This window comes from Achromobacter sp. PD1 (assembly GCF_048541815.1).
Classification (GTDB): domain Bacteria; phylum Pseudomonadota; class Gammaproteobacteria; order Burkholderiales; family Burkholderiaceae_B; genus Achromobacter; species Achromobacter bronchisepticus_A.
Genome location: NZ_CP183349.1, coordinates 1,571,124 through 1,679,516 on the forward strand (window position 1 = coordinate 1,571,124; position 108,393 = coordinate 1,679,516).

The following is a 108,393-nucleotide window of genomic DNA, read 5'->3' on the forward strand; positions in this document are numbered from 1 at the left end:
GCCACCAACGGCGTCGGCTACGACGGCATCGCGCTGGACCGCGCGCGTGAAAAGAACATCGTCGTGACCAACACGCCGGACGTGTTGAACAAGGCCGTGGCCGAATTGGCGGTGGGGCTGTTGCTCGCCTTGCTGCGCAAGCTGCCTGCGGCCGACAGCTTTGTGCGCGCGGGCGCATGGGAGGCCTCGCCCTTTCCGTTGGGGGCGAGCCTGGCGGGCAGGAAGGTCGGCATCGTCGGTTTAGGGCGCATCGGCAAAGAGATCGTCCAGCGGCTCGTGCCGTTTGAAGTGGACCTCAGCTACTTCGGCCGCACGCGCCAGGAGGCGCCGTGGCGGCATTTTGATTCTCTGCCTGCCATGGCCAGCCATGTGGACGTGCTGGTCCTGTCGTGCCCCGGCGGGGCGGCGACGCACCATATCGTCGACGCCGCCGTGTTGAGTGCGCTGGGGCCGGAGGGGCTGGTCGTCAACGTCGCCCGCGGCTCGGTGATCAACGAGGCCGACCTGTGCCATGCGCTGGCCAACGGCATCATCCAGGGCGCCGCGCTGGACGTGTTCGAAAGCGAGCCGTTGGGCGAGAGCCCGCTGCGGCACCTGTCCAACGTGATCCTGGCGCCCCATATCGGCAGCGCCACGCACGAAACTCGCCGCCAGATGGCGGAGCTGGCGATACGGAACCTGGTGTCGTTCTTTACGACGGGGAGGGCAGTTACGCCAGTGGCGTAGCTGGACGTTGGGCTGCCCGCTAGAACCACACCGTGGCAATCAACAGCGCGCAGCCCGCCGTCGCGGTGGCTGCCATGATGACGGCCAGGCGCAAGGCGATCTTGCGTTCCTTGCGGCCGACGTTGGGGTTGCCGACGTTGGCGGAGCGCAGTTGTTCCCAGGTCCACGCGGCGCCCGCTTCGCGGCTCTGCAAGGCCGAGGCGGCGTTCGCCGTGGAGCGGGAAATGCGAGTGAGCCGCAGCGCCGGATAGGCCAGCAGCAGCCCGGCCAGGAACAAGGCGCAGGCGCTGATTGCGCCCGCCGTGAAGGCCGAGTTGTCGCGCGCGGCGAACAGGATAAGGGACGCCGCCAGGCCGATGAGGTTCAAGCCGGCCAAGGCTTTCAGCGCCTGGACTCCCCAGGGGCCAGTGGCTTCCTCGGTGAAGTCTCCGACCGAGCGCCAGTAAGCGGCGTCGTTGGATGCGGCCTGGAAAAAGAAGGCGAGATCCCTCAGGAGCACGTCGCCTTGCCTGTCGTCGGGGCTCGTGTCCCGATGCCATTGGGTGGCGAACTTCCGGCTTCGATCGGCGTCCGCGTGATGCGCGCGGGCCCAGTTCTCTGCCAGACGTACCGCCGCTTCGACGGTAAGAGCCCCCGCGGGTCTTGCACTGTCTTTCATCTTTTTCATCCCCATATATGGGACATTGTACTAGGCCTGCGTGGGGGCGAGTTGATGCAAGACAGGAGGGCGAGGCGCCGCGGAGATCAAGGCAGGGCGGCGCCCGGACCTGGGGCAGGCCGGGAGAAACACACTTCGAGCAGACTGTTGCTGCGCAATTTGATGGTGACGTCCATTCGTTGCCTGCCCGGGGCGGTGGCTGCAAGCAGTCCGAGGCCCAGGGCGCCGATCCAGGCGGGAAGAAAACTGGCCAGATCCCAACCCGTGATGCCGGTGTTGTAGGGCTGCTTGAGCACCCGAGCGGTCAGTCCGTGTTCATGGCAGAACGCCTGCATCGCCGCGGCGGTTTGATCGATGTCGACGATGTTCTCAAGAAAGAACGGCTCCTGCGCCAGCATCAGGCGGACAAGTTCACCAGCAGGCAGGCGGTTCTCGAAGTAGGTGCGTACCGTGGACATATGGCGGGTTCCGGGCGTGAGCAAATCGTCATGTGCCGGTGGCTGGAAGGCAAGCATGCCAGTCTTGGGGAATAGTCTATGCCAAATCCCCCCGCTGTTACGGTCCCGATTCACCGCCTCTGTGTCTGGCGGGCCACACGCTGGCCCCGCAAACTTTGCAGGTCGCCGCGCAGTCCGTGCGGTTTGAGAGGACGTTCCATGCGCTACCGTTATGTCACCGCCGATGTGTTCACCAGCCAAGCGTACGGCGGCAATCCGCTGGCCGTCGTGTTCGACGCCCAGGGGCTGAGCGCGGTGCAGATGCAGCGCATCGCGCGCGAGTTCAACTATTCCGAAACCAGCTTTGTGCTGCCGCCGCGGGATCCGGCCCATACCGCTTGGGTGCGTATCTTCACGCCCGACCGCGAAGTGCCGTTCGCGGGGCATCCCAACGTCGGTACGGCCGTGGTGCTGGCACGAGAAATGGCTGCCTCCGGCCGGACTGTGCCGGAAACCTTTGTGTTCGAGGAAGAGGCGGGACTGGTGCGCATTGCGCTGCGCACGGGCGCAAGCGGCTCGGCCGGTGCGCAACTGCTTGCGCCGCAACCGCTGTCGCGCGCCAGCGAGGCGCCAGCCGCCGCGGTCGCGCGGGCCTTGAGCCTGGAGCCTGCGGACATCGATACCTCCACGCATGCGCCGCAGGTGGCGTCGGTAGGCCTGATCTTCCTGGTGGTGCAATTGGCCAGCCGCGGCGCCTTGCGCCGGGCCGTGCCAGACCCGGCAGGCTACGCGGCCTTGCTGCCGCTGGACGGCGCAAAGTCCATCTATGCCTACACCACCGATACGGGCGCGGGTGCACAGGCGGATGTCCAGGCTCGCATGTTCACGGGTCGCATGACCGAAGACCCCGCGACCGGCAGCGCGACGGCGGCCATGACGGCCTTGCGCACGGCCCTGCGCGGCGCGGGCGCGCTGCGCCTGCGGGTGGAACAGGGCGTGGACATGGGACGCGCCACCGTGCTGCTGGCCCACGCCGAACCGCGCGCAGATGGCGTCTGGGCGGGTGTGGCGGGAGAGGCCGTGGTGGTGATGGAAGGTACGCTGGCGGCCCCTGATGTGTCTTGAGCCTGGCGGCTCCGCGTGGCCTCGTGTATGCTGACCGCATGAACGCACCGCATTTCGCGCCGATCTCCGGCGCAACCTGCCGACGAATCGCTCGACGTTTACGTTGAGTGGCCAGTCACGTCCAGGCGCCGAACCCTCGGCGCCTATCCCTGAAAGCCACGATACTCCTCGTGGCTTTTCTGTTTCTGGCTGGTCCCGCTGTCGAGGCGTATCGCAAGGCTTTCGTTGCCATCCTTGAAGGAACGAAGCATGAGTGCGCAAGACCTCGCCATCCGGCCCTACCATTCGACCGATGAAGCCGCGATCATCCAGCTGTGGCATGACTGCGGCCTGACCCGCCCATGGAACGATCCGCGCAAGGACATCGAGCGCAAGCTTGCAGTGCAGGCGGATCTGTTCCTGGTGGGAGAGGCGGACGGCGCGATCGTCGCGACGCTGATGGGCGGCTATGACGGCCATCGCGCCTGGATCAACTACCTGGCGGTCTCGCCCGCGCATCAGCGCCGCGGCCACGCGACCGCGCTGATGCAGGCAGTCGAACGCAGGTTGCTGGAAATGGGCTGCCCCAAGATCAATCTGCTGATCCGGTCCGGCAATGCCGCGGTGAAGGATTTCTACGCGACCCTGGGCTTTCAGCAGGACGAGGTCATCAGCCTGGGCAAGCGCCTGATTCCGGACCTTTGACGGCACCGGACCAGGCGCGCGCGGCAGCGATCAGATCGCCACGGTCAGGTATACCGCTTCGCGGCCCACGATGGGCATGCGGGTGGGCATGAAGATGGTGCAGTCATCGCAGGGCGAACGGATTTCCTCGGTGCCGTTCATGGCGATGAGTTCACCCTTGGCGAAGGTCTCGAAGCCGATCACCGGACGCGTGAAGGTGAAGTCCTCGGACTTCACCATATGCACTTCGAGCAGGCGGTAGCGCTGCGGCGCGGGCGGGGGCGGCGTGCCGGCAGGCATGTCGATCAGGCCCGTGTGCGCCAGGAAGCGCAGCGTGACGTTCGTGGCCAGGTCGGCGGCGGATTGCGCGAAGTGCTGGCCGCATTCGACCACCAGCGATCCGCTGCTGTCGGAGTGCGGATCGCCATGGCGGCCGTAGCCCATGACGCCGGTGCCAGGGAAAAGGTCGGGAGGCATCACCAGATGCACCTGCGGCACGCCGACGGCGCTGGCCAGCGCCGTGTTGCGGTCCATCTCGGTGTAGACCCAGAAGGGCTGCACCGGCGCACGCGTGGAGTGGATGTCGAGCACGAAGTCGGCGGCGTCGAGCACCGGACGCAGCTCGCGGGCGCGGCGCAGTTCGGGGCTGTCTTCCGGGCCGTCCAGCATGGCTGCCGACCAGATGCGGTTCAGGTTGTGGACGAGCTGGCGGTTCTCGTAGGGGTTTTCGATATCGAAGGCTTCATAGGCTTCGACGTGCGCGAAGCTGACGGTGAGCGTGCCGATCTTGGGGCGCACGCCGCTGTCCAGCAGATGGGTCGCAGCTACCATGCCGCAGATTTCGTTGCCGTGCGTGATGGCGTTGATCAGCACGTGCGGGCCGGGGCGGCCCGACTCGAAACGGTGCACGTAGGGAATGCCGACATTGCCCTCGCGGTAGGCCGAGAGATCGCGCGGCAGGACTTCGAGCGGAGCGGTGTCGGGTTCGAAAGCGGGATTTTTCATGGGAGTAGGGCCTATTCAGGACGGATGCCGGCGCGGTCGATCAGGTCTTTGTACAACGCCAGGCGCTCGGACATCATGGCGGTGAACTGCTGCGGAGTCTGGTTCTCGGGGGGCAGCGCGCCGGCCTTTTCCAGGGATTGCGGCATGCCGTCCTCGGTGGCGGCGGTGCGCACGGCGGCCAGCAGCTTCTGGACGATGTCGGGCGGCGTGCCGGCGGGCGCGGCCAGGCCGATCCACGACATGGAGTTGAGCACGGGATAGCCCAGTTCCTCGAAGGTCGGCACGTCGGGCAGGGAGTCCAGGCGCTTGGGGGCGGCCACCGCCAGCGCGCGCATCTTGCCGACCTGGATGTGGGGCAGGAAGGGCGCCAGGTTGTCCAGCGCGAACTGCGCCTGGTCGGACAGCAGCGCGTTGATCAGCGGCGCGCCGCCGCGATAGGGCACGTGCACAGCCTGAAGTTGCAAGGTGTTCTTCAGCAGTTCGGCGTTGAGCTGACCCATGCTGCCGATGCCCGCGGTGGCATAGTGCAGCTGGTCGGGGCGCGCCTTCAGCAGCGCCACGAATTCCGCCAGGTTGCGGGCCGGCACGGCGGCGTTGGTCACCAGCACATTGGGCGTGCGCGACAGCTGCGAGATCGAGACGAAGTCCTTGATCGGGTCGTAGCCCAGGTCATTGCGCATCAGCGGGTTGGCCAGGTGCGAGCTTTGCGAGGACGCGACCAAGGTGTAGCCGTCCGGCGTGGCGCGCGCGACGCGCTTGCTGCCGATGGCGCCGCCCGCGCCGTCGCGGTTCTCGATGATGACGCTGGTACCCAGCGCCTTGCCCAGGGCGTCCGCGTACAGCCGGCCGATCAGGTCGACGGAGCCGCCCGCAGGAAAGGGGACGACCAGCGTGATGGGGCGCGAAGGATAGGCGTCGGCGCGCGCGGCCAGCGGCAGCAAGGCGGCGCCCAGGCCGGCCAGGACCAGGCTGCGGCGGGTCAAGGACGGCCCCTGGGGGTGATGCTTCATGGAACTCTCTTGTGATGTCTGCGGGTTTGGTCTAATTTGCAATGAAAATTGCAGGCTGCAATATAAGATGCAATGTATGTTGTGAGATTTGGGGTTATCACCTAGGGCCATGCAAGGATGAACCTGCACCAACGTATCGCCGGCTACGGCCGCAAGCTCAGCAAGAGCGAACAAATGCTGGTCGAGGAAATGCAGGCGCGCTATCCGCAGAGCTTGCTGGAATCGGCGACGGCGCTGGCCAGGCAGGTCGGCACCAGCGCTTCCACCGTGGTGCGCCTGTTGGCCAAGCTCGGCTACGAAAGCTATGCGCAGGCGCAGATGGAGGCACGCGCGGAGGTGACGGCGCGCCTGGCCTCGCCCGGCGAACGCGCGGACGCGGTGGGCGCCGACAAGCCGTCGCCGCGCGCCTGCCTGCACAACGCCTTGCTGCACGACCAGCACAACCTGAAGGAGACTTACGCGTCGATCGACGTGGCGGCTTTCGAGGCCGCCGTGCGGCTGCTGACGCAGCGCAAGGGGCGGGTGCACGTGCTGGGGCTGCGCCAGGCCGCGCCGCTGGCCAGCCACGTGGCCTTGTACCTGAACCTGTGCCTGCCTTCGGTCAGGCCCATGGTCGCCGCCGGTCCGTTGTTCCTGGAAGACCAGCTGCTCTGGATCGACGAGGCCGACGTGCTGCTGGCGTTTACCTTCAGGCGCTATTCAGTTGCCGCGGCCAAGGCGGTGCAGTACTTCCGGCAGCGCGGTGGCAAGGTGATCCTGATCACTGATTCGGCGTCGGCGCCCGCTGCGGCGTCGGCACACCACGTGCTGATCGCGCGCAGCTCCAGCGCATCGCCTTTCGATTCCTACACCGCGGCCTTTTCCGTCTGCAATGCCTTGCTCGCGGCGGTGGCGCAGCGCAGCAAACAGGCCTTGGGCGCGGCGTTGGAGCGCGGCGAAGGCTTGTGGGATGCGCAATGGATACGCCCGCCGGGCGGCTGAAAGACGCGGCTCGCACCGTTGTGCGCGGCGAGTGCCAAAGGCCTGGATTCGGACCGATTTTCGGCCATTTGGAGGCGCGGCAAGATGCGTTCGCACTACCTGCTCTAGTACTCCATAACTCCTTGAAAACATTGCTTTTCAAGCCAAAAATTTTTTGGCATATTGCGGCCGGGAAAAGCAATTTCGAGGAGCAAGGAATGGGCGCGTGGCCACAGCGTCATATTGATGGATTCGAGGTGGAATGCCAGGTCATCCGGCTGGATACCGGCATGTTGGCGATCGAGGTTGCGGTATGCCGCAGGGTGGCAGGCGAATTCGAGCGCCGCTGGTCGCTGCCGCGCTTCGTGACCTTCGAGGATCCCGGGACGGCCAGACGCCATGCCGAACTGGTGCTGTCCGGCATCGTGTCGGTGGATGAAGCCACGGGCGAACCGCGCTACGGCATCCTGTAGCGGCGGGCCCGACCCGCGGCGGCAGGCAGGTTTTTGTTTCTTTTCACACAATCGCATGCTTTGCGCTGGCGGATTTGCCCGGTACATTGGTGTAGGGTGACAACAACAAAGGAGAGTTCCATGTTTGATACTTTTCCTGTCTTGCGCCGCGCTGGCCTGGCCGCCGCGGCGATCGGTGTGGCCGGCCTGATGTTTACCGGCTGCACCACCACCAGTCCCAAATCCTCGGCAACCGCGACTGAACAGCGCCAATCGCTGAACAGTGCGGCCGACGCCACCTTGGGCAAGCTCTATCAAGCCTCGCCGCAGTCCAGGGAACTGGTCGCGCGCGCCCGGGGCGTGCTGATCTTTCCCGATGTGTTGAGCGGCAGCTTCATCATCGGCGCCGAACATGGCAAGGGCGTGCTGCGCGTGGGCAGCTCCACCGCTGGCTACTACAGCACCACGGCGGGTTCCGTCGGCTTCCAGGCGGGCGCGCAGTCCAAGGCGATGGTGCTGTTGTTCATGACGGACGAGGCGCTTGCCAAGTTCCGCAACAGCAGCGGCTGGACCGTGGGCGCCGACGCGACGGTCGCGGTCGTCAACGTGGGCGCCAATGGCCGCATCGACACCAACACGGCGCAGCAGCCCATTGTCGGTTTCGTGATGAACAACGGCGGCCTGATGGCAGGCGTGTCCCTGGCTGGCACCAAGATCTCCAAACTGGATCTTTGAGCTGCCTGCCAAGCAAAACGCCGCGGATGGTCTCCGCGGCGTTTTTGTTTGGCGCGTCAGCCGGCGCTTCAGCCCATGAGCGTATCGCCGTTGTTGCGCACCGAACTCTCGCGCTGCATTTCGGCAGCTTCGATGTCCGGGTCCAGGCCGCGCCAGCGTTTGATGCGGCCGCGATCCTGCTCGGGCTCCCAGCCGAGCAGGCCGTAGCGCGTGATTTCGGTTTGACCCGTTTCGAATTCCACTTCGAAGTAGCCCTGACGATCGGGTAGCGTGCCGCCGGGGAACCAGTCGGTTTCAGGCATGGTGTTCTCCTTGCTAGGCGATGGGAGGGGCGCCGGCGCGGGGCGCGGCGCTTTCATTGTGGAGGGGCGTCGCGGATCCCGCAAGTTGCCGCCGCGGGCCTCACGCGAGCGGGACGGCAGTGGTGTACAGCACCTGCTTCAAGGCAAAGCTGGAACGGATGCTGGCTACGCCAGGGATGCGGGTGATGTGTTCGACGATCAGCCGCTCCAGTGCGTCCACGTCGGGCACCAGGGCGCGTATCAGGTAATCGGCGTCGCCTGACATGAGGTAGCACTCCATGATTTCCGGCAGGACCGCGATCTCGCGTTCGAACACGTCCAGCGCCGCCTTGCGCTGCTTGTCCAGCGAGATCTGGATGAACACGTTGACCTTCAGGCCCAGCTTGCGGGCATTGAGCAAGGTGACGCGGCGGTCGATCAGGCCCTCGGTTTCGAGCCGGCGCACGCGCGCCAGACAGGGCGAGGCGGACAGGTTCACGCGCGCGGCGAGCTCGACATTGGTCAGCCGCGCATCGCGTTGGAGTTCGTTGAGAATTCGGATGTCGGTGGCATCCAGGTTGATTTCCGGCATAAGTCACCCAGGTATGGTCATTCAGCAATTCATCTGTGCTGAGTATGACGGGTATCGCCCTTGAATGCAGTGAAATATGCTGGGGTTAACCCTATAGACTATTCCATCGTTTGGCAATTGTGCCAAAGCGCGGAATATTCAAGCAGTAGATTGGGCAGTAATGAGTCAGCAGAGCACGTTGGGCAGGTTTTTGCCGCTGGTCGGCGCGGTAGCCATCTGGGGCGGCAATTGGCCCGTCATGAAGCTGGGGCTGACGCACATGAGCCCGCTCTGGCTGGCCGCCAGCCGCTTCGGCTCGGCCGCGCTGATCAGCGCGCTGGTGCTGGGCATGCTGGGCCGCCTGCGCCTGCCCACGCGGCAGGAAATGCCGCTGGTGGCCGGCGTGGCGCTGCTGCAGATGGGCGCGTTCACGGCGCTGGCGCTGTGGGCGATGCAATACGTGGCGCCGGGGCGCGCGTCCGTGATCGCCTACGCCACTTCCATCTGGGTCATTCCGCTGTCCTCGCTGATCCTGAAGGAACGCCTGTCGATGGCGCAATGGCTGGCGACGGCGCTGAGCTATGCCGGCATCGCCGTCATCGTCGCGCCCGCGTTCAGCCCCTGGCAGGCGCACACGGTGGTCGGCCTGGCGATGCTGCTGGGCGCGTCCTTTGCATGGGCCTGCAACATCATCCAGCTGCGCGGCTACCGGCATATCCGCCTGGGCGCGGACATGATTCCCTGGCAGACCGCCATCGCGGCGCTGCCGCTGGCCGCGCTGGCGTGGATGCGCGATGGCGCGCCCGTCTTCCTGGCGCAGCCCGAGGCATGGCCGGTGATCCTGTACACCGGCCCGCTGGCTACCGCGCTGACCTTTATTGTGGTGCTGGGGATGACGCAGAAGATGCCGCCGGTGGCGACCTCGATCGCCATGCTGTGCGTGCCGGTGATCGGGCTGATCGTTTCGTCGCTGGTATTCCAGGAGCGCATCTCGGCCGACTTGGCGCTGGGCCTGGCCCTGATCGGCGCCAGCGTGGCGGCGTCGGCGGCGGCGACGCGCTTGAAGCGGCCTTTGGCGCTGCGCGCTTCGTAGTCCGCCTGCACGCCGCCGCCGCGAAACCAGCCAGCGATGCGGTCTAGAATGTCGAGCGCCGGAACCGTTCCGGCTTCTCTAGCAGGCATGCGGCGGGTATGGATTCCTTATATGTGCTGGTCGCGGCGGGCGCCATGGCCGCCGGGTTCGTGCAGGGCCTCTCGGGCTTCGGCTTCGGCATGGTGGCCATGTCGTTCTGGGCCTGGACGATAGATCCGAAACTCGCTGCCGCCATGGTGGTGTTCGGCTCGCTGACTGGCCAGTTGCTGGCCGCCTTTACCATGCGCCGCGGATTCGCGGCGGTGCATCTGCTGCCCTTCGTGGCAGGCGGATTGCTGGGGATTCCGTTGGGCGTCAAGCTGTTGCCATACCTGGATCCGCTGATGTTCAAAGCGCTGGTGGGCGGGCTGCTGGTGGTTTGGTGTCCGGTGATGCTGTTCGCGACGCGTTTGCCCCCCATCAAGGCAGGGGGGCGATTGGCCGATGGCGTGGTGGGCGCGATGGGCGGCGTCATGGGCGGCATAGGCGGATTCACCGGCGTCATTCCTACCTTGTGGTGCACCTTGCGCCGCTTTGACCGCGACGTACAGCGCGCGGTGATCCAGAACTTCAACCTGTCGATGCTGGTTGTGACGATGGCGAGCTATGTCTACACCGGTGTGGTGACGCGCGACATGCTGCCGCTGTTCGCGGTGATCGTGCCGGCGATGCTGGTGCCAACCTTATGGGGCACGCGCGTGTACGTGGGCATCAGCGACGTGTCGTTTCGCCGCATCGTGCTGGGCCTGCTCACCGTGTCGGGCGTGGCGCTGCTGGCGTCATCCTTGCCCAAGCTGCTTGCCTAGCGTCCCTTACCGGTCATCGGGGCGGGACCGGCGACATGCTATCGTTGGGTATTCAAGAGAGAATCACCGCATGGCATTGCACCGTTTCGAGAAAGGCGAGTTGGGACATTGGCTGCGCATCGTGGCCGACAATTGCGCGCCCGGCGCCGTCCAGACCGAAGTGCCCGCGCACGTCGCGCAGGCGCTGGAGACGCTGCGTTGCATTGCAGCCGACGCCGACGGCCGCTGGCTTATCACCGAGAAGGGCAAGCTCGCCCTGCGCATGGAAGAGCCTGGCGCCATCCACGTGCGCTGACCCGCGAAATCCGATTATGTCGACAGCAGCGGCCCGGGGCCGCTCTCCGCGTTTCGCTGCGTCTTGACCGTTTGGCGCGGGAATTTCCACACAATTTGCGAATGTTTTCGCAGTATTTCGCGAGTTCGCGACTACTAGGGCCGTGCTACGGGAATTTCCTGAGACGGAATGCGCGATTTGGCTGCTTTTCGACGTATCGCAGGCCACGAGTCGCCAGTAAGATGAACTTGCGTGACGTTTGCAGGTCTATTCATTTGCGCGGGGATTCTGCCCCCGCAACGTCACGCGTGGTTCACGCGTTTAGGTAACCGACTGGGAGGTAGCACATGCAGCATCGTGACCAGGAAGTTCTGATCGACGTTTCCACAGCGGCCATGGATACCGGCGGATATGGCGTACTGCTGACGGTTACGGCCGAGGGCGGCACCGAAGTGGATGCCGCGTTTTCCCACTTGGGCAACTGCGCTTCGTTGGACGAAGCACGCGATCGCGCGGAAGTATTCGCGCAGAACTGGGTAGAGGAAAACATCTTCCGATAGGGCGCCCCGCCCTGGACGGAGCTGATTGGCTGGACCGGTCTGTGTGAGCATGACGCTTCGGAGAATACTCAAAGGTTTGCGACGAAAATTTCGGTTATCGTTGCTGCTCCAAAATCTGGGGCCCTCAGTGGGTATGCGCCGTTCCAAGATGACTGCCGCACAGACCAACTCTTCACTTGCGGAACACATCCGCGCATTCCGCGACCATTTTGATTCCGTTGTCCTGCCTCTTTGGATGGGGCAGGGTTTCAATGGCGCGCTGGGTCTGCCTTTTGAATCGCTGGACGCAGCTACCGGCCGCCCGCTGCCGGCCGAGCGCTACCGCGCCATGGCTTGCGCGCGCCAGCTCTACGTTTTTTCAGAAGCGTCTGGCGCCGCCGCGCGCGCGCATGCCGATGTGCTGTTCGAATCGCTGCGCCGCGTATTCCGCGACGAGTCCCATGGCGGATGGCGCTACAGCGTGGACGCCGCTGCACATGCGCTGGACGACACGCAGGACCTGTACACCCACGCGTTCATCGTGCTGGCCTGCGCCGCCTATTTCCGCCGCAGCCGCAATGCCGATGCGCGCAAGCTCATGTTGTCGACGTCGTCGACCATCGAGGCGCGCTTCAAGACTGCCGACGGGCTGTATCACGCGGCGCTCAGCGCCGACCTGAGCCAGCCGCTGCGCGCGCCCGCGCAGAATCCCATGATGCATCTGACCGAGGCATATCTGGCCGCGGCCCAGGTCGCGGAGCCGGCGCTGTATGCGCAGCGTCTGCGCGGCCTGGCGCAAGGCATCAGCCATTTTTTCGTGCATGCGGCCTCCCAGTGCATCTCGGAACAGCGGCAGGGTACGGCCGGCAACCGGCTGGAGCCCGGGCATCAGTTCGAGTGGCTGTCGCTGGTGCAAGGCTCGGCCGAGGTTTTCGACGGCCTGGAGCTGACGGAGTCGCTGCCGCGCGCGGTGCGCTGGTCGCGCCGCCATGGCGTGGACGCGGGCGGGGTGGCGGCATCGCTGGACGAGTCCGGCGCCGTGATCGACGATACGCGCCGGATCTGGGCGCAGACCGAGTATTTGCGGGTGCTCGGCGTGCTGGGGGATCTGCCCGCGCTGGAGGCCGGCCTGGCCATGTTCCGCGCGCGTTTCCTGCACGCTGGCGGCTGGTACGAATGCCTGGACGCGGACGGGGCGGTGGTGCGCGCGGACATGCCTTCGACCTCCCCATACCACCTGGCTACCTGCCTGTCCGCCATGCCGACCGTTGTTTAATTGTGGCGTTAACAATTATTTTTGGATTTATCGTCATATATTGATAGAAAAGTATTGGTGGAATCCCTTACAATTTGGTTACTATGTTTGTAGGGAAGCATCAATGAGCGTTATGTGCCTGGCTTGCCAACGCATTAACCCTGGGCTTGCTGGCGTTGCGCCGCATGCCCATCTGGGGCATCAGGGATTCACCAACCCGACGCAGAAGGGCCGGGAAGAAAGCCGTGAAGACCACTTCCGCTGCCTGAATTGCGGGGCGAAATGGCTGCGTGAAACCGACAAGTGGGGCGTGGACCTGGGGTTCAAGCTCGCACCCTGAGCTATTCGCTGCGCCATCCAGACGGGCTCCTCAGGAGCCCATTTTCATTTCGTCGCAGTTGTTCTCCGTCACACGAAACCACATGTTGCTTGCTGCCGCTCAACCCGGGCCGGCGGCCACCACGTCGGGATCCTGCCCGGCAGTCTCCAGCAGCCATAGCCGGAAGCAGGCCAGCGCATAGTGGTCGCGGCGCTGGGCCGGCGCGCATAAGTGATAGCCGCGGGCGATGCGTATGGGCAGGTCGGGAAACGGGGCCGCCACGCGTCCCGCCTGCAGGTCGTCGCGGACCAGGCAGCGCTGCAGCACGGCAATGCCCATGTCGGCCATGACGGCGCGGACCAGGATGGAAACCTGGTCGAAACCATTGGACAGCTGGACCGAGGCGCGCGGCACGCCAGCAGCGGCCAGCCACTGCATCCAGTTGTCCATGCCATTCGAGTGATACAGCAGCGGCTCCCCAAGCAGGCCGGCCGGGGTCTCCCAGAGTCCCTGCGCGCGCCGCGCCGCCAGCCGGGCGGGGTGGCAGATGACGACCAGTTCGCGCCCGATCACGTAATCCACCTGCCAACCCGGCCATTGCTCGGGCAGGCCGGACAGGATGCTGGCATCGGGCGTCGCGCCGGAAAAGTCCTCGTTGCGGCGGTAGGCCGCGAAGCCGAGCTGGATATCCGGATGGCGCGCGTGAAAGTCGGACAGGCGGGGCACCAGCCAGGCGCTGGCCAGCGTCGGCACCGTCGACAGCGTCAGGCGCAGGCGGCGGTCGTTGGCGCGCAACCCGGCGCTGAGCGATTCGATCTGCTGCAGCGGGCCTTGCGTGCCGTCGTACAGGCGGCGTCCGGTTTCAGTCAGGGTCAGGCCATGGGCGTTGCGATGCATCAGCGGCTGGCCGAAATGCGCTTCCAGGCGGGAAATGGCGCGGCTGACGGCGCCCTGGGTGACGCACAAGACCTCCGCGGCGCGGGTGAAGCTGCCCAGGCGTGCCGCCGTCACGAAGGCGTGCAGTTCGGACATGGAGGGCGAGTGCAGTCGCATCTAGCATGACCATTGGTAATGAAGCCGTGCAATATAGTCGTTTGAAAGGGGATCGTAAAGTTCGGACACTGGCGGCCTTGTCGACTGACCTTCAACTTTCGGAGTCATCCCCATGTCCCGCCGCCTTCTGGGCCGATCCGCGCGCTTCGCGCTCGCCGGCATGTTCGCTACCCTGTCCTTCGCCGGCATCGCCCAAGCCGCCGACTATCCCGCCCGTCCCATCAAGCTGGTGGTGCCGTTCGCCGCCGGCGGTTCGACCGACATCGTGGCGCGCCTGGTGGCCGAGTACGCCGGCCGTGACCTGAAGCAGACCATCGTGGTCGAGAACAAGGCTGGCGCCGGCGGTTCCATGGGCATGGAGCAGGTGGCCCGCGCCACGCCCGACGGCTACACCATCGGCATGGCCACGATGAGCACGCATGGCTCGAATCCGGCCGTGTTCCGCAAGATGAACTACGACCCGGTGAAGGATTTCGTGCCGGTGGCCAACGTGGTCGCCGTGCCCAGCATCTTCGCGATCAACCCGGGTCTCCCGGCCAAGAACATGGCCGAGTTCGTGGCCCTGGCCAAGAAGCAGCCGGAACGCTATAGCTTCGCTTCGCCGGGCGTGGGTTCGCTGGGTCACGTGAACATCGAGAATTTCATGATGCTGTCCGGCATCAAGCTGCTGCACGTGCCGTACCGCGGAGCCGGTCCGGCGCTGAACGACGTGATGGGCGGCCAGGTGGACGCGATCACCGACAACCTGTCCTCGACCCTGCCGCAGGTGCAGGGCGGCAAGCTGCGCGCGCTGGCCGTGCTGGGCGCCGAACGCTCGCCGCTGCTGCCCGACGTGCCGACCTACATCGAGCTGGGCTACCCCGACATGGGCACGGGCGGCTGGTTCGGCCTGGTGGCGCCCGCCGGCACCCCGCCGGCCGTGATCGAGCGCCTGAACAAGGCGGTGCGCGCCGCCCAGGACGATCCGGAATTCCGCAAGAAGGCCGAGGAAGTGGGTGGTACGCTGGTGCGCACCACGCCCCAGGAATTCGAGGCGCAGATCCAGCAGGCCCTGGCGCGCTACGCCAAGGTCGCCAAGACTGCCAACATTCAGGCTGATTGACGATGACCCACGCCGACTTCGACGCTGTTTCCGTACACGAGCCCACCGGCCCGGCCTTGCCGCTGGTTTGCGATTCGCCGCATAGCGGCGAGCGCTATCCCGACGATTTCGGCGCCGCGGCCACCCTGGCGCAATTGCGCCAGGGCGAGGACACGCACGTGGACGCGTTGTGGTCGGCGGCGCCGGCCCTGGGCGCGACGCTGATTGCCGCGAACTTTCCGCGCGTCTATATCGATCCGAACCGCACGCTGCAGGACCTGGACCCGGAGCTGCTGGCGCAGCCCTGGCCCGAACCGCTGGACCCGGGCGAGAAGACGCGCCTGGGCAAGGGTTTGATCTGGCGCAGGATGGACAAGTCCACGCCGATCTACGATCGCAAGCTGACGCTGGCCGAAGTGCGCCACCGCATCCAGGCGTACTACGAGCCCTACCATGCTGCGCTGTCCCAGGCGATTCAGCAGGTGCGGCAGCGTTTTGGCGCGGTCTGGCATCTGAACCTGCATTCCATGCCCAACGACGCCTACGAGCGCCTGGGCCGCCAGAGCGAGCATCCGCTGGCGGACTTCGTGCTGGGCGATCGCGACGGCACGACCTGCGAACCCGAGTTCATCGCCCTGATCGAGACCGCCTTGCGCGACAAGGGTTACACCGTGGCGCGCAACGACCCCTACAAGGGCGTGCAGCTGATCGCGCAGATCGGCCAGCCGGCCTTGAACCGCCACAGCCTGCAGGTGGAAATCCGCCGTCCGCTGTACATGGACGAAGCCACGCGCGAGCGCAACTCGGGCTTTGCGCCGCTGCAGACCGACCTGTCCGACGTGCTGGCCCAGGTGGCGGCCTACGTGCGCGCGCGCCAGGCGGCGCCGGCTTAAGTTTCCCCGCGGCTGGCCGTAGTCGGTAACAAGGAACCGCGCTTTTTTTGGGCGCGGCCACACGGAACCGCAATGGCTGAGAAGATCATCAACGGATTTTCGGTGCTCGCGTACGCGACCCAACCCGAGGGGCGCGTGCCGCCGCGCGCTTTCATCGAAACGCGGCGGCTGCCGAAGAAAAAGAGCCAGGCCGAACTGGACGCGCAAGCCGCGACCCAGGCTGATGCCTCAGCGCCGCCGGATGAAGCCGCGCAGCAGGAAGCCGAGCCCGACACCCAGGCTTTCGAGATCTTTATCAGCCGACGCTTCCGCAGCACGGTCGAGGCCATGTCGGCCGCGCGCAACGCGCTGGACCGCGTCAAGCTGGTCGATGAGGACGGCGTTCCGGACCACTTGCCCGAATAGTCCGGCCATGGGGCGGCAACGCGCCGCTCATATTGTTATCCCGCCTTTGTATTTGTCGAGCCCCAGAGCGCAGGCCGATGATGCCGCATGGCAAGCATCGCCATGGGGTCGTTCCGGATAGACGCCGCGAACATTGGCCGCGGCGCTTGCCCGAACACATGCCAACTCCAAGCGAGGCAGTCAGAAAGAAAGCCTCAGGTCAGCGTGCTGCGCATCAGGATCTCGGTCAGCGCACGTGTGGGCTTGTTGGGCGCGGGCGCCGAGATCACGATGAATTCCACCTGTGGCAGCGCAGGCAGCTGCGCGGCGCCCGCCGGAGCGGCAAGGCCCAGGGTGGACAGGTGCGAAGGCTGCACCGTGATGCCCAGGCCGGCGCGGGCGGCCGCCTGGCAGCCCGCGTAGCTGGTGCTGGTGCACACGATCTGCCAGCTGCGGCCGGCGCGGGCCAGGGCGTCCAGCGTCAGGCTGCGGGTCACGCTGGGTTCGCGCAGCAGGATCAGCGGCAGCGGCTCGCCGGGCGCCAAGCGCAGGCCTTCCTTGGCCTGCCACAGCAGGGCTTCCTTGTGCAGGGTCTGGCCGCGCCGGTCGCCCTTGCGGCGCTTGCCTATCATGACGTCCAGGCCATTGTCGTCCAGCAGCTTGTAGAGCTCGCTGGTGACGCCGATGGTCAGGTCCAGTTCCACCTCGGGGTGGGCCAGCCGGAAGGCGGCCAGCACGTCGGGCAGCGGGCCCATCGCCAGGTCGTCCGAGGTGCCCAGGCGCACGCGCCCGCGCAGGCGGGGCGCGTCGAACAGGCGCTCGGCACGCTCGTGCGCGTCAAGGATGATCTGCGCATGCACCAGCAGGCTGCGGCCGTCGCTGGTGAGCGCGAGCGAGTGCGTGTCGCGCTGGAACAGGCGCCGGTTCAGGGCCTGTTCCAGCTGACGGATGTGCTCGCTGACCGTGGGCTGGGTCAGCCCCAGCCGCCGGGCGGTTTCGGTGAAGCTGGGCGCGGCGGCGGCAGCGGCGAAGGTCTTGAGCCACAGGGGATTGAGCATGGCGGCCTGGTCATAGGAAAGTCCGATGACAGTTAAAGTACCTAGTGGGCTTCACGATGGCAAGCGCCGTGCCTATAGTTTCCGCAATCCCTACGGAAACCTCTGCCATGCGCCGCTTCCTGCCCGACCAATTCACGCTCATCCTGATCGCCACGGTGGTCTTCGCCAGCTTTTTCCCGGCCGTGGGCAAGGGCGCGGCGTTCATGACCGTGGCCAGCAACATCGCCATTTCGCTGCTGTTCTTCCTGCACGGCGCCCGGCTGTCCACCGATGCCATCGTGGCCGGCGTGAAGGACGTGCGCCTGCACGCGCTGATCCTGGCTTGCACCTTCCTGCTGTTTCCCGCGCTGGGGCTGGGTTTGCGGGCGCTGTTTCCCAACCTGTTGACGCCGTCGCTGTGGCTGGGCGTGCTGTTCGTCTGCACCCTGTCGTCCACCGTGCAGTCGTCGATCGCCTTCACCTCCATGGCGCGCGGCAATGTGCCGGGCGCGATCTGCGCGGCCACCGCGTCGAACCTGCTGGGCACGGTGCTGACGCCGCTGCTGGTGGCGGTGCTGCTGCACCGCCAGGGCGGGGGCCACGGGCTGGCCGACGCCGGCCGCATCCTGCTGCAGCTGCTGCTGCCGTTCGCGGTGGGCAGCCTGCTGCGGCCCTGGATCGGCGCCTGGGCCCAGCGCAACAACCGCACGCTGTCGAAAGTGGACCGCAGTTCGATCCTGCTGGCTGTCTACACCGCGTTCAGCGAGGCGGTGGCGCAGGGCATCTGGCACGCGTTCCCGCCCATCGACCTGGCCTCCATGGTGCTGGTGAACGCCTTGTTGCTGGGAACGGTGCTGCTGATCACGACCTGGGGCAGCCGCAAGCTGGGGCTGTCCAAGGAAAACGAGATCACGCTGGTGTTCTGCGGCTCGAAGAAGTCGCTGGCCTCGGGCATTCCGCTGGCCACGGTGCTGTTCGGCACCTCGCAGATGGGCGTGGTGGTGCTGCCGCTGATGATCTTCCACCAGATGCAGCTGATGGTCTGCGCGGTGCTGGCGCGGCGCTACGCGGAACGGCAGGCGCCGGCGGAAGCGGCGGCGGCGCGGGCGTGAAATCCGCGCAAGGGTCCTGCTGGAGCGTACCGTTCTAGGCGGCCGCGTCTTCCCAAGGACGGATCTTGCCGGCCGGCTGCCAGTAGACTGCGCCGTCGCGTTCCTCGACGGCCAACGCGGTCAGTCGGCCGTTCTTACAGGGGCCGCCCACGCATAGCCCCGTGTCCGGCTGGTAGGTGGCGCCGTGGCGCGCGCACATGATCAGGTCGCCGGCGCGGGTGAAGAAGCTGCCTTCCCAATCCAGTTCCACGCCGACGTGCGCGCAGCGGTTCAGATAGCCGTGCACGCGGTCCTGATAGCGCACGAAGAAGGCCGTGGTGCGGCCGGCGGCATCCGACACGGGGAGCTTCACGCCCAGGCCGCCGTTGGCGAGATCGGAGGAAGCGCAGACGCGGACGGCGGGGAAGGGGGCTGAATCCTGCATGGTGGGCCTGGAAATCAAAGGGTGCGATGTTCGGACAGGGGGGGAGGGCTTGTCAATCCGGCGCGCCGGTCAGGGCGCTTTGCTGCTGGCGGGCCCACATGCCGGCGTAGATGCCGTCCTGCGCCAGCAGCTGCGCATGGCGGCCGCGTTCGACGATGCGGCCCTCGGCCAGCACGATGATCTCGTCCGCATCCGCCACGGTGGACAGGCGGTGGGCGATGATCAGCGTGCTGCGGCCCTGGCTGACTTCGCGCAGATTGGCCTGGATTTCGCGTTCGGTGTGGGTGTCCAGCGCGCTGGTGGCTTCGTCGAACAGGAAGATGGGCGGGTTCTTCAGGATGGTCCGGGCGATCGCCACGCGCTGCTTTTCGCCGCCGGACAGCTTCAGCCCGCGTTCGCCCACCATGGTCTGGTAGCCGTCCGGCATGGCCATGATCAGGTCGTGGATATGGGCCAGGCGCGCCGCCGCCTGGATCTCGTCCTCGCTGGCGCCGGGGCGGCCGTAACCGATGTTGTAGAGGATGGTGTCGTTGAACAGCACGGTGTCCTGCGGCACGACGCCGATCGCGGCGCGCAGGCTGGCCTGGGTCACGCTGCGCACGTCCTGGCCGTCGATGAGGATCGCGCCGCCGTCGGCGTCGTAGAAGCGGAACAGCAGGCGCGCGATGGTCGATTTGCCGGCGCCGGAGGTGCCGACGACGGCCACGGTCCTGCCCGCGGGGATGGTGAAGCTGACGCCCTTCAGGATGGGGCGGCGCGCGTCGTAGCCGAAATGCACGTCGCGGAACTCCACTGCGCCGCCTGCCACGCGCAGGGGCTGCGCATCGGGCCGGTCGGCCACTTCGCGGTCCTGTCCCAGCAGTTCGAACATGCGCTCCATGTCGATGATGGCTTGCTTGATCTCGCGGTAGACGAAGCCGAAGAAGCTCAGCGGCTGGTACAGCTGCAGCAGGTAGGTGTTGACCAGCACGAAATCGCCCAGCGTGTAGCGGCCCTCGGCGATGCCGGTGGCAGCCATCCACATGACCAGGGTGAGGCCCACCGAGATGATGGCGGCCTGGCCGATGTTGAGGATGGACAGGCTGACCTGGCTGCGCACGGCGGCGCGTTCATAGCGCTTGAGCGACGCGTCGTAGCGGCGCGCCTCGTGTTCCTCGTTGCCGAAGTATTTGACCGTCTCGTAGTTCAGCAGGCTCTCGATGGCCTTGGTGTTGGCCTCGGAGTCGGTTTCGTTCATCTGGCGCCGGAACTTGGCGCGCCATTCCGTGACCAGCAGCGTGTACGCCATGTACAGCGTGACGGTGGCGCCGGTGGCCAGCGCCAGCCAGATGTCGAACATCTTCCACAGCACCACGCAGACCAGCCCGATCTCGAAGAAGGTCGGCAGGATGCTGAAGAGCAGGAACGACAGCAGGGTCTGGATGCCCTTGGTGCCGCGCTCGATGGCGCGGTTCAGGCCGCCGGTCTGGCGCGTCAGGTGAAAGCGCAGCGCCAGCGCATGCAAGTGGCGAAAGACCTGCAGGCCGACCGCGCGGATGGCGTGCTGCCCGACGCGCGCGAAGATGGCGTCGCGCAGTTCCGAGAACAGCAGCGAAAGCACCCGGGCCGTGCCATAGGCCAGGATCAGGCCCAGCGGCACGGTGACGGAACCCGGGGCGCCCTGGCCCAGCTCGTCGATGGCGTGCTTGTACAGCAGCGGGACATAGACCGTGGCGACCTTGGCCGCGAACAGGCACAGCAGGGCCGCGATCACCCGCGTTTTCAGGCCCGTCTCGCCGGGCGGCCAGAGATAGGGAAAGAGGGTGCGCAGGGTGGAAAAGCCGCCGCGGCGTTCGGGCCGCGTGTCAGGAGCGTTCATGGTCAGGGGGGATGCATGGGCCGTCGGGCCGTCGGAAGCGCATTATCGGCCACAGGCGCCAATTCTGCCGCAGCACCGCGCCCAGGGGCGAAAACGCCTGCTTTGGCAGAGGGCATTCAGGGATTTTGCGGCTCTGGGGGTAATATCGGCCTCACGACCCCTGGGATGTGTAGACCTCTCCCGGGGGTTTTCAATCCGGCATGGTGACTCGGGCGCAGCCTGGCGGGCCCGTTCTTTACTGTCTCAACCAAGGATGAAGCCTGGCTGCCCCTTGGTTGCGCGACCCGGCGCATATTCGCCGCGCGGACGTCGCGTCGCAAGCTACGGAGGGTCTTATGGCGAAAGTACCGGCAATGCAATTGAACGACGGCGGCAAGATTCCCCAGTTGGGCCTGGGCGTCTGGCAGGTGCCGAACGATCAGGCCGCCGCAAGCGTGAAAGAGGCGCTGGCGGCAGGCTACCGCTCGGTGGACACCGCGGCCATCTATGGCAACGAGGCTGGCGTGGGCGCGGGCTTGCGCGCGGCCGGCGTGGCGCGCAAGGATCTGTACGTCACGACCAAGCTCTGGAACGACAGGCACGGCTACGACGAGGCCCATAAGGCCATGGACGAGAGCCTCGAAAAGCTGGGCCTGGCCTATGTGGACCTGTACCTGATCCATTGGCCCGTCGCCGGCAGCACGAAGTTCCTGGATGCCTGGAAGGCCATGATCGAAATGAAGGAAGACGGCCGCGCGCGCTCGATCGGCGTGTCCAACTTCACCCAGGCCAACCTGGAGCGGCTGCTCGACGCGTCTGGCGTGACGCCGGCCGTGAACCAGGTGGAACTGCACCCCGGCTTCACCCAGCAGGCGCTGCGGGCTTTCCACGCCAAGCACGGCATCGCGACGGAGTCATGGAGCCCCTTGGCCCAGGGCGGCGTGGCCAAGGACAAGGTCATCCTGGAATTGGCCAGGAAGCACGGCAAGTCGCCGGCCCAGGTGACGCTGCGCTGGCATCTGCAGCACGATCTGATCGTGATCCCGAAGTCGGTGACGCCCGCCCGCATCCGCGAGAACATCGACGTCTTCGACTTCGAACTGTCGGCGGCCGACATGGCCGCCATCGACGGCATCAAGCAAGGCGCGCGCCTGGGGCCGGACCCCGAGACCTTCGGCAAATAATGCCGGACGCCGGCACGGGCCTGGCGGTCGCGTCTAGCGCTGCAGCGGGAACACCCAGTAGCGCACGATGACCGCCAGCAGGATGGCCAGGGCGATCCAGGACGCCCAGTGCCAGCCTCCCGTGCCCAGCAGGGCGGCCAGCAGGCCGAACACGCTGAGCACGCCCAGCAGGATCGGCGCGCCCCAGACAAACATGAAACCACGGGCCGTCTTGCTCATGCGGGAGTCCTTTTCGGGATGGTGGCGGCCTGGTGCTTGCGCACGAGTTCGGCGATGCGCGCCTCGGTGGCGCGGCGGCGGGCCAGCCAGAGATAGAGGCCGCTGACCAGCACGATGATGGTGATGACGTCCAGCAGCGCCCAGATGATCTTCAGCGGCATGCCGCCGTAATCGCCGAAGTGCAGGGGCCGCGACAGTTCCAGCGCGGTCAGGTACCAGGGCATCTTGGCCACGGTGGTCAGTTCGCCGGTCTTGCCGTCCACCAGCACGGGCGTATTCAGCTTGGAGGTAAGCGGCGTGTCGCCGCGCATCCAGGTGATGTAGTGGTGGGGACTGCCGAAGGCGTTGCCGGGGAAGGCGATGAACGATACCTCGTTGCCGGGCAGCGCCTTTCTGGCCGTATCGGCCGCGCCTTGGGCCGAGGCCAGCTCGGTGGGGACGCTCTGGCCCTTGTAGGGTTCCAGGATGCGCACCAGTTCGGTGGACTGCCACAGGCGGAACAGCGGCGTGGAGAGTTCGTTGATCACGCCGGTCACGCCCACCACGAAGGCCCAGACCAGCGTCACGATGCCCAGCAGGTTGTGCAGGTCCAGCCATTTCAGGCGGGTGGAGCGGGCGACGCGTACCGTGCCGAATTCCAGCTTCTTCATGAAGGGGCCATAGAGCACCACGCCGGAAACGATCGCCACGCAGAACAGCAGCCCCATGAAGCCCAGGAACAGCTCGCCGGGCAGCCCCGCGAACAGGTCCACGTGCAACGCCAGCATGATGCCCATGAAGGAAAATTTGTCCTGGGTGTAGAGCGGGCCGTCCAGCAGCACGTCGCCGGTGCGGGCGTCCATGCGCACCGCGTGGCCGGATACCTGGCCGTCGCCGGGCGTTTTCGCCATGCCCACGTAGACCTGCGGCTCGTCGGGATCGAAGAACAGATAGTCGACGACCTCGCCCGGATACATGGCGCGGGCGCTGCCGACCAGCTTGTCCAGGTCGGCGCGAGGGGTCGAGGCCGGCACGTCGGACAGCGGCTTGCCGTCGTCGAGCCAATGTTCGATCTCGTGGTGGAACACCAGCGGCAAGCCGGTAAGACAGATGACGAGCAGGAATATCGTGCAGACCAGGCTGGTCCATTTATGGACCAGATACCAGGTTTTGATGGTGGACGCGGCAGTCATGGGGGAGGGCGGGGCCCTTGCAGGCGCGGATTTGAGAAAGCTGAATATTATCGCGAATGGTTTCGATTCTCGTAACCAAATTTTGACCATGACGGGGCAAAAGGGGATGGATGGGGCGGCGCGAAAGCGGGTTAAAAAGAGGGATCGAGCATCAACCAGTGGTAGCCCCGGATCATCATGGAGCAGCGTTTTCTCAAAGTCCCGCGCAACGAGCTAGGCCGCGATTTCGCGGTGGGCGATTTGCATGGGCATTTTTCCCGCCTGCAGGAAAGCCTGGACGAGTTCGGCTTCGATCCGTCCCGGGACCGCCTGTTTTCGGTCGGCGACCTGGTGGACCGGGGGCCGGAAAGCGAGGCCGCCCTGGAGTGGCTGGCGCGGCCATGGTTCCACGCGGTCCAGGGCAATCACGAGGATTACGCGATCCGCCACGTGCGTACGGGGCAGGTGGACGTGGACAACTGGCGCGGCTACGGCGGCGGCTGGTTCCTGGATCTGCCTGCTGATCGCCAAAAGGTCTTTGCCGAGGCTTTTGCGCAATTGCCCATCGCCATCGAGGTTGAAACCCTGGACGGCGCGGTGGGGCTGCTGCACGCGGATTGTCCGGTGCTGTTCTGGCCGCGGCTGGAATCCGCCTTGCAGGATCGCTACCGGCGCACCAGCGCCGCCTGCCAGTGGTCGCGCGACCGCCTGCGGCAAATGGACCGCACCGGCATCCGCGGGGTGCGGGCGGTGGTGGCCGGACACACGCCGGTCCCGGCGCCGCTGCTGCTGGGCAACGTCTACCACATCGATACCGAAGGCTGGAAATCCGGCTACTTCACTTTCCTGGACCTGGAATCCCTGCGGGCCTGGCCGCGCGAGGTCGTGACCGAACTCGCGGAGCAGGAATAGCAGGCCTGGATTCCCGGCGGCTGGCGCCGGCCGCGGTCAGAGCGGCCGGGCGGCCACCGGCGCGGCGCCACTGACGGCGCTGGCGCGGGCGGGGGCGTCCGCGTCCACGCGCGGCACGGGGATGGGCGGGATGGCGGGCGGCGCGTTGCCTGCCGGCGCGCCGCCGGCAGGGGCCACGGGAACGGGCACGGCCACCGGCGGTTGGGCGGGACTGCTTTGCGGCATTGCGCCGCCGCCGGGCGGCAGGGGCTTGACCGAGGTGTCCACGCCGTCCGTCGAACGGTTGTTGTTCAGGAAATCGGTCAGCGCGTCGCCCGAGGACAGGTCCAGCGAGGCCACGGCCTGGCCCGGCGGGAATTCCGAGAAATAGTATTCGCCGTTGTCCACGATCAGGCCGTCCGGCCGCGGCGCGGGCTTGGCTTCCGGCACGCCCTTCAACGCCGGCTGCATGTAGTCCAGCCAGGTGCTAAGCGCCAGGCCGCTGCCGAATTCGTTGGTGCCCAGCGACTTGGGCTGGTCAAAGCCCATCCAGACGGTGGTGGCCAGGCTGGGCGTGAAGCCCGAGAACCACACGTCCACGGCCTCGTTGGTGGTGCCGGTCTTGCCGCCGATGTCGTTGCGCTTGAGCACCTGGTGCGCGCGGGCGGCGGTGCCGCTGACCGTGACGCCGCGCAGGATGTCGTCCATGACCCAGGCGGTGCGGGGATCGATGGCGCGCGCCAGGGCGTCGCCGGCGACGACCGGCTGCGCCTGCATCAGCACGTTGCCCGAACGGTCGGTGACGCGGTCCACCAGATAGGGGGTGACGCGGTAGCCGCCATTGGCGAATACGCTGTAGCCGTTGACCACCTGCAGCGGCGTGGCGCCGCCGGCGCCCAGCGCCAGCGGCAGCACGGCCGGCCAGCGCGACTTGTCGAAGCCGAAGCGGGTCAGGTAGTCCTGCGCATACTGCGGCGAGATGGCCTGCAGGATGCGGATCGACACCATGTTCTTGGAACGCATGAGGCCCTGGCGCAGGGTCAGCATGGGTTCGTACTTGTTGCCGTCGTTCTTGGGCTGCCAGGCCTTGGAGCCGGTCTGCTCCGCGGTCAGCATGAAGGGCTGGTCGGAGATCTGGGTGGCCGGGGTCAGGCCGCGCTCCAGCGCCGCGGCGTAGACGAAGGGCTTGATGTTGGAGCCGGGCTGGCGCCAGGCTTGCGTCACGCGGTTGAAGCCGCCGCGGTTGTAGTCGAAGCCGCCGATCATGGCGCGGATGGCGCCGTCCTGGGGCACCATCGAGACCAGCGCCGCCTGCAGCGTCGGCATGTTGATGATTTCCCAGCCGTCGCCGTTCTTGTGGATGTAGACGACCGAGCCGCGGCGCAGCCGCTGGCTGTCGCTGGCCTTGGGGTTGAGGGCGCGCGCCACCACCGCCAGCGCCTTCTTGTCATTGATGGTGATGATGTCGCGCGCGCTGCGCGCCAGCGTCACTTCGGTGGGGCTGGCGGCCAGCACCACGGCGGTCAGCAGGTCTTCGCTGTCAGGCGTTTTTTCCTGCACGCCGTCCAGGATTTCATCCAGCGCGGCCGGGTCCTGCTCGACGCCCTCGGGCAGGTCGATCTGGTCTTCCGGACCCGGATAGACGGCGCGGCGCGTGTAGTCCATCACGCCGTCGCGCACGGCGCGGTAGGCGGCTTCCTGGTCCTTGGAATCGATGGTGGTGTAGACGTCGATGCCCTTGCTGTAGGTCTGTTCCTGGAACACGCCGTACATCAGCTGGCGCGCCAATTCGGCTGGGTAGTCGCCGTGGATCGCGAAGCCGCGCGCGCTGGCGCCGTCCGCGCCGCGGATGGTCAGGCGCTGCTTGAGCGCTTCGTCGGCCTGTTCGGGCGTGAGATAGCCCAGCGTTTTCATGCGGCCCAGCACGTAGTGCTGGCGGATCTCGGCGCGCGGGAAATTGGTGATGGGGTTGAAGCGCGACGGCGCCTTGGGGATGCCGGCGAGCATGGCGGCCTCGGCCGGCGTGACTTCCGACAGGGGCTTGCCCAGATAGGTGCGCGAGGCGGCCGCGAAACCATAGGCGCGGTGGCCCAGGTAGATCTGGTTCATGTAGAGCTCGAGGATCTGGTCCTTGGAGAGCTCGGATTCGATCTTGAACGTCAGCAGCAGTTCATAGAACTTGCGCGAATAGGTCTTTTCCGACGACAGGTAGAAATTGCGCGCCACCTGCATCGTGATGGTGCTGCCGCCCTGGCTCTTGGAGCCCTTGACGAGGTTGGTCAGCACCGCGCGCGCCACGCCCATCCAGTCGACGCCGCCGTGGCTGTAGAAGCGGTCGTCCTCGGCCGCCAGCACCGCCTGGCGCATTACGGGCGGAATTTCGTCAAAGCGCAGCACGTTGCGGTGCTCTTCGCCGTATTCGCCGATCAGCACCTTGTCCGCCGTGTAGATGCGCAGCGGCACCCGCGGGCGGTAGTCCGTCATGGCGTGCAGGTCGGGCAGGCTGGGCCAGGCCAGGGCCAGCGCCAGGCCGAGCGCGATGCCGCCGCACACGGCGAGGCCGCCGGCGGCCACGCCGGTCTTGACGAGGATACGTTTCCAGGGGAGGCCCGGTTTGCCGCCCGGGGTGGCGGAGGATTGCTGGGGGGTGCTCATTGCAGGCGATTCTAGGGCAGAACACGATGGACCGCCCAGAGGGTCATAAGGTTTCAGTAACTAAACATGAATTGCGTCGCGGATGACGCCAAATCCGGTTGCAGGCGTCAGCTATTGTTCAGGTAACGTTGCGGCGGCGCGCCCAGCGCGCGGTGGAACATGGCCGAGAAGGCGCTGGCGCTGCGGTAGCCCAGGTCGGCGGCGATGCGCGCGACCGGCACGCCCTGCGACAGCCGGCACACCGCCTCGGCCAGCCGGACCTGCTGCACCCACTGCCGGTAGTTCAGCCCCAGTTCCGCCTGGAACAGGCGGATCAGCGTGCGCGCGCTGGCGCCGACTTCGTCGCCCCAGTCTTCGATGCCGCGCTGCAGTCCGGGATCGTCCAGGATGGCCGCGCATATGGTCTGCAGGCGGCGGTCGCGCGGCCAGGGGATCTGCAGCGGCGCCACGCGGGCGGCGGCCAGTTCGGAGAGCAGCAGGGCGGCGACCTGCCCGGCGCGGCCGTCCAGCGGATAGTCGATGGGCTCGGCGGTCAGGGCCAGGATCAGCTCGCGCAGCAGGCCGCCGACCTCGACCACCTGGCACTGCGGCCAGTAGTCGCGGGCGGTCTCGGCTTCGAGGTAGAGCGAACGCATGGATACCGCGCCCACCATGTCCACGCCATGCGGCACGCCGGCAGGCACCCACAGCGCGCGCAGCGGCGGCAGGGCCCAGAAGCCGCTGGGCGTGGTGACGCGCATGACGCCTTCGACCGCGTAGACCAGTTGCGCTCGGGGGTGCGAGTGGGTGCCCGTGCGGGTGCCCGGCGGGAATTCCTTGGCCATGGCCGTGACGGCGCGCGGCCGATGCTGGTAGTCCTGCGGATTGACGCTGCGGGCGGGGTCGGGCAAAAGGAGTCGGGCGGGCATGCGTGTCACTTCCGGCATAAGGATGAGCAGGGCGGCTCAGGCGTGATTTGCGGTTTTTGTCACCGTATTTTGTCACTTGTGCGACGAAAATTGGCAGATCGGTTCCGTCCCGGATTCCTACACTGGCTACAGGTCCCGGCGCGCTGCCGGGCATGCTCCCACTTTATCCGCGTCCGCCACCCATGAATCCACCGCAGAATTCCGCCGCCGGCGTCACCGCCGCCAATACGGCTCCACCGCTCGCCGCCTCATCGGATCCGTCCACCGCCTTCAAGGTGCTGGGCGCGATCAGCGTGGCGCACCTGATGAACGACATGATCCAGTCGATCCTGTTGGCCATCTATCCCATGCTGAAGGATTCGTTCAGCCTGTCGTTCGCGCAGATCGGCCTGATCACCCTGGTCTATCAGCTTGCGGCCTCGCTGCTGCAGCCTTTCATCGGCTTTTATACGGACCGCAACCCCAAGCCGTACTCGCTGCCGGTGGGCATGGGCTTCACCCTGCTGGGGCTGTTGCTGCTGTCGATGGCGCCGTCGTTCGGCTGGCTGCTGGTGGCCGCGGTGCTGGTGGGCACGGGCTCGTCGGTGTTCCATCCGGAGTCCTCGCGCGTGGCGCGCATGGCGTCCGGCGGACGCCATGGATTGGCGCAGTCGCTGTTCCAGGTGGGCGGCAATGTGGGCTCGGCGCTGGGGCCGCTGCTGGCCGCGTTGTTCATCATTCCGCACGGGCAGCGCAGCGTGGCCTGGTTTTCGCTGGCGGCGCTGTTCGGCATCGTGGTGCTGACCGGCATCGGCCGCTGGTACAGCGCCAACCGCGTGCTGCTCAAGCCGCGCGCGCGGCGCGAGGGCGCGGGCAACGGGCTGTCGCGCAACCAGGTGCTGGGCGCATTGGCGGTGCTGGGCGTGCTGGTGTTCTCCAAGTATTTCTACCTGGCCAGCCTGAACAGCTATTTCACCTTCTACCTGATCGACAAGTTCGCGCTGTCGGTGCGCGAGGCGCAGCTCTACCTGTTCCTGTTCCTGGCCGCGGTGGCGGTAGGCACGGTGGTGGGCGGGCCGGTCGGCGACCGCATCGGCCGCAAGATCGTGATCTGGGTGTCGATCCTGGGCGTGGCGCCGTTCACGCTGCTGCTGCCCTACATGAACCTGTTCTGGACCGGCGTGCTGGTGGTGATCATCGGCATGGTGCTGGCCTCGGCGTTCTCGGCCATCGTGGTCTATGCGCAGGAGCTGGTGCCGGGCAAGGTGGGGATGATCGCCGGACTGTTCTTCGGCTTTGCCTTCGGCATGGGCGGCGTGGGCGCCGCGGCGCTGGGCAAGCTGGCCGACGCCACCAGCATCGGCTACGTGTACCAGGTCTGCGCCTATCTGCCGCTGCTGGGCGTGGTCGCGATCCTGCTGCCGAATGTGGAGAAGGCGCGCCGCTGAAGGCGGGCGCCGGGCCTGGCGCGGTCAAGCCATCCGGCTTGCGGCGCCAGACAGCGATAACATCAGCCGGCCTGCACCGCGTTCAGGCGAGGGCGGCCGATTTCGATGCCGGTGATGTCGCCGGCCGCGCCGTGGTGGACGATGCAGGTGTGCGCGGAACGCACCTGCATCAGCTGCGCCGTGCTGATCGCGAAGCTGGCCGCCACGCGGCGGTCGCCCACCGGCTTGATCGGCTTGCGGCGGTCGCGGCCGGCGAACTTGCGGTGGTTGTAGACGGCCCAGCCCACCAGCACGCCCGCGTTGATCAGCGCCAGCAGCGCATAGCCCCAGAGCGTGTGCACGGTGGGCAGGAACACCGGCCATAGCGAGACATCGGGGCCGCCGGCGGCGGCGCGCAGGATCGCCAGGATGCCGGCTCCGAACAGATACACGAAGGCGAACCAGCCGATGGCGGTCAGGACCAGGTCGAACAGATAGCCTGCGCGGGAACGTTGCGTGGTGATGATCATGACGTTGCGTCCGGTGATTTGATGCCCCGGTCCGGGCTGGTCCAGCGCGCGCGCCGGGCCTGCTTGCGGAGCATGACTTTGGGGAAGCTGACCAGGGTGGTGAACAGGCTCACCATCCAGAAGGCCAGCGGATACCAGATGACCCAGTACAGCGAGCGGGCCAGGCCGGGCTCGTAGCGGCGGTCGATCAGGATGCTGACGACGAATTGCAGCAGGCAGACCACGGCCAGCATCATGCCGGTGAAGGCGGGCGGCATCAGGCTGGCGATCTGCATGTTGTTGGGCAGCGTGACCACCTGGCTGACGGCCCACAGCAGCACCGACACGCCGAAGGCGAAGGCCCAGGCGGTGGACAGGCAGAACTCGGCCATCAGCGGCCACAGCCGGCGGTGGCGCCAGACCCAGATGGAACGCAGGTTCTTCAGGAAGACCTCGGCGCCGCCCTGGGCCCAGCGCAGCCGCTGCTTCCACAGTCCGCGCAGGGTTTCGGGCATCAGGATCCAGCACAGGCCGCGCGGCTCGTAGAAGATCGACCAGTGGTCGCGCTGCAGCTTCCAGCTGATGTCGATGTCCTCGGTGATCATGTCCAGGCTCCAGTAGCCCACGCGGTCCAGCGCCGCGCGCCGGAAGGCGGCGACCACGCCGGACACCGTGAACACCTGGCCATAGACGCGCTGGGTGCGCTTGATCAGGCCGATGATGGAAGAGAACTCGCCGACCTGGATGCGCCCGATCATGGTGGAGCGGGTGCGGATGCGCGGGTTGCCGGTGACGGCGCCCACACGCGGATTGTCGATCAGCGGCGCCACCAGGTAGGCGGCTGCGTCCGGGTCCAGCATGGCGTCGCCGTCGATGCAGACGAGATACTCGCTGCGTGCGGCCATGGCGCCCATGCGCAGCGCCATCGCCTTGCCCTGGTTCTGCGCCAGGTGCACCACGCGCAGCCGCGGATGGGCGGCGGCCATGCGGTCCAGCATGTCGGCGGTGCCGTCGCTGGAGCCGTCGTTGATGGCGATGACCTCGATGTGCGGATAGTTCTGGCCCAGCGCGGCCAGCAGCGTCTCTTCGCCGTTGTCGGCCTCGTTGTAGCAAGGCACCAGGATGGACACCAGCGGGTTGCCGGCCAGGACCGGCGGCTGGCTGTCCTTGCCCCATTTCCAGTGCCGCTCCCAATGCCACCAGAAATAGATGCCGCCGGCCATCCACATGCCGGACATGAACAGGGGGTAGAAGAACACGAAGCCCAGCAGCGCCTCGCCGGTCAGCATCAGGGTGAAGCCGAAGGGCGCGCCAAGCACCGCGCAGAGAATCAGCAGGGCAATCAGTCGGTCTATCATTTGATCGGATACCAGGCTTCGGAAATGGCGGGCCGGATGCCTTGCAGCCGGGGCTGGTCTTGCGAGAAATCGTCGGGGTAGTAGCCGAAGCTGCGCGAGCCGCGCAACTGCAGGCGCTTCATCCAGCCGGCGAGCACGGCGGTGTCGACCGGCGTGGCTTCAGGACGGCCCGGGCCGGTGCGCCAGTCGCGCGCCTGCAGTTCGAACACGGTCTTGTCCAGCGCCCCGGGGCGCTGCGCGACGGTATCGACCAGCCGGTCCAGCCAGGCGTTTTCCTGGCCGGCCGGCACGTTTTCCATCAGCGGCATCGCCATCGGCGCGGTCCAGTCGTAGGCGCCGAGGAAGTCGTCCAGGTTCTGCGCGAACCAGGTTTCGCTGCCCGGATTCAGGATGGGTTCGGCAAAGATGTTGCGCGCCGTCTTGATCTGCGGGCCGCGCACCGCGCGCACCCGCTGCGTGAGTTCGGCGGTGAAGTCCACCAGCGCGCGGCTCTTGTAGCGGGTCCAGCGTTGCAGGGTGTCGGGATCCGCGCGCAGTTCGGCGATGCTGCCCGGCAGGCCCGCGGCGCGATAGGCGGCCAGCGCGCCGGGGCTGGCGTCTTCGAAGTCCGACAGCAGCGCGTCGTCATGGAACAGGATGCCGTCGAAGATCGCGTAGCGGGACAGGTCTTCGTACAGGTCGCCGATGCGCGCGCGCACGGTGGCGTCGAACGGCGACAGGCGGCGGTACTGGTCGGGATCCGGCTCCGGCTGCGCCTGGCCTTCCTGCCAGCGCGTGACGCGCGGCAGGGCGGGATCCAGGTCGAAGGACAGCACCGGCATCCAGGCGTAGACCATCACGTTGGCGCGGTTGTGCAACTGCCAGGCGGCGCGGTTGAACAGGTCGGCGCGCATCGGCAGCCAGCGGTTGGGGAAGTAGACCGATTTCACCAGGCCGTCTCCCACGGGGTCCGAGTAGGCCTGCAGGAACACCGTGTTGATCTGCATGTCCAGGATGCGTTGCACCAGCTCGCCCAGGTTGCGGTCGGTCTGCGCCGGGTCCGGGTCGTAGACGTAGTCCAGGTCCACGTGCGCCACGCGCATGAAGGGCTGGGCTTCCATGCCGACCACGCTGTTGGCGAAGGGCTTGAGCGTGGGGTCGCTGGACAGCAGCAGGCGCGGCGTGGACATCAGGCGGCCGACGCGTCCCGGGCCGTCCTCCAGCGTCAGCGCCAGCTGATAGCCGTGTTCGGCGGTGATGCGCAAGGTGGAGCCGCCTTCGGCGCCATAAGGCCAGACCCAGACGCGCGGCTTCTTGCCGGTGGCGCGGCGGATCTTCTCCGTGATGGCGGCGACGTCGCCGCCCATGCGCGCGTCGAACTCCGCCTCGGTTTCGTAGCGGCGGGTCTGCGCGTCATAGGCGCGGATGGCGGCGGCGGGCTCGGTATTGCCCTGGGGATTGGCCAGCGCGCCGTAGTGCGAGGCGTTGGTGTGCGCGGCGATCTCGACCAGCCCCGAGCGCGAGATCTCGCGGATCTCGTCCCAGTTGAGGAAGCGCTTGCGGTCTTCGGGGCTGCCGCCGAAGTCCACGCGCTGGTTGGCCGGCGTGTCCATCCAGACGCCGACCGGCGCCAGCAGCGCAGGCCATTGATAGGCCTTGAGGATGGGCAGCACGCGGGTGTAGAAGCTGCGGTAGCCGTCGTCGAAGGACAGCAGCACCGCGCGCTCGGGCAGCGGCTTGCCGCCCTGGCGCGCGGCCAGGATCTGGTCCACGGTCACGGCCTGGTAGCCGTTGGCGCGCAGCCAGGCCAACTGTTCGACCAGGCGGTCGGTGCGCACGCTGAGAAAGCCCTGGTCGGGGTCTTCGTCTTCGACGTCGTGGTAGGCCAGGGCCAGGAACTGGCCCTGGACCCAGGGCTGTTCGGCGGGGGCGAGCGGGCGCTGGTGCGGCGGCGTGTAGACCGGGATGTCCTTGGCGCAGGCGGTCAGCGCCAGGATCGCGAGCAGCAGCAGGCCGGCGAGAATCAGGCGGGTATGGGTTTTAAGCATCATGGCGTTACTCGGTACCGGGTTCAGAAGCGGTACGTCAGGTCGAACACGATGCGCAGTTCGCGCTCGCGTTCGCCGTCGTACGGGCGGCTGGTGCCGGTGATCATGGCGCCCATGTCGAGGACGTCGTTGGCGCGGTATCGCTGGCCGTAGCCCAGCGCGATCACGCCGCCGGTGCCGTAGCCTTGCTGGGTGTAGGCGCCGGCGCCCAGGGTGCCGATCTGTTCCCAGGCGGTTTCGTAGCGGCGGTACAGGGTGTGCGTGAGACGCACGCCGGGCAGCAGCATCAGATCCGAACGGGGATTGAAGTAGGGCACGTTGCTGTCATGGCTGTTGCGCTGGGTGGACGCTTCGAACTCCAGGTCCGCCAGCAGGTGCGGCGCGGTGTAGACGCGCTCGCGCCCGGCCAGGCCCAGCGCCCAGCGGTTGTTGCCGTCGCTGAAGTGCGAGGGCGACAGCGCCAGCGTCCATTCGCGGCGCTCGTCGGCGCGCCAGCGCACGTAGGCCGACACGCTGTTGGAGGTGATGCCGCTGGTCAGCGCGCGCAGCGGCGTTTCGCGCGACATGATTTCGCCCGAGCCGCCCACCTGCCAATAATCGTCCAGGTCGTAGGCGGCCGACAGGCGCGCGCCCGGCTTCACGCCGTGGCCGTAGTCGTGGGTGGAGACTTCGCCTTCGACCGTGAGGTCGCGGCCGCGCCATTCCACGCCGGTGCGCAGCCAGCGGTAGTTGCCGCGGCCTTCCTCGAAGTCGCCGGAGGCATAGCCGCCGCCGCCGAAGACCCGCCAGTTGTAGTCCAGCGGAGAGGAGTACAGCACGGCGTCGATGCCGAAGTCGCCGCTGCCGTTGACCGGGCTGTCCGATGCCAGGCCGCGGTAGCCGTTGATGCGCAGCTCGGCCTTGTTGTGCACTTCCCATTCGCGCGCCAGGCGGCGGCTGGTCAGGTTTTCGGGCGAGCGGGCCATGGTGTCCTGCGACAGGGCTTCGGCCTGGCGCCATTCCTGCAGGTCCAGCGCAGTGAAGCCCTGGCCGTTCTCCACGCCCAGGCTGCGCGGCGCCAGCGTCTCGGCCATCTTCAATTCGACCTCCGAGGCGCGGGGAAGCGAACGGGCGCGATAGACGGTGGCCAGATCGCTGCGCAGGCCAGAGTTGTTGGGCGCGTTCTCGACCATCTCTTCGAGGCGCTGCTGGGCGGCGACGGTGTCATTGGCCTGCAGACGGGCCGACGCCAGGGTCTGGCGGCTTTCCAGGTTCAGGTCGTTGGGCATGCGGGTGGCCTGGCCCTTGTAGTACAGCCAGGGGGCATAGCCCGATTCGACTTCGTCGGTGACGGCGCCGGTCTCGTTGAACTGCTCGCCCTCGGCCAGCGAGTAGTACAGGCCGGTTTCGGTCGCCAGGCGCTGTTCGGCATCGTCGCCGCGCAGGGCATCGTTGGCGGCGACCTGGCGGTAGATGTCGCGGGCGCGTTCTGGCTGGCGCACGTACAGGTAGGCCGATGCCACGTCGTTCAAGGCGTAGCGCGGCACCGTGACGCCTTCGGCCAGCAAGGCTTCGTATTCGCGGACCAGATCGGCCATGCGCACGCGGACGTGCAGGGCGTGCAAGCGGTCGATGCGGGCGCGCAGCGCGTCGGCGCGGGCGTCCTCCTGCTGCTGCCAGGCGGGGATCAGTTCGTCGTAACGGGCCAATGCCTTGTCGGCCAACACGAAACGCTCGGCCTCCGACCGCGTGGGCATGGCCGCCAGCCGTACCTGCTGGGCCAGCGCGTCGGCCTCGAAGCCGCGCATCTGGCCGGCGTCGAACAGGTCCTGGTGGCGGCGCGCCAGGTCCAGCGCCACGTCGGCCATGCGCGCGCGCTGCAGCGCCCAGATGTATTCGCGCAGCACGTAAGACGTGTTGGGCGCGGCGGCCAGGGCCAGGTCGGCCTGGTGCAGCGCTTCGTAGGGTTCGCCCTGGCGGGCGTGAACGTAGCTCAGGGCAAGGCGGGCGTCGACATCGCGGGGATGCCGCTTGAGCCAGCGCGCCGCGGCGTCGTGCGCCTCGGGGTAGCGGCCGGCGTCGGCCAGCGTCATGATTTCGCCGGCGGGGAAGGCGGACTGGCCGGGATGGCGGCGCGCGCCCGCCTGATACGCGGCCAGCGCCTCGGGCCAGCGCTGCAGGTCGCGGTAGGCGCGTGCGACGGCAAGCTGGATGTCGGCGGGTAGCGCCGCGCCTTGCGGCAACTGCTCGTAGGCGGCAACGGCTTCGGCCGGCTTGCCGGCCCAGCCCGCGATGATGATGTGGTCGTGGATGGCGCGGCTGCCGCCGGCCGGACCTTGCTGGCGCAGCATCGTCAGGGCGGGCTCGTAGTCGCCGGCGCGCGCCCGGGCGATCAGGGCGTCATAGTCATTGCCGGGGCCGGCCAGCGCCATGGCGGGCGCCAGGATGGCGCAAGCCGCCAGCAGGCTCAGTCTCGGTCCAACGGCACCCAGGGGTGTCGATCCTCTGTTTTGCATCTGTCTTACTTCCGCAGTTGCGACTCGGGGCGTTCCTGTTCCGGCCGCCCAGGGGCATGCCTTTTTTCGGCGCGAGCCGAGGCGACACCGGGCGCAAAGGCGCCGGCGGCACGGGAAGGAACATTGGGTTAGGACTGCGCGGCGCCCGCTGCGGGGACCTTCGCACTCGCGCAATGGGAGTGCATGGCTAGTACGCGCCACGCCCGTGGGGCGTGATTGCGGCGCTCTTCATGGCACCGTCAATGGCACGAATTATAAGTGTGTTAACTGTCAGTCAACTGTCAATTAGTGCAAAGGGCCATGGCGAAAGTCCTGCCGTGGCGTATTCTTCGTCGCTTGCCGCGCAATCGTCTTGGCGCGGGCGGTAAAGGTTCAGGGCGAAACGGCGTGCGGCGACGGACGGGCGCCAGGTAGTGCCGGTCTGTCGCTGTACGGGTAACAAAAAGCGTCAGGGGTGGTGGGATGTAACCCCTCCAGGCGCATGAACCCAGTGCAACAGCAATGACGAGCGACGGCGGGCGCCCTCGGGGCGCAAGCCGGCAAACACCATGACGACTTCTCTTTTCTTCCTGATGTGGGGCCTGGCCACGGCTCTGGCATTGCCATTGCTGGCGCCGTTGCGCGCCCGCGACGTGGGCGGCGTCGGCGCGTTCACGGCGGGCAACGCGCTGGCCGTGCTGTCGCTGCTGGCCTATGCCGCCTCGCCCATTCTGCCGTCCGCTGTCTATGTGATGGTCTCGAACGCCGCCTGGGTCTGCGCGGTCAGCCTGGTCTACGTCGGCGTGCGGCAGTTCTTCGGCCTGCGCCCGCTGGCGCGGCGCACGGCGGCGCTGGGCGCGCTCAGTATCTCTGCGTTCGCGCTGCTGCTGTACGTGGCGGATGACTTGCGGGCGCGCATGCTGCTGTTTTCCGCCTACACCTTCGTGGCCATGATGGCGACGGGCCTGGTGTTCTTCCGCCAGCGCAGGCGCCTGCACACGCGCGGGGTGATGCTGTACCTGATGCTGGCGAGCTTCGGCCTGGCCGCGCTGCATGCCCTGCGGCTGGCGGTCTACAGCATCGGCGGACAAGAACCCTCGTCGTTGCTCGAACCCAGTCCCTGGGGCCTGTTCTTCATTGTCTGCGGGACGGTGACCGTGCCCGGGCTGTTCCTGGCGCTGCTGCTTCTGATCCAGACCAGCCTGTCCGAACAGATGGAAGCTGCGCTGACCTTCGATGGCCTGACGGGCGCCTATTCGCGCCGCAGCATCCTGGACGAACTGGAGCGCGAGCTGCAGCGCTGCCAGCGCGCCGGCGGCAAGCTGGCGGTGCTGGTGCTGGACATCGATCACTTCAAGTCCATCAACGACCGCTACGGCCACGCCGCTGGCGACGCGGCGCTGCGCCATTTTTCGAAGGTGGTGCAGCGGGCGGTGCGCGCCAGCGACCGCTTCGGCCGGTTGGGCGGCGAGGAATTCGTGCTGCTGATGTACGACTGCGACCCGGCCCGCGCGCTGGTGCAGGCGCAGCGCGTCTGCGACGCCCTGCGCGACACGCCTTTCCACCTGCAAGGGCGCGAAGTGCGGATGACCACCAGCGGCGGCCTGGCTTCGTATCAGTCCGGAGACGGCGCGGACGGCATCCTGGCGCGCGCCGACGATGCGCTGTACCGCGCCAAGGCACATGGGCGCGACCGCGTCGAGATGGCCTGGATCGGCCGTCCCGCGGGCCGCGCGCAGGAGCGCGGCCCGGCGGTGCTGGAGGAGGAACTCAGGGCTTGAGGTGTTCCGTCAGGAACTTCTCCATGGCTTCGTAGAACTCGAACTTGTTCTCGTCGTTGTGGAAGCCGTGGCCTTCGTTGTCCTTGACCATGTACTCGACCTCGACGCCGCGGGCGCGCAGCGCCTTGACCATCTGGTCGCTTTCGTCTTTGTTGACGCGCGGATCCTTGGCGCCCTGGGCCACGAACAACGGCGTCTTGATCCTGTCCGCGTGCAGCGCGGGCGAGGTGGCGGCCAGGCGTTCGCGGTCGCGTTCGGGGTCGCCCACCATGTCCTGCATCTTGTCCAGCATGGGCTTCCAGTACGGCGGAATGGACTTCATGAACGTGAACAGGTTGGACACCCCCACGTAGTCCACTGCGGCGGCATACAGGTCGGGCGTGAACGCCACGCCGGCCAGCGTGGCGTAGCCGCCGTAGCTGGCGCCATAAATGCCGATGCGCTTGGGATCGGCGATGCCCTGTTTGACCAGCCACTGCACGCCGTCGGTGATGTCGTCCTGCATCTTCAGGCCCCATTGGCCGAAGCTGGCTTCCCAGAAGGCGCGGCCATAGCCGGTCGATCCGCGGAAGTTCATCTGCAGCACGCAGAAGCCGCGGTTGGCCAGGAACTGGACTTCGGGGTTGTAGCCCCAGCCGTCGCGCGCCCACGGGCCGCCGTGAGGATTCACGATGCAAGGCAGGTTCTTGGGATCGCGGCCGGCGGGCAGCGTCAGGTAGCCGTGGACCGTCAGGCCGTCGCGGGTCTGGTAGCTGATGGGCTGCACGCGCGACATGTCCGCCTCGGGAATGGCGGGGTTGATGTCGGCCAGCTTAGTCAGCGTGTCGGCGGCGGCGTCGTAGATGTAGCGCGAGCCGGGCGTGCGGTCGTTGTAGGCGGCGACGATGAACTTGTCCTCGTCGCGGTTGGAGCCCTGGATGGCGAAGTCGTAGCCGGTGAGCTGGGCCGACAGCTTCTTGAAGAGGGTCTCGGTCTGCGCGTCGAAGAACTTGTACTGCGGCTTGTCGGTCTGGTAGGCGGCCACCGTCAGCACGCGGCGCTTGCGCGAGTAGCCGGCGGAATCCAGGTCGACGGTGTCGGGCGTGAAGATCTCTTCCTCGGCCTCGGGCTTGGCGGGGTCGATCACCACCAGTGACAGCTTGTCGCGCCCGCGGTTGGACAGGGCGTAGAACTTCTTGTCGTCGAAGGTGAAGAACGCCGGACTGACGCTGGTGCGGTAATCGGTGGTGATGAGCGGACGGAACTCGGACGATTCGTCGTCGCGGTAAAGCAGGGTGGTGTTCAGGCCGTCGCTGGCGACGGCGGCGCGCACCTTGCCGGCGTGGTCGGTCTGCCAGCCGACGATGTTGCCCGGGTTCTGCGCCACCAGCTCCGCGGCGCCCGTGTGCACGTTGACGCGGTAGACGTCGAAGACTTCCGGATTGCGCTGGTTGTGGCTGATGAGGACGTGGTCGGGGTCGTCTTCCAGATCGTCCTCGATGCCGGCGCGCACGCCTTCATAGGGCGTCAGGTCGGTGATCTTGCCGGTCTTGGCGTTGACGGCCAGCACGTGGAAGTTCTCGTCGCCGCCGAAGTCCTTCTGGTAGAGCACCACGTCGGCGCCTTTCCAGAAGAAGTTGCTGATGTCGCGCACGGTTTCGCTGGTCAGCTGGCGCGCGTCGCCGACAGGCGTGCTGCCTTGCAGCGGCTGCACGTAGATGTTCATGCGGGCGGGATTGCCGTCCACGCTGGTGGGCTGCATGAAGCCCAGTGTGCGGCCGTCGTCGGCCAGGCGGAAGAAGCCCCGCTCGGGGTTGCGGAAGAAATCCTTGAGGGGATAGGCGCGCGGCGGTTGCGCGGCGCTGGCGCCCAGCGATACGCCGATGATGCTGGCGGCCAGGACGGTGCGCTTGAGGAATGAGAACAAGGGGGACCTCCGAAGTTGCCGCGGCGGGCGCTTGGGGCCGGCCGCCGGGTGGTCCGTCGATAATGCCATAGCGGCGCGGGCGGTGTCGAACCGCCCGCGGACGCTGTCGGCCGTGCCCCAGGCCTACTGCGGCTCCAGCCCCGTCGCCTTGACGATGGCGCCGTACTTGGCCATTTCGGCGCCGATGAAGGTTTTGAATTCCTGGGGCGGCTTATAGGAAATGGCCAGCCCTTGGCCCTGCAGTTTTTCCTTTACATCGGCGGCCTCCAGCGCCTGGGCCGTGTCCTTGGAAATGCGCTCCACCAGGGCCGGTGGCATGCCGGCGGGGCCGAACAGACCGAACCAGTTGGAAATGTCGAAGTCGTCCAGGCCGACCTCCTTGGCCGTCGGCGTCGAAGGCAGGACGTCTTGGCGTTGGGGACCGGCGATGAACAGCGGGTGCAGCTTGCCGGCGCCGATCTGGCCGATGATGGCTGGCGCCGTGGCGAAGAAGATGTCGATCTGGCCGCCCACCAGATCGGCCACGGCCAGCGCCGTGCCGCGGTAGGGCACGTGGGTCAGGTTCATGCCGGAACGCACCCGCAGCAGTTCGCCGGCCAGATGCTGCTGGCCGCCCATGCCCGGCGAACCGTAGACCAGCGGCGCCTTTGCGCCTTGTCGCTTGAGATCGCCGTAGGTGGTGGCGGGCAGCTTGGGACCGCTGACCAGCACCAGCGGCGCATCCGCCACGAGCGCGATGGGCTGCAGGTCCTTCAACGGGTCGTAGCGCATCTGTTTATAGACCAGCTTGTTGATCGAGACCTCGGGCGTGTAGGCCAGCAGCAGGGTGTAGCCGTCGGGCGTGGCGCGCGCGACCTGTTCGGCGCCTATCATGCCGCTGGCGCCGGACTTGTTCTCCACGATGACCTGCTGGCCCCAGCTTGTGCTCAGCTTCGCCGCGAGGATGCGGGCGATCACGTCGGTGGCGCCGCCGGGCGTGTAGGCGACGATCAGGCGCACCGGCTTGTCGGGATAGGGCTGCGCCTGCGCCAACATGGGAAGGCAGGCGGCGGCCAGGATGCCCGCGAGTTTGATTGCGTGTCGAAACATGGAGTGGCTCCTGTGCGGGGGATGGGGATTCAGCTGCGCTGGATCAGCAGCACGGCGTGGGCGGGCAGATGCAGGCGCGCGTACTCGTCCCAATCGTCCCGGGTCGGCAGCGCGCGCTGGGCCGTCAGGTCGACGACGCGTTTGAACGCGCCGGCCTCGACCTGGCGCTGGAGGGCCGGACCGGGGCCGTAGGCCAGTTCATAGGCCTGCTCGCCGTAGCGGTAGCGGCACAGGCGCAGGCCGGCTTCGCCGTCGATGCGTTCGACCCATCCGGCGCCTGCGGCCTGCCCTGCAAAAGCCGCGTTCAGCGCGGCCAGCGCCAGGCCGGCGGGTCGCGGATCGTAGCGGCGGTCGATCAGGCCGTTGCGCGGAAAGTAGCCGCGGTCCACGTCCATGAAGGTGTCGAAGGAATAGCTCACCGCGTCTGTGGCCCGGGCTGCCAGGAAGGCTTCCGCCACCAGCGCGGCGATGGCGGTGTCGTCGCTATTCGCCGCCGCCAGGCGGTCGGCCAGCTTGACGCCCACGTTCACCGTCGCGCCCCAGTCGCGCGCCTGCGCGGCCAGTTGCTGGTGCGTGGCGATCAGGTCGGAACCCCAGTCCAGGCGCACGGTGAAGCCGTCCAGGTTCTTCTGGGCGAAGTGCGGCAGCAGGGTGGATTGCGCTGCTTCGAGCTCGGAGGCGCGCAGTCCGGTGTTGACGAAATGGCTGTAGTGCTTGCCGTCGAAGTGGGCGTCGTCCGCGCCCGTACGGATCTTGCAATAGACGAGGCGGGCGTCGGTGTGCTCGCGCAGGCGCTGCAGGGCCGCGCCGGCCTCTTCCAGCGCCTGGGCGTTCAGGTTGACCTCGATCGCGGCGATGGCCACGCCGTGCTCGCGCGCCTGTTGCAGCAGTCTGGCGTCAGGCAAGCCCAGCGAGGTCAGCACGAAGCGGTGGCCGACGTCGGACATGAGACGCGCGCGGCGCAGGGTCTTGTCGTCGCGCAGATCCTGCACGGGAATCTTGAGGGTACGCAGCCCCATTTCCCACATGGACATCAGCGGATAGTCGTTGCGGGCCAGCTTGCGGCCGAACTCCTGCACCCCGCCGGTGCAGGGGATTTCGACGATTTCGGCCCAGGGATGCCGCATTTCGACCGCAATGCCGTCACAGGCGGCGGTCTTGGTATGGACGGTGGGCAGGGTGCGCGCCGCAGCCCGGTCCGTTTCGGCCTCGCCACGCATGGCGCCGTGCGTGCGGATCAGCTTGGCCACATGGCCTTGCTCATGAACATCGACGATGAAGTAGCCGAATTTCTCGACGTCGCCGCGGCCGAACTCATCCGCCGGCGGCACCCGGTAGAACTCGGAAAAGTCGTGCCGCAGGAAGGCGGTCGACGGCAGCATGTAGATCTCCGCGCCGCCGATGACGTCGTACCAGAAATTGTGGACGTGGCCGGCGAAAACGCCTTCGACGCGCGGATGGGCCAGGCGCGACAGCAGCCAGCCGCGGCCGGGCTCGTCGATGTTGTCGTAGGAACCGCGTTCGTGGGCGTCATGCAGGTAGGGCGGGTAATGCAGCGAAGCGAAGACGCGGCCGCTGGCGCTGGCCAATTGCTCGTCGATCCAGGCGCGTTGCGCGTCGTCCGCCGCCAGTCCGGAGTTGAACAGCAGCGCGTTCAGGAACAGGAAGCGCACGCCGCCATGGTCCACCGCGTAATAGTCCGGCCCGAACACCTGGCGGTACTTGTCCAGGTAGTCGTCGCAGACGATGTCGGCCGGCATCCAGTCGATGCGCTTGTCGCCGACGTCGTGGTTGCCGGGCACCAGGTGCAGCGGCATGTCGATCTGGCCGGCGATGGCCTTGAAGCGGTTGGCCGCCACTTCGAACGAGGGCATGCTGGGCACCGGATGGACGATGTCCCCGAGGTGGATGGTGAAGGCGGGGGCGGGGTCCAGTCCGGCGATGTCGGCGAAGACGTGCCGCGCCCGGGCATTGGCGCGGGCATTGGTGGCAAAGGGCGACGCGCAGGTGTCTTCCGATTCATTGACGTGGGTGTCGGCCACCACGGCAAAGCTGAACAGGCGGGCGCCCAGCGGCTGGCGGGAAAAGCAGGAATTCGTCATCAATCAGCCTTTCAATTTCAATAAATGGAATTCAAGTGTTTATAGTGAACGGAATGTTTGTATTTCGGCAGGCGATATACTGTCAATGCTCCGAATCCCTAGGCCGCCATGCACTCGAAAACGCCGCTCAACTACGAACTCGAATCTCGCGCTTCGCTGGAAGCGCATCCGCGATTTGCCTCCACGCTCTCCAACGGCTTGGACGTGCTCAAGTGTTTTTCCGCGGCCGAGCCGCTGTTGGGCAACAAGGAAATCGCCGAAATGCTGGGCCTGACGCGCCCGACGGTGTCCAGGCTGACATTCACGCTGGTGGGTTTGGGCTATCTGCGGCGCGACGAACGCACCGGCAAGTACTCGCTGGGTCCGGCCGTGTTGACGCTGGGCTATCCCTTGCTGGTGCACCTGACGCTGCGGCAACTGGCGGCGCACGACATGATCGAATTGGCGCGCTATGCCAAGGGACCGGTGTCCATGGCCATCCGCGACCGCCTGCAGGTGGTCTACGTCGAAACCGTGCATGACGGCGCGTCGAACGCCTCGCGCCCGGATATCGGCTCGGCCCGCCCCTTGCTGCGCACCGCCACCGGGCGCGCGCTGCTGTATGCGCAGACGCCGGACGAGCGCGAACTCATCTGCGGGCGGCTCGCGGAGGAATTTCCCGAGGACTGGGAGCGTTTCGGGCCGTCATTGCAGCCCGCGTTCGAGGCCATCGATCAGCACGGCTTCTGCGTGGTCAGCAAGGACTGGCGGGCGGAGCTGTGCGGCATCGCCACGCCGATGCGCTATCGCTCCAATGACTTGCCGCTGGCCTTCAACGTGACGATCCCGGCCGATAACCTGGACGAAAAGCACGTGTACGAGACCCTGGGCCCGCGCCTGCGGACCCTGGTGAAGAACCTGGAGTACCGCATCGGGATCATGTGAAAGCGGCTGCGCTTATCGCGCGCAGCCGATATGCGGGATAATCGCGGGCACTGATCTGGAGATACACATGTACTGGAAACTGGTCGCGGCTTCGGCGCTGGCCCTGGGCCTGGCAGGCTGCTCGATGGGCATTTCGTCCGGCAGCGCGTCGCCGCACAGCGAATTCAAGGCCCCGGTGGCCTTCAAGGACGCCTACGACGCGGCGATCCGGCAGGCCAATGCCTGCCTGCGCAGCACCGACAACGCCTACCGCGTGGTGGACACCATGAACGAAAGCGCGCAGTCCGGCGTGGTGCAGGTGCTGGCGCCCTACAGCGACAACGAGATGACGCGGGTCGAATTGAAGGCCGCCGGCCCCAAGACCACCGATGTGCGCATCGCGGTGTGGGGCAAGGGCACCTGGGACGCGGCGGCCATGCGCGCCATGCAGGACGCCATCTATTACAGCCTGGTGTCGTGCAGCAGCTATATGCCGCTGGATCCGCGTCCGCCGGTCAAGCCTTCGCGAGACCTGCCCAACTGAGGCGCAGGGGCCGGTGGCTAGCCGCCGCCGGCGCGCTCAGTCCCCGCCCGGGCGGCGGCGGATGATCTTGAAGGTGGCGGTGGCGCGCGCCACCAGTTCGCCGTCGGCGCGCCGCACCTCGCCTTCGCAGAAAGCGATCGAGGCCCCTTTGCGCAGGCAGCGCGCCTCGATCACCAGGTCGCCCGTGCCGGGCGACAGGAACGAGGTGTTCATATCGATGGTGGCCATGCCTTCCGTGCCGTCGGCCGAGCCGCGGGCGGCGGCGCTGAGCGTGAAGTCCAGCACGCTCATCAGCGTGCCGCCATGCACGTCGCCGCGGCTGTTGGTCAGGTCGGCGCGCCAGGGCAGCGAGGTGCGGGCATAGGCCGGCGCGATGCTCTCGGGCACCAGGCCGATGAAATGCATGAAGGGAATGGTCAGGCCGAAGTAGTCGGTTTGGGGCGTTGAGGCTGCAGTCATGGACCGTTGCGGGCAGGAATGGGAAGTCGGTTGTCGCCGGTCATAATATATGTTTTGCCACGGGGTTTCAGGCGATGAACGGCTCATGGGGGCAGCACCACCATGATTGAATTACGGAAGATCGTGCACGTGGACATGGACGCGTTCTACGCGTCCGTGGAACAGCGCGACAACCCCGAACTGCGCGGCAAGCCCGTGGTCGTGGCCTGGACCGGGCCGCGCTCGGTGGTGTGCGCCGCGTCCTACGAGGCGCGGCGGTTCGGCATCCATTCGGCCATGTCCGCCGCCCGCGCGGAGCGCCTGTGTCCGCATGCGATCTATGTGCCGCCGGATTTCAACCGCTACCGCGAGGTCTCGCGCCAGGTCAGGCAGATCTTCGCCCGCCATACCGACATGATCGAACCCCTGTCGCTGGACGAGGCCTATCTCGACGTCACGGTCAACAAGCTGGGCCTGCCCTCGGCCACCGAGGTGGCGCAGGTCATCCGGCAACAGATCCGCGAGGAAACCGGACTGACGGCTTCGGCCGGCGTCGCGCCCAATAAATTCCTGGCCAAGATCGCGTCCGACTGGAACAAGCCGGACGGCCTGTTCGTGGTCCGGCCCGCCAAGGTGCTGGCCTTCCTGGAGCCCCTGCCGGTGCGCAAGGTGCCGGGCGTGGGCAAGGTGACGCAGGCGCGCCTGGAACAGCTGGGCATCCATACCGTGGGCGACCTGGCCACGCACAGCGCCCAGGAACTGGAACATTACTTCGGCCGCTACGGCCGGCGCCTGTACGAATTGGCGCGCGGCATCGACGAGCGCGAGGTGCAGACGGACCAGCCCTTGCAGCAGGTCTCGTCGGAGACCACGTTCTCTGAGGATATCCGCCTGGACGCGGTGGGCGAGGCCATCGACCGCATGGCGGAACGCGTGTGGGACCAGGCGCTGAAGAAGGGCGCCCTGGGCCGCACGGTGGTGCTCAAGTTGAAGACGGACCGTTTCCGGATCCTCACGCGCAGTCAGACCAGCCTGAGTCCGCCTGGATCGGCGGCGGAGCTGGCCGCCGTCGCCAGGCTGCTGTGCGAACGCGTGGACTTGCCGCCGGAAACGCTGTACCGGCTGGCGGGGGTGGGGATGAGCAATTTCGCCGACCCGCAGGAGCAGTCGCGCCAGCCCGATCTGTTCGGCGCCGCGTTCTGAGCCGAGCGGGGCGGCTGGCAGCCAACCCCGGCAGGGTTTAGGCCAGGCGGGCCTTCACTTGCTGCGACAGCGCCGTCATGTCGGCGCGGCCGGCCAGGGCCTGCTTCAGCAGCGCCATGACCTTGCCCATGGCGGGCGCGCCGGTCACGCCCTGGGCGGCCACTTCGGCCAGCGCGGCGTCGATGGCGGCGGCGACTTCCTCGGGCGTGGCGGCTTGCGGCAGGAATTCCTGCAGCACCAGCAGTTCGGCCTTTTCCTGTTCGGCGGTTTCGGTGCGGCCGGCCTGTTCGAACGCGGCGATGGACTCGCGGCGCTGCTTGACCTGCTTTTCGATGATGGCGGTGATCTCGGCGTCGTTCAGGTCGCGGCGTTCGTCCACTTCCTTCTGCTTGACGGCCGCCAGCAGGAAGCGCAGCGTGGTCAGGCGTTCGGAGGCCTTGGCGCGCATCGCGTCCTTGACGGCATCGGAGAGGCGGGTCTTGAGCGTAGCAGTGCTCATGGGTAAACCTTTGTGGTGTGGCGACAAACAAGCAGTTTAAACCGGCGGCTGGCGATCCAGCGGCCGGCGCTCCGCGTTACTTCACCTTGGACAGGTCGCCGCGCAGGGCGACGCCGGCCACCATGGCGCCGGCATGGCATTCATAGTCGGTCTTGCTGCTGTATTCGTTCTTGCGGTAGTAGCTGACGATATTGGTCACCGCGTTCGCGCCGGCCTTCTTGGCCGCTTCATGCAGCGCGATGATGGCGGATTGGGCCACCCACAGGCAGGCGTCCTCGTCCTTCTTGGCGAAGGCGTTGGTCTTGCGGTTGGTGACGACGCCGGATTCCAGCACCGTGCCCTTGGGGCCGGTGCCGGCCAGGTAGAACTTGACGCTGCCATCGATCTTGCCGGCGGCCTGGGCGGCGTCGATCGCGGTCTGCATGGGCAGATGGACGGTACGGTCTGCCGCCAGGGCTTGCGCCGAGCATGCGAGCGACAGGAGCAGGGCGGCGGACAACTGGTAAGAAGCGTTCATGTCTGGCATTCCATTCGTGAGAGGGAAAAACGCGGGTATTGCGGACTTCAGCGCCAGCGGCGGAAGATCAACGAGGTGTTGATGCCGCCAAAGGCGAAGTTGTTGTTCATGACATATTCGTTGCTCATGCTGCGGCCCTCGGTCAGGTAGTCGAGTTCGCCGCAACGCGGATCGACGTTGCGCAGGTTGAGCGTGGGCGCGTACCAGTCGCGGTTGAGCATCTCGATGCTGAACCACGACTCCAGCACGCCGCAGGCGCCCAAGGTGTGGCCCAGGTAGCTCTTCTGCGAGCTGATGGGCATGCGGCTGCCGAACAGGCCGTGCGTGGCCTGCGTTTCGGCGATGTCGCCCTGTTCCGTGGCGGTGCCGTGGCCGTTGACGTAGCCGATGGCTTGCGGCGGCAGGCTGGCGTCGGCCAGCGCCATTTCCATCGCAATGCGCATGGTGCTGGCTTCCGGGCGCGTGATGTGGGTGCCGTCCGAATTGCTGCCGAAACCGACGATTTCCGCATGGATGCGCGCGCCGCGCGCCAGCGCGTGGTCCAGCGATTCCAGCACCAGCATGCCGCCGCCTTCGCCGATCACCAGGCCGTCGCGGTCGCGGTCGTAGGGGCGGGGCGTGAGTTCGGGCGTGTCGTTTTTCTGGCTGGTCGCGTAGAGCGCGTCGAACACCAGGGCTTCGCTGGCGCACAGCTCTTCCGCGCCGCCCGCCAGCATCAGCTCCTGGCGGCCGTAGCGGATGGCCTCGTAGGCGTAGCCGATACCCTGGCTGCCCGAGGTGCAGGCGCTGGACGTCGGGATGATGCGGCCCTTCAGTTCGAAGAAGATGCCGACGTTGGCCGCGGTGGTGTGGGGCATCATGCGGACGTAGGAATTGGCGTTGAGGTCGTCCGTGACGCCGTTGAGCAGCATGTTGCCGAAGGCGCGGATTTCGGCCGTGCTGCCCACCGACGAGCCGCAGGCCACGCCCATGCGGCCGTCGGCGATGCGCGGATCGCCCAGCAGCGCCGCGTCGTCCAGCGCCAGTTCCGCGGCGCGCACCGCCAGTTGGGAAACCCGTCCCATGCTGCGCAGTTGCTTGCGGGTCCAGTGCGCGGGCGTGCGGAAGTCCTCGATGGGGCCGGCCAGGCGGGTGTTGAGTTCGGCGTAGCGCGACCAGTCGGGCATGACGCGGATGGCGCTGCGGCCCGTCTGGAACGCCTGCTGCACGCTGGCCCAGTCGTTGCCGAGCGCGCTGATTCCGGCCATGCCGGTGATGACGACGCGTTTCATCAGCAGAGTCCTCCGTTGACGGCGATGACCTGGCGCGTGATGTAGGCGGCGCCGGGAGACATCAGGAACACGACGGTGGCGGCCACTTCCTCGGGCCGTCCCATGCGTTGCGCTGGCACGGCCTTCAGGATTTCCTCGACCGGCACGTGCTCGTCGATCATGTCGGTGTCGATCAGCCCCGGCGCCACGCAGTTGACGGTGATCTGGCGCTTGGCCAGTTCCACGGCCAGGGCTTTGGCGGCGCCGATGAGGCCGGCCTTGGAGGCGCTGTAGTTCACCTGGCCGCGGTTGCCCACCAGGCCGGACACGGACGCCATGCAGACCACGCGGCCAGGCGCGCGGCGGCGGATCATGGGCATGGCGAGCGGACTGAGCACGTTGTAGAAGCCGTCCAGGTTGGTGCGCAGCACCTGGTCCCAATCGTCGCCGGTCAGGGCGGGAAACGCGCCGTCGCGGGTCAGGCCGGCGTTGAGGACCACGCCGTAATAGGCGCCGTGCGCGTCGATGTCGGCCTGCAGGGCGGCGGCGCATTGCTGGCGGTCCGCCACGTCGAATTGCAGCACGCGCGCCTGGCGTCCGCGCGCCTGGACCTCGGCTTGCACGGCCTGGGCCTGGTCGAGTTGCTGGCGGCAGTGCAGCACCAGGTCGTGGCCGGCGTCGGCCAGGGCCAGCGCGATGGCGCGGCCGATGCCGCGGCTCGAGCCGGTTACGAGTATGGGGGCAGCGCTCATTCGGGTGATTCTTCCTGGATAAAAGCGGTGGGGTCCTTGGGCTGATAGACGTTCAGCCTGGCCTCGGCCAGCAGGCGCGCGTCGTCGCGCAGTTCGCATTCGAAGACGCTCATGCCGCTGGCGTCGACCAGCCCGCGGCGCGCGTGTATGGTCAGGCGGGCGCCGGCGGGCAGCGCGTCGGCATGGCTTTCGTAGCGCCGCGTGCCGAGCAGAAAGCCCAGCTTGACGGGGTCGCCCGCCTGGCGCGCCTGGCAACCGGCCCAGGCGCCCACGGCTTGCGCCATCAGCTCCATGCCCAGCCATGGCGGCAAGGAGCCGTCGGGCAGCGAGTAGGGGCCGGGCTTGACCAGGGCGCGCGCGGTCAGGCTGTCGGCGTCGTGGCTGCAGACCTCGTCGATCAGGATCATGTCGCCGGCGTGCGGCAGCAGGCTGGAGACGGGCCAAGTCGTCATGCTTGGGCTCCCAGGATCAGGCTGGCGTTGTTGCCGCCGAAGGCGAAGGAATTGCTCATGGCCAGGCGCGGCCGGCCTTGGGCGTAGCGGTGCTGCGCGGTGCTGAAATCCAGCGCCGGCAGGGCGGGATCGGGCTGTCCGTCCCAGACGTGGGGCATCAGCCGTCCTTGGGCATTGCCGGCCGACAGCGTGGCCCAGGCCAGCGCCGCTTCCAGCGCGCCTGCCGCGCCCAGCGCGTGGCCGGTCAGCGCCTTGGTCGAGGCGCAGGGCACGCCCTGCGGAAAAACGGCGTGCATGGCCAGGCTTTCCATGGCGTCGTTGTGGAGCGTGCCGGTGCCGTGCAGATTGACCCAGCCTATGCTGGCCGCGTCCACGCCGGCGGATCGCAGCGCGGCCTGCATGGCTGCCCGCGCGCCGGCGCCGCTGGGCTCGGGCGCGGACATGTGCCAGGCGTCGGAGCTGGCGCCGCCGCCCAGCAGCGCCACGGAGCGCTCCCCCGCGGGCTCGCGCTCCATCAGGAACAGCACGCCGGCTTCGCCGATGTTGATGCCGCGGCGGTTGGCGGAGAAGGGCAGGCACAGCGTGTCGTCGATGGCTTCCAGCGTGGCGAAGCCGTTGATGGTCAGGCGGCACAGGGTGTCCGCGCCGCCGCAGACCACGGCGTCGCACAGGCCCGAGGCGAGCAGGCGGCGCGCGGACAGCAGGGCGCGGGCGCTGGAGGTGCAGGCCGTGGACAGCGTATAGGCGGGGCCGGTGGCGCCCAGCCAGTCCGCGAAAAACGCGGCGGGAGACGACAAGGCCTGGCGGCGGTAGTCGTAGCCGTCCGGCCATGCGCCTTGCGCCGCCAACTGGCGGAAGGCGGGCGCATTGTCGTTGACGCCGGAAGTGCTGGTGCCCAGCACCACGGCGACGCGGTGGGCGCCATGGCGGGCCACGGCGGCGCGCAATTGCGGCTCGATCTGCAATGCGGCTGCCAGCAGCAATTGGTTGTTGCGGCTGTGGTGATGCGCGGGCAGCGTGTCGGGGATGGGCGGCAGCGCGTCCGCATGGCCGCCCAGCGTCAGCGTGCGGCCATGGACCCAATCCGGCTGCGGGCGCATGCCCAAGGTGTCGCCGGCGAAGGCGGCGCGGGCTACCGCGTCGATGCCGGCGCCCAGCGCGCACACCACGCCGGGGGTACCCAACCAGGTGTTCATGGCTGCTCCTTCAAGGGCGAGATCCGCCAGGTGACCTGGTCTGCGGTGGTGATGGTGAACGTGCCGGCCTGTGCGGCCGCTGGCCAGCGCACGCTCCAGCGCGGTCGGCCCCGGTCCAGCAGTTCGCGTTGCGCCGCGCCGCCGTCCTCGCGGCTGGCGCGCCAGTTGCCGGCGCCGTAGGCCGCATCCAGTTCCGCTTCGGGCGTCCACGCGAAGATCAGGGCGGCGAACAGATCGCGCGCCTGGGCGTTGGGCCGCAGGAAGCCGTCGTTGCGCCATTGGCCGCGTTCCAGCATCTGCCGCGCCTGCGGCACGCCCATGGGGTCGAACAGCGACCAGCGCAAGGCGGCGCCTTCGCGCTGCACCACCAAGAGCGTGTCCAGCGCGGGCTGGCCGGCGGCAGACTGCAGCACATGCAGCTGACGCGGCAGCGGAAAGTCCGCGTCGCGCGCCGGCACGGGCGGCGCGCCCGCGCAGCCCGCCAGCAGGGCGAGCGCCAGCAGCGCGCCCAGCGTGCGCGCGGCGGACAGGAAGGAGGAGCGGGTGGCGGACATGGTCGGAATCAGGCGGGCAGCGGCTGCGCTTCGGCGCCGCGGCACAGTTCGCTCAGCATGCGCAGGCGGCGCTGCGGGTTGGCGACGAAGGGGTTGTTCCGGTCCCAGGCGTAGCCCGCCAGGACGGAGCTGATCATGCGCCGGATCTCGGGCTGCGCGTGCTCGTAGAAGACCACGTCCTGGAATTCGCCGCTGTACCAGCCCTGGACATAGGCGCGGAAGGTTTCCACGCCCACCATCAGCGGATCGGCGAAATCGGCCTGCCAGTCGACCTGCGCACCCGTCAGTTGGCGGTGCAGCGCCTCGGCCGCCAGCTTGGACGAACGCAGGGCGATGGTGACGCCCGAGGAAAAGACCGGGTCGAGGAATTCCGCCGCGTTGCCCAGCAGCGCGTAACCGGGGCCGTGCAGCTGCCGCACGCTGGCCGAATAGCCGCCGATGGTGTTGGCGGGCGTGTCCCAGACGGCGTGCTTCAGGACGCGCTTGAGATTGGGCGCGGCGTCGGCCATCTCGCGCAGCGTGGCCATCAGGTCCTGGCCGGGGCCGCCAAAGAGGTTTTCGCCGCCCACGACGCCGAACGAGCAGCGGCCGTTGGAGAAGGGGATCAGCCAGTACCAGATGCCGCGTTCTTGCGGATGCACGCTGATCAGGATCTTCTCGCGGTCGAAGCCGGGGTCGTCGATGCGGTCTTCGATATGGGTGAAGATGGCCTTGCGCGGCGGCATCGACGACGGACGCTCCAGGTCCAGCAGGCGCGCCAGCACGCGGCCGTAGCCGCTGGCGTCGAGCACGAACCGGCTCTTCACTTGATAGGAAGTGCCGTCAGCGCTGCGCACGTCCAGTAGGGGGCCGTCGTCGCCGTCGAAATCGGCCGCCGTCACTTCCTGCAGATAGCGCACTTCCACGCCCTGGCGGGCGGCATCGTCCGCCAGGACTTTGTCGAAGTGCGCGCGTTGCACCTGGAACGTGGTGCCGGGGCCAGGGCTGAACTTGTCGCGGAAATCGAAGTGGGTGTAGCGTTCGCCGCAGGCGAAGGCGGCGCCGTTCTTGACCTGGAAGCCGGCGGCCTGCACCGCCGGCAGCATGCCCGCTTCCTCCACGAACTCCAGGCAATGGGCGAGCAGGCTTTCGCCGATGGAAAAGCGCGGAAACTGCTGGCGTTCCAGCATCAGGACGTCATGTCCCTGGCGCTTCAACAGGGCGGCGGCGACCGCGCCTGCCGGTCCCGCTCCTATGACTACAACTTCGCGATGTTCCATGCCGGAGATGTCCTTTTAGTTATTGAAAGCAGGATGCTGCGGCTGCGCGCGGCGGATTGATCCAGGGCGCCCACAGCAGCGAGAAGGCCACGCCCAGCGCCACCGCCAGCCCGAAGTTGGCGATGGCGGGCGTCTGGCTGACGGCGAGCAGTCCGAAGGACAGCAGCGTGGTGGCTGCGCCCAGCAGGATGCCGACCAGGCTGGCGGCCGCGCCCGCGACCCGTTCGTACATGAAGATGGCGTAGTCCACCCCGATGGCCGACACCAGCAGCAGGCCGAACAGGCTGAACAGGGTTAGCGGCTGGCCCAGGTAGCCCAGCGCGGCCAGGCTGCATGCGGTGGCCGCCAGCGGCACGGCCAGGATGCGCCAGGCGGCGGCGCGGCCCAGGGTCAGCAGCAGCAACAGCGCCGCGACCCCATAGGACAGCAGCTTGAGTTCGGCGGCTTCGATGCGCGTGGCCGCGAACATGCGGTTCAGTTCGCCGCTGCGGTCCACCAGCGTGACGTCCGGCGCAACCTGGGCGATGGCCTCCAGCGCGGACGCGTCGCGCAGGCCCAGCAAGGTCACCATGCCCGCAGCCTGCCCGTCGCGCAGGCCCAGCCATAGCGGCCGCCAGCGCTCCGCCAGCGGGCCTTGCAACGCGTCCTCGATGGCCAGCGGCGGCAGCGCGGCCATGGACTCCAGTTCCTGGCGCATGGCCGCGTAGGGGATGCCGATGTCGGTGAGCGGCTTCCAGGCGTCGGGCTGCGCGGCCAGGCCGGCCAGCGTCGCGCCCAGCGCCTTCTGGTCGGCAGCCGGCGAGACCAGCTGGCTCAAGGCGTTGTAGGCGGCGAGATCGCCGCGCGCGACCAGCGCGTCCAGCGCCTGCGACACCCGCGCCTGCCTGCGCAGCAACTCGTCGGCGTCGGGCGCGCGCACCAGGAAGAACTGGCTGGTCGGCATGAAGCCGGTGATTTCGCCGATCTGCCGGGCCTGCTGCAGCAAGGGCGCGGGCAGGCTGAGCCATTGCCGCAGATCGTCCTGGATGCTCAGCCGGCTGATGCCGCCGGCAGTGGCGGCGATAAGGGCCAGGGCGCCCAGCCAGAGCGCGGCGCGGCGTCCGGCCAGGCGCTGACGCGCGCGCAGCGCGGCCTCGGCAAAGCGCAGCAGCGGCTGCCAGGGGCGGGGCCGCCAGCCGTCCATCCAGGCCGGCAACTGGCACACGGTGCAGGCGTAGGCGCCCAGCAGGCCAGCGGCCGAAAACACCGCGGTCTGCGTCAGCGCGGGAAACGGCGTGAACGCCAGCGCGACGTAGCCGACCAGGCTGGCGGCGAGGCTGATGGTGAGCCCGGGCAGGACGCGCCGCAGCGCGGGCCAGGCCTGCCAGTCGGTCATGCCATAGCTCTTGCCCAGCCAGTGCATGGGGAAATCCACCGCCACCCCGATCAGGCTGGCGCCGATCACCAGGGTCAGGACATGGATGGAGCCGAACACCGCCACGCAGGCCACCGCGCCCGTCAGCAGCCCGACGGCGACCGGCACGAAAGCCAGCAGCGCGCGCACGCGCCGCAGCGCCAGCAGCAGGACCAGCACGATGCCGATGGTGGCGCCGGTACCGATCCAGCTGCTTTCGGCAACCGCTTGCGCCCGGCCCGCGGCCGCGTACAGGGGACCGCCCGCCACCAGCAGCTCGGCGCCGGCCGCGCCGAGTGCCGCGCGGTCCTGTTCGAGCTGCGCGGCGATTTGCTGGGGCGCGGCCGCGTCGAAGGCATCGCCGCGGGTTTCGGCGCGCACCAGCATCCAGCGCCTGCCGGCGTGTTCGGCCTGCAGCGTGCCCGTGCCCATGTCGTACTGCACCGCGCCGCCCGGGCGCAGCGCCTGTTCGGCGCGGCGCGTCAGGCCCAGCCAGTCCTGGTCCGCCGGCACCAGGCCCGAAGATGAAAACGGATCGAAGAGTTCGCGCGCGCGGCGCTGGGCGTAGGCCGCGGGATCGGTCTCGAGCTGATGCCGGTCGGCCGCAGGGAGCATGGCCAGCCTGCCCGCCAGCAGTTGCGCGCGCAGCGCGGGCACGTCGACTTGCAGTTCCACCTGCACGGAAGAAAACAGGCCGCTGTCGGTCCAGCGCTGCGCCAGCAGGCGTGCGGGGGCTGCGGCATCCGCGCCGGCGTTCGCGCTTTGAGCCGCGACCAGCGCGATGAGCTGCCGCGACAGGGGTTCCTGGATGCGGGCCTCGGCCAATTGGCGCGTGGCGTCGGCGCCGGCCTGGGGCACCAGCTCCATCAGGTTGGCCGACACCGGCCAGCCATGGCGGCTTTGCCAGGCGCCGGCGCAGAGAATCAGCAGCAGCCCCAGCTTGAACAGCCGTGGCAGCCAGCGCTCAATCGGCGAACGCACGTTGCTCCTCGGCGGTCAGGGCCTGGGCGGCCTGCGCATCCGTCATCTGCAGCACGCTGCGGTCACCCTGCGTCTCGCGCAGCTCGATGCGGTCGACCAGCTTGCCGCCGTTGATCTGGATGTTGTCAAAGATCTGCCGCAGCAGCGCCGAGCGCGGCGTCAGCAGCAGCTGCCAGGCATCGGCGTCGCCGCTGAGCGCCAGGTCGAAGTTTTCGCGCAGCCCGGCGGTGTCGCCTGCCAGCACGGACAGGAACAGCCGGTTCTCGCGGCCGGCGCCGGCGTGTTGCGGCAGGGCCTGCCATTTGCCGGCTTCATCGCGCCGCGAGATGCCGCGGGCGTCGATGCGCAGGTCCTGCGCGATCGGCGTGCGCAGCAGCCACAGCAGGCCCTTGCCCGCCGCCAGCGTGAAATCGCCGCGGCTGGTCAGCGGCTGCGGTAGCGAGCGCAGGAACTTCTGCTGCACGAAATGGCCGCGCACGACAGGCGTGGCGTTCAGTTGCGTTTGCAGATCGGCCAGGTCGAAGGCGCGGGCGGCCAGGGGCAGCAGGGCCAGGGCCAGCAGGGCGCACAGGCGGCGCATGAAAACCAGGCGGCGCGTCATGCGGGCGTCTCCATCGATTGCAGCTTGCGCCGCACGGCGTCGACCAGCGCGGCGGGCGAGGTCAATTGCATTTCGCGGGTCTGGATGCAGACCGCCACCTGTTCGGACGTGGCTCGCGTCAGGCGCTGGCCGCTGGCGGCGTCCAGGATCAGGTAGTTGATCTTCAGCCGGTGCTCCCATTCCACCAGTTCGGCGCGCACCGTCAGGCGCTGGCCGAATTGCGCGGGCTGCGCATAGCGCAGATGCAGGTCGATGACCGGCCAGGCGTAGCCGCTGGCGCGCATGGCGTCGTAGTTGTGCCCCAGCAGGTCCAGCAGCTCGCAGCGGGCCTGTTCCAGGTATTTGACGTAGTGTCCGTGCCAGACCACGTTGAGGGGATCCACGTCGAAGAAGGGCACGCGGATTTCGACTTCAGCGCCGATGACGCCCCGTTTACGCATCGTCTTTCCAGAAAGGGTAGAAGTTGAACCATTGCAGCGGCGCCAGGCGGCAGTGCGCGGCAAGGCGGTCGGCGTAGCGCTGGGCCAGCTCGGCGATGCGGGCCTGGCGCGTGGCGCGCGTCCATTCGATGCCGTCCGACAGGCGTTCCATCGCCACGCGGTAGCGCGCGCCGTGGCGCGTGCAGAACAGCAGGTTGACCGGGCAGCGCAACAGGCCGGCCAGCAGCCAGGGGCCTTGCGGCAGCAGCGCGCTGGCGCCCAGGAAGTCCACGGGCGTGCAACGGTCGCCCTGCAGCGGCACGCGGTCGCCGGCGATGGCCAGCCATTCGCCGCGGTCCAGGCGCTGCGCCAGGTCCAGCATGGCGGGAGCATCCAGCTCGCTGACCTGGATCATGCGCAGTCCGCCGCCGGCCTCGTGGAGCAGGCGGTTGAAATGAACCGCGTGCTTGTCGTGCACCAGCACATTGAGTTTCAAGGTGCCGCTTTGCTCCGCCAGCGCGCGGCAGACCTCGATATTGCCCAGGTGCGAGCCGACCAGGATCTGGCCACGGTTCCTGCCCATTTGCGCATGCAGGCCGTCAGGGTCGGCGATGTCCAGATGGGCCATCGTGATCTTGCCCTGCCAGACGTCCAGCTTGTCGAGGATGGCGTTGGCGAACGCGAGGTACTGCCGGTAGACCGGCATGCGGCGCGGCAGCGGCTCGGCCAGCGCGCCGGATTGCGCCAGACGGCGCTGGTAGGCCGCGATCGAACGCCGGGCGCGGCTGCCGCTGGCATAGAAATACAGCACGACCAGCCAGACCACGGGCGCGACGAGGCGGCGGCCCAGGGTGCGCGCGGCCCAGGCCGTCAGGCGCATCAGCAAGGCGCTGCCGCGCTCGGGCTGATCGGCCCAATGCTGATCGGCGGCGTTCATGGACGCGGACCTCCGGCAAGCCTGCGCCACAGCAGCGCCGGCGAGCGCGCCAGCATGCCGAAGAAAAGGCCCGCATGCATGCGGCTGATCAGCAGGTTGTCGCGCAGGCCCTTGAAGTGGGAAATGCCGTCTTCCGGGTAGGCCACGCGCGTCGGCAGCCACACCATCGCGACCCCGCGCCAGTGCAGGCGCACCAGGACGGCGATGTCGAAATCCATGCGCCGGCCTACGCGCGCGCCGTCGATCACGGGCAGCGCCGCGGCCAGCGGGTAGACGCGGAAACCGCACATGGCGTCGGGGATGTCGAGCGAAAGCGTGTTGATCCAGACCCACACGCGCGTCAGCCAGCGGCCGTAGAGACGGCTGCGCGGCACATCGTCGCCATACAGCGGCGCGCCGCACACAAGGGCTTCGGGCCGGGCGCGGGAGGCCGCCGCCAAGGCCGCCGCGTCCGCCAGGGCGTGCTGGCCGTCGGCGTCGACCTGCAAGGCGTGGGTATAGCCCAGCGCCGCCGCCGCGCGCAGTCCGTCCTGCACCGCCGCGCCCTTGCCGCCGTTGACCGCGCGCCGCAGCAGATGCGTATGCGGCTGGGTCGCCAGCGCATCCAGCGCCGCCGCGCAAGACGGCTCGGAGCCGTCGTCCACCAGCACGCAGGGCAAGCCTTGCGCCACCAGCTGCGCATGCACCGCGGCGACCGTGGCGCCGTGGTTGTACACGGGAATGAGCGCGCAGAGCTTATGCGGGGTCATGGCCGCCTGCCTGCAGAATGCGGCCGGACGAGCAGGGCGCGTCGTTGACCGTGTAGGTGAAATACAGCTTCTGCTTCGCGGCGTCCCATTTCAGCGCCAGCATGGCGGTATCGCCCGGACGCAGCAGCCGCTGGAATTTCAGCGCCTCCATGCCGGCGAAACGCAGCTCGGGATGAAGGTCGCGTTGCGCCAGCGACATGGCCCAGCCGATCTGGGCCACCCCGGGCACAACGGGAGCCGTGGGGAAATGGCCGCTGAAATGGGCGAGGTCGTAGGGAATTTCCAGCGCATAGCGGCGTTCGTGCTCCGACGGGCGGGGCAGTTCCACCGCCTCGGGCGCAAGCGGCCGGGCGCCCGCGGCGGCGTCGAACAGGCTGCGCGGCAGCTTGCCTTGGGCGTTGGCGGGCAGCTGTGCGAAGAAGCGCCAGGTGCGTGGAATGGCCAGCGATTCGAAGCCTGCGGCCAGATGCGCGCGCAGGGCGTCCACGACCGCCTTGCGGCCCTGGTTGCGCAAGGCATGCAGGCCCCGCGCCGACAGGGCGACCAGCGCGGCCAGGCGCGTGGCCCCGGCCAGACCGCCCAGGCGCGCTTCGGCAACGTAGGGATGGCGCGCCAGCGCCTGTTCCAGCATGGGCAGCGAAATGCGCTTTTCCTCGATCTTCACGATGCGGTCGAGGCGCCCCAGCAGCCGGAAACCGCCATGCGCAAGCTCCGCGCCGTCGGCGGTCTGCGCCTCGGCGGGGTTGACCCAGGGCGATTGCACGCGCAGGGCGCCTTCGGCGTTCAGTTCGACGGCCACGCCTGGCAGTGGCTGCCAGGGGCTGTCGCCTTCGCGCCAGGCGACGGCGCCGGTTTCGGAGCTGCCGTAGATCTCGCTGGGGCGCAGGCCCAGGTGCTGCGCGATATGGTCGGATGCCTCGGCGGGCAGTTCGCCGCCGGAGGAGTGGATGCGGGTCAGGCGGCCACGCAACTGGTTCCAATCCAGCCGCTGTCCCAGGCGGCGCAGCAGCGCGGGGCTGGCGATCCAGGTGCAGGCCGGATGGCGCAGGCTGGCCTGCTGCAGTTCTTCGGGATAGAGGCGCTGCGGCCGGTCCAGCTGGCGTCCCGCGCACAGCGGCCACAGCACCCTGAAGGGCAGGCCGTACATGTGCTGCGCCGATACGCTGCCCAGCACGGGGCCGCGCGCATCGGGCCATTGCCGTTGCAGCGCGCGGACTTCTTCCATCAGTTGCCGCCAGTGCTTGGCGATATGTTTGGGCGTGCCGCTGGATCCCGAGGTGCACAGCACCAGCGTCAACGCGGAATCCAGTTCGGCGGGCGCGAGCGGCGCGTGGCCTTGCAGGTCGGCCAGCCGGCACAGCCGTTGCGCCGGCAGTGGCAGTTCGGTGTCGCTCAGCCAGGCATCCACCGTGGCGTCGAGCATGGCGCAGGTCTGCGCCTGGGCATCGCCCGGCAGCACCGCGACCGCGCCGGCGCGCCAGCAGGCGAACAGGGCGACGGCCATCTGCGCGGCGTCCTCGAACCAGATCGCGACGCGCCGCAGCTGCCTGGCCTGCAAGGCGCCCGCAGCCTGCAGGCTGGCGCACGCAAAGGCCTTGCGCGTCAGCGGCGGCTCGTCGGCGACCAGGGCGCCGGCCAAGTCAGGCGGGGCGGGCAGCAGCAGCTGCGAGAGATCGGTCCAGGCCATGCTTTACGCCGCCTTGGCAGCGGCGGGGCGCAGCAGCCATTCGCCCGCCAATAGCAGGCCCATCAGGACATAGCTCACGGCGCCGTTGTAGGCGGTCCACCAGCTCCAGGGGCCCCAGGCCGCCAGCGCCGCGGCCACGCTGCCGTTCAGGGCGAAGAAGGCGCACCACACGCGGGTGACATTGCGGGTGTAGCGCACGCCTTCAGGCGGCAGGTCGGGATGGCGCAGGCGGGCCAGTTGTTCGATCACGGGGCGGCCGCGCCGCAGGCTGGCGCCGAAGATCGCCAGCATCATGCCGTTGACCAGCACCGGATACCAGCGCAGCCAGTCTTGCGAATTCGAGATGGCCAGGATCAGGCAGAACGCCACCGCCACGGCGGGCAGCAGGCGCGCGCCCGGCCGGGCGGCATCCGCGGTCAGGCCGCGCGCCAGCCACAGCAGGGCCAGCGGCAGCGCCAGCCAGGCGGGGCTCACCCGTCCCAGCGCCGCGTGGACGGCGAAGGGATAGGCGATGCCGGCCACGGCCAGGGCTGCCGCCACGCCGCGTCTCATGCCGCGGGGTCCTGTTTCTGGCACATGGCCTGCACCACGTCCTCGACCGTGCGCACGGTGCGGAAGTCGTTGGCGTCGAGCTTGCGGCCGGTCTGGCGGCGCACGTGGTCGATGAGGTCGATGGCGTCGATGCTGTCGATCTCCAGATCCGTGTACAGGTTCGCTTCGGGCGTGATGCGTTCAGGTTCGATCTCGAACAGTTCGACCAGCGCGCCGCGCAGCGTATTGAAGATTTCGTCGCGGGTATGCATCCTGGACTCCATATCCATTAGGCGCGGCGTTGGGCGCCGACAAACTCGGCCAGCTTGGCGATGCTGGCGAAATGCTCGCGCATGTTGCGCGTTTCGGGATCGATGGTGATGCCGTAGCGCTTTTGCAGCGCGAGGCCCAGCTCCAGGGCGTCCACCGAGTCCAGTCCCAGTCCGTCGCCGAAGAGGTGGGCATCGCTGTCGATATCGTCGGGCGCGATGTCCTCCAGGCCCAGCGATTCGATGACGAGGGTCTTGAGTTCAAATTCCAGTTGGTTCATCCGGTCAGGACTCCACTTCCACCGCCTGGGGCGGTTGTTCATTCATGATGGCGCCGGCGGGCGCGGCGGGCGCCAGCTCGGCTTCGAAATAGGCGTGCAGGTAATCGTTCATCTTGCGTCCGGCGATGGGCAGCGGGTGCGCGCCGCTCCAGGCGGCGGGATCGATGTCCTCGCCCACGCGGATCACGTAGCGCATGCGGCAGGGAGGAATCCGGTACCAGGGCTCGCCCTTGGTCAGGCTGCGGGGATTCATGCTGATGACCACGGGCGTGACCACGCGCGCGCCGCGCAGCGCGATGGCGCAGGCGCCGCGATGAAAGCGCGGCATGGCGTCGCGCGGCGTGCGCGTGCCTTCCGGAAAGACGATCAGGGTCTCGCCCGCGCGCAGCACGTCGGCGGCGCGGTCGAACATGTCGAAGCTTTCGTCGTTGGTGATGTAGCCGGCATTGGCCACCGGGCCGCGGGTGAACGGGTTGGTGGCCAGGCCGTGCTTGACGATGCAGTTGGCGTTCTTGACGTGGCCCACCAGGAACACCACGTCCAACAGCGAAGGGTGGTTGGCCAGGATCATCTGTCCGGGCTTGCCGAGACGTTCGGCGCCCTTGAATTCCACGGTCAGGATGCCGGTTCGGACCATGAAACGGATGAACAGGCGGAAGGTGCCGTTCAGCGCGCCGCGCGCGCGGCGCTGGCGGTCCGCCTTGTCGCCGGGCAGCAAGCGCTGCGGCGGGAACACCAGCACGCGCAGCAGCACGCCGCCCAGCCCGAAGAGGGTGAAGGCCATGCCGGTGGCGAACAGGCGCCAGAGCCAGAAGTCCTGCCGCGGTGGTGTGGCGCTCGTCATGCCGTGCGTGTCCAGTTCCATAGTCGGGAGCGGTTGGCGTGGCGCCAGCCGGGCGTGCGCAGCAGGAGGTGGCGCAGCAGGTTCAGGGGATTGGGCCAGGCCTGCGCGCCGCGGGCGGCATCGGGCGCCTGCGGAGCCAGGGCCAAGGTCCAGTCGGCGCCGGGCTGCAGATGCAGGGCGACCGCATAAGCGTAGGGCGCGTCATCCATCCAGGGGGCGTAAGGCGCGGGCGGCCGTTCCTCGGCCAGCACCACGAGCACGTCCTGGTGGCCGGCGTCGAACAGCATCGACGCTTCGATGCAGGCATGCTCCAGGCCGTCGTCTTCCACCGACAAGGCCACGGATTCGGTGGTTTCGCGGCGTATGATCGACCACTGCGCGGCGATGGCGTTGTGGACCGACAGGCCGAAGGCCGTGGGCGACAAGGGTTCGTCCGCCGCCAGTGCTTGCAGCAGGCCGAAGTTGCGGGTGGTTTCGCCATGGCGGGAGGCAAATACCAGCGGCATGGGCGGGCGTCCCTCGGCCAACGGCCACGCGCACTCGAACACCCCGCGAGCCAGCGGGCTCAGGCGGCGGCGTTGCAAGGGAGGCAGGAAGTCCAGGCGGGGCGGATTCTGATTTCCGATCGGGCAGAACGGATGTTCGGCCCATTTCAACCAGTCGCTGGGGCCATCGATTCCTTGCGCCCAACCCTGCCATTGCGCGATCGAAAACGTCAACATAGCGCGCGATTCTACTATGGCGATGTCAGGCCATTTTGATTTAAAACGTTACATAATACACAATATTTCCTGTATTTCTTACACTTAAGCTTGCTATTTGTTACTTTCTCCCGTGAGCGTTCAGGAACTTTTAATCTGGTGGGCGGACAAAGGCGCCGCTGCTGGCTACCGCAGCCAGGACCTGTCGGCCGCGGACGCCGCGCGTGCGCCGGCGCTGCGCAGTTCGAAGGCCCAGGTCGATTGGCGGGTCAGCAGGGCGCTGCTGCAGGACGCCAGGCAGGCCATGCCGCTTGCAACCCTGTCGCTCAGCCATAGCGGCGGTCACGCGGTCTGCGCGTCCGCCCCGCTGGGGTGGCAACTGGGCGCCGATCTGGAGCGAGTGCGGCCGCGCGAGGTCCTGCGCCTGGCCGAGTGGGTATGCGCGCCGGCCGAGCAAGCCGCGCTGGCCGGCCTGGAAGGCGCAGCCCAATTGGAACGCTTTTATCTCTTGTGGACGCTGAAGGAAGCCTTCATCAAGGCGGCCGGACTGGATTTCCCCGCGGACATGGCCGCAGTGGGCCTGGCGTTCGACGGCAAGGCGGGGTGGCGCCTGCGTGCGCCGCCGGGGCGGTGGCGCGCCTGTTCGTGGCGCCTGGGCGAGGACTGGATCGCGTCCGTGGCGTGGCGCGGACCGGCTGACGACGCAGCGCGACCCCAATGGCGCGCCGGGGCCGATTGCGTGTTACCGCCGCTTGCCATCCTGGGCGGGTGGACTTCCGGACTGGATTGAATCGCCCGGTGTTTTTCAGTGGGCATTTAAAGATGTATTATAAATGCATGTTTAATGGCGATTCCGATCGCGCCACAAGGAGCAGTTGATGTTGAGTCCCCAAATCCGCGCCCTGGTCAAGGGCACGGCGCCCGTTCTCAAGACGCACGGCGTTGCGCTGACCAAGCATTTCTATGCCCGCATGTTCAAGCACAACCCCGAGCTCAAGCATGTCTTCAATCAAGGCCACCAAGCCGGCGGCGAGCAGCAGCAGGCGCTGGCCGGCGCGGTCGCGGCCTATGCCGAGCACATCGACGATCCCTCGGTGCTGATGCCCGTGGTGACGCGCATCGTGCACAAGCATGTCAGCCTCGGCATCCGGCCCGAGCACTACCAGATCGTGGGCAAGCATCTGCTGGCCTCCATCAGCGAAGTGCTGGGCGAGGCGGCGACGGAAGAACTGGTGGCTGCCTGGGCCGCGGCCTACGGCCAACTGGCCGACCTGCTGATCGCCGAAGAGGCGCGCCTGTACGCGGAGTCGGCCGCCAAGCCGGGCGGCTGGACTGGCTGGCGCGCGTTCCGCGTGGTCGGCAAGCAGCGCGAAAGCGCCGAGATCACGTCCTTCTACCTGGCGCCGGCCGATGGCGGCGAAGTGCCCGCCTACCGCCCCGGCCAGTACGTGTCGGTGCGCGTGTTCGTGCCCGAACTGGGCCTGATGCAGCCGCGCCAGTACAGCCTGTCCGACGCGCCGGGCCAGGACCGCCTGCGCATCTCGGTCAAGCGCGAAGCGGCTGGCGCCGATACGCCGGCCGGCCGGGTTTCCAATGCCCTGCATGACCGCCTGGAAGAGGGCGGGGTGCTGGACGTGGCGCCGCCCCAGGGCGATTTCCATCTGCGCGACGAAGGCAGCGCGCCGGTGGTGCTGCTGAGCGGCGGCGTGGGCCTGACGCCCATGGTCTCCATCCTGAACCATCTGGTGGGGTTGAACGACGAGCGCCAGATCCGTTTCGTGCATGGCTGCCGCAACAACTCGGTCCACGCCATGCGCGATCACGTCAACAGCATCGCCGCCGAACGCGCCAACGTGCGCAAGGCCGTGTTCTACGAGGAGGTCGGCCACGGCGACCAGCCGGGCCGCGACTACGATTACGCCGGCCGGGTGGACCTGAACGCCATCCGCGACGAAGTCATCGTGCCTGGCGCGGACTACTACCTGTGTGGCCCGGCCGGCTTCATGCGCGCGCAGCGCGAGGCCTTGACCGGCCTGGGCGTGCCCGCGGACCGCATCCATGCCGAAGCCTTCGGCAGCGGCGGCGCGCCCGCTTGAGCGGTGTATCCTGGCGGCCTGAGTTTCCGGGCCGCCAGCGCCCATTCCTTTCGTCCCTGCCATGCAACTGACCCGATTCACCGATTTCGGCCTGCGCGTCCTGATGTACCTGACGCAATGCCGCGACCGGTCCGCCGCCGTCACCATTCCGGAGATCGCCGACCGCTTCAGCGTGTCGCGCAATCATCTGGTGAAGGTGGTGCACTTCATGGCGCAGCAGGGTTGGGTCAGCACCTCGCGCGGCAAGGGCGGCGGCCTGCGGCTGTCGCAGGCCGCCGACCGCTACCGGCTGGGCGACCTGATCCGGCAGCTGGAGCAGCAGGGGCCGCTGATCGACTGCCGCGAGCCTCCCTGTGCGCTGGACGGTGCGTGCCGCTTGTCCGGCGTGCTGGCGCAAACCTTGCAGGCCTTCTACGAGGCGCTCAACGGCTACACCCTGGCCGATCTGGTGCGCGACCCCACGGCCGCCGCCATCATCAAGCTGCACCGCGTCGCCTGAGGCGGGGCATGATGTTTTGTTATGGACCCTGCGGAGTTTGGCATTTGCCGGACGGGCGGGGCGCGTCCCAGAATAGCGCGGTGTCCCTGTCTTTCTGGATCTAAGAGTATGCGGGTTTGCGTAATCGGCGCTGGCGTCGTGGGCGTCACGTCGGCCTATTTCCTGGCGCGCCAGGGCCATGACGTGGTGCTGGTGGACAGCCAGGCGCGTCCGGCCGAGGTGTCCAGCTACGCCAATGGCGGCCAGCTCAGTTATAGCTACGTGGCGCCTTTGGCCGGTCCCGGCGTGCTGCCCAGCGTGCCGGGCTGGCTGCTGCGCGAGGATTCCCCGCTGCGTTTCCGGCCCAGGCTGGATCCCCATCAATGGCGCTGGTGCCTGCAATTCGCGCTGGCGTGCCGGGCCTCGGTGGCCAAGGCTTCCACGGTCCAGCTGGCTGGCCTGTCCTATCTGAGCCGGGACGTCATGCATTCGCTGCTGGAGCAGGAAGACCTGGATTTCGGCCATCTGAAGAACGGCAAGCTCATCGCCTACCGCAGTCCGGCCCTGCTGGACAAGGCGCGCGAACTGGTGGCGTACCAGGCCGACCACGGCGCCGAACAGCAGGTGCTGGACGCCGCCCAGACGCTGGCGCTGGAACCCGCGCTGGCCGGCATGGGCGCAAGCCTGGCCGGGGCCATCTACACCCCCAGCGAAGAGGCGGGCGACTGCCGCCAGTTCACCGAGGCGCTGTTCGACCGCCTGCAGACCATGGCCAACGTGCAATGCGCCATGTCCAATCCGGTGTCCGGCCTGCAGCGCGAAGGGCGCCGCATCGTGGCGGTGAACACGCGCGACGGCGACATCGGCGCCGACGCCATCGTGTTGGCCACCGGCATCGGCACGCGCACGCTGCTCAAACCGCTGGGCCATGACGTGCCGCTGTATCCCCTGAAGGGCTACAGCCTGAGCGTGCCGCTGGCCGAGGACGACGACTCGGTGGCGCCGCGCATCAGCGTCACGGACTACGAAAGGCGCATCGTCTACGCCCGCGTCGGCGGCGTGCTGCGGATCGCGGCCATGGTCGACATCGGCAGCGCCGATGCCGGCATCGACACGGCGCGCATCGGGTTGCTCAAGCGCCAGGTGCACGAGGCGTTTCCGGCGCTGGACCTGCGCCAGGCAGTACCTTGGGCGGGGCTGCGTCCGGCCACCCCCACCAGCAAGCCTCTGATCGGGCGCAGCCATGCCGCCGACAACCTGTGGCTGAACATCGGGCAGGGCGCGCTGGGCTTTACCCTGGCCTGCGGCAGCGCCGCGCTGTTGACGGCCCAGATGGGCGGACTGGAGCTGCCGCTGGATCCGGCGCCGTTCCGCCCCTGATACGGGGAATGTCCATTTTGCGATAGTGGCTGCCTTTTCATCGGCAGACGGGCTAGATTGCGCTCAATAGGATAGCGATACTCCTGCCGCCTGCGTCGCCCCAAAGGGGCGTCGCAGGCGGCAGGAGGCCATCTCTCATCCTCCGAGCGCAACCACCATGTCCTACTTGTTTCCGTTGTTCGCCATCCTGTTCTGGGCGGGCAACGTCATCGTCTCCAAGATGGCCGCCAGCGCCATCTCACCCACCGCCATCACCTTCTACCGGCTGGTGCTGGCCCTGTTCCTGATGGGCCTGTTCACGGCCGGCCCGGCCTGGCGCAACCGCAAGACCATCCTGCGCCATTGGCCCAAGCTGGCGCTGTACGGCGCCCTGTCGTCGGCAGTGTTCCAGGCGCTGTCCTATCGCGCAGCCGAAACCACCACCGCCACCAACATGGCCATCCTGACCGCGCTGATTCCCTTGCTGAGCATGCTGCTCAGCGTGGTGATCCTGCGCGATCCGCTGACCCTGGGCATGGCCGCCGGCGGCGCGCTGTCGTTCCTCGGCCTGCTGTACCTGGTGGGCCAGGGCGACATGCTGAGCGTGTTCCAGCACGGCATCCACGTCGGTGACGGCCTGATGCTGCTGGCCGCCTTGTCCTATGCGCTGTACGGCGTGCTGCTGCGCCACTGGAAGGTGCCGCTGCCGGCCTGGCAGTCCACCTTCGTGCAATCGATCTTCGCGCTGCTCTACATGCTGCCGCTGTACCTGCGCGTGCCGGCGGCGCAGGCTGCGCTGGACATGAACACGGTGCCGCTGATCCTGTACGCGGGCATCTTCTCGTCGGTGCTGCTGTCCTTCCTGTGGATCGAAGGCGTGCAGCGGCTGGGGCCCAATCGCTGCAGCATCTTCATCAACCTGTTGCCGCTGTTCACCGCGCTGGCCGCTTTCGTCATGCTGCGCGAGCAGCTGCACCTGTACCACCTGCTGGGCGGCGCGGTGACGCTGGCCGGCGTGCTGCTGGCGCAGACGGTGCAGCGCCCGCTGTTCGGTCGCGCCCGCGGGCTGGCGCTGGATTAGGCAGTTTTCACTGGCGTTCAAGACGGGCGCGCGCCGCACCGGCACAGTGGCTCTCTTTATAGGGAGAGAGCCCATGAGCATGTTCCAGAGAACCGCGATCGCGCTGGCGCGCAGCCCGGGCGTGGGGCGGGCGATGCGGGCCATGGCGGCCCGCACGTCGCTGGCGGCCCGTTTCGTCGGCGGCGCGGACGTCGACGCCGCCGTCCGCACGGCCGCCAGGCTGCGCGAGGCGCACGGCATCCGCGCCTCGCTCTTCTACCTGGGCGAATATGTGGACGATCCCCAGGCCATCGAGCAAAACGTGGCCCAGGCGCTCGGCGCCTGCCGGGCGCTGGAGCATGCGGGGCTGGACGTGCACGTGTCGGTCGATCCCACGGCCATCGGCTATATGCGCGACGATGCGCTGGGCCGCGACAATGCCCGGCGCATCGGCCTGGCGGCGCGCCGGACGGTCGGCCTGGGACGCGACTGGATGGTGCTGGACATGGAAGATTCCTCCATCTGTGACCGCACCTGCGCCTTGCACCGCGAACTGCTGCAAGCCGGCATACCGGCAGGCCTGACGCTACAGGCGCAGCGGCGCCGCACGCCGCAGGACCTGGCCTGGGCGATTCGCCAGCGCACGTCGCTGCGGCTGGTCAAGGGCGCGTTTCCGGAGCGCGCGCTGGACCATGCCGGCCGCGCGCGCATCGACCAGGCCTATCTGGACGCCGCCGCCATCATGCTGTCGCGCGAGGCGCTGGATTCCGGCTTCCAGCCCGTCTTCGGCACCCATGACGACCGCCTGGCCGGCGCCATCCTGGCGCTGGCGCGGGAGCGCGGCTGGCCGCCCGAAGCCTTCGAATTCGAAATGCTCTACGGCGTGCGGCCGGACTGGCAGCTCGCGCTGCGCCGTTTGGGCTATAACGTCAGGGTCTATCTGCCCTTTGGCGGCGACTGGTGGCCATATGCCGTGCGCCGCGTGGGCGAGAATCCCCGCAACGCATGGCTGCTGGCCCGCACGCTGACCTCGGACCAGAGCTACTTCGGCTAGGCGCCCCACGCACACGTATCCATGGCGGTTTCCCGACACATCTGGCATTGCGGCGCCGGCCTGCCCGGCGACGTCCTGATCGCGGACCTGCGCGGCTACCGCTATGCGCCGCACTTCCACGACGCCTGGTCCATCGGCGCCATCGCGCAGGGCCGCTGCGCCTTCACCGTGCATGGCGAGCCGCAGGCCGCGGGCGAGGGCGATCTGGTGGTGATTGCGCCTGGCCAAGTCCATACCGGCGGCACTTCGGATGCGCCGCTGGGGTACCGCATGGCCTATATCGATCAGGCCTGGTTCAGGAACCACGAACTTGCGCTGTACGCAGGCGGCGCAGCGCTGGCGGGGCCCGTCATCCGCGATACGGCGCTATGCCAGGCGTGGCTGGACGCGCTCACGCCAGATCCCATCGCCGACCCCGAGCGTCGCGAGCGCATCTCCGCCGCGCTGTTCGGCCTGCTGGCGGCGCATGCGCAGGCCAGCCCCGCAGCGGTCGACGACGAGTCCGACGTCTGCGCGCTGCTGCGCGCACGCATGGCCGCCGACCCGGCTTGCGCGCCGGACCTGGAGGCCCTGGCGTTGGCGCAGGACCGCCACCGGACCACCCTGGTCAAGCAGTTCGCGCGGCGCTACGGCCTGCCGCCGCAGGCCTGGCTGCGCAACTGGCGGGTGGCGCGGGCCCGGGCGCTGCTGCGCGACGGCCTGGCGCTGGCCGACGCCGCGCATGCCGTGGGCTTCGCCGACCAGGCCCATCTGACCCGCGTGTTCAAGCAGGTCTACGGCAGCACGCCCGGCGTGCTGCGCAACGCAGGGGCGGGCTCCCAGACATTGCGGGCGCGCGGTGTTTCCACCCGGTAGTCGGAGTACTTGCGGGTAAAGAACGCGGCGCCCAGTTCGGCCGCCGCCTGCAGCGGCTGGCGCGGATCCGCCGCGATTTCGCCGCGCAGGTTGCCGGCGCCATGCACGTAGCCGACGAAGTCCGAATGGGTGTAGCGCGCGTATTCCTGGATCTGGTGCACGATGCCCAGCGCCGCGCCGGGGTAGGTTTCCTCGGACGCGACCGCCAGGCCCAGGCGCTTGCCGGTCATGCGCTGCTTCACCCGGTCGGGCTCGGGGCCCTGGCCGGCATAGTGGCTGAACGATCGGTCGAAGAACGCCTTGGTCTGCGCCGACATGCCGTACCAGTAGATCGGGGTGCAGATCAGCACGCCGTCGGCCGGCAGGAAGTGTTCCAGGAACAGCTCGGAGTATCGGTCGGTCGGCGGGGGCGAACGCCGCAAGTCCGGCAGGAAGGCCTCGATGTAGTCGTCCAGGAACAGCAGCGTGGCCTGGGTGCCCGCCGTCTCGGCCCCGCGCAGCGCGGCCGCGCCCAGGGCCGCGCTGTTGCCGTCGCGCCGCGGGCTGCCGACCAGGATCAGCAGGCGCTTGGTGGGATGATCTGAATTCATGTCTGGTTCCTCTTGTTGGCATGGACGCTTCCATGTGGTGAGGAAAATTCTGTCTTACCGACTGACAGGCGACAAATGATGAATCCTTGAATATGATGAATTGATTTCATCCATAGAGCCAGGAATCCATGTTTGCCACGCTACCGGTGACCGCGTTGCGCACCTTCGAGGCAGCCGCCAGATTGCTCAGCTTCAAACTGGCCGCGGCCGAACTGGCGGTCACGGCCACGGCCGTGTCCCATCAGGTCAAGGCGCTGGAGCGGCACGTGGGCTACGCGCTCTTCGAACGCGTGCCGCGCGGCGTGCGCCTGACGGAGAAGGGGGCGCGCCTTTTTGCAGGCGTGCATGGCGCCTTGCTCGACGTGGCGCAGACCCTGGACGCCTTGCGCGCCGCGCCGGCCTCTGGCGCGCTGACGCTGTCCACCACGCATTCGTTCGCGGCCTTATGGCTGGTGCCGCGGCTGGGGCGCTTCTACGCGGCGTTTCCGCAATACCAGCTGAACCTGAACACCAGCCCCGAAACGGTGGACCTGCTGCGCGACGCCAGCGTGGACCTGGCCATCCGCTACAGCCGCGCGCGCTGGCCCGGGCTGCACGCCGCCTGCTCGTTGCAGGAGTGGTTCGGCGTCTATGGGGCGCCCGCGCTGGCCACCCGGCCGGGCAGGCGCGCGCCGTCGCTGGTGACCGTGCGCTGGCGCGATTCGCAGCTGTACGAGCAGGGCTGGCTGGACTGGTGCGAGGCGGCAGGCCTGCCGTCCTGGCGCAAGCCGGCGGCGCTGCATGCCTACGAGGAAGAGCACTATGCCCTGCAGGCCGCCATTGCCGGCCAGGGCCTGGTGCTGGCCAGCTCCGTCATGGTGTCGGACAGCGTGGCGGCGGGCACCCTGGCGGCGTATCGTCCTGAAGTGCGGGTGGCGGGGGCCGCCTACACCGCGCTGTGCGCGCCGGGCCGCGAACGCCATCCGCCGGTCAAGGCTTTCCTGGGGTGGTTGCGCAAGGAGTTCGATTGACGCGCCCCTGCGCGCGCTTCTACTCTCTTTCCGAAAATCAGCGCGGAGGCCGCAAGGCGTGAATCGATTCCATGAAATGAGCGTATTCCTGGCGGTGGCCGAAGCGCAGAGTTTCGCCGCGGCGGCGCGCCGCTTGGAGATGTCGGCGCCCACCGTCACGCGCAGCGTTTCGGCGCTGGAGCGGCGGCTGGGCGCCTTGCTGCTGGTGCGCACCACGCGCAGCCTGCGCCTGACCGAGGCCGGCCAGCGTTATGCCGACGACTGCCGCCGCATCCTCGACGAAGTGGAGCAGGCCGACGACGCCGTGGCCGGCGCGATGGCCGCGCCGCGAGGCGCGCTCAGCATCACTGCGCCGGCGTTCTTCGGCGAATTGCACGTGATGCCGGCGGTGCTGGCCTATCTGCGCACGCACCGCGAGGTTTCCGTGCGCACGCTGCTGGTGGACCGCGTGGTGAACCTGCTGGACGAACGGGTGGACGTCGCGGTGCGCATCGGCGCCTTGCCGGATTCGACGCTGACGGCGGTGCCGGTGGGGCAGGTGCGCCGCGTGGTCTGCGCCGCGCCCGCGTTCCTGCGCGAACACGGCGTACCGCAGGACCTGGAGTCGCTGCCGCGCTTTTGCACCGTCACCGCCGCCATGGAGGGCCGCACGCCGCAATGGCGCTTCCAGCAGGACGGCCAGCCCCGCAGCCTGCGCGTCGATTCGCAGCTGACGGTCACGTCCTTTCAGGCCGCGGTGCTGGCGGCCTGCGAGGGCTGGGGGCTGACGCAGGTGGTGTCCTACCAGGTGGCGCGGCACCTGGCCAGCGGCGCCCTGGAGGTGGTGCTGCGCGACTTCGAGCTGCCGCCGCTGCCGGTCCACCTGGTGTATCCGGAAGGCCGCAAGAGTTCGGCCAAGGTGCGCAGCTTCGTGGAGTTCTGCGTCGAGGCCTTGCGGCGCGATCTGGCGACGCTGCCGGCGTAGCGTCCGGGCCCGCGCTCGTCATCTTTCTTTCATCCGCTGCAAGAGTGTCTTGCCGCCGCTGGCCGTTCACGCGCGCCCGGCGCCGGCCCAAGATGGAGCCTGTATCCGACTTGGAGCCCGCTCATGCAAACCGCCCAGACCCCCTCGCTGACCTTCTATGGCTTTCCCCTGTCCGGCCACGCCCATCGCGTCGCCCTGATGCTGTCCCTGCTGGACGTGCCGCACCGCAAGGTCGACGTGGACCTGCGCGGCGGCGAGCAGAAACGCCCGCCGTTCCTGGCGCTCAACGCCTTCGGCCAGGTGCCGGTCATCGACGATGACGGAGTGGTGGTCGCGGATTCGACCGCCATCCTGGTCTACCTGGCCAAGCGCTACGGCGGCCAGGCCTGGCTGCCGGAGGATCCCGCCGGCGCGGCGGCGGTGCAGCGCTGGCTGTCGGTGGCATCCGGTCCGCTGGCCATCGGCCCGGCGGCTGCGCGCCTGGTGACGTTGTTCGGCGCGGCCTATGACGTGGACAGCACGCTGGCCCGCGCCCATGACTTGCTCAAGGTCATGGACGGCGAACTGGCCGGGCGCGATTTCCTGGCGGGCGCGGCGCCCACCATCGCGGACGTGGCCTGTTATGCCTATGTGGCGCATGCGCCTGAAGGCAACGTCTCGCTGGATGCCTATCCGCACGTGCGCGCCTGGCTGGGCCGCATCGAAAGCCTGCCGCGCTTCGTGGCCATGCCCCGCTCGCCCGTGGGTCTGCAGGCCGCCTGAGGGCGAGCGCCGCGCGCAAGGAGCACGCCATGTCCATCGCAGAGCCCGCCACCCTCCCGCCGTCGCCCTGGCATGCCGGCGAACGCCTGCTGCAACAGCACGTGGGGATCGCCGAACGCATGGCGGTGACCGGACCCAAAGTCATCCGCGACTACATGCCGGACCAGCACCGCCTGTTTTTTGAGCAGCTGCCGTTCCTGGTCGCAGGCGCGGTGGACGGGCAGGGCGATCCCTGGGCCGGCGTGCTGGAAGGCCTGCCCGGCTTCGTGTCCTCGCCCGATCCGCGCAGCCTGCGCGTGTCCGCCGTGCCGGATGCCGACGATCCGCTGCTGGCCGGCCTGGGGCCGGACCGGCAGGTGGGCCTGCTGGGAATCGAGCTGCACACGCGCCGGCGCAACCGTGCCAACGGTCGCATCGCGGCCTGGGACGGCAAGCGCTTCGAGGTGGCGGTGACGCAGTCCTTCGGCAATTGCCCGCAGTACATCCAGGCCCGGGAATTCCAGTTTTCGCGTTCGCCGGCGCTGCGCTTTCCGGGCGTGCCCAATGAGCGTGGCGGACTGGACGATGCCTCGCGGGCGCTGATCGCCCGGTCCGACACGTTCTTCGTGGCCACCTACGCGGACGAAGGCGGCCGCAAGGTCGACGTGTCGCACCGCGGCGGCAAGCCGGGCTTCGTGCGGGTGGAAGGCAACGTGCTGACCATTCCCGACTTTTCCGGCAACCGCTTCTTCAACACCCTGGGCAACATGGTGCTCAACCCGCGCGCCGGATTGCTGTTCATGGACTTCGAGCGCGGCGACGTGCTGCAGCTGACGGGCGCCGCTGAAATCATCCTGGACAGCCCGGAGATCGCGCAGTTCGAGGGCGCCGAGCGGCTGTGGCGGGTGCATGTGCGGCGTGTGGTCCGCCGGCCCGGCGCGCTGGCCTTGCGCTGGCGCTTCGATTCGTATTCGCCCACCGCGCTGGCAACCGGGCAATGGCCTGCCGCGGGGGCTGCGCAGCGGAGCTAGCCCGCGAGCGCGGTCTTCTGCACCACGGCATCGTCCGGCCCGAGCAGGCGGCCGTCCTGCGCGCGAATTTCCAGCTTGCGCACGGGCTGGCCGCGCTTGCGGTCGATCAGCGTCGAATGGGGTTCGGCGGGGCCGTAGTAGTGCTCTTCGCCCCATTGGCGCAAGCCCACGATCACCGGAAAGAGCGCCCGGCCTTTGTCCGTCAGCACGTATTCCTGGTAGGCGCTGCCGTCCGAGGCCGGCGCCACTTCCAGGATGCCGTGCGCCACCAGCGTGCGCAGCCGGTCGCTGAGGATGTTCTTGGCCACGCCCAGGCTTTTCTGCAATTCGCCGAAGCGCCGCAGTCCGTCGAAGGCGTCGCGCACGATCAACAGCGACCACCAGTCGCCGATCGCGTCCAGGGAGCGCGCCACCGGGCAGGCGGCGCCTTCGAGACTAGTGCGTTTGACCATATCGGATCCTTGCTGAGGGAAAGGCGGTGATGGCAGGCGTATTGAAATTTCGGTTGCATTATAAAACCTTGAAAACTACTATTCTGGTTTTATAAAGCAACCAAATTGGAGCAAGACATGTCAGCCCGACCAGAACCCGCCGATTCCGCACCCCCAGGCCCGACGCCCAGATCCCTGGTCATGCTGCTGGCGGTGGCCTGCGCCCTGAGCGTGGCGAATGTGTATTACGCCCAGCCCCTGCTGGACGCCATCGGCCGCGAGTTCGGCATCGCCGAAGGCGCGGTGGGTATCGTGGTCACGGCCACCCAACTGGGCTGCGCGCTGGCGCTGCTGTTCGTGGTGCCGCTGGGCGACCTGCTGGACCGCCGGCGCCTGATGCTGGGACAGTTGGCGCTGCTGGTGCTGTCCTTGGCGGCCGTGGCGCTGTCGGCCGGCACGCCCTGGCTATTGATGGGCATGGTGGCGCTGGGCTTGTTGGGAACGGCAATGACGCAGGGCCTGCTGGCCTTGTCCGCGGCGCTGGCCGCACCGGGCGAGCGAGGCCGCGTGGTTGGCGCCGCGCAAGGCGGGGTAGTCATCGGCCTGTTGCTGGCACGCACGCTGGCCGGAGCCGTGGCGGACCTTTGGGGCTGGCGCGCGGTCTACGTCGTGTCCGCGGCGCTGGCCGCCGTGCTGGCGGTGGTGCTGGCGCGGCGCCTGCCGCAACGCCGGCTGCCCTCGGTGGACATGGGTTACTGGGCCTTGCTGCGCTCGCTCTACGGCCTGTTGGCCACCGAACGCGTGCTGCGCGTGCGCGGCATGATCGCGCTGCTGATGTTCGCCGCCTTCAGCGCCTTCTGGACCGCGCTGGTACTGCCCCTGAGCGCGCCGCCGCATTCGCTGACGCATAGCGCGGTGGGCGCGTTCGGGTTGGTGGGCGTGGCGGGCGTGCTGATGGCGGCGCGCGCGGGACGACTGGCCGACAGCGGGCAGGGCGAGCGGACCACGGCCGTGGGCTTGGCGCTGCTATGCCTGGCGTGGGTGCCGATTGCCTTTCTGGATCAGAGTCTGTGGCTGCTGGCGTTGGGCGTGCTGGTCCTGGACATCGCCTTGCAGGCGCTGCACGTGACGAATCAAACCATGATCTTCAGCGTGAATCCGCAGGCGCATAGTCGATTGGTCGGCGGGTACATGATGTTCTATGCGGTGGGCAGCGGATTGGGGTCGATCGCTTCGACGGTGGTTTACGCGCAGGCGGGCTGGCTGGGGGTTTGCGTGTTGGGTGCCGGTATCAGTGTTGTGGCGTTGGTGTTCTGGGCGGTGACGGTGCCGCGTGGTGAGCGTTTGGCCGTTGGTTCTGAGGATGCTCGTCGTGGGGTTCTTTAGACGCCAGTCGCGTCGGGGGCTCGCGATGCGCGGGGCTGCGATTGCGGTCCGGAGCCTTCGCTCCGGACTTCCCCTTCGTCATCCTCGTTGCCGCCTGCGGCGGCTGCCTTCGGATTCCCTCGGGCTTATCGACGCCCCGCGCATCGCGAGCCCCCGACGCGACAGGCTCGGCTGGTTGAATCTTCACGGGCGCTGGGGCGGGCGGTGTGCTTGGCGTTCTGGTCACGGTCGGTGGGGTGGTGGCGTGTTTTGCGGGGCCCGCCCCAGGCCGGCCGCGCGGGCGGCCTCTTGGGGCTTACGTTGTGTCTTGCGTCGCGCGATGGCGCTGCGCGCGGGTGGTGGGGACGTTCTCTTGGTGACACGTATGGCAGGTGATAGCCGGGTAATTTGGTGGGGCGCTGCGTTCGAGGTGATTGCGCAGCGCAGCGGCGGCCAGCAATCGTCACTTCAACGCGGGTGCCGGATGGGTGGCGCGCGTCCAGGTCTGCGTGCGCAAGCGGCTACTCGCCGCGCGCCACCCATCACCGCCCATTCCCCCATGAGCTGGGGACCAATAGCAAATCAGTCATCGCATTCGCGTAAGCGAACACAATAGAAATTCAAGAAATCACGTATGTCATTCTCGGCCGCCCGCGCGGCCGAGAATGACGGGCAACACAAGCATCGTCCCTGACCACGGCTGCAGCAGCGCGCCAAGCCAAGATTCAAGTAGCTCGTCGGCGCGGGCGCCTGAGTGGCGGGCAACCTCGATGCGCCCGAGGGAATCCGTAGGGAAGGCCGCAGGCCTGGACGAGGATGACGACGGGGCAGTCCGGAGCGAACGCTCCGGACCGCAATCGTGGGCGCCCGCCACTCAGGCGCCCGCGTCGACGAGCGGCCTACGAAGCACTGGAACGCAACCCCGAAAGCCGCAAAACCTCAGACGCCCCTTGTATCAGGCCCGCCTGACGCCAATCGTCGGCAGTCAAGGCTGCACTTCATACTCTCCAGATCCCAGCACCACCGCCGCAAGCCCGGGCGCCTGGCTCAGCTTGTGCAGCGCGTAGCACTGCGCGGTGGCGATCTTGGCGTCGTGGAAAGCAGGGTCTTCCTGGCGCAGGTCCAGGCTGGCCAGCAGCGCTCGCGCCATCTGCCAGCCGGCAAACGTGGTGCCCGCCAGCAACAGATACGGCACCGCGGCCGCGAACACCGCGTTGGGGCGGCTGGCAGCGTTGGCCAGCACGAAGTCGATGGCGTCGGCCAGCGCCGCGCGGGCCTGGCGCAGCGGCGTCAGCATCAGGCGGGCGGCGGGTTCGCTGCGGGCCTCCAGCGCCGCTTCGGTCTTGCCGACTTCCGCCAGCAAGGCGCGGGCGACGGCGCCGCCGTCGCGTAGGGTCTTGCGGCCCACCAGGTCATTGGCCTGGATCGCCGTGGTGCCTTCGTAGATCGTGAGGATGCGCGCGTCGCGGTAGTACTGCGCCGCGCCGGTTTCCTCGATGAAACCCATGCCGCCGTGCACCTGCACGCCCAGGCTCGCCACGTCGATGGACATTTCGGTGCACCAGCCCTTGACGATGGGCACCAGGTATTCCTGTACCGCCAGATGGCGCTTGCGGGCCTCGGCGTCCGGGCTGGCGTGCGCCAGATCGGCGTGGCCCGCGGTGTAGTAGGCCAGCGCGCGGCCGGCTTCCGTCAGCGCGCGCATCGTGCCCAGCATGCGGCGCACGTCGGGGTGCTGGATGATGGGCACCGCATCCTTGGACGAGCCGTCCACCGGGCGGCTCTGCACGCGCTCGGCGGCATAGGCCAGCGCGTGCTGGTGGGCGCGGTCGGCGACGGCCACGCCCTGCACGCCCACCGCATAGCGCGCGGCGTTCATCATGATGAACATGGCGTCCAGGCCGCGGTTCTCCTGGCCCACCAGATAGCCCAGCGCGCCGCCCGCATCGCCGAACTGCAGCGTGCAGGTGGGGCTGGCCTTGATGCCCAGCTTGTGTTCGATCGACACGCAATGGACGTCGTTGCGCGCGCCCAGCGTGCCGTCTTCGTTGACCAGGAATTTGGGCACAAGGAACAGCGAAATGCCTTTGACGCCTTCGGGCGCGTCGGGCAGGCGCGCCAGCACCAGGTGCAGGATGTTCTCGGCCAGATCGTGCTCGCCGTAGGTGATGAAGATCTTGGTGCCGGAGATGCGGTAGGTGCCGTCGCCCACGGGCTGCGCGCGCGAGCGGACCATGGCCAGGTCCGAGCCTGCCTGCGGTTCGGTCAGGTTCATGGTGCCGGTCCAGCGTCCGGAAATCATGGGCTCGATGAAGCGCTGCTTCAGTTCAGGCGAACCGGCCGTCAGCAGCGCCTCGATCGCGCCATTGGTCAGCAGCGGACACAGCGCGAACGACAGGTTGGCGGCGTTCAGCATTTCCGAGCAGGGCGAACCGATCAGGCCGGGCAGGCCCTGGCCGCCGTATTCCACCGGATGCGTCATGCCCTGCCAGCCGGCCTCCGCGTACAGGTTGAACGCCTGCTTGAAACCCGGCGAGGTGGTGACCGCGCCGTCGCGCCAGGAGCTGGGCTCACGGTCGGCGGCATGGTTCAGCGGCGCCAGCACGTCGCCGGCGTAGCGCGCGGATTCCTCCAGCACGGCCTGGGTGGTGTCGGGCGTGGCCTCCTCGAAACCTGGCAGCGCGGCGACTTGCGGCAGGCCGGCAAGATGGTTCAACACGAACAGCATGTCTTTCACGGGGGCTTGGTACGTCATGGCGTCGGAGCTCCTGGATGGGATTTGGGGACGTGGAATTCAGCCGGTCTTCTTGCCGGAACCGGCCACGTCGATGGCCTGGGTCGCGCCGACGGCGGCGCGCAGTTCGAATTTCTGGATCTTGCCGGTGGAGGTCTTGGGCAGTTCGCCGAAGCGCACCGCGCGCGGCACCTTGAAGCCGGGCAGCAGCAGCTTGCAATGCGCAATGATCTCTTCGGCGGTGGCGCTGCAGCCGGGCTTGAGCTCGACGAAGGCGCAGGGCGTTTCGCCCCATTTGGGGTCGGGCATGGCCACCACGGCCACCGCCGCCACCGCGGGATGGCGATAGAGCGCGTCTTCCACTTCGATGCTGGAGATGTTCTCGCCGCCGGAAATGATGATGTCCTTGCTGCGGTCCTTGATGCGGACGTAGCCGTCGGCCGTCATCACGCCCAGGTCGCCGGTGCGGAACCAGCCGCCGGCAAAGGCCTGGTCGGTGGCGCGTTCGTTCTTCAGGTAGCCCTTCATGCAGATGTTGCCGCGGAACATGACCTCGCCCACGGTCTGCTCGTCGGCCGGCACCTCTTCCATGGTGTCGGGATCGCGCACGGACACGCCCGCCTGCAGGTGGTAGCGCACGCCCTGGCGCGCATTGCGCAGCGCGCGCTCTTCCTCGTCCAGCGCGTCCCAGGCTTCCTGGCGGGCGCATACGGCCGCGGGTCCATAGACCTCGGTCAGGCCGTACACATGGGTCAGCTCGAAACCGATGTCGCGCATCTTGGCGATGACGGCGGGCGCGGGCGCGGCGCCCGCCACCATGGTGCGTACCGTGTGGTCGATGCCGGCGCGCAGCTCGGCCGGCGCATTGGCCAGCGCGCTCTGCACGATGGGCGCGCCGCAATAATGGGTGACGCCTTCATTGCGGATCAGGTCGAACACGGTCTGCGGATCGAACTTGCGCAGGCACACGTTGACCCCGGCGCGCGCGGCCACCGTCCAGGCGAAGCACCAGCCGTTGCAATGGAACAGCGGCAGGGTCCACAGATAGACCGGGTGCTTGGGCATGTCCCATTCGAGGATGTTGCTGATGGCGTTCAGGTAGGCGCCGCGGTAGTGGTAGACCACGCCCTTGGGATCGCCGGTGGTGCCGGACGTGTAATTCAGCGCGATGGCGTCCCATTCGTCGGCGGGCGGCTTCCAGTCGTAGCGGGCGGGGGCGCCGGCCAGGAAGGCTTCGTAATCGACCGCGCCGGGCAGTTCCGCCGGGGCGCTTTCCAGGTCGTGCACCGAAATGAGCTTCAGGTGCGGGAATTCGGTCCGCGCGCGCTGGGCGAGTTCGGCGTACTCGGTGTCCACGATCAGCGCCTGCGCTTCGCCATGCCCCAGCATGAACAGCACGCTGGGCGTGTCCAGGCGGGTGTTCAGGGTATTGAGCACCGCGCCCAGCATGGGCACGCCGAAATGGGCTTCGACCATGGCGGGAATGTTGGGCAGCATCACGGCCACGGTGTCGCCGCGCTTGATGCCGGCTTGCGCCAGCGCGCCGGCCAGGCGCTGGGCGCGCTCGTAGGTCTGGGCCCAGTTGCGCCGCACCTCGCCGTGGACGATGGCCAGGCGCTGGCCATAGACTTGGGCCGCGCGGGCGATGAAATCCACCGGGGTCAGGGCTTCGTAGTTGGCGTCGCGGCGCTCAAGGCCGCGGTCGAACATACCGCTCATGCTTGTCTCCAGTTGGGACGCGCAGGCGTCCCTTATCCGTATGCCGGGAGTTTGATCCCCGTCGCTTGCCCTAGCTTACGGGGCCGCCGAAAATACTGTCTGTCACCTGCATGACAGACGGCCGGCCGACCTGGCTTCCCCAAGTTTTACACAGTTATTCCCATGTCCGACGTTTCAAACATCGTTTCCGCCGGGGAACTGGCCGGCCTGTTCGAGGCTTGCGCCTGGTTCGACGCGCTGGAGGCCCGCCACCAGGACCTGGTGCTGGCGACCGCGCGCGCCGAACACGTGGCCAACGGCGCCTGGATCGCGCGGCGCAATGCGCCCTCGGACTTTTGGCTGGGCGTGCATACGGGTCTTTTGAAGCTGGCCATCTACAACGAGTCGGGCCGCAGCTGCACCCTGTCGGGCGTGCCGCCGGGCGGCTGGTTCGGCGAAGGCAGCGTCATCAAGCGCGAACTGCGCAAGTACGACGTGGTGGCGATCCAGCCGTCGCTGGTGTTGCAGGTGCCTACGGCCACCTTCCATGCGCTGCTATCGGCCAGCCTGCCTTTTTCGCATTTCGTCATCGGCCAGTTGAACAACCGCATGGGCGAGTTCATCGCTTCCATCCAGAACCACCGTTTGCTGGATGCGGACGCGCGCGTGGCGCAGTCGCTGGCGCAGCTGTTCAATCCGCAGCTGTATCCGTCCACCGATCTGACGCTGGCGATCTCGCAGGAAGAACTAGGCTATCTGACGGGCCTGTCGCGCCAGCGCGTCAATCAGGCGCTGCAGGTGCTGGCGGACCAGGGCATGCTGGCGCTGGCCTACAACCAGATCAAGGTGCTGGATCTGGAGCGTCTGCGCCAATTCGGCCTGGACCAGATCTGAAGACGCCGGATCAGGCGCCGCGCAAGGCGCGGCTGAGCGCGGCGCGCGCCAGGATGCGGGTCGAATCCAGCGTGGGCAGGGCGGAATTGCCGTCGTTCAGCACCAGCGGCAACTCGGTGCAGCCCAGTACCACGGCGTCGCAGCCAGCTTCGCGCAGGCGCTCGATCACGGCTTGCAGCCGGGCCACGGATTCGGGCTTGAACACGCCATACACCAGCTCGTCCATGATGACGCGGGCCAGTGTGTCGCGGTCTGGTTCCGCCGGCCGCAGCCATTGCAGGCCGCGCGCTTCCAGCTTGTCCGGATAGACGCTGCTGTCCACCAGCCAGCGCGTGCCCAGGATGCCGATGCGGCGCAAACCGCGCGCCTGGGCCTCGGCCGCGACTTCCTCGGCGATGTGCAGCCAGGGCAGGGGCGACTGCGGCAGCACATGGCCCAGCGCCTGGTGGATGGTGTTGTCCGGGCAGATCAGGAAATCCGCGCCCGCGCGCGCCAGCTTGCCCGCCGAGGACTGCATCAACGCGCCCACGCCGGCCAGGTCGGCGCGGTCCAGGCAGGCGACGTAATCCGCCAGCGAATGCGTGTGCAGCGAAATCTCCGGATGCGCGTGCGGGCCCAGGCGCTGGGCGCCTTCCGCGCACAGCGTGCGGTAGCAAAGCGCGGCGCCTTCCGCCGAGCAGGCGACGATGCCGATATGCAGGGGCGTGGCGTTCATTCAGCAGACTCCTTGCTGGAGGCGCGCACGTGGCGCGCAATGTCCAGGAAGCTTGCCGCCATGGCGTCCTGCTGCGCCTGCGGCAGCCGCGACAGGAACAGTTCGTCGACGGCGGGGCCGTAGACCTTCCACATCTCGCGGCGCAGCGCGCGCCCCTTGGGCGTGAGGCGAGCGTAGGTGGCGCGGCGGTCCTCGTCCGAACGGAAGCGTTCGACCAAGCCGTCGGCCTCGATGCGGTCCATCAGGCGCGTCAGGTTGTAGCGCGCGATCACCATGCGCTCGGCGATCTCGAACATCCTGGCCGTGCCGTCAGGCGCGCGCTCCAGCGCCCATAAGGCGTCATACCAGGCCAGCGGCGGCAGGCCGGCGGCTGACAGGCGCTTTTCGATTTCTTCCACCACCAGCGCGTGCGCGGTCAGGAAGAGGCTCCACGCATCGGGCTTGCCCCTGGCCATGCGGTCGGTTCCTTTGAAAGAGGTGGGAATGCAGCGGGGATTGTAAGAGGCGGGCGCCTGGCGCGACGCCGGCATTTCGTGGTCCAAACAACCCTTTATCGGTGATTTATACCCTGGCCGGCAATGGTGAAAAAGACCGGGTGAATCGCAATGCCCTGATTTTCATGGGATTTTTCCTGGCACGAAATTCGCATATGGGTACGTACCCCAAAACCGCAACACTGGAGGGCGTTCCCATCATGGGTCCGTATCGGAAATTATGGTTCACCTTGATCGCCGTATTGGCGGTCACGTTCGCATTGCTGGGTTTCTACGGCGGCGAGGTCTATCGCCAGGCGCCGCCGATTCCCGGGCAGGTCGTGACGACCGACGGCAAACCGCTGTTCGGCCGCGACGACATCCTGGACGGCCAGACCGCCTGGCAATCGGTCGGCGGCATGCAGCTGGGATCGGTCTGGGGACACGGCGCCTACCAGGCGCCCGACTGGACGGCCGACTGGCTGCATCGCGAACTGACGGCCTGGCTGGACCTGGCCGCGCGCGAGCAGCACGGCCGGGACTATGCGCAGCTGGACGCGGGCGCCCAGGCCGCGCTGCGCGCGGAACTGAAGGCCGAGTACCGCGCCAACCGCAGCGACGCCGCCACCGACACGCTGGCGGTGAGCCCGCGGCGCGCGCGCGCCATGGCGCAGACGGCGGCCTACTACGACCAGCTGTTCTCCGACGCGCCCGCGTTGCATCGCAGCCGCGAGAATTTCGCGATGAAGGAAAACACGCTGCCCGACGCCGCACGCCGCACCCAGCTCACGCATTTCTTCTTCTGGACAGCGTGGGCCGCGGCCACCGAGCGCGAAGGCAAGGCGGTCACCTATACCAACAACTGGCCGCATGAGCCGCTGATCGACAACGTGCCCAGCGCCGAGAACGTCATGTGGTCCATCCTCAGCGTGGTGGTGCTGCTGGCCGGCATCGGCTTCCTGGTCTGGGCCTGGGCCTTCCTGCGCGGCAAGGAAGACGACGAGCCGCTGGCGCCGGCCAAGGATCCGCTGACCACCTTCGCCCTGACGCCGTCGCAGCGCGCCCTGGGCAAGTACCTGTTCCTGGTGGTGGCGCTGTTCGGCTTCCAGGTGCTGCTGGGCGCCTTCACCGCGCACTACACCGTCGAAGGGCAGAAGTTCTACGGCATCGACCTGTCGCAATGGTTCCCGTATTCGCTGGTGCGCACCTGGCATATCCAGAGCGCGCTGTTCTGGATCGCCACGGGTTTCCTGGCCGCCGGTCTGTTTCTTGCGCCGTTGATCAATGGTGGGCGCGATCCCAAATTCCAGAAGCTCGGGGTCGACATCCTGTTCTGGGCGCTGGTGCTGGTGGTGGTCGGATCGTTCACCGGCAACTATCTCGCGATCGCGCAGATCATGCCGCCGGACCTGAACTTCTGGCTGGGTCACCAGGGCTATGAATACGTGGACCTGGGCCGCCTGTGGCAGATCGGCAAGTTCGCGGGCATCTGCTTCTGGCTGGTGCTGATGTTGCGCGGCATCGTGCCCGCGCTGCGCACGCCGGGCGGCGACAAGAACCTGCTGGCCTTGCTGACCGCCTCGGTGGGCGCCATCGGCCTGTTCTACGGCGCGGGCTTTTTCTACGGCGAGCGCACGCACCTGACGGTGATGGAGTACTGGCGCTGGTGGATCGTGCACCTGTGGGTGGAGGGCTTCTTCGAAGTCTTCGCAACCACGGCGCTGGCCTTCATCTTTTCGACCCTGGGCCTGGTGTCGCGCCGCATGGCCACCACCGCCAGCCTGGCCTCGGCCTCGCTCTTCATGCTGGGCGGCATACCCGGCACCTTCCATCACCTGTATTTCGCCGGCACCACCACGCCCGTGATGGCCATCGGCGCCAGCTTCTCGGCGCTGGAAGTGGTGCCGCTCATCGTGCTGGGGCATGAGGCCTGGGAGAACTGGCGCCTGAAGACCCGCGCGCCCTGGATGGAAAACCTGAAGTGGCCGCTGATGTGCTTCGTGGCCGTGGCCTTCTGGAACATGCTGGGCGCGGGCGTCTTCGGCTTCATGATCAACCCGCCCGTTTCGCTGTACTACATCCAGGGCCTGAACACGACGCCGGTGCACGCGCACGCGGCCCTGTTCGGCGTGTATGGCTTCCTGGCGCTGGGCTTCACCCTGCTGGTGCTGCGCTACATCCGTCCGCAGTATGCGCTGAGCCCCGGCTTGATGAAGCTGGCGTTCTGGGGCATGAACCTGGGCCTGGCGCTGATGATCTTCACCAGCTTGCTGCCGGTGGGGCTGATCCAGTTCCACGCCAGCGTCAGCGAGGGCATGTGGTACGCCCGCAGCGAAGGCTTCATGCAGCAGGAGCTGCTGCAGAACCTGCGTTGGGGCCGCACCTTCGGCGACGTGGTGTTCCTGCTGGGCGCGCTGGCCATCGTGATGCAGGTGATCCTGGGCCTCTTGAGCGGCAAGCCCGCGCTGGCCGAGCCGCGCCTGCAGGCCAAGGCGGCGCGCGGCTAGCGTCCCGTCCCGCGCAGGCGTGGCGCACGCTTGCGCGGCAGGACGCCAGGCAAGCGCCGGGCTCTTTGCTTCAGCGCAAAGAGCCCGGCCGCCGCAGCCGGTCCAATGGAATCCAGCCCGCGCCCGACCGGCGCGGGCATTCCGGAGCACCGCCGCATGCGCATCCTGCCGACCGTCATTGTTCTATTGCTGTTGACCGCTTGCGGGCCCCAGGACGGGGCCCGCTTGGCTTTGCCGGAAATCACGCGCCTGCCGCCGGGCGAGGTGAGCTACGTGCCGCCGGGCGAGGCGCTGCGCAACGGCTATCCCGCCACGCCCGCGCCCCGCAGCGCGCGCTACCCGGATGGCCTGGCCATCATGACGCGGCAGGTCAGCCAGGCCGACTACGCGGCCTGCGTGCGCGCCGGCGGCTGCAAGCCGCTGGACCCCGCACAGCGCCAGGCGGCTGCGCCCGACCTGCCGGCGGTGGGCATCAGCTGGACCGACGCGTCCGCCTATGCCGCCTGGCTGTCCGAGCGCACCGGCAGGCGCCTGCGCCTGCCCAGCTATGCGGAATGGGTCTACGCGGCGGGCGAAGCCTATCGCGAGGAAGCCTTGCCGGCCTTGCCTGGCGGCAGCGACCCCGCGCAGCGCTGGCTGGCGGAATACGAGCAGCAGAGCCGCCGCGGCGCGCAGGGCGACGCCACGGTGCGGACCTTTGGGGCCTACGGCCGCAATCGTGCCGGCCTGATGGACATGGCGGGCAGCGTGTGGGACTGGACTGACGATTGCCATGCGCGGCGCGTGCTGGACGGGCTGCGCGATGGCGCAAGCTTCACCGCTGCGCAGGAGCAGGAAAGCCGCAACTGCGGCATACGCGTTGCGGCGGGCAGGCACATCGCCTATCTGCCCGACTTCATCCGCGATCCCAAGGGCGGGGCGTGTTCGGTAGGCGTGCCGCCGGCGAACCTGGGTCTGCGGCTGGTGCTGGAACCCGGCTAGGCCATGTTGCCTGCGCGCCATGCGCCGGCCAGCTCGGCGCTCGAGTCGCAGGCCTCGTCCGCGGCCGGCGATCCCTGGCGGCAGGACAGGCAGGCCGAACAGTCCACGGCGGGCGCGGCGTGCTCGCCCAGGCGGGCCAGCGCGGCGGGCGAGCGCAGCACCACGCGCTTGCGTCCGGCCGAGACGATGCCGCGCTGCTTCCAGTCGCTGAGCAGCCGGCTGACCGTGTGCAGGGTGGTGCCGGTCATTTCGGCGATGTCCTGGCGGGTGATGGGAAAGCCGATGCCGATGCCGTCCTGCATGGGCTGGCCGGATTGCTGCACCAGCCTCAGGATGGCGCGCGCCACGCGCTGTTCGACTTCGTCGGTGGACAGTTCCTGGATGCGGACGTGGGCGTCCTGCAGGCGCTGCCCCATGGTCTGCAGCGCGGCCGCGCCCAGCTGGGGATGGCAGGCGATGAAGCGTTCCCAGGCCGCGGCCGGCCACGCCAGGCAGACGCTTTCCTGCACCGCCTGCACGGTGGCGGGATAGCGGGGCTGCCGCATGGCGCAGGCCAGCCCGAACATGTCGCCGGGATGGACGTAGCGCACCACGACTTGTTCGCCCTCCGGCGTCAGCTGCGCCACCTTTAGACAGCCATGCAGCAGCACGAAAAAGTGCGCGGCCGCGGCGCCCTGGCGATAGGCCAATGCGCCGGCCTCCAGGCGGCAGGGCAGCGCGCCGCGCAGCGCGGCGTCCAGCTGCGCATCGGACAAGGGCCTGAACAGATCCAGGTTGCGGAGCAGGGCATGGCACAGGGGCGATGAGGCCGCAGGCCGCCCGGAAGCGTGTGGAGGGTCCATGCCCCGATGGTGACATCGCATCCGCGCAGCGGCAATGCGCGCCGGGCCGCGGGTTGGTTCGAAGTTTGCGCTACAGCAAAGAACACGAGCGATGCCCGGCCTTCAATGGAATCGCCGACAGACTCGGCGTTGCAGAAACCCGAACAGGAGTTGCACATGAACGCTTTGCGCCCCACCTTGCTTGCCATGGCATTGATCGCAGCGATGGCGGGCGGCCCAGCCGCCGCCCAGAACGCCGATCAGCTGGAACGCGCCAAGGTTGCGCTGGTCGCCCCGCCCATGGTCCACCCGCATGAGCAGGTGGCCCGTTCGGGCCCCAAGGTGATCGAATTCACGATGACCATCGAAGAAAAGAAGATGGTCATCGATGACAAGGGCACGACCTTGCAGGCAATGACGTTCGACGGATCCATGCCCGGTCCTACCCTGGTGGTGCACGAAGGCGATTATGTCGAGCTGACCCTGGTCAATCCGGCCACCAACGCCATGCCGCACAACGTGGATTTCCATGCCGCCACCGGCGCGCTGGGCGGGGCCAAGCTCACCAACGTGAACCCGGGCGAGCAGGCCACGCTGCGCTTCAAGGCGGACCGCAGCGGCACCTTCGTCTACCACTGTGCGCCCGAAGGCATGGTGCCCTGGCACGTGGTGGCGGGCATGAGCGGCACGCTGATGGTGCTGCCGCGCGACGGCCTGAAGGATCCGCAGGGCAAGCCGCTGCGCTACGACCGCGCCTACACGATAGGCGAGTTCGACCTGTACATCCCCAAGGACGCGAACGGCAAGTACAAGGACTACGCGACCTTGGCGGAAAGCTATGGCGACACGGTCGAAGTCATGCGCACGCTGACGCCATCGCATATCGTCTTCAATGGCAAGGTCGGGGCCTTGACGGGGGCGAACGCGCTTACGGCCAAGGTCGGCGAGACGGTGCTGCTGATCCATTCGCAGGCCAATCGCGACACGCGCCCGCATCTGATCGGCGGCCATGGCGACTGGGTCTGGGAAACCGGCAAGTTCGCCAATCCGCCGCAGAAGGACCTGGAGACCTGGTTCATCCGCGGCGGCTCGGCGGGCGCGGCGCTCTACACCTTCAAGCAGCCCGGCGTGTACGCCTACCTGAACCACAACCTGATCGAGGCCTTCGAACTGGGCGCGGCCGGGCATATCAAGGTCGAGGGCAAATGGAATGACGACCTGATGAAGCAGATCAAGGCGCCGGGTCCGATCCCGCGCTGAGCGCTGCGGCAGGGCGCGCTCAGCGCGCCTTGCCCGTATCGGTCCGCCACGCCGTCACGTATTTTCCTTCCGGAGCCATTCCATGTCCTCGCTTTATCGAATCGCGTTCGCCGCCGCGCTGGCCAGCCTGCCCGTCCCGCAAGCGGGCGCCGAGTCGCTGGCCGCCATCAACCCTGCCGGAGAAAAACTCTACAAGTCCGCCTGTGTCGTGTGCCACGCCAGCGGGGTCGCCAACGCGCCCAGGCTGGGTGACAAACAGGCCTGGTCGCCATTCATCGCGCAGGGCGCGGACGCGCTGTTGGCGACCGTGCTCAAAGGCAAGGGCGCGATGCCGCCGCGCGGCGGCTCATCGGCGGACGAGCCCACGCTCAGGGCCGCGGTGGAATTCATGATGGCCGCGTCCCGCTAGCCGCCGCGCGCGGCGGGCGGGCGGATTAATAGTTGCACTTGCAATTATTAAGAATCCTCCATACGATTGCAATTGCACATGATGCAATTGCAATTCACGATGCGAAATGACGGCGGCCGTACACCGGGATGCCGCCTTCGCGCCCACCAGGAGGACGCCATGGACACCCCGATAGAACCGACCGACGCCGATCCGCAGGAAACCCAGGAATGGCTGGAGGCCATGCAGGCCGTGCTGGCCCACGAGGGCCGGCCACGCACCCACTATTTGCTGGACCAATTGATCGGCCAGGACCGCGCCGGCCACGGCGGCTACGCCGCGCCGAACGCCACGCCCTACGTGAACACGATCCGGCCGGCAGACCAGGGGCTGTTCCCGGGCGACATGGGCATCGAGCTGCGGCTGGACGCCTATCTGCGCTGGAACGCCATGGCCATGGTGCTGCGCGCGGGCAAGACCTCGGGCGTGGGCGGACACATCGCGACCTACGCCTCGGCCACGACCTTGTACGAAACCGGCTTTCGCCATTTCTTCCGCGCGGCCACGCCGGATTTTCTGGGTGACATGCTGTACATCCAGGGCCACTCCGCGCCCGGCATCTATGCGCGCGCCTATCTGGAAGGCCGCATTTCCGAGGAAGAACTCGACCGCTTCCGGCGCGAGACGGCCGGCGGCGGACTGGCGTCCTATCCGCATCCGCGCACCATGCCCGGGTTCTGGCAGTTCCCGACCGTGTCGATGGGCCTGGGGCCGCTGATGGCCGCCTACCAGGCGCGCTACATGCGCTACCTGGAAGATCGCGAGCTGATCCCCGCGCAGGGCCGCAAGGTATGGGGCTTTCTGGGCGACGGCGAACAGGACCAGCCGGAGACGCTGGCGGCGGTGGCGATGGCCGGGCGCGAAAAACTGGACAACCTGATCTTCGTGGTGAACTGCAACCTACAGCGCCTGGACGGCCCGGTGCGCGGCAACGCCAAGATCATCCAGGAACTGGAAAGCGTGTACCGCGGCGCCGGCTGGAACGTCATCAAGGTGATCTGGGGAGCCGGCTGGGATGCGCTCTTGGCCCAGGACCACGACGGCCGCCTGCGCCAGCGCATGATGCAGTGCGTGGACGGCGAGTACCAGGTGTTCAAGGCGCGCGGCGGCGCCTACGTGCGCGAACATTTCTTCGGCGCGGACCCGGTGCTGCTGGAGCGCGTGGCGCACCTGAGCGATGAAGAGATCGGCGCGCTGAACCGTGGCGGCCACGATCCGGCCAAGATCTATGCCGCCTACGCCACGGCGCTGGCCCATCGCGGCCAGCCCACCGTCATCCTGGCCAAGACCGTCAAGGGCTATGGCATGGGCGCGGCGGGCGAGGCGGCCAACACCAACCACCAGCAGAAGAAGATGGCGGACCCGGCGGTGCGCGCCTTTCGCGACCGCTTCTCCATCCCGGTCCCCGACGATCTGCTGGAGCAGATTCCCTACATCAAGCCCGCGCCCGGCAGCGCCGAACGTACCTATTTCGACGCCGCGATCGCGCGCGCGGGCGGCCATCTGCCGCGGCGGCCGGCCGGGCCCGGCCCGTTGGCCACGCCGCCGCTGGAGGCTTTCGCCGCGCACCTGAAGGGCAGCGACGGCCGCGAGTTCTCGACCACCATGGCCTTCGTGCGGGTGCTGGCGCAATTGCTCAAGGACCCGGCCATCGGCCAGCGCGTGGTGCCCATCGTGCCCGACGAGTCGCGCACCTTCGGCATGGACGGCATGTTCCGGCAGGTGGGCATTTATTCGCACGTGGGGCAGCTGTACACGCCGCAGGACGCCGACCAGCTGAGCGTCTACCGCGAAGACCGGCGCGGCCAGATCCTGCAGGAAGGCATCAACGAATCGGGCGCGATGGCCTCGTGGATCGCGGCCGCCACCGCACACAGCACGCACGGCGTGGCGACGATTCCGTTCTACATTTTCTATTCCATGTTCGGCTTCCAGCGCGTGGGCGACCTGGCCTGGGCGGCGGGCGACATCCGCGCGCGCGGCTTCCTGCTGGGCGCGACCTCCGGACGCACCACGCTGGAAGGCGAGGGCCTGCAGCATGACGACGGCCACAGCCACGTGCTGGCTTCGGTCATCCCCTCATGCGTGGCCTACGACCCGGCCTACGCCTACGAGATCGCGGTGATCGTGCAGGACGGCATGCGCCGCATGTACCAGGACGAAGAAGACGTCTTCTACTACTTGACGCTGATCAACGAGAAGACCGCGCATCCGCCCATGCCGCAAGGCGCCGAGGAAGGCATCCTGCGCGGCATGTACCGCCTGCGCGACGGCGGCGATGGCGCGTTGCGGGTGCAGTTGCTGGGCAGCGGCGCCATCCTGGGCGAAACGCTGGCGGCGGCCGATCTGTTGCGTCAGGACTTCGGCGTGGCGGCCGACGTCTGGAGCGTGACCAGCTATTCGGAACTGGGCCGCGACGGCCAGGAGGCAGAACGCTGGAGCCGCCTGCATCCGCTGGAGGACAGGCGCCGCGGCTATGCGGAAACGGTCCTGGCGGACAGCGAGGGGCCGGTGGTGGCGGCCACCGACTACATGAAGACGGTGGCCGAACAGATACGCCCGTTCATGCAGGACCGCCGTTACGTCACGCTGGGCACCGACGGCTTTGGCCGGTCCGACACGCGGACGGCCTTGCGCGCCTACTTCGAGGTGGACCGGCATCACATCGCGTTGGCGGCCCTGAAGGCGCTGGCGGACGACGGGTTGATGCCGCGCGACTGCGCGGCGGACGCCATCGCCCGCTACGGCATCGATCCGGAGGCCGTGTCCGCGGCGCGGCCCTAGGGGCAGGCTAGACGCGCCGCGCCAGCAAGGCCCAGATCCCGGCGGCGGACAGCAGGGCGCCGCCGCCCAGGTTGAAGCCGCGCTGGGCGCGGGGCGAGGCCAGCAGGCGCCGGGCCGACCCGGCGAAGATGGCGTAGGCCGTGGCATTGATGCCGGCGCAGGCGACGAAGGTGGCCGACAGGATCCAGAGCTGGCGCGTCACGTCGCCCGCCGGATCGATGAACTGCGGCAGGAAGGCCACGAAGAAGATGATGCCCTTGGGGTTAAGCGCCGTCACCAGATAGGTGTTGGCGAACAGTTTCCAGCGCGAGCCCGCGGCGCTGGCGGCGGGCAGCGTCGCCGGCGAGACGCCGGCGCGCAGCAGCTTGAAGCCCAGGTACAGCAAGTACAGGCCGCCCACGATCTTGACCGCCGTGAACCAGAACGCCGACGCCGCCAGCAGGGCGCCCAGGCCCAGCAGCGACAGCAGCAGGGCGGTGGAGTCGCCCAGCGCCACCGCCAGCACCAGCGGCAGGCGGGCGCGCCGGCCTTGCGCGATGGAGTAGCTGATGACGGTGAGTATCGTGGGGCCGGGCAGCATCACGAGCAGGGCGGACGCGCCCAGGAAGGCCAGCCAGGTTTCAAGCGACATGGGATCTGCTCCAGGGGTGGGGCTGTGCGCGGCGGCCAGCCTGCGGGCCACTGTATAGCAATCGCGGCCGCCTGCAAACCGGGCGCGGCCGGGCGTCAGCGCCGGGTGGTGTTAAATACAGCTTTCCCGGACAGTGAACGCGGCGCCGCAAGGCGACGCGAAGGAAACACCATGGCATTCGATTTTGATCTGTTTGTGATCGGCGCAGGCTCCGGCGGCGTGCGCGCGGCGCGTTTCGCCGCGGGCTTCGGCGCGCGCGTGGCGGTGGCGGAAAGCCGCTACCTGGGCGGCACCTGCGTGAACGTGGGCTGCGTGCCCAAGAAACTGCTGGTCTATGGCGCGCATTACAGCGAGGACTTCGAGCAGGCCCGCGGTTTCGGCTGGAGCGCCGGCGAGCCCAGTTTCGACTGGCCCACGCTGATCGCGAACAAGAATCGGGAAATCGAGCGTCTTAACGGCATTTACCGCAATTTGCTGGTCAATAGCGGCGTGACCCTGCTGGAAGGCCACGCCCGCATCCTGGATCCGCACACGGTCGAGATCAACGGCAAATCCTATAGCGCCGCTCATATCCTGGTGGCGACCGGCGGCTGGCCCCAGGTGCCGGACATTCCGGGCAAGGAATACGCCACCACCTCGAACGAAGCCTTCTTCCTGAAGGAACTGCCGCGCCGCGTGCTGGTGGTGGGCGGCGGCTACATCGCCGTGGAATTCGCCTCCATTTTCAACGGCATGGGCGCGCAGACCACGCAGGTCTACCGCGGCCCGTTGTTCCTGCGCGGCTTCGACCAGGGCGTGCGCGAGCATCTGCGCGACGAGCTGGTGAAAAAGGGCATCGACCTGCGCTTCAACTCGGAAGTGACGCGCATCGACAAGCAGGCCGGCGGCACGCTGGCCGCCACCCTGAAGGACGGTTCCGTGGTCGAGGCCGATTGCGTGTTCTACGCCACCGGCCGCCGGCCCATGCTGGACAACCTGGGCCTGGAGAACACGGCGGTCAAGCTGGGCAAGGGCGGCTTCATCGAGGTGGACGACGAATACCGCACGGCCGAGCCTTCCATCCTGGCCATCGGTGACGTGATCGGCCGGGTGCCGCTGACGCCCGTGGCGCTGGCCGAAGGCATGGCGGTGGCGCGGCGCCTGTTCCGTCCCGAGGAATACCGCAAGGTCGACTACCAGCTGATCCCGACCGCCGTGTTCAGCCTGCCCAACATCGGCACGGTGGGCATGACGACGGAAGAGGCGCGCGCCGCCGGGCACGAGGTCAAGCTGTTCGAAAGCCGCTTCCGGCCCATGAAGCTGACGCTGACCGAGTCGCAGGAAAAGACGCTGATGAAGCTGATCGTGGACGCCAAGACCGACCGCGTGCTGGGCGTGCACATGGTCGGTCCGGACGCCGGCGAGATCGTGCAGGGCATCGCCATCGCGCTGAAGGCCGGCGCGACCAAGCAGGTGTTCGACGAGACCATCGGCATCCATCCCACGGCGGCCGAAGAGTTCGTGACCCTGCGCACCCCGGTCACCCAATAGGGCGCGCTACAGGCGTTCGATCATGGCGCGCGCCGCCAGCGGCGCGAGTTCCTTAGCGCCATTGATGAAGAACGCGAAGACGTTTCCCGGCCGCGCCGTCTTTTCCGGGGCGCCGGCGAGCGGCAGGTCGGCCGGGTGGCTGCCGCGGGCCCAGCCGCGCAGGCGGTCCGCCCAGGCGTCCAGCGCCTTGGGCGCGTAGCCCGCCTTGTAGGCGGTACTGGCGCGCATCAGCCGCGCATAGACGAAATCGGCGGTACGGTCGGCGATGGATGGGTAGTCCTCGCTATCCGTGTAGACGGTGGCTGCGCCGTGGCGCCGCGCCAGTTCCAGGTATTCCTCGCAGGCGAAGCTGGCATGGCGCACGTCCAGCACGTGGCGCAGCGGCAAGCCGTCCACCTTGTCTGGCAGCAGCGCGAGGAAGGCGGCGAAGTCGTCCGCATCGAACGCCTTGGTCGGCGCGAACTGCCAGACGATGGGCCCAAGCTTCGGACCCAGTTCGGCGATGCCGCTGTGCACGAAGCGGTGGATCGAGTCCTTGGCGCCCGCCAGTTCGCGGCGGTTGGTCGCGTAGCGCGAGGCCTTCAGCGAAAACACGAAGCCTTCGGGCGTCTCATCGCGCCATTTGGCGAAGGTGCCGGCTTCTGGCTGCTGTAGTAGGTGCCGTTGATCTCGATGGCGGTGAGCTGGCTGCTGGCGTATTCCAGTTCGCGCGCGTGCGGCAGGTTTTCGGGGTAGAAGACGCCGCGCCAGGGGGCGTAGGTCCAGCCGCCGATACCGATGCGGATGGCGCCGTCTTTCGGATGAGGATGCGCTTGCGGCATGTCCGGCCCTCCAGGCGTGGGAACCGGACAACTGTATCGCCGGCGCCACTGGTCCGCAAACCGCTGCCGGAAGTTCGCTGTTCCGATACAGTTTTGCGCTAAGGTGTGGATTCACGTTTCCACTTTCCGCACGGCCTCGCGCCGGCCCATCATGCCCGACCTTACCCATCTGATGACGTTCGCCCTGGTTGCCCTGGGCATGGTGCTCACGCCCGGGCCCAACATGATCTACCTGGTCTCCCGTTCCATCTCGCAGGGCGCGCAGGCGGGTCTGATTTCGCTGGGGGGCGTGGCGGTCGGCTTTGTCTTCTACGTGCTCTGCGCGGCCTTCGGCATCACGGCGCTGCTGATGGCGGTGCCTTACGCCTATGACGCGCTGCGCATCGGCGGCGCGCTGTACCTGCTGTACATGGCCTGGCAGGCCCTGCGCCCGGGCGGGCGTTCGCCGTTCCAGGTGCGCGAACTGCCCAAGAGCAGCCCGCGCACGCTGTTCACGATGGGGCTGGTGACCAACCTGCTCAACCCCAAGATCGCGATCATGTATGTGTCGTTGCTGCCGCAGTTCATCCAGCCCGAGCGCGGCAGCGTGTTCACGCAGTCGCTGGCGCTGGGCATGACGCAGGTGGCCATCAGCCTGACGGTCAATGCGCTGATCGCCATCATGGCCGGTTCCATCGCCGGGTTCCTGGCGGGCCGTCCCTTGTGGATGGTGGTGCAGCGCTGGCTGATGGGCACGGTGCTGGCCGGGCTGGCGGTGCGCATGCTGATGGACAATCGCCGCTGATGCAGGCCGAAGACGGTTTCTTCGCTTCCCTGGGCGGCATGCTGGGCGAGGCGCTGCGCAGCGTCGTCGCGGGCTTGAAGTGGCTGCTGGGCGGCCTGGGCCATGCCTTCGGCGATTTCTACTCGGGGCTGGCCGGCGCAATGGGCATGAGCCCTTCGATCTTCAATTTCATCCTGCTGGTGCTGGGGCTGATGTGCCTGTGGGCCGCGGTCAAGGCGCTGCTGCGCCGTTCCATCATCGGCTTCCTGTTCTGGCTGGTCGTGGCGCTACTGCTGCTGGGCGGACTGGGCGCCTAGCGCCTCTCCCAGCGCTTCCCGCAAGAGGGCGATGCGGGGGTTGGCCGGTCCCTTCCGGGTTATCAAGGCCACCACGCTGGAAGGCGGTTCCGGAAACACGCGTATCTGCCTGACCGCGCCTGCAAGCGCGACATCGTGGCGAATGAGGGCCATGTCCGGCACGATGCCGATGCCCAGGCCGCTGGCGACGAACTGCACGCCGGTGGTGGGGCTGGTTGATTCCACCACGGGCAGCGGCGCGGGCAGACCGGCATGGATGAAGCAGTCTTCTATCAGCTTGCGGCCCATGGATCCTTCGGCCGGCATGATCCAGCGTTCCCGCGCCAGGCGAGTCCAGTCCACGCGCCGTGCGCGGACCAGCGGATGGCTGGCCGCCGCGATCACCGCGAACTGCACTTCAAACAATTTGACGTACTGAAACGCGGCCGCCCCGGATTCCAGCATCTGCAGCGGGAAAGTGGAAATCAGCGCGTCGATTTCGCCCAGCTCCAGCGCGTGGAGCAGGGCGGGCACGCGCTCCTCCAGCAATTGCACGCGCATCGGCCTGGCATGGTTCACCAGCTTCTCGACCACGCCGCGCAGGTAGGTCTGCGCGAGGAAGGGAGGCGCGCCGATGCGGATCTTCGCTGCATAGCGATCGGCGGTCTGGGCGTCGGCGCGCAGATGTCCCAGCTCTTCAAGCAACAGCGCGGCGCCGCGCAGCACCACCTCTCCTTGCGCGGTCGGTTTCAGGCCGCGCGCGGTGCGCAGGAACAAGGCAAAGCCGAACGCGCTTTCGACTTCCGTCAGCGCCTTGCTGAGCGCGGGTTGCGTCAGATTGAGCGCCTGGCTCGCGGCCCGCAGGCTGCCCGTTCCCTGCACTACCTGCAGCATGCGCAGATGGCGGAAGCGCAGCTTGGATACCAGATGGTCGGGTTCGATGGCGCCGGTCATGGGTAGGTATAGAACTGAAAGTTATCGCTATATCAAAATATATCAATTTTTCGATTAACTGCGATCGCCTATCCTGCCCGCATAACAAGGAGACAACATGCAACGCCGTACTTTTTGCCTGGGCGCCCTAGGCGCGGGCATGATGTTCCGTGCCATGGCGAACGCCGCAGAGAGCTATCCGTCGCGGGCCGTGCGCGTCGTCGTTCCCTATGCCGCAGGCGGCGGGCCCGACATCATGGTGCGCCAATTCGGCCCGGTGCTCAGCGCCAGCATGGGTCAGCCGATCGTGGTGGAGAACAAGGTGGGCGCGGGCGGCGTGCTGGCCGCCCAATACGTGGCCCAGGCCGCGCCCGACGGCTACACCGTGCTGCTGGGATCCAACTCGCACCTGATCCAGAAAGCCCTGCAGCCCAGCCTGATGTTCGATCCCGAGCAGGACTTTCTGCCGGTGACGGTAATCGGCGCCTCGCCCAGCGTGCTGGTCGTGTCTGCCAAGTCGCCCTACCGCACGGCGCAAGATCTGATCGCCGCCCTGAAGGCGCAACCGGGCAAGATGAACTACGCCTCGGGCGGCATCGGCTCGGCCGCGCATCTGGGCGGCGCGACCTTCGTCACGCTGCTGGGCGCCGAAGCCACGCACGTTCCCTTCAAGGGGTCGGTGGAGATCCCGACCTCTCTGCTGCGCGGCGACACGGATTTCGCCTTCGCTATTGCCGGGACCGCCGTTCCGCAGGTGCAGGGCGGCCGGCTGCGCGCGCTGGCCGTGACCAGCCGCGAACCCATGGCGGAGCTTGCCGGCGTGCCCACGCTGCGGGAGATCCTGGGCAGCGATCTGGCGGTCCAGGAATTCTGGTTCGCCTTCTGGCTGCCGCGCAAATCGAGCGCCGAGGTGGTCGACAAGCTCTATGGCGCGACCACGGCTTCGCTCAAGGATCCGGGCGTGAAGAGCAATTTCGAGGCGGCCGGCGTCAGCGTGATGCATAGCGACAGCCCGCAAGCCGCCGCGTCGTTCGTGCGCGCCGAAGCCCGCAAATGGGCCGAAATCATCAAACTGACCGGCATCACCGCCGGCTGATCCGCAGGAAACTTATGGCCAAGCCTCTCGAAGGCGTACGCGTGCTCGACCTGTCGCACGTGATCGCCGGTCCTCTCGCTTCCTTCTATCTGGCGCAGCTGGGCGCCGAAGTCATCAAGGTCGAACCGCCGCTGGCGGGCGAAGTCCTGCGTTCGATGAAGAACGGCGTCGACACCGACACGCCCACCGGCTTCGCGGCCATCAACGCCGGCAAGCAATCGCTGGCGCTGGACATCCGGACCCGGCAGGGGGCGGACTTGCTGCGCTCGCTGGCCGCCTCGGCCGATGTGTTCATCGAAAACTTCAGGCCCGGCGTGGTGGCGCGTTACGGGCTGGATTACGCCTCGATCAAGGCGGTCAAGCCCGACATCGTGTACTGCTCCATCTCGGGCTTCGGCCAGCAAGGGGCCTGGTCGCAGCGCGGCGCTTACGACCATGTGGTCCAGGCGATGACCGGCATGATGATGATGTCGGGCGAGGGTGACGACGCGCCGCCGCTGAAAGTGGGTTTCCCGGTGATCGACGTGGCGGTGGGCATGCTGGGCGCGCTGTCCATCGTGTCGGCGCTGCACCGCAGGTTGCGCGAAGGCGCTGGCCAGTACATCGACGCGTCCATGGTCCAGGCCTCGCTGGCGCTGATGTACACCAATACCTGCGCCTACCTGAGCGACGGCACGCCGACGCGCAGGGTCGGCAATCGGGGCTACACCGGCAGTCCCGCCGCCGACACCTACCGCTGCGCCGACGGCTGGCTGGCGGTGGCCGCGAACACGCCGGAACAATTCCGCAAGCTCACCGCCGCCATTGGGGTGGAAGCACTATGCGGCGACGCCAGGGCGCTGGATCTGGAAGCCTTCAACCTGCCCAACGGATTCGTGGTGCCGAACGACCGCGAGTACGTGGTGCAACAGTTGAGAGCCGCGTTTTCGACCCGCAGCGCCGCGCAGCTCGAGGACCTGCTCAGCCAGGCCGGCGTGCCCGCGGCCAAGGTGAGAAAGCTCGAGGAGTTCCTCGACGAGGCGGACGTCACCGGCTGCGTGAGCCTGCCTGATCATCGTTTTCACCAGGGTGGACGCGAACTGCGCACGCATGGGCTAGGCTTTGCCTTCGAGCAGGACGGCGGTCCGACCAAGGCAGGTGCTCCCGCGCTGGGCGAGGGTACGCGCGAGGTGCTCAGGCGAGTGGGCCTGGACGACGCCGCGATTGCCGAGCTCGAGCGCGCCGGCGTCCTGCGGACCCAGGCCGACACCGCGCTTCCCCTGATCCCCTGAACAACCATTCATCCGGAGACTCTATGACTCAACTTTTGCAAGGCCGCGTCGCCATCGTGACCGGAGCCGGGCGTGGATTGGGCCGCTCGCATGCGCTGGAGCTTGCGCAGCACGGCGCCCAGGTGCTGGTCAACGACATGGGCGCGGACCAGCCGGACGCGCCGGCCCAGGCCGTGGTGGACGCGATCCGCGCGGCAGGCGGGGATGCCATGGCGCATGGCGCCGACGTGACCCAGCCGCAGCAGGTCGAGGCGATGGTGCAGGCGGCCATCGCAAGATGGGGGCGCGTCGACATCCTGGTCAACAATGCAGGCATCCTGCGCGACAAGACGTTCGCCAAGATGAGCCTGGAGGACTTCCGGCTCGTGATGGAGGTCCATCTGATGGGCGCGGTGCACTGCACCCAGGCGGTGTGGAACGCCATGCGTGAACAGAACTACGGCCGCATCGTCATGACCACGTCGTCCTCCGGGCTTTACGGCAACTTCGGCCAGGCCAATTACGGCGCGGCGAAGATGGCGCTGGTCGGCTTGATGCAGACCCTGGCCCTTGAAGGGGAACGCTACGGCGTGCGCGTGAATTGCCTGGCGCCGACGGCTGCCACGGCCATGACCGAAGGCCTGCTCGACGAGCAGGCGCTGGCCTTGTTGACGCCGGGCTCGGTCAGTCCCGCCCTGGTTGCCCTGGTGACGGAAAACGCGCCGACCCGGACCATCTTGATGGCGGGCGCGGGCAGTTTCGAGCAGGCCCACATCACCATGACCCGCGGTATCCACCTGAACGGCGCGGACTTGTCCGCCCAGGCACTGATCGACCGCCTGGACGAGGTTTCCGACCGCGCGCAAGAAACCGTGCCCGCCACTGGTTTCGACCAGTTGCGCCACGAGATCGCCAAGGCCCAGGCATGCGAAACCGAGAAGTTGTAGTCCTGTCGGGCGTGCGCACGGCCATCGGCAGTTTCGGCAAGAGCTTGAAGGACGTCCCGCCCACGGCGCTGGCCGCCGAGGCGCTGAAGGCCGCCGTGGCGCGCGCAGGCCTTGCGCCTGCGCAGGTCGAGCACGTCTGCTTCGGCCAGGTCATCACCACCGAAGCGCGTGACCTGTACCTGTCCCGGGTGGCGGCGATCGAGGCCGGTTGCGCCGACGGCACGCCGGCATTCAACGTCAACCGCTTGTGCGGTTCGGGATTGCAGGCGGTCGTTTCCGCGGCGCAATTCATCCTGCTTGGTGACTGCAAGGTCGCGGTGGCGGGCGGCGCCGAGAGCATGTCGCGCGCGCCGTACGCCACATCGGCGCTGCGCTTTGGCGCGCGCATGGGCGATGCGCCGATGACCGATATGCTGCTGGGCGCCTTGCATGATCCGTTCCACCGCATCCACATGGGCGTCACGGCGGAAAACGTCGCCAGGCGCTACGGCATTACGCGGGACGCGCAGGATGCGCTGGCGCTGGAGAGCCACCGCCGCGCCGCGCGCGCCGCGGCCGAAGGCCGCTTCGACGCGCAGCTTGTGGCCGTCACGACACCCGGCCGCAAGCCCGTCGTGTTCGCGCGGGACGAGCACGTCCGCGCCGATATCGCGCCGTCGGAGCTTGCCGCCCTCAGACCCGTATTTTCTTCCGACGATGGCACGGTCACGGCGGGCAACTCGTCCGGCATCAATGACGGCGCGGCCGCGCTGGTGCTGATGGAACGTTCTGAGGCGCTGGCCCTTGGCGCGCGTCCCATGGCCCGCCTGCTTGCCTATGCCCATGCCGGCGTGGACCCGCGCTACATGGGCATGGGCCCGGTTCCCGCCGTGCGCTGCGCCCTGGCCAAAGCGGGCTTGTCCGCCGCCGATATGGATGTGATCGAGTCCAACGAGGCCTTCGCGGCGCAGGCCTGCGCGGTGGCGCGCGAACTGGATCTGGATCCGGCCAAGGTCAATCCGAACGGGTCGGGCATCGCGTTGGGGCATCCGGTGGGCGCCACGGGCGCGATTATCGCGGTCAAGGCCTTGCACGAACTCGAGCGCATTGGCGGACGGTATGCGCTGGTCACCATGTGCATAGGCGGCGGGCAGGGCATCGCCGCAATTTTCGAACGCATCTGAAGCCGCCATGACACACAATCCTGTTGCCTCTCCGCAGCCGTTCGGCTCGGTCCAGTCTTTGCTGGACGCCGTGGGGCAGCCTCCCATTGTTTCCGATGCGCTGCTGATCGATCAGGGCATGATCGACCGGTTCGCGCAGGTCACGCTCGATACGCAGTGGATCCATGTGGACCGGTTGCGCGCGCAGGCGGAATCCCCTTACGGCGACACCATCGCGCATGGCTTTCTGGCGCTGTCGCTGCTGACGCACTGGCAGAACAGCTGCATCGCCTTTCCGGGCGCGGCGATGTTGCTGAACTACGGATTCGACAAGGTCCGCTTCACCGCACCCGTGGTTTCCGGCACGCGCGTGGCCGCCAGCTTTTCCTTGGCCGAGGTCGTGGAGAACGGCACAGGCGTGGCTCGCTGCGCCTGGAAGGTCGCGATCCAGGCCGAGGGGACGCCCAGGCCGTCGGTGCATGCCGACTGGCTGATCATGGTCCGCTACGGGAGCCCTTGAGGCCCAGCGCCACGTCGCGGAGCCTGCGCACCAGGCCCGCGAACCGCTCGGCCCCGGTGTTGCCGTACCCGATCACCAGGCCGTTGTCCTCCGCCCGCGGCGCCACCGCAAACGACGACAACGCGCCCGGATTCATGCCGATCTTGCGTGCCTGCTCCACGATCTCCCGGTCGGGATACGCGGCAGGCAGGCGCACCGTCAGATGCAGCCCCGAATGTCCGCCCAGGACCTCGTGTTCGATCCCCAGATGCGCCGCCAGCGCCTCGCGCAGCGCTCCCTGGCGTTCGCGGTACAGGCGCCGCATGCGGCCCAGGTGGCGCGAGAACTGGCTGTTTTCCATGAAGGCCGCCATGGTCAGCTGTTCCAGCCGGTGGCCGCCGCGCAGCATCTCGATGATGGACGGCATTGCCTGCGCGGCGATGGCTTCGGGCAGCACCAGGAAGCCCAGGCGCAGCGCCGGGAACATGGTCTTGCTGAAGGTGCCCACGTAGAGCACCGGCGCGTCTTCGACCAGGCCTTGCATCGCGGCGATGGGTTCGCCTTGATGGCGGAATTCGCTGTCGTAATCGTCTTCGATGATCCAGGCGCCGGCCTGGCGGGCGCGTTCGATCAGGCCCAGGCGGCGCGGCAAGGACAGCACCGCGCCCGTGGGGTACTGGTGCGACGGCGTGGTCTGGATGAGGCGGGGCGGACGTTCCTGCCAGGCGCTTTCGGGGATCACGATGCCGTCCGCGTCGACGCGCATGGCCACCACGTCCAGGTCGCCGCCATGGAAGGCGGACTTGGCGCCGCGGTAGCCGGGGTCTTCCAGCCAGGCGGTGTCGCCGGGGTTGGTCAGCAGCTGCACGCACAGCGCCAGCGCGCCCTGGGCGCCTTCTGTGATGACGATGCGCGAGGCGTCGCAGCGCACGCCGCGCGACACGCGCAGGTATTGGGCGATGGCTTCGCGCAGGGCGGGTTCGCCTACCGGATGGCCGTAGCCCAGGGCGGTGGCGGGCGCCGCTTGCAGCGCGTGGTCCTGCGCGCGGCGCCAGGCGCTTATTGGGAATTGCGTCAGCGCCGGGGTGCCGGGCGTCATGGGCAGCGACCCGTCATGGGCGTAGCGCGTGGAGACGATGCGCGTCAGCCGCTTGGCCGTCAGCGAGGGCTGGTCCGTGGGCGGTGTCGCGCGCTTGGCGGCGATGGCCGCGGCGGCCGACAGGGGCGCGACCCGCGTGCCCTGGCGGTCGGCGATCACGTAGCCTTCGGCCGTCAGTTGCTCGTAGGCGATCAGCACCGTGTTGCGCGAGATGGCCAGTTCCTCGGACAGGGCGCGCGACGAAGGCAGCTTGCCGCCCGCCGGCAGTTGGCCGGCCAGGATGGCCTGCTTGAGGCGCTGGATCAGCTGGCGCTGGCGCGGCAGCGCGCCGGGGCCGCGCGTGAGCGGGCTGGACAGCAGGGCGGGGGTGTTCATCTTGGCCCTATTAAAATTCGGGATCGTGGTGCTTTTTATGATGCCACGATTCCGATATCGTGAGGGCATGCGTACTGCGTCCGTCCCTTCGGGCGGCGCGCCAACCTGAAGAGGCCCCGTAGCATGCAACCCCGCGTCAACGCCTACCAGCAACCCATCGGCCCGGACATGACGGGCTGGACCACGCGCCCGCGTCCGCCCCTGACGCCCATCGTCGGCCGCTATTGCCGGCTGGAGCCGCTGTCGGCCGAGCGCCACGCCGAGGATCTGTATCACGCGTTCAGCCAGGCACCGGATGACAGCGACTGGACCTATATGTCGGTGGGGCCGTTCGCAGACCTGGCGGCCTACCGCCAATTCGCCGAGAAGGCGCAGGCCGGCAACGACCCCTTGCACCACGCCATCATCGACCTGGAAACGGGCCGCGCCATCGGCACGCTGGCGCTGATGCGCATCGACCCGGCCAACGGCGCGATCGAAGTCGGCTTCGTGTCGTTCTCGCGCCAGCTCAAGCGCACCCGCATCGCCACCGAGGCCCAGTTCCTGCTGATGCGCCGCGCCTTCGATGAGCTGGGCTATCGCCGCTACGAATGGAAGTGCGACAGCCTGAACGCGCCGTCGCGCGCGGCCGCCGCCCGCCTCGGATTCCAGTTCGAGGGCATCTTCCGCCAGGCCACGGTGTACAAGGGCCGCAGCCGCGACACGGCCTGGTTCGCGATGGTCGACGGCGATTGGCCCGCGCTGCGCGCCGCTTATGAACGCTGGCTGAGCCCGGACAACTTCGACGCGCAAGGGCGCCAGCGCCAGGGCCTGTCCGAGCTGACGGCCGAGGCGCGCGCCGCGTGCGCCTGATCCCGATTGCGCTGGCCCTGTTCTGGGGCCTGAACTGGCCGGCGGTGAAGATCATCCTGTCGATCTTCCCGCCGTTCACGCTGCGCCTGCTCGGCCTGGGCAGCGGCGCGGTATTGCTGTTGCTGCTGGCGCGCGCCAAGCGGGTCAGCTTGCTGCCGCCGCGCGAGTCGTGGCGCGGCATCATCGTGGGCGGCTTGCTTGCCGTCGCGGCCTTCAACCTGCTGGTGGCTTGGGCGCAGCTCAGCACCAGCACCTCGCGCGCGGCGGTGCTGACCTTCACCATGCCCATGATGTCGGCCCTGCTGGCCTGGGCGGTACTGGGCGAACGCCTGGACCGGCGCCGGGCGCTGGCGCTGCTGCTGGGCGCGGCGGGAGTGTCCATCCTGGCCTGGCCGGTGCTGCGCGCGGTCTTCGGCGAACACGACGCGGCCGCGGCCAAGGGCCTGGTGTTTCCGCTGGTGGCGGCTTTCGGCTGGGCTGCCGGCACGGTCTACCTGAAGGGCTGGCCGGTGGCCGGCGACCGCATCGTCGTCACGGCGTGGCAGTTGGCGGTGGGTGCGGCCTGCGCGCTGGGCGGCATGCTGATCGCGGGCGAATCGTTTCCCACGCAGGGCTGGAACGGCCGCGTGGTGGCGGCATTGTCGTTTCACATCATCCTGGGCACCGCCGTCGCGTACTGGCTCTGGTTCGTGCTGAGCGAGCGCGTCAGCGCCACGGTGGCCGCGCTGACCACATTGATGGTGCCGGTGGTGGGAGTGCTGGGCGCGATGGCGCTGGTGGGCGACCGGCCCGCGGCTTTGGACTGGTGGGGGTTCGCCCTGGTGCTGGGCGGCGCCGCGCTGATCGTGCTGAACCTGGGCGCGGCGCCCGCGCCGCGATCCAGGCCATAGGCGCGGGCGGTTCAGCGTGCGCGCCGCAGCTTCTCGCGCAGCAGTTCGGCGCCACTCACCAGGGTGATGCCGGCCAGCACCAGCAGGGCGCCCAACACAAAGCCGGCGTCCAGCGGTTCGTCCAGGATGAGCACGCCGAAGCTCACGCCGAACAGCGGCGTCATGAACGACAGGACGGACAGGCGCGAAGCCAGGTAGCGGCGCAGCAGCCAGAACCAGGCCAGATAGCTGGACAGGGCCACCACCACGGACTGGAAGGCGACGCTTAACACCGCCGCCTGCGTATAACGAAAACCGGCGTTGCCGGTGGCCGCGGCGTATGCCAGCAGGGTAATGGCCGCGACCGCCATCTGGTAGAACAGCGTCTTGGCGGGCGCGGCTTCGGACAGCGAGGTCTTGCGGATCGCCACGGTGGTGGCGCCCCAGAACAGGCCGGCCAGCAGGCCCATCGCATCGCCCAGCAGCATGTTGGGAGCGGCGTCGGAGCCCGCGGGCTGACCCTTGCCCAGGAAGGCCACGGCGATGCCGCAGAAGGCGATGGCCACGCCGACCCATTGCAGCGGCTTCAGGCGTTCTTCGGGCAGCAGCCAGTGCAGCCCCAGCGCGGCGAAGATGGGCGCGGTGTAGAGGAACACAGACATGTGCGAGGCGGTGGTGTAGACCAGGCCTTGCGCGACGAACAGGAATTCCCCGGCGAACAGCAGGCCCACGATCAGGCCGGGCAGCGCCGTGCCGTCCATGACGGCGCGCAGGCCTTCGCGCCGCCACACTGCCACGGCCAGGACCAGCGCCGCGAACGTCGAGCGCAGTCCGATCTGCATGATGGGCGACACGTCCGCGGCCACCAGCTTGATGGCGATCTGCTGGAAGCCCCAGCAGACGCACAAGAGCAGCATGGCGCCGGTCGCCAGTCCGTCCAGCGGCTGGCGCAGGGGCTTGGCGGCGCTCACGGCAGTTCGGCGGGGTAGCTGTCCAGGGCCAGCCCGATCTGCTGGCGCAGGTCCCATTCCGCCAGCGTCGATTGCACCGGGCCGAAGAAGGCGCCGTCGCGGGTCACGAACATGGCGGGCAGGTGGAAGACTTCGTAGCGTTCGACCAGGCCGCGGTTGTCGCCGGCATCGACCCAGCACACGCGTTCCACGGGCAGCTCCAGCTGCGGCAGTTGTTCGCGGGCGATGCGGCAGGTGCCGCAGGTGCGGCTGTGGAAGACCAGCAGGGACAGCCCGGGCGCGTCCAGCAGGTAGCGGTCGGCGGTGCTGTCGTTGAGTTCTATCTGTTCCATGGGGCGGGCAAGGCGGGAGAGGGGCGCCGGTCGCGGCGCGAGGCGCCCATTATGGCAGCGCCCCGCCCGTGGGCGGGAGATACCCGCGGACCTGGCAGGGACGCCCCGGCCTCAGGCGGCGCGCAGCTTGCGGTCCAGTTCCAGCACCGACTGGTACAGCACGCGGGTGCCGTCCAGCAGCTGCGCGGGTTCGATCCATTCTTCCGGACAGTGGCTGCGGCCGTTCAGGCAAGGGATGAAGATCATGCCGATGGGGCCGGTGGGCGCCATGTAGACCGCGTCGTGGCCCGCGCCGCTGGGCAGGCGCATGGAGGCGTAGCCCAGCTGGTCGGCGGCGGCCTGCACCGCGTCCATCACCAGCGGCGTGCAGTCGGTGGGGCGCGCGCGGCTCAGCTGCGTGAAGCTTGCGGACAGGCGCAGCGCGGTCAGGTCCGTGGCCACGCCGGCCATCAGGGTCTCGGGGAAGGCGTCCAGCACGGCGTCGCTGTCGCTGCGCATTTCCAGCGTCAGTTCGACGCGGCCCGGCACCGCGTTGGCGGCGTTGGGCGTCATGGACAGGCGGCCCACGGTGGCGACCACGTAATGCGGATTGCCGCTGGCCGCGCTGGCCTGGCGGTGGGCGGCATCGATGATGCGGGCCGCGCCCACCAGGGCGTCGCGGCGGATGTCCATGGGCGTGGTGCCGGCATGGTCGGGCTGGCCTTCCACCGTGATCAGCACGCGGCGGATGCCGACGATGTTGGTGACCACGCCGATGGGCAGGCCGCGGCTTTCCAGCACCGGACCTTGTTCGATATGCAGTTCCACGAACGCCGCGGTGCCATCGGCAGCGCGCAGCGGCGCGCCCAGCGCCGACGGGTCGCCGCCGATGCGGGCGATGCCGGCCGCCAGCGTTTCGCCCTCGGGGTTGCGGGCCGCCAGCATGTCGGGCGTCAACTGACCGCAGAGCGCGCGGCTGCCGACACAGGAAATGCCGTAGTCGCTGGGCTCCTCGGACAGGAAGTCGATGACCTCGAACGGGTGTTCCAGCTGCACGCCCTGTTCGCGCAGGGTGTGGGCGACTTCGATGCCGGCCAGCACGCCGATGATGCCGTCGAAACGGCCCCCGGCCATCACGGTGTCGCAGTGCGAGCCGGTGGCGATGGGCTTGCGCGCCGGGTCGCGCCCGGCCAGCGTGCCTATCAGGTTGCCGCCCGCGTCCAGGCGGGTCGTGAGGCCCGCGGCCTCGAATTCGCTGCGCAGCCAGGCGCGGGCTTCGTCGAACAGCGGCGAGAACGCGCGGCGGGTCCAGGGAACCTCGGGCAGGGTGTAGCGGGAAAGGGTTTCGACGCGGGCCCAGAGGCGCTCGGCGTTCAGGGGAGGAAAAGCGTGTGGCATGAGACTTCCTGAAAATACGCCAGGAATTATGGCATGCGTGCCGCAAGGCCCTGGCGGCGCGGCGCAGCGTTCAGCGCTTTGCGCGCCAGGCGGGCTCGCGCTTTTCCAGGAAGGCGCTGACCCCTTCGCGGGCTTCGGCCGTGCTGCGCACGGCCGCGATGCGCTCCACCGTGTCGGCGATGAGGGCGGCGTCGATCTCCTGGCCGGCGAAATCGCGCACCAGCCGCTTGCTGGCCTGCACCGCGCCGGGGCCGTTGTCGCACAGGGCGTGGCACAGCGCCTCGGCGCGCTGCGCCAGCTCGGCCAGGGGCGCGATATCGTGCACCAATCCCAGCCGGAACGCGGTCGCGGCGTCAAAGCGCTCGGCGGTCAGGAAGTACCGGTTGGCCGCGCGCTCGCCCATGGCGCGCAGCACGTAGGGGCTGATGGTGGCGGGCAGCAGCCCCAGCCGGGTTTCCGACAGGCAGAAATGCGCGCTGTCCGCGGCGATGGCGACGTCGCAGGCCGACACCAGGCCCATGCCGCCGGCATAGGCGTCGCCGTTGACGCAGGCCACCACGGGCTTGGGGCAGGACCAGATCGCGTGCAGCATGCGGGCCAGCTTGGCGGCGTCGGCGCGGTTCTCGGCGTCGGTCAGCGTGGCCATTTTGCGCATCCAGTTCAGGTCGCCGCCGGCGCAGAAGGCCTTGCCGGCGCCGGTCAGCAGCAGCACGCGCACGGCGGGATCGTCCACCGCAGCCTGCACGGCGCCGGTCAGGGCGGCGATCAGCGTGTCGTCGAACGCGTTGCGCATGTCGGGGCGGTTCAGCGTCAGGCGGGCGATGGGGCCGTCGTGGGCGACGTCCAGCGGGGCGGGCGTGGTCATTCCTGGTCTCCAGTTTTCTTGATTCAAGCTCAACAAAGCAACGGGACTAACGATCGATTCTAGGTTGAAATTTCTGTTCCGGCCATCGAATCGGAACAAATATTGAGTTATCCTCAAAAAAAATAATGGAGCGAGACATGAGCCAGAACGCAGGCGGCGCGGCCGCCGGCCAGCGCTACGCGTCGGTATTCCGGCCGGGCCTGTATCAAGGCAAGACCATCGTCGTGACCGGGGGCGGCAGCGGCCTGGGCCGCTGCACCGCGCACGAGCTGGCGTCGCTGGGCGCAGGCCTGGCGCTGGTGGGGCGCAAGCTGGACAAGCTGCAGGCGGCGCAGGACGAAATCTCCCGCATCTATCCGGAGGCCGCCAGCCGCATCAGCGTGCACGCCTGCGACATCCGCGACGAGGCCGGCGTGCGCGGCGCGGTTTCCGATGCGCTGGCGCGGCATGGCGCCATCGACGGCTTGTTCAATTGCGCGGGCGGCCAGTTCCCCGCGCCGCTGGACCGCATCAGCTACAACGGCTGGAACGCGGTGGTGCAGAACAATCTGCACGGCACCTTCCTGATGTCGCGCGAGGTCTATACCCAGCACATGCGCCAGCATGGCGGCGCCATTGTCAACATGCTGGCCGACATCTGGGGCGGCATGCCGGGCATGGGGCATTCGGGCGCGGCCCGCGCCGGCGTCTGGAACCTGACCGAAACCGCGGCCTGCGAATGGGGCCATGCGGGCGTGCGCGTCAACGCGGTGGCGCCGGGCTGGATCGCTTCCAGCGGCATGGACAGCTACGACGAGGACTACCGCGCCGTGCTGCGCGAATTGCGCACCAAGGTGCCGCTGCAGCGCTTCGGCACCGAGGCCGAGCTGGCGGCGGCGGTGGTGTTCCTGCTGTCGCCGGCCGCCGCCTTCATCAACGGCAGCGTCATCCGGGTGGATGGCGGCGTGCCCAACGCCCGCCATTCATGGACCCTGGCGCCCGCCGAGCGGGGCGAGGCCTACAACGGCTTTCCTCAGTACGAGCCGCCGTCCTTGTTTTCCGACGATTGAAGCCGATGCAGGGCGTCCCGTACTTCGCCGCGGAATTGCGCGAGCGCCAGCGCGTCCTGCGCGGGCGGTTGCAGCGCCTGCCACAGAAAGCCGACCAGCTGGTCGGCGGTGGCGGCCACGTTCACCCGCGCGCCGCGCAGGATGGCGTCCCACAGCACGTGCTCCATCGGCCCGTAGACGGCCGAGCGCAAGAGCCGCAGCGGCATGTCGCGGCGGATATCGCCGTCGGCCTGGCCCTGGGCCAGGATGCCCATCAGCGGCGCGGTGTAGCGGCGTTGCAGTTCCGCGTAGACCTCGCCGAAATCGTCGTTGCGCGCGCGCCCTTCGGACAGGATGAAGGCGCACAGCCCGGTGCCTTCGGCCAGCAGATGGCGCAGGTGCGCATGCACCAGGTAATGCAGCCGGGCCCGCGCGCCGTGCACGTGGGGCAGGCTGTCCTCGACCTTGGCGATGATCTCGTCGTACCAGTCGCTGATCACCCGCACGCACAGTTCGCGCTTGCCGCCGAAGTAAGTGAACACGGTGGCTTCGGACACGCCCAGGCGCTGCGCGATTTCGGTGGTGGTGGCCGCCTGGAAGCCGGCTTCGGAAAAGACCTGGCGGGCGACGCGCAGGATGTCGCGGATGCGCTGTTCGGATTTGGCGCTGGCTGGCGGGCGGCGCATCGGGACGGTGGCGGCTTTTTCCATGCGGCGGGGAGTGGGCTGGGGAGGGGCGGGGGCTTATTATTGAGCCAGGGTCAAGTTTGAGGCAAGACGTTACATCGCTGGCGCCGGGCGCCGGCGCGTTCGACAACAACATCAGAGACAAACCATGCTGTCCAGAGCCGATTCCTACGCGCAGCTCGCGTCCCAGTTCCAATGGCAGGTGCCGGCGGCCTACAACATCGGCGTCGACGCCTGCGACAAGTGGGCCGACGGCAGCGGCCGGCTGGCGCTGATCTACGAGCAGAGCGACG

At 68.0% G+C, this 108,393-nt stretch carries 109 protein-coding genes and 1 pseudogene (2 of these 110 running past the window's edge); 53 read left to right on the top strand and 57 right to left on the bottom strand.

Annotated features, from left to right (window positions below; all coding sequences use genetic code 11):
* Positions 1-726, top strand: the 3' portion of a protein-coding gene (locus tag ACM1PE_RS07350) for a 2-hydroxyacid dehydrogenase (protein WP_118933311.1). 264 nt of this gene lie to the left of the window's left edge; the window shows 726 of its 990 coding nt (coding positions 265-990); its start codon lies beyond the left edge, outside the window; its stop codon occupies positions 724-726.
* 19 nt (positions 727-745) lie between these two features.
* Here ACM1PE_RS07350 and ACM1PE_RS07355 read toward each other — a convergent pair whose 3' ends face one another.
* Positions 746-1,225: a hypothetical protein gene (locus tag ACM1PE_RS07355; protein WP_419342853.1), complete on the bottom strand. Its 480-nt coding sequence runs from the start codon at positions 1,223-1,225 to the stop codon at positions 746-748.
* Positions 1,226-1,470: 245 nt separating this feature from the next.
* Positions 1,471-1,899 (bottom strand): hypothetical protein, encoded by a 429-nt coding sequence (locus tag ACM1PE_RS07360; protein WP_251880860.1) that lies wholly within the window; start codon positions 1,897-1,899, stop codon positions 1,471-1,473.
* 141 nt (positions 1,900-2,040) lie between these two features.
* On the opposite strand from ACM1PE_RS07360, the gene ACM1PE_RS07365 reads away from it, so the two are divergent.
* Both ACM1PE_RS07365 and ACM1PE_RS07370 read left to right on the top strand, forming a co-directional pair.
* A complete protein-coding gene (locus ACM1PE_RS07365) occupies positions 2,041-2,946 on the top strand; it encodes a PhzF family phenazine biosynthesis protein (RefSeq protein ID WP_419342855.1) in 906 nt (301 codons plus the stop codon).
* A 249-nt stretch (positions 2,947-3,195) separates the two neighbouring features.
* The gene (locus ACM1PE_RS07370; protein ID WP_059378415.1) at positions 3,196-3,630 is read left to right on the top strand and encodes a GNAT family acetyltransferase; all 435 of its coding nucleotides are present in this window, start codon (positions 3,196-3,198) and stop codon (positions 3,628-3,630) included.
* Positions 3,631-3,660: 30 nt separating this feature from the next.
* Here ACM1PE_RS07370 and ACM1PE_RS07375 read toward each other — a convergent pair whose 3' ends face one another.
* Together ACM1PE_RS07375 and ACM1PE_RS07380 are read right to left on the bottom strand one after the other, a co-directional pair.
* Complete coding sequence (locus ACM1PE_RS07375; RefSeq protein WP_419342856.1) at positions 3,661-4,614, bottom strand: succinylglutamate desuccinylase; 954 nt, start codon at positions 4,612-4,614, stop codon at positions 3,661-3,663.
* 11 nt (positions 4,615-4,625) lie between these two features.
* Positions 4,626-5,624, bottom strand: coding sequence for a Bug family tripartite tricarboxylate transporter substrate binding protein (locus ACM1PE_RS07380; protein WP_059378413.1), 999 nt, complete (start codon positions 5,622-5,624; stop codon positions 4,626-4,628).
* 117 nt (positions 5,625-5,741) lie between these two features.
* Here ACM1PE_RS07380 and ACM1PE_RS07385 point away from each other — a divergent pair, with 117 nt between their 5' ends.
* From ACM1PE_RS07385 to ACM1PE_RS07395, 3 genes are all read left to right on the top strand, one after another.
* Complete coding sequence (locus tag ACM1PE_RS07385; protein ID WP_251880854.1) at positions 5,742-6,605, top strand: MurR/RpiR family transcriptional regulator; 864 nt, start codon at positions 5,742-5,744, stop codon at positions 6,603-6,605.
* On the top strand, positions 6,581-7,057 hold the full coding sequence (locus ACM1PE_RS07390) for a hypothetical protein (RefSeq protein ID WP_251880851.1): 477 nt from the start codon (positions 6,581-6,583) through the stop codon (positions 7,055-7,057). The genes ACM1PE_RS07385 and ACM1PE_RS07390 overlap by 25 nt, the downstream gene beginning before the upstream one ends.
* 120 nt (positions 7,058-7,177) lie before the next feature.
* Positions 7,178-7,771, top strand: a complete 594-nt coding sequence (locus ACM1PE_RS07395; RefSeq protein WP_059378409.1) for a YSC84-related protein — start codon at positions 7,178-7,180, stop codon at positions 7,769-7,771.
* Between the two features lie 68 nt (positions 7,772-7,839).
* Here the strand turns inward: ACM1PE_RS07395 and ACM1PE_RS07400 are convergent, their stop codons facing one another.
* Positions 7,840-8,073 carry a hypothetical protein gene (locus tag ACM1PE_RS07400; RefSeq protein WP_059378407.1) on the bottom strand — a complete coding sequence of 78 codons (234 nt, stop codon included), beginning with the start codon at positions 8,071-8,073 and terminating at the stop codon, positions 7,840-7,842.
* A gap of 100 nt (positions 8,074-8,173) precedes the next feature.
* On the bottom strand, positions 8,174-8,644 hold the full coding sequence (locus ACM1PE_RS07405) for an Lrp/AsnC family transcriptional regulator (RefSeq protein ID WP_006226939.1): 471 nt from the start codon (positions 8,642-8,644) through the stop codon (positions 8,174-8,176).
* A gap of 160 nt (positions 8,645-8,804) precedes the next feature.
* On the opposite strand from ACM1PE_RS07405, the gene ACM1PE_RS07410 reads away from it, so the two are divergent.
* The 6 genes from ACM1PE_RS07410 (at position 8,805) to ACM1PE_RS07435 (ending at position 12,969) form a co-directional block, all read left to right on the top strand.
* Entirely contained in the window at positions 8,805-9,716 is a 912-nt protein-coding gene (locus ACM1PE_RS07410; protein WP_059378405.1) for a DMT family transporter, read from the top strand.
* A 98-nt stretch (positions 9,717-9,814) separates the two neighbouring features.
* On the top strand, positions 9,815-10,561 hold the full coding sequence (locus ACM1PE_RS07415) for a sulfite exporter TauE/SafE family protein (RefSeq protein ID WP_059378404.1): 747 nt from the start codon (positions 9,815-9,817) through the stop codon (positions 10,559-10,561).
* 70 nt (positions 10,562-10,631) lie between these two features.
* Positions 10,632-10,856 carry a hypothetical protein gene (locus ACM1PE_RS07420; protein WP_059378402.1) on the top strand — a complete coding sequence of 75 codons (225 nt, stop codon included), beginning with the start codon at positions 10,632-10,634 and terminating at the stop codon, positions 10,854-10,856.
* 326 nt (positions 10,857-11,182) lie between these two features.
* Complete coding sequence (locus ACM1PE_RS07425) at positions 11,183-11,395, top strand: hypothetical protein (protein ID WP_008159938.1); 213 nt, start codon at positions 11,183-11,185, stop codon at positions 11,393-11,395.
* Positions 11,396-11,543: 148 nt separating this feature from the next.
* Complete coding sequence (locus tag ACM1PE_RS07430; RefSeq protein WP_059378425.1) at positions 11,544-12,650, top strand: AGE family epimerase/isomerase; 1,107 nt, start codon at positions 11,544-11,546, stop codon at positions 12,648-12,650.
* Positions 12,651-12,753: 103 nt separating this feature from the next.
* Positions 12,754-12,969, top strand: coding sequence for a hypothetical protein (locus ACM1PE_RS07435; RefSeq protein WP_042792993.1), 216 nt, complete (start codon positions 12,754-12,756; stop codon positions 12,967-12,969).
* Positions 12,970-13,068: 99 nt separating this feature from the next.
* Here ACM1PE_RS07435 and ACM1PE_RS07440 read toward each other — a convergent pair whose 3' ends face one another.
* Positions 13,069-14,001, bottom strand: a complete 933-nt coding sequence (locus ACM1PE_RS07440; protein ID WP_118933303.1) for a LysR substrate-binding domain-containing protein — start codon at positions 13,999-14,001, stop codon at positions 13,069-13,071.
* A 112-nt stretch (positions 14,002-14,113) separates the two neighbouring features.
* On the opposite strand from ACM1PE_RS07440, the gene ACM1PE_RS07445 reads away from it, so the two are divergent.
* The 3 genes from ACM1PE_RS07445 (at position 14,114) to ACM1PE_RS07455 (ending at position 16,380) form a co-directional block, all read left to right on the top strand.
* Entirely contained in the window at positions 14,114-15,103 is a 990-nt protein-coding gene (locus ACM1PE_RS07445) for a Bug family tripartite tricarboxylate transporter substrate binding protein (protein ID WP_054458219.1), read from the top strand.
* A gap of 2 nt (positions 15,104-15,105) precedes the next feature.
* A complete protein-coding gene (locus ACM1PE_RS07450) occupies positions 15,106-15,975 on the top strand; it encodes an N-formylglutamate amidohydrolase (RefSeq protein ID WP_251880846.1) in 870 nt (289 codons plus the stop codon).
* Between the two features lie 72 nt (positions 15,976-16,047).
* Positions 16,048-16,380: a hypothetical protein gene (locus ACM1PE_RS07455; RefSeq protein ID WP_059378397.1), complete on the top strand. Its 333-nt coding sequence runs from the start codon at positions 16,048-16,050 to the stop codon at positions 16,378-16,380.
* Positions 16,381-16,574: 194 nt separating this feature from the next.
* On the opposite strand, the gene ACM1PE_RS07460 is transcribed toward ACM1PE_RS07455, so the two are convergent.
* On the bottom strand, positions 16,575-17,417 hold the full coding sequence (locus tag ACM1PE_RS07460; RefSeq protein WP_059378396.1) for a LysR family transcriptional regulator: 843 nt from the start codon (positions 17,415-17,417) through the stop codon (positions 16,575-16,577).
* 107 nt (positions 17,418-17,524) lie between these two features.
* Here ACM1PE_RS07460 and ACM1PE_RS07465 point away from each other — a divergent pair, with 107 nt between their 5' ends.
* Positions 17,525-18,508, top strand: coding sequence for a bile acid:sodium symporter family protein (locus tag ACM1PE_RS07465; RefSeq protein ID WP_059378394.1), 984 nt, complete (start codon positions 17,525-17,527; stop codon positions 18,506-18,508).
* Positions 18,509-18,542: 34 nt separating this feature from the next.
* Here the strand turns inward: ACM1PE_RS07465 and ACM1PE_RS07470 are convergent, their stop codons facing one another.
* Positions 18,543-18,932: a Rieske (2Fe-2S) protein gene (locus ACM1PE_RS07470; RefSeq protein WP_419342860.1), complete on the bottom strand. Its 390-nt coding sequence runs from the start codon at positions 18,930-18,932 to the stop codon at positions 18,543-18,545.
* Positions 18,933-18,984: 52 nt separating this feature from the next.
* Complete coding sequence (locus ACM1PE_RS07475) at positions 18,985-20,790, bottom strand: ABCB family ABC transporter ATP-binding protein/permease (RefSeq protein ID WP_059378392.1); 1,806 nt, start codon at positions 20,788-20,790, stop codon at positions 18,985-18,987.
* Between the two features lie 335 nt (positions 20,791-21,125).
* Between ACM1PE_RS07475 and ACM1PE_RS07480 the strand changes: the two genes are divergently transcribed.
* Positions 21,126-21,953, top strand: coding sequence for an aldo/keto reductase (locus tag ACM1PE_RS07480; RefSeq protein WP_059378391.1), 828 nt, complete (start codon positions 21,126-21,128; stop codon positions 21,951-21,953).
* A 33-nt stretch (positions 21,954-21,986) separates the two neighbouring features.
* On the opposite strand, the gene ACM1PE_RS07485 is transcribed toward ACM1PE_RS07480, so the two are convergent.
* Positions 21,987-22,172: a hypothetical protein gene (locus ACM1PE_RS07485; protein ID WP_054458208.1), complete on the bottom strand. Its 186-nt coding sequence runs from the start codon at positions 22,170-22,172 to the stop codon at positions 21,987-21,989.
* Positions 22,169-23,344: a PepSY-associated TM helix domain-containing protein gene (locus ACM1PE_RS07490; RefSeq protein WP_419342862.1), complete on the bottom strand. Its 1,176-nt coding sequence runs from the start codon at positions 23,342-23,344 to the stop codon at positions 22,169-22,171. The genes ACM1PE_RS07485 and ACM1PE_RS07490 overlap by 4 nt, the downstream gene beginning before the upstream one ends.
* Before the next feature lie 177 nt (positions 23,345-23,521).
* Here ACM1PE_RS07490 and ACM1PE_RS07495 point away from each other — a divergent pair, with 177 nt between their 5' ends.
* On the top strand, positions 23,522-24,235 hold the full coding sequence (locus tag ACM1PE_RS07495; protein WP_059378388.1) for a metallophosphoesterase: 714 nt from the start codon (positions 23,522-23,524) through the stop codon (positions 24,233-24,235).
* A gap of 36 nt (positions 24,236-24,271) precedes the next feature.
* Here ACM1PE_RS07495 and ACM1PE_RS07500 read toward each other — a convergent pair whose 3' ends face one another.
* Together ACM1PE_RS07500 and ACM1PE_RS07505 are read right to left on the bottom strand one after the other, a co-directional pair.
* Positions 24,272-26,869, bottom strand: a complete 2,598-nt coding sequence (locus ACM1PE_RS07500) for a penicillin-binding protein 1A (protein ID WP_187774057.1) — start codon at positions 26,867-26,869, stop codon at positions 24,272-24,274.
* 107 nt (positions 26,870-26,976) lie between these two features.
* Positions 26,977-27,777 carry an AraC family transcriptional regulator gene (locus ACM1PE_RS07505; RefSeq protein ID WP_251880838.1) on the bottom strand — a complete coding sequence of 267 codons (801 nt, stop codon included), beginning with the start codon at positions 27,775-27,777 and terminating at the stop codon, positions 26,977-26,979.
* Positions 27,778-27,959: 182 nt separating this feature from the next.
* Here ACM1PE_RS07505 and ACM1PE_RS07510 point away from each other — a divergent pair, with 182 nt between their 5' ends.
* Complete coding sequence (locus ACM1PE_RS07510) at positions 27,960-29,204, top strand: MFS transporter (protein ID WP_419342864.1); 1,245 nt, start codon at positions 27,960-27,962, stop codon at positions 29,202-29,204.
* Positions 29,205-29,266: 62 nt separating this feature from the next.
* Here ACM1PE_RS07510 and pgaD read toward each other — a convergent pair whose 3' ends face one another.
* Genes pgaD through pgaA form a run of 4 tightly spaced genes read right to left on the bottom strand, consistent with a single transcriptional unit; the run spans position 29,267 to position 35,572 of the window.
* Positions 29,267-29,713, bottom strand: coding sequence for a poly-beta-1,6-N-acetyl-D-glucosamine biosynthesis protein PgaD (gene pgaD, locus ACM1PE_RS07515; protein ID WP_118934539.1), 447 nt, complete (start codon positions 29,711-29,713; stop codon positions 29,267-29,269).
* Positions 29,710-31,050, bottom strand: coding sequence for a poly-beta-1,6-N-acetyl-D-glucosamine synthase (gene pgaC, locus ACM1PE_RS07520; protein ID WP_118934541.1), 1,341 nt, complete (start codon positions 31,048-31,050; stop codon positions 29,710-29,712). Before pgaC ends, pgaD begins: the two co-directional genes overlap by 4 nt.
* Complete coding sequence (pgaB, locus tag ACM1PE_RS07525) at positions 31,047-33,080, bottom strand: poly-beta-1,6-N-acetyl-D-glucosamine N-deacetylase PgaB (RefSeq protein ID WP_059378380.1); 2,034 nt, start codon at positions 33,078-33,080, stop codon at positions 31,047-31,049. The genes pgaC and pgaB overlap by 4 nt, the downstream gene beginning before the upstream one ends.
* A 20-nt stretch (positions 33,081-33,100) precedes the next feature.
* Positions 33,101-35,572 (bottom strand): poly-beta-1,6 N-acetyl-D-glucosamine export porin PgaA, encoded by a 2,472-nt coding sequence (gene pgaA / locus ACM1PE_RS07530; protein WP_419342865.1) that lies wholly within the window; start codon positions 35,570-35,572, stop codon positions 33,101-33,103.
* Positions 35,573-36,120: 548 nt separating this feature from the next.
* Here pgaA and ACM1PE_RS07535 point away from each other — a divergent pair.
* On the top strand, positions 36,121-37,332 hold the full coding sequence (locus ACM1PE_RS07535; RefSeq protein WP_059378373.1) for a GGDEF domain-containing protein: 1,212 nt from the start codon (positions 36,121-36,123) through the stop codon (positions 37,330-37,332).
* Here the strand turns inward: ACM1PE_RS07535 and ACM1PE_RS07540 are convergent.
* From ACM1PE_RS07540 to ACM1PE_RS07550, 3 genes are all read right to left on the bottom strand, one after another.
* Positions 37,322-39,238, bottom strand: a complete 1,917-nt coding sequence (locus ACM1PE_RS07540) for an alpha/beta hydrolase family protein (protein WP_419342866.1) — start codon at positions 39,236-39,238, stop codon at positions 37,322-37,324. The genes ACM1PE_RS07535 and ACM1PE_RS07540 overlap by 11 nt on opposite strands.
* A gap of 123 nt (positions 39,239-39,361) precedes the next feature.
* Complete coding sequence (locus ACM1PE_RS07545; RefSeq protein WP_059378369.1) at positions 39,362-40,327, bottom strand: tripartite tricarboxylate transporter substrate binding protein; 966 nt, start codon at positions 40,325-40,327, stop codon at positions 39,362-39,364.
* Between the two features lie 29 nt (positions 40,328-40,356).
* Entirely contained in the window at positions 40,357-42,429 is a 2,073-nt protein-coding gene (locus tag ACM1PE_RS07550; RefSeq protein ID WP_419342868.1) for a metallophosphoesterase, read from the bottom strand.
* A gap of 108 nt (positions 42,430-42,537) precedes the next feature.
* Between ACM1PE_RS07550 and ACM1PE_RS07555 the strand changes: the two genes are divergently transcribed.
* Together ACM1PE_RS07555 and ACM1PE_RS07560 are read left to right on the top strand one after the other, a co-directional pair.
* Entirely contained in the window at positions 42,538-43,353 is an 816-nt protein-coding gene (locus ACM1PE_RS07555; protein ID WP_059378362.1) for an IclR family transcriptional regulator, read from the top strand.
* 67 nt (positions 43,354-43,420) lie between these two features.
* The gene (locus ACM1PE_RS07560) at positions 43,421-43,876 is read left to right on the top strand and encodes a BPTD_2524 family lipoprotein (RefSeq protein WP_059378359.1); all 456 of its coding nucleotides are present in this window, start codon (positions 43,421-43,423) and stop codon (positions 43,874-43,876) included.
* Positions 43,877-43,912: 36 nt separating this feature from the next.
* Here the strand turns inward: ACM1PE_RS07560 and ACM1PE_RS07565 are convergent, their stop codons facing one another.
* Positions 43,913-44,335: a PaaI family thioesterase gene (locus ACM1PE_RS07565; RefSeq protein ID WP_054458193.1), complete on the bottom strand. Its 423-nt coding sequence runs from the start codon at positions 44,333-44,335 to the stop codon at positions 43,913-43,915.
* Positions 44,336-44,437: 102 nt separating this feature from the next.
* Here ACM1PE_RS07565 and dinB point away from each other — a divergent pair, with 102 nt between their 5' ends.
* Positions 44,438-45,517 (top strand): DNA polymerase IV, encoded by a 1,080-nt coding sequence (dinB, locus tag ACM1PE_RS07570; protein ID WP_419342871.1) that lies wholly within the window; start codon positions 44,438-44,440, stop codon positions 45,515-45,517.
* A 37-nt stretch (positions 45,518-45,554) separates the two neighbouring features.
* Here dinB and ACM1PE_RS07575 read toward each other — a convergent pair whose 3' ends face one another.
* The 19 genes from ACM1PE_RS07575 to ACM1PE_RS07665 form a co-directional block, all read right to left on the bottom strand.
* The gene (locus ACM1PE_RS07575; protein WP_006218783.1) at positions 45,555-46,016 is read right to left on the bottom strand and encodes a GatB/YqeY domain-containing protein; all 462 of its coding nucleotides are present in this window, start codon (positions 46,014-46,016) and stop codon (positions 45,555-45,557) included.
* 76 nt (positions 46,017-46,092) lie between these two features.
* Complete coding sequence (locus tag ACM1PE_RS07580) at positions 46,093-46,533, bottom strand: hypothetical protein (RefSeq protein WP_059380544.1); 441 nt, start codon at positions 46,531-46,533, stop codon at positions 46,093-46,095.
* 47 nt (positions 46,534-46,580) lie between these two features.
* Positions 46,581-47,804 carry a beta-ketoacyl-ACP synthase gene (locus ACM1PE_RS07585; protein ID WP_059380545.1) on the bottom strand — a complete coding sequence of 408 codons (1,224 nt, stop codon included), beginning with the start codon at positions 47,802-47,804 and terminating at the stop codon, positions 46,581-46,583.
* Positions 47,804-48,535: a 3-oxoacyl-ACP reductase FabG gene (gene fabG / locus ACM1PE_RS07590; protein ID WP_118934558.1), complete on the bottom strand. Its 732-nt coding sequence runs from the start codon at positions 48,533-48,535 to the stop codon at positions 47,804-47,806. The genes ACM1PE_RS07585 and fabG overlap by 1 nt, the downstream gene beginning before the upstream one ends.
* A complete protein-coding gene (locus tag ACM1PE_RS07595) occupies positions 48,532-48,987 on the bottom strand; it encodes a hotdog family protein (protein WP_059380547.1) in 456 nt (151 codons plus the stop codon). Before ACM1PE_RS07595 ends, fabG begins: the two co-directional genes overlap by 4 nt.
* The gene (locus ACM1PE_RS07600; RefSeq protein WP_419342874.1) at positions 48,984-50,183 is read right to left on the bottom strand and encodes a beta-ketoacyl-ACP synthase; all 1,200 of its coding nucleotides are present in this window, start codon (positions 50,181-50,183) and stop codon (positions 48,984-48,986) included. Before ACM1PE_RS07600 ends, ACM1PE_RS07595 begins: the two co-directional genes overlap by 4 nt.
* Positions 50,180-50,737 (bottom strand): hypothetical protein, encoded by a 558-nt coding sequence (locus ACM1PE_RS07605; protein ID WP_059380573.1) that lies wholly within the window; start codon positions 50,735-50,737, stop codon positions 50,180-50,182. The genes ACM1PE_RS07600 and ACM1PE_RS07605 overlap by 4 nt, the downstream gene beginning before the upstream one ends.
* Positions 50,738-50,745: 8 nt before the next feature.
* Positions 50,746-51,996 carry an NAD(P)/FAD-dependent oxidoreductase gene (locus tag ACM1PE_RS07610; RefSeq protein ID WP_419342876.1) on the bottom strand — a complete coding sequence of 417 codons (1,251 nt, stop codon included), beginning with the start codon at positions 51,994-51,996 and terminating at the stop codon, positions 50,746-50,748.
* A 19-nt stretch (positions 51,997-52,015) separates the two neighbouring features.
* Positions 52,016-54,370 (bottom strand): MMPL family transporter, encoded by a 2,355-nt coding sequence (locus ACM1PE_RS07615; protein ID WP_419342878.1) that lies wholly within the window; start codon positions 54,368-54,370, stop codon positions 52,016-52,018.
* Positions 54,354-54,971: an outer membrane lipoprotein carrier protein LolA gene (locus ACM1PE_RS07620; RefSeq protein WP_251880794.1), complete on the bottom strand. Its 618-nt coding sequence runs from the start codon at positions 54,969-54,971 to the stop codon at positions 54,354-54,356. The genes ACM1PE_RS07615 and ACM1PE_RS07620 overlap by 17 nt, the downstream gene beginning before the upstream one ends.
* The gene (locus ACM1PE_RS07625) at positions 54,968-55,411 is read right to left on the bottom strand and encodes an acyl-CoA thioesterase (RefSeq protein WP_118933735.1); all 444 of its coding nucleotides are present in this window, start codon (positions 55,409-55,411) and stop codon (positions 54,968-54,970) included. Before ACM1PE_RS07625 ends, ACM1PE_RS07620 begins: the two co-directional genes overlap by 4 nt.
* Positions 55,404-56,327 (bottom strand): glycosyl transferase, encoded by a 924-nt coding sequence (locus ACM1PE_RS07630; RefSeq protein WP_118933736.1) that lies wholly within the window; start codon positions 56,325-56,327, stop codon positions 55,404-55,406. Before ACM1PE_RS07630 ends, ACM1PE_RS07625 begins: the two co-directional genes overlap by 8 nt.
* Positions 56,324-57,076, bottom strand: a complete 753-nt coding sequence (locus ACM1PE_RS07635; RefSeq protein ID WP_419342880.1) for a glycosyltransferase family 2 protein — start codon at positions 57,074-57,076, stop codon at positions 56,324-56,326. Before ACM1PE_RS07635 ends, ACM1PE_RS07630 begins: the two co-directional genes overlap by 4 nt.
* On the bottom strand, positions 57,063-58,763 hold the full coding sequence (locus tag ACM1PE_RS07640) for an AMP-binding protein (protein WP_419342881.1): 1,701 nt from the start codon (positions 58,761-58,763) through the stop codon (positions 57,063-57,065). The genes ACM1PE_RS07635 and ACM1PE_RS07640 overlap by 14 nt, the downstream gene beginning before the upstream one ends.
* Positions 58,764-58,766: 3 nt before the next feature.
* Entirely contained in the window at positions 58,767-59,315 is a 549-nt protein-coding gene (locus ACM1PE_RS07645; protein ID WP_251880786.1) for a hypothetical protein, read from the bottom strand.
* Positions 59,312-59,566, bottom strand: coding sequence for an acyl carrier protein (locus ACM1PE_RS07650; protein WP_013392999.1), 255 nt, complete (start codon positions 59,564-59,566; stop codon positions 59,312-59,314). The genes ACM1PE_RS07645 and ACM1PE_RS07650 overlap by 4 nt, the downstream gene beginning before the upstream one ends.
* A 17-nt stretch (positions 59,567-59,583) precedes the next feature.
* Positions 59,584-59,844 carry a phosphopantetheine-binding protein gene (locus ACM1PE_RS07655; RefSeq protein ID WP_059380556.1) on the bottom strand — a complete coding sequence of 87 codons (261 nt, stop codon included), beginning with the start codon at positions 59,842-59,844 and terminating at the stop codon, positions 59,584-59,586.
* A 4-nt stretch (positions 59,845-59,848) separates the two neighbouring features.
* The gene (locus ACM1PE_RS07660) at positions 59,849-60,688 is read right to left on the bottom strand and encodes a lysophospholipid acyltransferase family protein (RefSeq protein ID WP_223283414.1); all 840 of its coding nucleotides are present in this window, start codon (positions 60,686-60,688) and stop codon (positions 59,849-59,851) included.
* Entirely contained in the window at positions 60,685-61,410 is a 726-nt protein-coding gene (locus ACM1PE_RS07665; protein ID WP_059380558.1) for a beta-ketoacyl synthase chain length factor, read from the bottom strand. The genes ACM1PE_RS07660 and ACM1PE_RS07665 overlap by 4 nt, the downstream gene beginning before the upstream one ends.
* A 112-nt stretch (positions 61,411-61,522) precedes the next feature.
* On the opposite strand from ACM1PE_RS07665, the gene ACM1PE_RS07670 reads away from it, so the two are divergent.
* From ACM1PE_RS07670 to ACM1PE_RS07700, 7 genes are all read left to right on the top strand, one after another.
* On the top strand, positions 61,523-62,179 hold the full coding sequence (locus ACM1PE_RS07670; RefSeq protein ID WP_419342885.1) for a 4'-phosphopantetheinyl transferase family protein: 657 nt from the start codon (positions 61,523-61,525) through the stop codon (positions 62,177-62,179).
* Between the two features lie 88 nt (positions 62,180-62,267).
* Positions 62,268-63,485, top strand: coding sequence for an NO-inducible flavohemoprotein (gene hmpA / locus ACM1PE_RS07675; RefSeq protein ID WP_059380560.1), 1,218 nt, complete (start codon positions 62,268-62,270; stop codon positions 63,483-63,485).
* Between the two features lie 61 nt (positions 63,486-63,546).
* Complete coding sequence (locus tag ACM1PE_RS07680) at positions 63,547-63,984, top strand: Rrf2 family transcriptional regulator (RefSeq protein ID WP_059380561.1); 438 nt, start codon at positions 63,547-63,549, stop codon at positions 63,982-63,984.
* 108 nt (positions 63,985-64,092) lie between these two features.
* Positions 64,093-65,343, top strand: a complete 1,251-nt coding sequence (locus ACM1PE_RS07685) for a D-amino acid dehydrogenase (protein ID WP_059380562.1) — start codon at positions 64,093-64,095, stop codon at positions 65,341-65,343.
* A 157-nt stretch (positions 65,344-65,500) separates the two neighbouring features.
* Entirely contained in the window at positions 65,501-66,403 is a 903-nt protein-coding gene (locus ACM1PE_RS07690; RefSeq protein ID WP_059380563.1) for a DMT family transporter, read from the top strand.
* A 73-nt stretch (positions 66,404-66,476) separates the two neighbouring features.
* Positions 66,477-67,436, top strand: a complete 960-nt coding sequence (locus ACM1PE_RS07695) for a proline dehydrogenase family protein (protein WP_118933743.1) — start codon at positions 66,477-66,479, stop codon at positions 67,434-67,436.
* 21 nt (positions 67,437-67,457) lie between these two features.
* Positions 67,458-68,291 carry an AraC family transcriptional regulator gene (locus ACM1PE_RS07700; RefSeq protein WP_059380565.1) on the top strand — a complete coding sequence of 278 codons (834 nt, stop codon included), beginning with the start codon at positions 67,458-67,460 and terminating at the stop codon, positions 68,289-68,291.
* On the opposite strand, the gene ACM1PE_RS07705 is transcribed toward ACM1PE_RS07700, so the two are convergent.
* Positions 68,210-68,881, bottom strand: coding sequence for a flavodoxin family protein (locus ACM1PE_RS07705; protein WP_118933745.1), 672 nt, complete (start codon positions 68,879-68,881; stop codon positions 68,210-68,212). The two genes, ACM1PE_RS07700 and ACM1PE_RS07705, sit on opposite strands and share 82 nt — an antisense overlap.
* Before the next feature lie 128 nt (positions 68,882-69,009).
* On the opposite strand from ACM1PE_RS07705, the gene ACM1PE_RS07710 reads away from it, so the two are divergent.
* The 4 genes from ACM1PE_RS07710 (at position 69,010) to ACM1PE_RS07725 (ending at position 72,627) form a co-directional block, all read left to right on the top strand.
* Positions 69,010-69,891: a LysR substrate-binding domain-containing protein gene (locus ACM1PE_RS07710; protein ID WP_419342888.1), complete on the top strand. Its 882-nt coding sequence runs from the start codon at positions 69,010-69,012 to the stop codon at positions 69,889-69,891.
* A 58-nt stretch (positions 69,892-69,949) separates the two neighbouring features.
* Positions 69,950-70,855 carry a LysR family transcriptional regulator gene (locus ACM1PE_RS07715; RefSeq protein WP_059380568.1) on the top strand — a complete coding sequence of 302 codons (906 nt, stop codon included), beginning with the start codon at positions 69,950-69,952 and terminating at the stop codon, positions 70,853-70,855.
* A 123-nt stretch (positions 70,856-70,978) separates the two neighbouring features.
* A complete protein-coding gene (locus ACM1PE_RS07720; RefSeq protein WP_419342890.1) occupies positions 70,979-71,617 on the top strand; it encodes a glutathione S-transferase family protein in 639 nt (212 codons plus the stop codon).
* Between the two features lie 29 nt (positions 71,618-71,646).
* Positions 71,647-72,627, top strand: a complete 981-nt coding sequence (locus tag ACM1PE_RS07725; RefSeq protein WP_419342891.1) for a pyridoxamine 5'-phosphate oxidase family protein — start codon at positions 71,647-71,649, stop codon at positions 72,625-72,627.
* Here the strand turns inward: ACM1PE_RS07725 and ACM1PE_RS07730 are convergent.
* Positions 72,624-73,079, bottom strand: a complete 456-nt coding sequence (locus ACM1PE_RS07730) for a winged helix-turn-helix transcriptional regulator (protein ID WP_059380571.1) — start codon at positions 73,077-73,079, stop codon at positions 72,624-72,626. The two genes, ACM1PE_RS07725 and ACM1PE_RS07730, sit on opposite strands and share 4 nt — an antisense overlap.
* Positions 73,080-73,196: 117 nt before the next feature.
* On the opposite strand from ACM1PE_RS07730, the gene ACM1PE_RS07735 reads away from it, so the two are divergent.
* A complete protein-coding gene (locus tag ACM1PE_RS07735; protein WP_419342892.1) occupies positions 73,197-74,444 on the top strand; it encodes an MFS transporter in 1,248 nt (415 codons plus the stop codon).
* 964 nt (positions 74,445-75,408) lie between these two features.
* On the opposite strand, the gene ACM1PE_RS07740 is transcribed toward ACM1PE_RS07735, so the two are convergent.
* Both ACM1PE_RS07740 and ACM1PE_RS07745 read right to left on the bottom strand, forming a co-directional pair.
* Positions 75,409-77,178 (bottom strand): acyl-CoA dehydrogenase, encoded by a 1,770-nt coding sequence (locus tag ACM1PE_RS07740; RefSeq protein ID WP_059380270.1) that lies wholly within the window; start codon positions 77,176-77,178, stop codon positions 75,409-75,411.
* A gap of 39 nt (positions 77,179-77,217) precedes the next feature.
* Positions 77,218-78,876, bottom strand: coding sequence for an acyl-CoA synthetase (locus ACM1PE_RS07745; RefSeq protein WP_059380269.1), 1,659 nt, complete (start codon positions 78,874-78,876; stop codon positions 77,218-77,220).
* 162 nt (positions 78,877-79,038) lie between these two features.
* Between ACM1PE_RS07745 and ACM1PE_RS07750 the strand changes: the two genes are divergently transcribed.
* Complete coding sequence (locus tag ACM1PE_RS07750) at positions 79,039-79,749, top strand: Crp/Fnr family transcriptional regulator (RefSeq protein WP_419342895.1); 711 nt, start codon at positions 79,039-79,041, stop codon at positions 79,747-79,749.
* A gap of 10 nt (positions 79,750-79,759) precedes the next feature.
* On the opposite strand, the gene ACM1PE_RS07755 is transcribed toward ACM1PE_RS07750, so the two are convergent.
* Together ACM1PE_RS07755 and ACM1PE_RS07760 are read right to left on the bottom strand one after the other, a co-directional pair.
* Entirely contained in the window at positions 79,760-80,464 is a 705-nt protein-coding gene (locus ACM1PE_RS07755; protein WP_419342897.1) for an aspartate/glutamate racemase family protein, read from the bottom strand.
* Entirely contained in the window at positions 80,461-80,919 is a 459-nt protein-coding gene (locus ACM1PE_RS07760; RefSeq protein WP_059380276.1) for a MarR family winged helix-turn-helix transcriptional regulator, read from the bottom strand. Before ACM1PE_RS07760 ends, ACM1PE_RS07755 begins: the two co-directional genes overlap by 4 nt.
* Positions 80,920-81,158: 239 nt before the next feature.
* Between ACM1PE_RS07760 and ACM1PE_RS07765 the strand changes: the two genes are divergently transcribed.
* The gene (locus ACM1PE_RS07765) at positions 81,159-83,444 is read left to right on the top strand and encodes a nitric-oxide reductase large subunit (protein ID WP_059380275.1); all 2,286 of its coding nucleotides are present in this window, start codon (positions 81,159-81,161) and stop codon (positions 83,442-83,444) included.
* Positions 83,445-83,549: 105 nt separating this feature from the next.
* The gene (locus ACM1PE_RS07770) at positions 83,550-84,425 is read left to right on the top strand and encodes a formylglycine-generating enzyme family protein (protein WP_419342899.1); all 876 of its coding nucleotides are present in this window, start codon (positions 83,550-83,552) and stop codon (positions 84,423-84,425) included.
* Here ACM1PE_RS07770 and ACM1PE_RS07775 read toward each other — a convergent pair.
* On the bottom strand, positions 84,422-85,267 hold the full coding sequence (locus tag ACM1PE_RS07775; RefSeq protein ID WP_419342901.1) for a Crp/Fnr family transcriptional regulator: 846 nt from the start codon (positions 85,265-85,267) through the stop codon (positions 84,422-84,424). The genes ACM1PE_RS07770 and ACM1PE_RS07775 overlap by 4 nt on opposite strands.
* 156 nt (positions 85,268-85,423) lie before the next feature.
* On the opposite strand from ACM1PE_RS07775, the gene nirK reads away from it, so the two are divergent.
* The 3 genes from nirK to aceE all read left to right on the top strand — a co-directional run bounded on the left by nirK (position 85,424) and on the right by aceE (position 89,738).
* A complete protein-coding gene (gene nirK / locus ACM1PE_RS07780) occupies positions 85,424-86,506 on the top strand; it encodes a copper-containing nitrite reductase (RefSeq protein ID WP_059380265.1) in 1,083 nt (360 codons plus the stop codon).
* Between the two features lie 82 nt (positions 86,507-86,588).
* Entirely contained in the window at positions 86,589-86,915 is a 327-nt protein-coding gene (locus tag ACM1PE_RS07785) for a c-type cytochrome (protein WP_059380264.1), read from the top strand.
* Between the two features lie 159 nt (positions 86,916-87,074).
* Positions 87,075-89,738 (top strand): pyruvate dehydrogenase (acetyl-transferring), homodimeric type, encoded by a 2,664-nt coding sequence (gene aceE, locus ACM1PE_RS07790; RefSeq protein ID WP_419342904.1) that lies wholly within the window; start codon positions 87,075-87,077, stop codon positions 89,736-89,738.
* Between the two features lie 7 nt (positions 89,739-89,745).
* Here aceE and ACM1PE_RS07795 read toward each other — a convergent pair whose 3' ends face one another.
* Entirely contained in the window at positions 89,746-90,369 is a 624-nt protein-coding gene (locus ACM1PE_RS07795) for a LysE family translocator (protein ID WP_059380262.1), read from the bottom strand.
* A 171-nt stretch (positions 90,370-90,540) separates the two neighbouring features.
* Here ACM1PE_RS07795 and gorA point away from each other — a divergent pair, with 171 nt between their 5' ends.
* The gene (gorA, locus tag ACM1PE_RS07800; RefSeq protein ID WP_419342905.1) at positions 90,541-91,899 is read left to right on the top strand and encodes a glutathione-disulfide reductase; all 1,359 of its coding nucleotides are present in this window, start codon (positions 90,541-90,543) and stop codon (positions 91,897-91,899) included.
* Between the two features lie 6 nt (positions 91,900-91,905).
* Here gorA and ACM1PE_RS07805 read toward each other — a convergent pair.
* Positions 91,906-92,720 (bottom strand): annotated as a pseudogene (locus tag ACM1PE_RS07805) (DUF72 domain-containing protein).
* Between the two features lie 151 nt (positions 92,721-92,871).
* Between ACM1PE_RS07805 and ACM1PE_RS07810 the strand changes: the two are divergent.
* Together ACM1PE_RS07810 and ACM1PE_RS07815 are read left to right on the top strand one after the other, a co-directional pair.
* Positions 92,872-93,504 carry a LysE family translocator gene (locus ACM1PE_RS07810; protein WP_059380273.1) on the top strand — a complete coding sequence of 211 codons (633 nt, stop codon included), beginning with the start codon at positions 92,872-92,874 and terminating at the stop codon, positions 93,502-93,504.
* On the top strand, positions 93,504-93,800 hold the full coding sequence (locus ACM1PE_RS07815) for a hypothetical protein (protein ID WP_059380259.1): 297 nt from the start codon (positions 93,504-93,506) through the stop codon (positions 93,798-93,800). Before ACM1PE_RS07810 ends, ACM1PE_RS07815 begins: the two co-directional genes overlap by 1 nt.
* Here the strand turns inward: ACM1PE_RS07815 and ACM1PE_RS07820 are convergent.
* The gene (locus tag ACM1PE_RS07820; protein ID WP_419342907.1) at positions 93,771-94,733 is read right to left on the bottom strand and encodes a LysR family transcriptional regulator; all 963 of its coding nucleotides are present in this window, start codon (positions 94,731-94,733) and stop codon (positions 93,771-93,773) included. The two genes, ACM1PE_RS07815 and ACM1PE_RS07820, sit on opposite strands and share 30 nt — an antisense overlap.
* Positions 94,734-94,830: 97 nt before the next feature.
* On the opposite strand from ACM1PE_RS07820, the gene ACM1PE_RS07825 reads away from it, so the two are divergent.
* From ACM1PE_RS07825 to ACM1PE_RS07845, 5 genes are read left to right on the top strand one after another with little or no spacing between them, the layout of a single operon-like run.
* Positions 94,831-95,808, top strand: a complete 978-nt coding sequence (locus tag ACM1PE_RS07825) for a Bug family tripartite tricarboxylate transporter substrate binding protein (RefSeq protein ID WP_118933758.1) — start codon at positions 94,831-94,833, stop codon at positions 95,806-95,808.
* Positions 95,809-95,822: 14 nt separating this feature from the next.
* Complete coding sequence (locus ACM1PE_RS07830) at positions 95,823-97,079, top strand: CaiB/BaiF CoA transferase family protein (RefSeq protein ID WP_251880755.1); 1,257 nt, start codon at positions 95,823-95,825, stop codon at positions 97,077-97,079.
* Between the two features lie 23 nt (positions 97,080-97,102).
* Complete coding sequence (locus ACM1PE_RS07835; protein WP_280015679.1) at positions 97,103-98,005, top strand: SDR family NAD(P)-dependent oxidoreductase; 903 nt, start codon at positions 97,103-97,105, stop codon at positions 98,003-98,005.
* Positions 97,984-99,168, top strand: coding sequence for a beta-ketothiolase BktB (bktB, locus tag ACM1PE_RS07840; protein WP_419342908.1), 1,185 nt, complete (start codon positions 97,984-97,986; stop codon positions 99,166-99,168). The genes ACM1PE_RS07835 and bktB overlap by 22 nt, the downstream gene beginning before the upstream one ends.
* A gap of 7 nt (positions 99,169-99,175) precedes the next feature.
* Positions 99,176-99,667: a MaoC family dehydratase gene (locus tag ACM1PE_RS07845; RefSeq protein WP_118933762.1), complete on the top strand. Its 492-nt coding sequence runs from the start codon at positions 99,176-99,178 to the stop codon at positions 99,665-99,667.
* Here ACM1PE_RS07845 and ACM1PE_RS07850 read toward each other — a convergent pair.
* Entirely contained in the window at positions 99,642-101,120 is a 1,479-nt protein-coding gene (locus tag ACM1PE_RS07850; RefSeq protein ID WP_419342910.1) for a PLP-dependent aminotransferase family protein, read from the bottom strand. The two genes, ACM1PE_RS07845 and ACM1PE_RS07850, sit on opposite strands and share 26 nt — an antisense overlap.
* Before the next feature lie 123 nt (positions 101,121-101,243).
* On the opposite strand from ACM1PE_RS07850, the gene ACM1PE_RS07855 reads away from it, so the two are divergent.
* Together ACM1PE_RS07855 and ACM1PE_RS07860 are read left to right on the top strand one after the other, a co-directional pair.
* Positions 101,244-101,972, top strand: coding sequence for a GNAT family N-acetyltransferase (locus ACM1PE_RS07855; protein WP_059380252.1), 729 nt, complete (start codon positions 101,244-101,246; stop codon positions 101,970-101,972).
* Positions 101,963-102,862 carry a DMT family transporter gene (locus tag ACM1PE_RS07860; protein ID WP_059380251.1) on the top strand — a complete coding sequence of 300 codons (900 nt, stop codon included), beginning with the start codon at positions 101,963-101,965 and terminating at the stop codon, positions 102,860-102,862. The genes ACM1PE_RS07855 and ACM1PE_RS07860 overlap by 10 nt, the downstream gene beginning before the upstream one ends.
* 11 nt (positions 102,863-102,873) lie before the next feature.
* Here the strand turns inward: ACM1PE_RS07860 and ACM1PE_RS07865 are convergent, their stop codons facing one another.
* The 4 genes from ACM1PE_RS07865 to ACM1PE_RS07880 form a co-directional block, all read right to left on the bottom strand.
* Positions 102,874-103,812, bottom strand: a complete 939-nt coding sequence (locus ACM1PE_RS07865; RefSeq protein ID WP_118933765.1) for a DMT family transporter — start codon at positions 103,810-103,812, stop codon at positions 102,874-102,876.
* On the bottom strand, positions 103,809-104,144 hold the full coding sequence (locus ACM1PE_RS07870; RefSeq protein WP_042793046.1) for a thioredoxin family protein: 336 nt from the start codon (positions 104,142-104,144) through the stop codon (positions 103,809-103,811). The genes ACM1PE_RS07865 and ACM1PE_RS07870 overlap by 4 nt, the downstream gene beginning before the upstream one ends.
* 111 nt (positions 104,145-104,255) lie before the next feature.
* Positions 104,256-105,521, bottom strand: a complete 1,266-nt coding sequence (locus tag ACM1PE_RS07875) for a Zn-dependent hydrolase (RefSeq protein WP_419342914.1) — start codon at positions 105,519-105,521, stop codon at positions 104,256-104,258.
* 70 nt (positions 105,522-105,591) lie between these two features.
* Positions 105,592-106,386: an enoyl-CoA hydratase/isomerase family protein gene (locus tag ACM1PE_RS07880; protein WP_419342916.1), complete on the bottom strand. Its 795-nt coding sequence runs from the start codon at positions 106,384-106,386 to the stop codon at positions 105,592-105,594.
* Positions 106,387-106,523: 137 nt separating this feature from the next.
* On the opposite strand from ACM1PE_RS07880, the gene ACM1PE_RS07885 reads away from it, so the two are divergent.
* Complete coding sequence (locus tag ACM1PE_RS07885; RefSeq protein WP_059379346.1) at positions 106,524-107,435, top strand: SDR family oxidoreductase; 912 nt, start codon at positions 106,524-106,526, stop codon at positions 107,433-107,435.
* Here ACM1PE_RS07885 and ACM1PE_RS07890 read toward each other — a convergent pair.
* Positions 107,399-108,124 carry a TetR/AcrR family transcriptional regulator gene (locus ACM1PE_RS07890; RefSeq protein WP_059379347.1) on the bottom strand — a complete coding sequence of 242 codons (726 nt, stop codon included), beginning with the start codon at positions 108,122-108,124 and terminating at the stop codon, positions 107,399-107,401. The genes ACM1PE_RS07885 and ACM1PE_RS07890 overlap by 37 nt on opposite strands.
* A 124-nt stretch (positions 108,125-108,248) precedes the next feature.
* Between ACM1PE_RS07890 and ACM1PE_RS07895 the strand changes: the two genes are divergently transcribed.
* Positions 108,249-108,393, top strand: partial view of an acyl-CoA synthetase gene (locus ACM1PE_RS07895; protein ID WP_419342918.1) — the start only. Its footprint extends 1,478 nt past the window's final position; only the first 145 of its 1,623 coding nucleotides appear in the window; its start codon is at positions 108,249-108,251; its stop codon lies beyond the right edge, outside the window.

Excerpts from the sequence above, each read along its gene's own strand:
- ACM1PE_RS07605 (WP_059380573.1), bottom strand. The coding sequence starts at position 50,737 with ATGTCCGCCACCCGCTCCTCCTTCCTGTCCGCCGCGCGCACGCTGGGC.
- ACM1PE_RS07685 (WP_059380562.1), top strand. The coding sequence starts at position 64,093 with ATGCGGGTTTGCGTAATCGGCGCTGGCGTCGTGGGCGTCACGTCGGCC.
- ACM1PE_RS07440 (WP_118933303.1), bottom strand. The coding sequence starts at position 14,001 with ATGCGACTGCACTCGCCCTCCATGTCCGAACTGCACGCCTTCGTGACG.
- ACM1PE_RS07505 (WP_251880838.1), bottom strand. The coding sequence starts at position 27,777 with ATGCCCGCCCGACTCCTTTTGCCCGACCCCGCCCGCAGCGTCAATCCG.
- ACM1PE_RS07600 (WP_419342874.1), bottom strand. The coding sequence starts at position 50,183 with ATGAACACCTGGTTGGGTACCCCCGGCGTGGTGTGCGCGCTGGGCGCC.
- aceE (WP_419342904.1), top strand. The coding sequence starts at position 87,075 with ATGGACACCCCGATAGAACCGACCGACGCCGATCCGCAGGAAACCCAG.
- nirK (WP_059380265.1), top strand. The coding sequence starts at position 85,424 with ATGAACGCTTTGCGCCCCACCTTGCTTGCCATGGCATTGATCGCAGCG.
- ACM1PE_RS07545 (WP_059378369.1), bottom strand. The coding sequence starts at position 40,327 with ATGTTTCGACACGCAATCAAACTCGCGGGCATCCTGGCCGCCGCCTGC.
- ACM1PE_RS07885 (WP_059379346.1), top strand. The coding sequence starts at position 106,524 with ATGAGCCAGAACGCAGGCGGCGCGGCCGCCGGCCAGCGCTACGCGTCG.
- ACM1PE_RS07830 (WP_251880755.1), top strand. The coding sequence starts at position 95,823 with ATGGCCAAGCCTCTCGAAGGCGTACGCGTGCTCGACCTGTCGCACGTG.
- ACM1PE_RS07365 (WP_419342855.1), top strand. The coding sequence starts at position 2,041 with ATGCGCTACCGTTATGTCACCGCCGATGTGTTCACCAGCCAAGCGTAC.
- hmpA (WP_059380560.1), top strand. The coding sequence starts at position 62,268 with ATGTTGAGTCCCCAAATCCGCGCCCTGGTCAAGGGCACGGCGCCCGTT.
- ACM1PE_RS07500 (WP_187774057.1), bottom strand. The coding sequence starts at position 26,869 with ATGAGCACCCCCCAGCAATCCTCCGCCACCCCGGGCGGCAAACCGGGC.
- pgaC (WP_118934541.1), bottom strand. The coding sequence starts at position 31,050 with ATGATAGACCGACTGATTGCCCTGCTGATTCTCTGCGCGGTGCTTGGC.
- ACM1PE_RS07480 (WP_059378391.1), top strand. The coding sequence starts at position 21,126 with ATGGCGAAAGTACCGGCAATGCAATTGAACGACGGCGGCAAGATTCCC.
- ACM1PE_RS07725 (WP_419342891.1), top strand. The coding sequence starts at position 71,647 with ATGTCCATCGCAGAGCCCGCCACCCTCCCGCCGTCGCCCTGGCATGCC.
- ACM1PE_RS07415 (WP_059378404.1), top strand. The coding sequence starts at position 9,815 with ATGGATTCCTTATATGTGCTGGTCGCGGCGGGCGCCATGGCCGCCGGG.
- ACM1PE_RS07550 (WP_419342868.1), bottom strand. The coding sequence starts at position 42,429 with ATGACGAATTCCTGCTTTTCCCGCCAGCCGCTGGGCGCCCGCCTGTTC.
- ACM1PE_RS07495 (WP_059378388.1), top strand. The coding sequence starts at position 23,522 with ATGGAGCAGCGTTTTCTCAAAGTCCCGCGCAACGAGCTAGGCCGCGAT.
- ACM1PE_RS07785 (WP_059380264.1), top strand. The coding sequence starts at position 86,589 with ATGTCCTCGCTTTATCGAATCGCGTTCGCCGCCGCGCTGGCCAGCCTG.
- ACM1PE_RS07425 (WP_008159938.1), top strand. The coding sequence starts at position 11,183 with ATGCAGCATCGTGACCAGGAAGTTCTGATCGACGTTTCCACAGCGGCC.
- ACM1PE_RS07595 (WP_059380547.1), bottom strand. The coding sequence starts at position 48,987 with ATGACGACTTGGCCCGTCTCCAGCCTGCTGCCGCACGCCGGCGACATG.
- ACM1PE_RS07485 (WP_054458208.1), bottom strand. The coding sequence starts at position 22,172 with ATGAGCAAGACGGCCCGTGGTTTCATGTTTGTCTGGGGCGCGCCGATC.
- ACM1PE_RS07705 (WP_118933745.1), bottom strand. The coding sequence starts at position 68,881 with ATGAATTCAGATCATCCCACCAAGCGCCTGCTGATCCTGGTCGGCAGC.
- ACM1PE_RS07660 (WP_223283414.1), bottom strand. The coding sequence starts at position 60,688 with ATGACGAGCGCCACACCACCGCGGCAGGACTTCTGGCTCTGGCGCCTG.
- ACM1PE_RS07475 (WP_059378392.1), bottom strand. The coding sequence starts at position 20,790 with ATGAACGCTCCTGACACGCGGCCCGAACGCCGCGGCGGCTTTTCCACC.
- ACM1PE_RS07455 (WP_059378397.1), top strand. The coding sequence starts at position 16,048 with ATGGCTGAGAAGATCATCAACGGATTTTCGGTGCTCGCGTACGCGACC.
- ACM1PE_RS07510 (WP_419342864.1), top strand. The coding sequence starts at position 27,960 with ATGAATCCACCGCAGAATTCCGCCGCCGGCGTCACCGCCGCCAATACG.
- ACM1PE_RS07740 (WP_059380270.1), bottom strand. The coding sequence starts at position 77,178 with ATGACGTACCAAGCCCCCGTGAAAGACATGCTGTTCGTGTTGAACCAT.
- ACM1PE_RS07430 (WP_059378425.1), top strand. The coding sequence starts at position 11,544 with ATGACTGCCGCACAGACCAACTCTTCACTTGCGGAACACATCCGCGCA.
- ACM1PE_RS07650 (WP_013392999.1), bottom strand. The coding sequence starts at position 59,566 with ATGCATACCCGCGACGAAATCTTCAATACGCTGCGCGGCGCGCTGGTC.
- ACM1PE_RS07450 (WP_251880846.1), top strand. The coding sequence starts at position 15,106 with ATGACCCACGCCGACTTCGACGCTGTTTCCGTACACGAGCCCACCGGC.
- ACM1PE_RS07565 (WP_054458193.1), bottom strand. The coding sequence starts at position 44,335 with ATGACTGCAGCCTCAACGCCCCAAACCGACTACTTCGGCCTGACCATT.
- ACM1PE_RS07400 (WP_059378407.1), bottom strand. The coding sequence starts at position 8,073 with ATGCCTGAAACCGACTGGTTCCCCGGCGGCACGCTACCCGATCGTCAG.
- ACM1PE_RS07720 (WP_419342890.1), top strand. The coding sequence starts at position 70,979 with ATGCAAACCGCCCAGACCCCCTCGCTGACCTTCTATGGCTTTCCCCTG.
- ACM1PE_RS07690 (WP_059380563.1), top strand. The coding sequence starts at position 65,501 with ATGTCCTACTTGTTTCCGTTGTTCGCCATCCTGTTCTGGGCGGGCAAC.
- ACM1PE_RS07850 (WP_419342910.1), bottom strand. The coding sequence starts at position 101,120 with ATGAACACCCCCGCCCTGCTGTCCAGCCCGCTCACGCGCGGCCCCGGC.
- ACM1PE_RS07370 (WP_059378415.1), top strand. The coding sequence starts at position 3,196 with ATGAGTGCGCAAGACCTCGCCATCCGGCCCTACCATTCGACCGATGAA.
- ACM1PE_RS07395 (WP_059378409.1), top strand. The coding sequence starts at position 7,178 with ATGTTTGATACTTTTCCTGTCTTGCGCCGCGCTGGCCTGGCCGCCGCG.
- ACM1PE_RS07580 (WP_059380544.1), bottom strand. The coding sequence starts at position 46,533 with ATGAACGCTTCTTACCAGTTGTCCGCCGCCCTGCTCCTGTCGCTCGCA.
- ACM1PE_RS07755 (WP_419342897.1), bottom strand. The coding sequence starts at position 80,464 with ATGAACGCCACGCCCCTGCATATCGGCATCGTCGCCTGCTCGGCGGAA.
- ACM1PE_RS07420 (WP_059378402.1), top strand. The coding sequence starts at position 10,632 with ATGGCATTGCACCGTTTCGAGAAAGGCGAGTTGGGACATTGGCTGCGC.
- ACM1PE_RS07445 (WP_054458219.1), top strand. The coding sequence starts at position 14,114 with ATGTCCCGCCGCCTTCTGGGCCGATCCGCGCGCTTCGCGCTCGCCGGC.
- ACM1PE_RS07630 (WP_118933736.1), bottom strand. The coding sequence starts at position 56,327 with ATGAACGCCGCCGATCAGCATTGGGCCGATCAGCCCGAGCGCGGCAGC.
- bktB (WP_419342908.1), top strand. The coding sequence starts at position 97,984 with ATGCGAAACCGAGAAGTTGTAGTCCTGTCGGGCGTGCGCACGGCCATC.
- ACM1PE_RS07775 (WP_419342901.1), bottom strand. The coding sequence starts at position 85,267 with ATGGACCCTCCACACGCTTCCGGGCGGCCTGCGGCCTCATCGCCCCTG.
- ACM1PE_RS07435 (WP_042792993.1), top strand. The coding sequence starts at position 12,754 with ATGAGCGTTATGTGCCTGGCTTGCCAACGCATTAACCCTGGGCTTGCT.
- ACM1PE_RS07460 (WP_059378396.1), bottom strand. The coding sequence starts at position 17,417 with ATGCTCAATCCCCTGTGGCTCAAGACCTTCGCCGCTGCCGCCGCCGCG.
- ACM1PE_RS07390 (WP_251880851.1), top strand. The coding sequence starts at position 6,581 with ATGGATACGCCCGCCGGGCGGCTGAAAGACGCGGCTCGCACCGTTGTG.
- ACM1PE_RS07815 (WP_059380259.1), top strand. The coding sequence starts at position 93,504 with ATGCAGGCCGAAGACGGTTTCTTCGCTTCCCTGGGCGGCATGCTGGGC.
- dinB (WP_419342871.1), top strand. The coding sequence starts at position 44,438 with ATGATTGAATTACGGAAGATCGTGCACGTGGACATGGACGCGTTCTAC.
- fabG (WP_118934558.1), bottom strand. The coding sequence starts at position 48,535 with ATGAGCGCTGCCCCCATACTCGTAACCGGCTCGAGCCGCGGCATCGGC.
- ACM1PE_RS07825 (WP_118933758.1), top strand. The coding sequence starts at position 94,831 with ATGCAACGCCGTACTTTTTGCCTGGGCGCCCTAGGCGCGGGCATGATG.
- ACM1PE_RS07620 (WP_251880794.1), bottom strand. The coding sequence starts at position 54,971 with ATGACGCGCCGCCTGGTTTTCATGCGCCGCCTGTGCGCCCTGCTGGCC.
- ACM1PE_RS07585 (WP_059380545.1), bottom strand. The coding sequence starts at position 47,804 with ATGAAACGCGTCGTCATCACCGGCATGGCCGGAATCAGCGCGCTCGGC.
- ACM1PE_RS07835 (WP_280015679.1), top strand. The coding sequence starts at position 97,103 with ATGACTCAACTTTTGCAAGGCCGCGTCGCCATCGTGACCGGAGCCGGG.
- ACM1PE_RS07470 (WP_419342860.1), bottom strand. The coding sequence starts at position 18,932 with ATGCAGGATTCAGCCCCCTTCCCCGCCGTCCGCGTCTGCGCTTCCTCC.
- ACM1PE_RS07635 (WP_419342880.1), bottom strand. The coding sequence starts at position 57,076 with ATGACCCCGCATAAGCTCTGCGCGCTCATTCCCGTGTACAACCACGGC.
- ACM1PE_RS07560 (WP_059378359.1), top strand. The coding sequence starts at position 43,421 with ATGTACTGGAAACTGGTCGCGGCTTCGGCGCTGGCCCTGGGCCTGGCA.
- pgaD (WP_118934539.1), bottom strand. The coding sequence starts at position 29,713 with ATGATCATCACCACGCAACGTTCCCGCGCAGGCTATCTGTTCGACCTG.
- ACM1PE_RS07655 (WP_059380556.1), bottom strand. The coding sequence starts at position 59,844 with ATGAACCAACTGGAATTTGAACTCAAGACCCTCGTCATCGAATCGCTG.
- ACM1PE_RS07490 (WP_419342862.1), bottom strand. The coding sequence starts at position 23,344 with ATGACTGCCGCGTCCACCATCAAAACCTGGTATCTGGTCCATAAATGG.
- ACM1PE_RS07735 (WP_419342892.1), top strand. The coding sequence starts at position 73,197 with ATGTCAGCCCGACCAGAACCCGCCGATTCCGCACCCCCAGGCCCGACG.
- ACM1PE_RS07870 (WP_042793046.1), bottom strand. The coding sequence starts at position 104,144 with ATGGAACAGATAGAACTCAACGACAGCACCGCCGACCGCTACCTGCTG.
- ACM1PE_RS07410 (WP_059378405.1), top strand. The coding sequence starts at position 8,805 with ATGAGTCAGCAGAGCACGTTGGGCAGGTTTTTGCCGCTGGTCGGCGCG.
- ACM1PE_RS07535 (WP_059378373.1), top strand. The coding sequence starts at position 36,121 with ATGACGACTTCTCTTTTCTTCCTGATGTGGGGCCTGGCCACGGCTCTG.
- ACM1PE_RS07875 (WP_419342914.1), bottom strand. The coding sequence starts at position 105,521 with ATGCCACACGCTTTTCCTCCCCTGAACGCCGAGCGCCTCTGGGCCCGC.
- pgaA (WP_419342865.1), bottom strand. The coding sequence starts at position 35,572 with ATGCAAAACAGAGGATCGACACCCCTGGGTGCCGTTGGACCGAGACTG.
- gorA (WP_419342905.1), top strand. The coding sequence starts at position 90,541 with ATGGCATTCGATTTTGATCTGTTTGTGATCGGCGCAGGCTCCGGCGGC.
- ACM1PE_RS07680 (WP_059380561.1), top strand. The coding sequence starts at position 63,547 with ATGCAACTGACCCGATTCACCGATTTCGGCCTGCGCGTCCTGATGTAC.
- ACM1PE_RS07360 (WP_251880860.1), bottom strand. The coding sequence starts at position 1,899 with ATGCTTGCCTTCCAGCCACCGGCACATGACGATTTGCTCACGCCCGGA.
- ACM1PE_RS07700 (WP_059380565.1), top strand. The coding sequence starts at position 67,458 with ATGGCGGTTTCCCGACACATCTGGCATTGCGGCGCCGGCCTGCCCGGC.
- ACM1PE_RS07640 (WP_419342881.1), bottom strand. The coding sequence starts at position 58,763 with ATGGCCTGGACCGATCTCTCGCAGCTGCTGCTGCCCGCCCCGCCTGAC.
- ACM1PE_RS07575 (WP_006218783.1), bottom strand. The coding sequence starts at position 46,016 with ATGAGCACTGCTACGCTCAAGACCCGCCTCTCCGATGCCGTCAAGGAC.
- ACM1PE_RS07695 (WP_118933743.1), top strand. The coding sequence starts at position 66,477 with ATGAGCATGTTCCAGAGAACCGCGATCGCGCTGGCGCGCAGCCCGGGC.
- pgaB (WP_059378380.1), bottom strand. The coding sequence starts at position 33,080 with ATGATGCTTAAAACCCATACCCGCCTGATTCTCGCCGGCCTGCTGCTG.
- ACM1PE_RS07555 (WP_059378362.1), top strand. The coding sequence starts at position 42,538 with ATGCACTCGAAAACGCCGCTCAACTACGAACTCGAATCTCGCGCTTCG.
- ACM1PE_RS07880 (WP_419342916.1), bottom strand. The coding sequence starts at position 106,386 with ATGACCACGCCCGCCCCGCTGGACGTCGCCCACGACGGCCCCATCGCC.
- ACM1PE_RS07610 (WP_419342876.1), bottom strand. The coding sequence starts at position 51,996 with ATGGAACATCGCGAAGTTGTAGTCATAGGAGCGGGACCGGCAGGCGCG.
- ACM1PE_RS07375 (WP_419342856.1), bottom strand. The coding sequence starts at position 4,614 with ATGAAAAATCCCGCTTTCGAACCCGACACCGCTCCGCTCGAAGTCCTG.
- ACM1PE_RS07405 (WP_006226939.1), bottom strand. The coding sequence starts at position 8,644 with ATGCCGGAAATCAACCTGGATGCCACCGACATCCGAATTCTCAACGAA.
- ACM1PE_RS07890 (WP_059379347.1), bottom strand. The coding sequence starts at position 108,124 with ATGGAAAAAGCCGCCACCGTCCCGATGCGCCGCCCGCCAGCCAGCGCC.
- ACM1PE_RS07760 (WP_059380276.1), bottom strand. The coding sequence starts at position 80,919 with ATGGCCAGGGGCAAGCCCGATGCGTGGAGCCTCTTCCTGACCGCGCAC.
- ACM1PE_RS07665 (WP_059380558.1), bottom strand. The coding sequence starts at position 61,410 with ATGTTGACGTTTTCGATCGCGCAATGGCAGGGTTGGGCGCAAGGAATC.
- ACM1PE_RS07855 (WP_059380252.1), top strand. The coding sequence starts at position 101,244 with ATGCAACCCCGCGTCAACGCCTACCAGCAACCCATCGGCCCGGACATG.
- ACM1PE_RS07795 (WP_059380262.1), bottom strand. The coding sequence starts at position 90,369 with ATGTCGCTTGAAACCTGGCTGGCCTTCCTGGGCGCGTCCGCCCTGCTC.
- ACM1PE_RS07710 (WP_419342888.1), top strand. The coding sequence starts at position 69,010 with ATGTTTGCCACGCTACCGGTGACCGCGTTGCGCACCTTCGAGGCAGCC.
- ACM1PE_RS07810 (WP_059380273.1), top strand. The coding sequence starts at position 92,872 with ATGCCCGACCTTACCCATCTGATGACGTTCGCCCTGGTTGCCCTGGGC.
- ACM1PE_RS07770 (WP_419342899.1), top strand. The coding sequence starts at position 83,550 with ATGGAATCCAGCCCGCGCCCGACCGGCGCGGGCATTCCGGAGCACCGC.
- ACM1PE_RS07730 (WP_059380571.1), bottom strand. The coding sequence starts at position 73,079 with ATGGTCAAACGCACTAGTCTCGAAGGCGCCGCCTGCCCGGTGGCGCGC.
- ACM1PE_RS07745 (WP_059380269.1), bottom strand. The coding sequence starts at position 78,876 with ATGAGCGGTATGTTCGACCGCGGCCTTGAGCGCCGCGACGCCAACTAC.
- ACM1PE_RS07380 (WP_059378413.1), bottom strand. The coding sequence starts at position 5,624 with ATGAAGCATCACCCCCAGGGGCCGTCCTTGACCCGCCGCAGCCTGGTC.
- ACM1PE_RS07465 (WP_059378394.1), top strand. The coding sequence starts at position 17,525 with ATGCGCCGCTTCCTGCCCGACCAATTCACGCTCATCCTGATCGCCACG.
- ACM1PE_RS07765 (WP_059380275.1), top strand. The coding sequence starts at position 81,159 with ATGGGTCCGTATCGGAAATTATGGTTCACCTTGATCGCCGTATTGGCG.
- ACM1PE_RS07625 (WP_118933735.1), bottom strand. The coding sequence starts at position 55,411 with ATGCGTAAACGGGGCGTCATCGGCGCTGAAGTCGAAATCCGCGTGCCC.
- ACM1PE_RS07645 (WP_251880786.1), bottom strand. The coding sequence starts at position 59,315 with ATGAGACGCGGCGTGGCGGCAGCCCTGGCCGTGGCCGGCATCGCCTAT.
- ACM1PE_RS07385 (WP_251880854.1), top strand. The coding sequence starts at position 5,742 with ATGAACCTGCACCAACGTATCGCCGGCTACGGCCGCAAGCTCAGCAAG.
- ACM1PE_RS07820 (WP_419342907.1), bottom strand. The coding sequence starts at position 94,733 with ATGACCGGCGCCATCGAACCCGACCATCTGGTATCCAAGCTGCGCTTC.
- ACM1PE_RS07845 (WP_118933762.1), top strand. The coding sequence starts at position 99,176 with ATGACACACAATCCTGTTGCCTCTCCGCAGCCGTTCGGCTCGGTCCAG.
- ACM1PE_RS07750 (WP_419342895.1), top strand. The coding sequence starts at position 79,039 with ATGTCCGACGTTTCAAACATCGTTTCCGCCGGGGAACTGGCCGGCCTG.